The organism is Streptomyces sp. NPDC021224, assembly GCF_044332905.1.
GTDB lineage: Bacteria > Actinomycetota > Actinomycetes > Streptomycetales > Streptomycetaceae > Actinacidiphila.
Map to the genome: position 1 here is coordinate 581,025 of NZ_JBIRPW010000002.1, position 113,863 is coordinate 694,887.

At 72.2% G+C, this 113,863-nt stretch carries 102 protein-coding genes, 3 tRNA genes and 1 pseudogene (1 of these 106 running past the window's edge); 59 read left to right on the forward strand and 47 right to left on the reverse strand.

The genetic code is table 11. The annotated features are described in order from the left end of the window. Positions 1-10 precede the first annotated feature (10 nt). Genes ACH4PY_RS07770 through ACH4PY_RS07780 form a run of 3 tightly spaced genes read right to left on the reverse strand, consistent with a single transcriptional unit; the run spans position 11 to position 1,610 of the window. Positions 11-862, reverse strand: coding sequence for a helix-turn-helix domain-containing protein (locus ACH4PY_RS07770; RefSeq protein WP_398177089.1), 852 nt, complete (start codon positions 860-862; stop codon positions 11-13). Between the two features lie 15 nt (positions 863-877). Next, entirely contained in the window at positions 878-1,396 is a 519-nt protein-coding gene (locus ACH4PY_RS07775; RefSeq protein WP_398177091.1) for a DUF6879 family protein, read from the reverse strand. Next, positions 1,368-1,610: a hypothetical protein gene (locus tag ACH4PY_RS07780; protein ID WP_398177093.1), complete on the reverse strand. Its 243-nt coding sequence runs from the start codon at positions 1,608-1,610 to the stop codon at positions 1,368-1,370. Before ACH4PY_RS07780 ends, ACH4PY_RS07775 begins: the two co-directional genes overlap by 29 nt. Before the next feature lie 257 nt (positions 1,611-1,867). Between ACH4PY_RS07780 and ACH4PY_RS07785 the strand changes: the two genes are divergently transcribed. From ACH4PY_RS07785 to ACH4PY_RS07795, 3 genes are all read left to right on the forward strand, one after another. After that, the gene (locus tag ACH4PY_RS07785) at positions 1,868-2,086 is read left to right on the forward strand and encodes a hypothetical protein (RefSeq protein WP_398177095.1); all 219 of its coding nucleotides are present in this window, start codon (positions 1,868-1,870) and stop codon (positions 2,084-2,086) included. Further along, positions 2,083-2,262 (forward strand): hypothetical protein, encoded by a 180-nt coding sequence (locus ACH4PY_RS07790; protein WP_398177097.1) that lies wholly within the window; start codon positions 2,083-2,085, stop codon positions 2,260-2,262. Before ACH4PY_RS07785 ends, ACH4PY_RS07790 begins: the two co-directional genes overlap by 4 nt. A 104-nt stretch (positions 2,263-2,366) precedes the next feature. Then, complete coding sequence (locus ACH4PY_RS07795) at positions 2,367-2,507, forward strand: hypothetical protein (RefSeq protein WP_398177099.1); 141 nt, start codon at positions 2,367-2,369, stop codon at positions 2,505-2,507. 105 nt (positions 2,508-2,612) lie between these two features. Here ACH4PY_RS07795 and ACH4PY_RS07800 read toward each other — a convergent pair whose 3' ends face one another. Both ACH4PY_RS07800 and ACH4PY_RS07805 read right to left on the reverse strand, forming a co-directional pair. Then, positions 2,613-2,864 carry a helix-turn-helix domain-containing protein gene (locus tag ACH4PY_RS07800; RefSeq protein ID WP_398177101.1) on the reverse strand — a complete coding sequence of 84 codons (252 nt, stop codon included), beginning with the start codon at positions 2,862-2,864 and terminating at the stop codon, positions 2,613-2,615. Between the two features lie 525 nt (positions 2,865-3,389). Next, positions 3,390-3,462 (reverse strand) — tRNA-Arg (locus tag ACH4PY_RS07805). A 187-nt stretch (positions 3,463-3,649) separates the two neighbouring features. Here ACH4PY_RS07805 and ACH4PY_RS07810 point away from each other — a divergent pair. Genes ACH4PY_RS07810 through ACH4PY_RS07820 form a run of 3 tightly spaced genes read left to right on the forward strand, consistent with a single transcriptional unit; the run spans position 3,650 to position 5,986 of the window. After that, a complete protein-coding gene (locus ACH4PY_RS07810) occupies positions 3,650-4,147 on the forward strand; it encodes a hypothetical protein (protein WP_398177103.1) in 498 nt (165 codons plus the stop codon). 58 nt (positions 4,148-4,205) lie between these two features. Beyond that, a complete protein-coding gene (locus tag ACH4PY_RS07815; RefSeq protein WP_398177620.1) occupies positions 4,206-5,336 on the forward strand; it encodes an LLM class flavin-dependent oxidoreductase in 1,131 nt (376 codons plus the stop codon). Then, the gene (locus tag ACH4PY_RS07820) at positions 5,333-5,986 is read left to right on the forward strand and encodes an FMN reductase (protein WP_398177105.1); all 654 of its coding nucleotides are present in this window, start codon (positions 5,333-5,335) and stop codon (positions 5,984-5,986) included. The genes ACH4PY_RS07815 and ACH4PY_RS07820 overlap by 4 nt, the downstream gene beginning before the upstream one ends. Positions 5,987-6,100: 114 nt before the next feature. Here ACH4PY_RS07820 and ACH4PY_RS07825 read toward each other — a convergent pair whose 3' ends face one another. Continuing rightward, positions 6,101-7,420, reverse strand: a complete 1,320-nt coding sequence (locus ACH4PY_RS07825) for a hypothetical protein (protein ID WP_398177107.1) — start codon at positions 7,418-7,420, stop codon at positions 6,101-6,103. Positions 7,421-7,894: 474 nt separating this feature from the next. On the opposite strand from ACH4PY_RS07825, the gene ACH4PY_RS07830 reads away from it, so the two are divergent. Then, complete coding sequence (locus ACH4PY_RS07830; RefSeq protein WP_398177109.1) at positions 7,895-9,421, forward strand: MFS transporter; 1,527 nt, start codon at positions 7,895-7,897, stop codon at positions 9,419-9,421. A 78-nt stretch (positions 9,422-9,499) separates the two neighbouring features. Continuing rightward, positions 9,500-10,339 carry an ABC transporter ATP-binding protein gene (locus ACH4PY_RS07835; RefSeq protein WP_398177111.1) on the forward strand — a complete coding sequence of 280 codons (840 nt, stop codon included), beginning with the start codon at positions 9,500-9,502 and terminating at the stop codon, positions 10,337-10,339. 28 nt (positions 10,340-10,367) lie between these two features. Here the strand turns inward: ACH4PY_RS07835 and ACH4PY_RS07840 are convergent, their stop codons facing one another. After that, complete coding sequence (locus tag ACH4PY_RS07840) at positions 10,368-10,844, reverse strand: MarR family winged helix-turn-helix transcriptional regulator (RefSeq protein WP_398177113.1); 477 nt, start codon at positions 10,842-10,844, stop codon at positions 10,368-10,370. Positions 10,845-11,095: 251 nt separating this feature from the next. Between ACH4PY_RS07840 and ACH4PY_RS07845 the strand changes: the two genes are divergently transcribed. Beyond that, complete coding sequence (locus tag ACH4PY_RS07845) at positions 11,096-11,752, forward strand: TetR/AcrR family transcriptional regulator (RefSeq protein ID WP_398177115.1); 657 nt, start codon at positions 11,096-11,098, stop codon at positions 11,750-11,752. Between the two features lie 229 nt (positions 11,753-11,981). Continuing rightward, the gene (locus ACH4PY_RS07850; protein ID WP_398177117.1) at positions 11,982-13,490 is read left to right on the forward strand and encodes an MFS transporter; all 1,509 of its coding nucleotides are present in this window, start codon (positions 11,982-11,984) and stop codon (positions 13,488-13,490) included. Positions 13,491-13,668: 178 nt separating this feature from the next. Here the strand turns inward: ACH4PY_RS07850 and ACH4PY_RS07855 are convergent, their stop codons facing one another. The 3 genes from ACH4PY_RS07855 to ACH4PY_RS07865 all read right to left on the reverse strand — a co-directional run bounded on the left by ACH4PY_RS07855 (position 13,669) and on the right by ACH4PY_RS07865 (position 15,770). Beyond that, positions 13,669-14,328, reverse strand: a complete 660-nt coding sequence (locus ACH4PY_RS07855) for a hypothetical protein (protein WP_398177119.1) — start codon at positions 14,326-14,328, stop codon at positions 13,669-13,671. Between the two features lie 17 nt (positions 14,329-14,345). Next, positions 14,346-15,131 (reverse strand): dioxygenase, encoded by a 786-nt coding sequence (locus ACH4PY_RS07860; RefSeq protein WP_398177121.1) that lies wholly within the window; start codon positions 15,129-15,131, stop codon positions 14,346-14,348. Between the two features lie 120 nt (positions 15,132-15,251). After that, a complete protein-coding gene (locus ACH4PY_RS07865) occupies positions 15,252-15,770 on the reverse strand; it encodes a GNAT family N-acetyltransferase (protein ID WP_398177123.1) in 519 nt (172 codons plus the stop codon). A 236-nt stretch (positions 15,771-16,006) separates the two neighbouring features. Between ACH4PY_RS07865 and ACH4PY_RS07870 the strand changes: the two genes are divergently transcribed. Next, positions 16,007-17,002 (forward strand): RNA polymerase sigma factor RpoD/SigA, encoded by a 996-nt coding sequence (locus ACH4PY_RS07870; protein WP_398177125.1) that lies wholly within the window; start codon positions 16,007-16,009, stop codon positions 17,000-17,002. A gap of 174 nt (positions 17,003-17,176) precedes the next feature. Continuing rightward, entirely contained in the window at positions 17,177-17,923 is a 747-nt protein-coding gene (locus ACH4PY_RS07875) for a VIT family protein (RefSeq protein ID WP_398177127.1), read from the forward strand. Between the two features lie 63 nt (positions 17,924-17,986). Here ACH4PY_RS07875 and ACH4PY_RS07880 read toward each other — a convergent pair whose 3' ends face one another. Then, on the reverse strand, positions 17,987-19,153 hold the full coding sequence (locus ACH4PY_RS07880; protein WP_398177129.1) for a PLP-dependent cysteine synthase family protein: 1,167 nt from the start codon (positions 19,151-19,153) through the stop codon (positions 17,987-17,989). A gap of 113 nt (positions 19,154-19,266) precedes the next feature. On the opposite strand from ACH4PY_RS07880, the gene ACH4PY_RS07885 reads away from it, so the two are divergent. After that, positions 19,267-19,521, forward strand: coding sequence for a hypothetical protein (locus tag ACH4PY_RS07885; protein ID WP_398177132.1), 255 nt, complete (start codon positions 19,267-19,269; stop codon positions 19,519-19,521). A 19-nt stretch (positions 19,522-19,540) separates the two neighbouring features. On the opposite strand, the gene ACH4PY_RS07890 is transcribed toward ACH4PY_RS07885, so the two are convergent. The 6 genes from ACH4PY_RS07890 to ACH4PY_RS07915 all read right to left on the reverse strand — a co-directional run bounded on the left by ACH4PY_RS07890 (position 19,541) and on the right by ACH4PY_RS07915 (position 25,348). Beyond that, positions 19,541-20,032, reverse strand: coding sequence for an MscL family protein (locus ACH4PY_RS07890; protein ID WP_398177135.1), 492 nt, complete (start codon positions 20,030-20,032; stop codon positions 19,541-19,543). Positions 20,033-20,134: 102 nt separating this feature from the next. After that, a complete protein-coding gene (locus ACH4PY_RS07895) occupies positions 20,135-20,431 on the reverse strand; it encodes a hypothetical protein (RefSeq protein ID WP_398177137.1) in 297 nt (98 codons plus the stop codon). A 543-nt stretch (positions 20,432-20,974) separates the two neighbouring features. Further along, on the reverse strand, positions 20,975-21,832 hold the full coding sequence (locus ACH4PY_RS07900; protein WP_398177140.1) for an S-methyl-5'-thioadenosine phosphorylase: 858 nt from the start codon (positions 21,830-21,832) through the stop codon (positions 20,975-20,977). Between the two features lie 94 nt (positions 21,833-21,926). Further along, positions 21,927-22,244: an FmdB family zinc ribbon protein gene (locus ACH4PY_RS07905; protein WP_398177142.1), complete on the reverse strand. Its 318-nt coding sequence runs from the start codon at positions 22,242-22,244 to the stop codon at positions 21,927-21,929. Positions 22,245-22,310: 66 nt separating this feature from the next. Continuing rightward, on the reverse strand, positions 22,311-23,486 hold the full coding sequence (locus tag ACH4PY_RS07910; RefSeq protein WP_398177145.1) for an MFS transporter: 1,176 nt from the start codon (positions 23,484-23,486) through the stop codon (positions 22,311-22,313). Positions 23,487-23,806: 320 nt separating this feature from the next. Continuing rightward, complete coding sequence (locus ACH4PY_RS07915) at positions 23,807-25,348, reverse strand: potassium/proton antiporter (protein ID WP_398177623.1); 1,542 nt, start codon at positions 25,346-25,348, stop codon at positions 23,807-23,809. 143 nt (positions 25,349-25,491) lie between these two features. Here ACH4PY_RS07915 and ACH4PY_RS07920 point away from each other — a divergent pair, with 143 nt between their 5' ends. Continuing rightward, entirely contained in the window at positions 25,492-28,221 is a 2,730-nt protein-coding gene (locus ACH4PY_RS07920; RefSeq protein WP_398177147.1) for a penicillin acylase family protein, read from the forward strand. Positions 28,222-28,292: 71 nt separating this feature from the next. Here the strand turns inward: ACH4PY_RS07920 and ACH4PY_RS07925 are convergent, their stop codons facing one another. Beyond that, the gene (locus ACH4PY_RS07925) at positions 28,293-28,895 is read right to left on the reverse strand and encodes a 5-formyltetrahydrofolate cyclo-ligase (RefSeq protein WP_398177625.1); all 603 of its coding nucleotides are present in this window, start codon (positions 28,893-28,895) and stop codon (positions 28,293-28,295) included. 81 nt (positions 28,896-28,976) lie between these two features. Between ACH4PY_RS07925 and galU the strand changes: the two genes are divergently transcribed. From galU to ACH4PY_RS07960, 7 genes are all read left to right on the forward strand, one after another. After that, complete coding sequence (gene galU, locus ACH4PY_RS07930; protein WP_398177628.1) at positions 28,977-29,885, forward strand: UTP--glucose-1-phosphate uridylyltransferase GalU; 909 nt, start codon at positions 28,977-28,979, stop codon at positions 29,883-29,885. After that, entirely contained in the window at positions 29,882-31,213 is a 1,332-nt protein-coding gene (glp, locus tag ACH4PY_RS07935) for a gephyrin-like molybdotransferase Glp (protein ID WP_398177150.1), read from the forward strand. The genes galU and glp overlap by 4 nt, the downstream gene beginning before the upstream one ends. A gap of 88 nt (positions 31,214-31,301) precedes the next feature. Continuing rightward, complete coding sequence (gene moaC, locus ACH4PY_RS07940; protein WP_398177153.1) at positions 31,302-31,784, forward strand: cyclic pyranopterin monophosphate synthase MoaC; 483 nt, start codon at positions 31,302-31,304, stop codon at positions 31,782-31,784. After that, positions 31,781-32,314, forward strand: coding sequence for a molybdenum cofactor biosynthesis protein B (locus tag ACH4PY_RS07945; RefSeq protein ID WP_398177156.1), 534 nt, complete (start codon positions 31,781-31,783; stop codon positions 32,312-32,314). The genes moaC and ACH4PY_RS07945 overlap by 4 nt, the downstream gene beginning before the upstream one ends. Beyond that, positions 32,311-32,931 (forward strand): GNAT family N-acetyltransferase, encoded by a 621-nt coding sequence (locus ACH4PY_RS07950; protein WP_398177631.1) that lies wholly within the window; start codon positions 32,311-32,313, stop codon positions 32,929-32,931. Before ACH4PY_RS07945 ends, ACH4PY_RS07950 begins: the two co-directional genes overlap by 4 nt. Positions 32,932-33,050: 119 nt before the next feature. After that, a complete protein-coding gene (locus ACH4PY_RS07955; RefSeq protein ID WP_398177158.1) occupies positions 33,051-34,067 on the forward strand; it encodes a hypothetical protein in 1,017 nt (338 codons plus the stop codon). 69 nt (positions 34,068-34,136) lie between these two features. Next, positions 34,137-34,210: transfer RNA gene (locus ACH4PY_RS07960), tRNA-Ala, on the forward strand. On the opposite strand, the gene xerC is transcribed toward ACH4PY_RS07960, so the two are convergent. Beyond that, entirely contained in the window at positions 34,202-34,654 is a 453-nt protein-coding gene (gene xerC / locus ACH4PY_RS07965) for a tyrosine recombinase XerC (protein ID WP_398177160.1), read from the reverse strand. The two genes, ACH4PY_RS07960 and xerC, sit on opposite strands and share 9 nt — an antisense overlap. 114 nt (positions 34,655-34,768) lie before the next feature. Next, positions 34,769-35,207: pseudogene (locus ACH4PY_RS07970) on the reverse strand (hypothetical protein); the annotation flags it as partial. A gap of 139 nt (positions 35,208-35,346) precedes the next feature. Between ACH4PY_RS07970 and ACH4PY_RS07975 the strand changes: the two are divergent. Then, positions 35,347-35,727 carry an STAS domain-containing protein gene (locus ACH4PY_RS07975; protein WP_398177163.1) on the forward strand — a complete coding sequence of 127 codons (381 nt, stop codon included), beginning with the start codon at positions 35,347-35,349 and terminating at the stop codon, positions 35,725-35,727. A gap of 115 nt (positions 35,728-35,842) precedes the next feature. Here ACH4PY_RS07975 and ACH4PY_RS07980 read toward each other — a convergent pair whose 3' ends face one another. From ACH4PY_RS07980 to ACH4PY_RS07995, 4 genes are all read right to left on the reverse strand, one after another. Further along, positions 35,843-37,057, reverse strand: coding sequence for a PP2C family protein-serine/threonine phosphatase (locus ACH4PY_RS07980; RefSeq protein ID WP_398177633.1), 1,215 nt, complete (start codon positions 37,055-37,057; stop codon positions 35,843-35,845). Between the two features lie 953 nt (positions 37,058-38,010). Next, positions 38,011-38,445, reverse strand: a complete 435-nt coding sequence (locus tag ACH4PY_RS07985) for an ATP-binding protein (RefSeq protein ID WP_398177166.1) — start codon at positions 38,443-38,445, stop codon at positions 38,011-38,013. A 332-nt stretch (positions 38,446-38,777) separates the two neighbouring features. Beyond that, positions 38,778-39,119: an STAS domain-containing protein gene (locus ACH4PY_RS07990; protein ID WP_398177169.1), complete on the reverse strand. Its 342-nt coding sequence runs from the start codon at positions 39,117-39,119 to the stop codon at positions 38,778-38,780. A 180-nt stretch (positions 39,120-39,299) separates the two neighbouring features. Further along, entirely contained in the window at positions 39,300-40,499 is a 1,200-nt protein-coding gene (locus ACH4PY_RS07995; RefSeq protein WP_398177172.1) for a PP2C family protein-serine/threonine phosphatase, read from the reverse strand. 1,279 nt (positions 40,500-41,778) lie between these two features. Between ACH4PY_RS07995 and ACH4PY_RS08000 the strand changes: the two genes are divergently transcribed. From ACH4PY_RS08000 to ACH4PY_RS08015, 4 genes are all read left to right on the forward strand, one after another. Then, positions 41,779-42,339, forward strand: a complete 561-nt coding sequence (locus ACH4PY_RS08000; protein WP_398177174.1) for an AAA family ATPase — start codon at positions 41,779-41,781, stop codon at positions 42,337-42,339. A gap of 133 nt (positions 42,340-42,472) precedes the next feature. Then, positions 42,473-43,129 carry a GTP cyclohydrolase II gene (gene ribA, locus ACH4PY_RS08005; RefSeq protein ID WP_398177176.1) on the forward strand — a complete coding sequence of 219 codons (657 nt, stop codon included), beginning with the start codon at positions 42,473-42,475 and terminating at the stop codon, positions 43,127-43,129. A gap of 305 nt (positions 43,130-43,434) precedes the next feature. After that, on the forward strand, positions 43,435-44,040 hold the full coding sequence (locus ACH4PY_RS08010; RefSeq protein ID WP_398177179.1) for a TetR/AcrR family transcriptional regulator: 606 nt from the start codon (positions 43,435-43,437) through the stop codon (positions 44,038-44,040). A 202-nt stretch (positions 44,041-44,242) separates the two neighbouring features. Continuing rightward, complete coding sequence (locus tag ACH4PY_RS08015) at positions 44,243-46,447, forward strand: MMPL family transporter (protein WP_398177182.1); 2,205 nt, start codon at positions 44,243-44,245, stop codon at positions 46,445-46,447. Positions 46,448-46,589: 142 nt separating this feature from the next. Here ACH4PY_RS08015 and ACH4PY_RS08020 read toward each other — a convergent pair whose 3' ends face one another. The 5 genes from ACH4PY_RS08020 to ACH4PY_RS08040 form a co-directional block, all read right to left on the reverse strand. After that, the gene (locus ACH4PY_RS08020) at positions 46,590-47,135 is read right to left on the reverse strand and encodes a methylated-DNA--[protein]-cysteine S-methyltransferase (protein ID WP_398177185.1); all 546 of its coding nucleotides are present in this window, start codon (positions 47,133-47,135) and stop codon (positions 46,590-46,592) included. Then, positions 47,132-48,631 carry an AlkA N-terminal domain-containing protein gene (locus ACH4PY_RS08025; RefSeq protein ID WP_398177188.1) on the reverse strand — a complete coding sequence of 500 codons (1,500 nt, stop codon included), beginning with the start codon at positions 48,629-48,631 and terminating at the stop codon, positions 47,132-47,134. The genes ACH4PY_RS08020 and ACH4PY_RS08025 overlap by 4 nt, the downstream gene beginning before the upstream one ends. Positions 48,632-48,739: 108 nt before the next feature. Next, entirely contained in the window at positions 48,740-49,042 is a 303-nt protein-coding gene (locus tag ACH4PY_RS08030; protein WP_398177191.1) for a GNAT family N-acetyltransferase, read from the reverse strand. A 26-nt stretch (positions 49,043-49,068) separates the two neighbouring features. Then, positions 49,069-49,335, reverse strand: coding sequence for a DUF2630 family protein (locus ACH4PY_RS08035; protein ID WP_398177193.1), 267 nt, complete (start codon positions 49,333-49,335; stop codon positions 49,069-49,071). Between the two features lie 87 nt (positions 49,336-49,422). Beyond that, entirely contained in the window at positions 49,423-50,301 is an 879-nt protein-coding gene (locus ACH4PY_RS08040; RefSeq protein ID WP_398177195.1) for a MerR family transcriptional regulator, read from the reverse strand. A gap of 216 nt (positions 50,302-50,517) precedes the next feature. On the opposite strand from ACH4PY_RS08040, the gene ACH4PY_RS08045 reads away from it, so the two are divergent. From ACH4PY_RS08045 to ACH4PY_RS08060, 4 genes are all read left to right on the forward strand, one after another. Continuing rightward, positions 50,518-52,050: a flavin-containing monooxygenase gene (locus ACH4PY_RS08045; RefSeq protein ID WP_398177198.1), complete on the forward strand. Its 1,533-nt coding sequence runs from the start codon at positions 50,518-50,520 to the stop codon at positions 52,048-52,050. Continuing rightward, on the forward strand, positions 52,047-53,006 hold the full coding sequence (locus ACH4PY_RS08050) for an alpha/beta fold hydrolase (RefSeq protein WP_398177201.1): 960 nt from the start codon (positions 52,047-52,049) through the stop codon (positions 53,004-53,006). Before ACH4PY_RS08045 ends, ACH4PY_RS08050 begins: the two co-directional genes overlap by 4 nt. Beyond that, the gene (locus ACH4PY_RS08055) at positions 53,003-53,905 is read left to right on the forward strand and encodes an SDR family oxidoreductase (RefSeq protein ID WP_398177204.1); all 903 of its coding nucleotides are present in this window, start codon (positions 53,003-53,005) and stop codon (positions 53,903-53,905) included. Before ACH4PY_RS08050 ends, ACH4PY_RS08055 begins: the two co-directional genes overlap by 4 nt. 127 nt (positions 53,906-54,032) lie before the next feature. Next, positions 54,033-54,254 carry an antitoxin gene (locus ACH4PY_RS08060; protein ID WP_398177207.1) on the forward strand — a complete coding sequence of 74 codons (222 nt, stop codon included), beginning with the start codon at positions 54,033-54,035 and terminating at the stop codon, positions 54,252-54,254. Between the two features lie 113 nt (positions 54,255-54,367). Here the strand turns inward: ACH4PY_RS08060 and ACH4PY_RS08065 are convergent, their stop codons facing one another. Together ACH4PY_RS08065 and ACH4PY_RS08070 are read right to left on the reverse strand one after the other, a co-directional pair. Further along, positions 54,368-55,075, reverse strand: coding sequence for an endonuclease V (locus tag ACH4PY_RS08065; protein ID WP_398177210.1), 708 nt, complete (start codon positions 55,073-55,075; stop codon positions 54,368-54,370). Between the two features lie 67 nt (positions 55,076-55,142). Then, positions 55,143-58,742, reverse strand: coding sequence for a S41 family peptidase (locus ACH4PY_RS08070; RefSeq protein WP_398177212.1), 3,600 nt, complete (start codon positions 58,740-58,742; stop codon positions 55,143-55,145). 183 nt (positions 58,743-58,925) lie between these two features. Between ACH4PY_RS08070 and ACH4PY_RS08075 the strand changes: the two genes are divergently transcribed. The 7 genes from ACH4PY_RS08075 to ACH4PY_RS08105 all read left to right on the forward strand — a co-directional run bounded on the left by ACH4PY_RS08075 (position 58,926) and on the right by ACH4PY_RS08105 (position 67,805). Beyond that, positions 58,926-59,420: a GNAT family N-acetyltransferase gene (locus ACH4PY_RS08075; protein WP_398177215.1), complete on the forward strand. Its 495-nt coding sequence runs from the start codon at positions 58,926-58,928 to the stop codon at positions 59,418-59,420. Between the two features lie 301 nt (positions 59,421-59,721). Next, positions 59,722-61,413: an FAD-binding dehydrogenase gene (locus ACH4PY_RS08080; protein ID WP_398177218.1), complete on the forward strand. Its 1,692-nt coding sequence runs from the start codon at positions 59,722-59,724 to the stop codon at positions 61,411-61,413. Between the two features lie 515 nt (positions 61,414-61,928). After that, positions 61,929-63,737, forward strand: coding sequence for a glycoside hydrolase family 6 protein (locus ACH4PY_RS08085; protein WP_398177221.1), 1,809 nt, complete (start codon positions 61,929-61,931; stop codon positions 63,735-63,737). Positions 63,738-63,994: 257 nt separating this feature from the next. Beyond that, positions 63,995-65,170 carry a serine hydrolase domain-containing protein gene (locus tag ACH4PY_RS08090; RefSeq protein ID WP_398177224.1) on the forward strand — a complete coding sequence of 392 codons (1,176 nt, stop codon included), beginning with the start codon at positions 63,995-63,997 and terminating at the stop codon, positions 65,168-65,170. A gap of 4 nt (positions 65,171-65,174) precedes the next feature. Beyond that, on the forward strand, positions 65,175-65,981 hold the full coding sequence (locus tag ACH4PY_RS08095; RefSeq protein ID WP_398177227.1) for an SDR family NAD(P)-dependent oxidoreductase: 807 nt from the start codon (positions 65,175-65,177) through the stop codon (positions 65,979-65,981). Between the two features lie 103 nt (positions 65,982-66,084). Continuing rightward, positions 66,085-66,501, forward strand: coding sequence for a pyridoxamine 5'-phosphate oxidase family protein (locus tag ACH4PY_RS08100; protein WP_398177230.1), 417 nt, complete (start codon positions 66,085-66,087; stop codon positions 66,499-66,501). A 188-nt stretch (positions 66,502-66,689) separates the two neighbouring features. After that, complete coding sequence (locus ACH4PY_RS08105) at positions 66,690-67,805, forward strand: NAD(P)/FAD-dependent oxidoreductase (RefSeq protein ID WP_398177232.1); 1,116 nt, start codon at positions 66,690-66,692, stop codon at positions 67,803-67,805. Between the two features lie 24 nt (positions 67,806-67,829). Here the strand turns inward: ACH4PY_RS08105 and ACH4PY_RS08110 are convergent, their stop codons facing one another. From ACH4PY_RS08110 to ACH4PY_RS08120, 3 genes are all read right to left on the reverse strand, one after another. Beyond that, a complete protein-coding gene (locus ACH4PY_RS08110; RefSeq protein WP_398177635.1) occupies positions 67,830-68,276 on the reverse strand; it encodes a MarR family winged helix-turn-helix transcriptional regulator in 447 nt (148 codons plus the stop codon). Between the two features lie 267 nt (positions 68,277-68,543). Then, entirely contained in the window at positions 68,544-70,205 is a 1,662-nt protein-coding gene (locus tag ACH4PY_RS08115; RefSeq protein ID WP_398177234.1) for a penicillin-binding transpeptidase domain-containing protein, read from the reverse strand. A 210-nt stretch (positions 70,206-70,415) separates the two neighbouring features. After that, positions 70,416-72,137, reverse strand: coding sequence for a dolichyl-phosphate-mannose--protein mannosyltransferase (locus ACH4PY_RS08120; RefSeq protein ID WP_398177638.1), 1,722 nt, complete (start codon positions 72,135-72,137; stop codon positions 70,416-70,418). A 192-nt stretch (positions 72,138-72,329) separates the two neighbouring features. Here ACH4PY_RS08120 and rsmI point away from each other — a divergent pair, with 192 nt between their 5' ends. From rsmI to ACH4PY_RS08185, 13 genes are all read left to right on the forward strand, one after another. Beyond that, complete coding sequence (gene rsmI / locus ACH4PY_RS08125; RefSeq protein WP_398177237.1) at positions 72,330-73,193, forward strand: 16S rRNA (cytidine(1402)-2'-O)-methyltransferase; 864 nt, start codon at positions 72,330-72,332, stop codon at positions 73,191-73,193. A gap of 330 nt (positions 73,194-73,523) precedes the next feature. Beyond that, on the forward strand, positions 73,524-73,865 hold the full coding sequence (locus tag ACH4PY_RS08130; protein ID WP_398177240.1) for a hypothetical protein: 342 nt from the start codon (positions 73,524-73,526) through the stop codon (positions 73,863-73,865). A 47-nt stretch (positions 73,866-73,912) separates the two neighbouring features. Further along, the gene (locus tag ACH4PY_RS08135; RefSeq protein WP_398177242.1) at positions 73,913-74,791 is read left to right on the forward strand and encodes a TatD family hydrolase; all 879 of its coding nucleotides are present in this window, start codon (positions 73,913-73,915) and stop codon (positions 74,789-74,791) included. A gap of 149 nt (positions 74,792-74,940) precedes the next feature. Continuing rightward, positions 74,941-76,095, forward strand: a complete 1,155-nt coding sequence (locus ACH4PY_RS08140; protein WP_398177245.1) for a ubiquitin-like domain-containing protein — start codon at positions 74,941-74,943, stop codon at positions 76,093-76,095. 48 nt (positions 76,096-76,143) lie between these two features. After that, complete coding sequence (gene rsmA / locus ACH4PY_RS08145) at positions 76,144-76,998, forward strand: 16S rRNA (adenine(1518)-N(6)/adenine(1519)-N(6))-dimethyltransferase RsmA (RefSeq protein WP_398177248.1); 855 nt, start codon at positions 76,144-76,146, stop codon at positions 76,996-76,998. Positions 76,999-77,005: 7 nt separating this feature from the next. Further along, complete coding sequence (locus tag ACH4PY_RS08150) at positions 77,006-77,926, forward strand: 4-(cytidine 5'-diphospho)-2-C-methyl-D-erythritol kinase (RefSeq protein ID WP_398177251.1); 921 nt, start codon at positions 77,006-77,008, stop codon at positions 77,924-77,926. Between the two features lie 327 nt (positions 77,927-78,253). Beyond that, positions 78,254-80,068, forward strand: a complete 1,815-nt coding sequence (locus ACH4PY_RS08155; protein WP_398177254.1) for an ABC-F family ATP-binding cassette domain-containing protein — start codon at positions 78,254-78,256, stop codon at positions 80,066-80,068. A gap of 182 nt (positions 80,069-80,250) precedes the next feature. Continuing rightward, positions 80,251-82,056, forward strand: a complete 1,806-nt coding sequence (locus ACH4PY_RS08160; protein WP_398177257.1) for a PQQ-binding-like beta-propeller repeat protein — start codon at positions 80,251-80,253, stop codon at positions 82,054-82,056. Between the two features lie 247 nt (positions 82,057-82,303). After that, on the forward strand, positions 82,304-82,981 hold the full coding sequence (locus tag ACH4PY_RS08165) for a response regulator transcription factor (RefSeq protein ID WP_398177259.1): 678 nt from the start codon (positions 82,304-82,306) through the stop codon (positions 82,979-82,981). 194 nt (positions 82,982-83,175) lie between these two features. Beyond that, the gene (galT, locus tag ACH4PY_RS08170) at positions 83,176-84,273 is read left to right on the forward strand and encodes a galactose-1-phosphate uridylyltransferase (RefSeq protein ID WP_398177262.1); all 1,098 of its coding nucleotides are present in this window, start codon (positions 83,176-83,178) and stop codon (positions 84,271-84,273) included. Beyond that, the gene (gene galE / locus ACH4PY_RS08175) at positions 84,270-85,247 is read left to right on the forward strand and encodes a UDP-glucose 4-epimerase GalE (RefSeq protein WP_398177265.1); all 978 of its coding nucleotides are present in this window, start codon (positions 84,270-84,272) and stop codon (positions 85,245-85,247) included. Before galT ends, galE begins: the two co-directional genes overlap by 4 nt. Then, complete coding sequence (galK, locus tag ACH4PY_RS08180) at positions 85,244-86,395, forward strand: galactokinase (RefSeq protein ID WP_398177268.1); 1,152 nt, start codon at positions 85,244-85,246, stop codon at positions 86,393-86,395. Before galE ends, galK begins: the two co-directional genes overlap by 4 nt. A gap of 568 nt (positions 86,396-86,963) precedes the next feature. Next, complete coding sequence (locus ACH4PY_RS08185; RefSeq protein WP_398177640.1) at positions 86,964-87,761, forward strand: LuxR C-terminal-related transcriptional regulator; 798 nt, start codon at positions 86,964-86,966, stop codon at positions 87,759-87,761. On the opposite strand, the gene ACH4PY_RS08190 is transcribed toward ACH4PY_RS08185, so the two are convergent. Then, positions 87,720-88,217: a MarR family winged helix-turn-helix transcriptional regulator gene (locus tag ACH4PY_RS08190; protein WP_398177271.1), complete on the reverse strand. Its 498-nt coding sequence runs from the start codon at positions 88,215-88,217 to the stop codon at positions 87,720-87,722. The two genes, ACH4PY_RS08185 and ACH4PY_RS08190, sit on opposite strands and share 42 nt — an antisense overlap. A 135-nt stretch (positions 88,218-88,352) precedes the next feature. Between ACH4PY_RS08190 and ACH4PY_RS08195 the strand changes: the two genes are divergently transcribed. After that, positions 88,353-89,174: a trans-aconitate 2-methyltransferase gene (locus tag ACH4PY_RS08195; RefSeq protein ID WP_398177274.1), complete on the forward strand. Its 822-nt coding sequence runs from the start codon at positions 88,353-88,355 to the stop codon at positions 89,172-89,174. 55 nt (positions 89,175-89,229) lie between these two features. Here ACH4PY_RS08195 and ACH4PY_RS08200 read toward each other — a convergent pair whose 3' ends face one another. The 6 genes from ACH4PY_RS08200 to ACH4PY_RS08225 all read right to left on the reverse strand — a co-directional run bounded on the left by ACH4PY_RS08200 (position 89,230) and on the right by ACH4PY_RS08225 (position 94,206). Next, positions 89,230-89,724: a hypothetical protein gene (locus ACH4PY_RS08200; RefSeq protein WP_398177277.1), complete on the reverse strand. Its 495-nt coding sequence runs from the start codon at positions 89,722-89,724 to the stop codon at positions 89,230-89,232. A gap of 62 nt (positions 89,725-89,786) precedes the next feature. Then, positions 89,787-90,380, reverse strand: coding sequence for an aminoacyl-tRNA hydrolase (gene pth, locus ACH4PY_RS08205; RefSeq protein WP_398177280.1), 594 nt, complete (start codon positions 90,378-90,380; stop codon positions 89,787-89,789). Positions 90,381-90,487: 107 nt separating this feature from the next. Next, the gene (locus tag ACH4PY_RS08210) at positions 90,488-91,120 is read right to left on the reverse strand and encodes a 50S ribosomal protein L25/general stress protein Ctc (RefSeq protein WP_398177283.1); all 633 of its coding nucleotides are present in this window, start codon (positions 91,118-91,120) and stop codon (positions 90,488-90,490) included. 224 nt (positions 91,121-91,344) lie between these two features. Then, entirely contained in the window at positions 91,345-92,322 is a 978-nt protein-coding gene (locus ACH4PY_RS08215) for a ribose-phosphate diphosphokinase (RefSeq protein WP_398177286.1), read from the reverse strand. A 246-nt stretch (positions 92,323-92,568) separates the two neighbouring features. After that, positions 92,569-94,023 (reverse strand): bifunctional UDP-N-acetylglucosamine diphosphorylase/glucosamine-1-phosphate N-acetyltransferase GlmU, encoded by a 1,455-nt coding sequence (gene glmU / locus ACH4PY_RS08220; protein ID WP_398177289.1) that lies wholly within the window; start codon positions 94,021-94,023, stop codon positions 92,569-92,571. Between the two features lie 112 nt (positions 94,024-94,135). Beyond that, positions 94,136-94,206 (reverse strand) — tRNA-Gln (locus ACH4PY_RS08225). A 232-nt stretch (positions 94,207-94,438) separates the two neighbouring features. Here ACH4PY_RS08225 and ACH4PY_RS08230 point away from each other — a divergent pair. Then, positions 94,439-95,431 (forward strand): acyl-CoA desaturase, encoded by a 993-nt coding sequence (locus ACH4PY_RS08230; RefSeq protein ID WP_398177292.1) that lies wholly within the window; start codon positions 94,439-94,441, stop codon positions 95,429-95,431. A 7-nt stretch (positions 95,432-95,438) separates the two neighbouring features. Further along, complete coding sequence (locus tag ACH4PY_RS08235) at positions 95,439-96,164, forward strand: TetR family transcriptional regulator (RefSeq protein WP_398177295.1); 726 nt, start codon at positions 95,439-95,441, stop codon at positions 96,162-96,164. A 78-nt stretch (positions 96,165-96,242) separates the two neighbouring features. On the opposite strand, the gene ppc is transcribed toward ACH4PY_RS08235, so the two are convergent. Beyond that, on the reverse strand, positions 96,243-98,999 hold the full coding sequence (gene ppc, locus ACH4PY_RS08240; RefSeq protein WP_398177298.1) for a phosphoenolpyruvate carboxylase: 2,757 nt from the start codon (positions 98,997-98,999) through the stop codon (positions 96,243-96,245). Positions 99,000-99,254: 255 nt separating this feature from the next. On the opposite strand from ppc, the gene ACH4PY_RS08245 reads away from it, so the two are divergent. Further along, the gene (locus tag ACH4PY_RS08245) at positions 99,255-100,586 is read left to right on the forward strand and encodes a sensor histidine kinase (protein WP_398177301.1); all 1,332 of its coding nucleotides are present in this window, start codon (positions 99,255-99,257) and stop codon (positions 100,584-100,586) included. 478 nt (positions 100,587-101,064) lie between these two features. Here the strand turns inward: ACH4PY_RS08245 and ACH4PY_RS08250 are convergent, their stop codons facing one another. From ACH4PY_RS08250 to ACH4PY_RS08270, 5 genes are all read right to left on the reverse strand, one after another. After that, positions 101,065-102,024 (reverse strand): cellulose-binding protein, encoded by a 960-nt coding sequence (locus ACH4PY_RS08250; RefSeq protein ID WP_398177305.1) that lies wholly within the window; start codon positions 102,022-102,024, stop codon positions 101,065-101,067. Positions 102,025-102,267: 243 nt separating this feature from the next. Continuing rightward, positions 102,268-105,078 carry an SUKH-4 family immunity protein gene (locus ACH4PY_RS08255; protein WP_398177308.1) on the reverse strand — a complete coding sequence of 937 codons (2,811 nt, stop codon included), beginning with the start codon at positions 105,076-105,078 and terminating at the stop codon, positions 102,268-102,270. Positions 105,079-105,085: 7 nt separating this feature from the next. Continuing rightward, complete coding sequence (locus ACH4PY_RS08260) at positions 105,086-106,099, reverse strand: SMI1/KNR4 family protein (RefSeq protein WP_398177311.1); 1,014 nt, start codon at positions 106,097-106,099, stop codon at positions 105,086-105,088. 176 nt (positions 106,100-106,275) lie between these two features. Beyond that, positions 106,276-107,013: a hypothetical protein gene (locus tag ACH4PY_RS08265; protein ID WP_398177314.1), complete on the reverse strand. Its 738-nt coding sequence runs from the start codon at positions 107,011-107,013 to the stop codon at positions 106,276-106,278. Between the two features lie 345 nt (positions 107,014-107,358). Next, on the reverse strand, positions 107,359-108,084 hold the full coding sequence (locus ACH4PY_RS08270) for a sensor domain-containing protein (RefSeq protein ID WP_398177317.1): 726 nt from the start codon (positions 108,082-108,084) through the stop codon (positions 107,359-107,361). A 482-nt stretch (positions 108,085-108,566) separates the two neighbouring features. On the opposite strand from ACH4PY_RS08270, the gene ACH4PY_RS08275 reads away from it, so the two are divergent. The 5 genes from ACH4PY_RS08275 to mfd form a co-directional block, all read left to right on the forward strand. Next, the gene (locus ACH4PY_RS08275) at positions 108,567-109,073 is read left to right on the forward strand and encodes a YwqJ-related putative deaminase (protein ID WP_398177320.1); all 507 of its coding nucleotides are present in this window, start codon (positions 108,567-108,569) and stop codon (positions 109,071-109,073) included. A gap of 7 nt (positions 109,074-109,080) precedes the next feature. After that, a complete protein-coding gene (locus ACH4PY_RS08280) occupies positions 109,081-109,596 on the forward strand; it encodes an SUKH-3 domain-containing protein (RefSeq protein ID WP_398177323.1) in 516 nt (171 codons plus the stop codon). 379 nt (positions 109,597-109,975) lie between these two features. Then, positions 109,976-110,764 (forward strand): ABC transporter ATP-binding protein, encoded by a 789-nt coding sequence (locus ACH4PY_RS08285; protein ID WP_398177326.1) that lies wholly within the window; start codon positions 109,976-109,978, stop codon positions 110,762-110,764. After that, positions 110,761-113,331, forward strand: coding sequence for an ABC transporter permease (locus tag ACH4PY_RS08290; protein WP_398177329.1), 2,571 nt, complete (start codon positions 110,761-110,763; stop codon positions 113,329-113,331). Before ACH4PY_RS08285 ends, ACH4PY_RS08290 begins: the two co-directional genes overlap by 4 nt. A gap of 233 nt (positions 113,332-113,564) precedes the next feature. Further along, positions 113,565-113,863 carry the beginning of a transcription-repair coupling factor gene (gene mfd / locus ACH4PY_RS08295; protein ID WP_398177331.1) on the forward strand. The gene runs 3,241 nt beyond the window's last position, so 299 of the gene's 3,540 nt are visible here — the first part of the coding sequence; its start codon is at positions 113,565-113,567; its stop codon lies beyond the right edge, outside the window.

A 113,863-nucleotide genomic window follows, 5' to 3' on the forward strand; every position in this document is an offset into this window, starting at 1 on the left:
GCGTCCGGGGTCAGCTCAGCTCGCCGATCGCCTTAGTCACGAGCACTCGCGCCTCGGTTCCGTACACCGCGTGCTGGTGCAGGGCGGTGAACGCCTTCAAGTACACGCCGACCTCGTCCGGGGCGGTGACCTTCACCGAGGCCGACAGTGGCTCGTGATCCACGCGGGCGTCGTCGAAGACGGTGAACGACTCGACCGCCCACATGGTCCGCTGGACCGTGGTCGGGATGATCCCCAGCGACACCGCGGGCAGGTCCATCGCGGACAGCAGCGCGCCCAGTTGGCTTGCCATCACGCTGAAGTCCCCGAGCCGGTACCGCAGTACCGCCTCCTCGATGAGTATCGCGAAGCGGGCGCGCCCCTCGTGGATGATCCGGGACCGGTCGATTCGCGCGGCGACCGCGGCGTCGACATCGTCGGGCAGATCCCGGAACGTGGCGATCGAGCGGAGCAGCGCGGTGGCGTAGCCGGGCGTCTGGAGGAACCCGGGGACGACGTTCGAGCAGTACACCTTGAAGTGGGTGGTGCGCTCGAAGAGGGGGCGGTGTGAGTCCTGTAGCTGCTTGAGCCCGGTGCGCTGGAGGCGCCGCCACTGCACGTACAGCGAGTCGGCGGCCCGGTTGGCGGCGATCAGGTCGGGGGCGAGACTCGCGGCGCCGCAGGCGTGGCACCAGCGGCGGACGTCGTCGTCGGAGGGCGCGGTGCGGGCGTTCTCGATGCGGCCGCTCTTGGCCTCGCTCCACCCGCACCGTGCCGCGACCTCCCGCTTCGTGATGCCTGCGTCGAGCCGGATCTCGCGGAGGCGTTCGGCGAGGTTCTGGCGGGCGGCTTGGACACTCGAAGACGGGGAGGTCGGCGGCATGGTGCTTAGTGTCCGCTACTTGATCTTGTAGTCCTGGTGGGGGATGGCACGTTCCCATACCCGCTCGAACGCAGCGGCGTTCAGGCCGACAAGCGCGGGGTCGTCCGTGAATTCGTCGCCGAGGAAGTCGCCGTTCCCGGAGAAGGAGGCGAGGCGGATGATCTGGTTGTCGAAGATCCAGAAGTCGCGGCCGGGCATGAGCAGGTCGGCGGTCAGCTCGCGGGTCAGCCACCGCACGTCCTCACCGGCCTGGAGGTTTCCTTCGGTGACGTAGTGCTCCCAGAGGATGTACTCGGTGGCCGGTTCCGAGATCACCCGGGCCCGCCGGACCTTGACGCCGCGGGCCACGGCGTCGGCGACGTCCTGGTGAAACGGAAGCCACCAGGAGCCGCGGTCATCCCAGTCGACGCGGGCGCCGTTGCGCCAGTCCTCGAATCGGGGGTTGGAGTAGTAGACGTCGCGCATCTCCAGGTGCACGGCCGACGTTGTGGCGCCGGCCAGTAGGTCATCGAACGTCCAGGCCTTCGGCTGCATCGCATGCCTCCCTCAGAATGCTCGCCATCCTCATGGGGATGCGGAGGACAGTCTCGCCTTCCGGGAGGGGGCCGGTCGACTTGACCTCGTCAGTCAGTTCGTTGTCGGCCTCCCACCCCTGGAAGACGAACTCTTTCTTCTGCTCGTCGACCCACACCCGCGGGCAGTTCGAACCGTCGGTGTTCGGGTCAATCCCGATGAACCGTAGCTTCATGACCTCTCCGATACGCCGTTGCTAACACGTACTTGCAGCACGTTCGTTCGTGCGGGTGAGCGGGTCAAGGGCGCACCACCGGCGCACAGGTGGCGAGCCAACTGGCGTGCAAGTTCGTGCTAGTTGATGGCGCGTGCGAACTCGCAGTCCCTAGCGTCGAGGAGGAGCCCGCCCTGGCGCCGATCGGGGCGGGCAGAGAAGTGCCCCGCGGCGGTCCAGGCCCGGGGCGAGGCCACGCCGGAAGGGGCGCAGCAGTGGTGACCTTACAGTCCGACAGCACCGAGATGACGGCCGGTCGACAGGCCGCGGCCGATCTGCAAGACCTGCTGGCTGCCCTCGGCGCCGGGCCCGAGCTGCTGCACCGGATCACGCGCTGGGCGGACTACGGGGAGTCGGAGGAGTACGTCTACGTGCCGCCGCTCCCGGCCGCGGTGGTCCGCCGCCTGGTGCAGCTGCTACCGGAGGCCGTGTCATGACCGGCACGCCGGAGCCGTCGGGCGCGGCGCTGGCCAAGCCGCAGCCCCGCCGCTGCGGCTGGTGCGGTCGCATGACGTCCGACTGGGTCGTGCAGGCCGCCGACGATCACGCGGGCGAGATCACCTGGTGCCGCCTCGCCGACGAGTGCCAGCGGGCACGCGACGCGCGCACCTGAGACCGGGGTCCGGCGAAACGGTGGCCGCCGAACCCCCACCTGCGCGGCCCGGCTCCCCCGTGCCGGGCCGCGCAGGCACCCACGTCACCTACGAGGAGATGCGCATGGCCGACGAGCCCCAGCCCCAGCCGAAGCCCGACGACGAGGTCGAGGGCGAGCAGGCCGACGACGGCATGACCCCCGAGGAGCGACTGGCCAACCACCAGCGGCTCCAGCAGCAGTACCCCAACGTGCGGATCTGGTAGCCCCTTGACCGCCCGTGCCGCCGTGGGGCCGCGAACCCCTCATTGGGCGGCGGCACGGGCAAGCCCGCCCCTGGCGCTCCTCCTGTCGAGCGCCGGGGGCGGGCGCTACCGCGGTGGCGGGTCCTCGTCGAGCATCCGGCCGAGCGGGACGTCGAGGCCGGCGGCGAGCTGGAGCAGGACGTCGATGCCGGTGCTGACGCTCGCGCCTTCGGCGCGCATCACCGTTTTCCGGTCGAGGCCTGAGGCGTCGGCGAGGCCGTCGACCGTGAGGTCGCGGGCGCTGCGCCAGCGGGCGATGCGGTGGCCGATCTCCGCTCGGCGGGGGCGGACCCAGTCGGGCCGGGGGTCGGTGGGCACACGGCCACGGCACCCGATCATGATCGAGATGTCAGTACCAGATCTGGGGCTGACCGTGGATCATGGTTAACCGGTAGATGCCCGGGGTAACTAGTTGGCATTGTTGCCCCGCCAGCCCTGCGGTAGAGGCCTGCCGCAGGGCTAGAGTGCGTGTACGTGAATCGCACACATGTTCACACGAACGGGTGAATGACCTGCTCAGCATGCATCCGTTAGACAGGGGGAGGCGTCGTACCAGGTGGCGCCCGCGAGCGCGCTGGGGACCGGTTTCGGGCGGCCCCGAGTCGGTGCCCCAGCGCAGGCGGCCCCCGTCCCTAGAGTGGACGGGGGCCGTTCTTCATTCTCCCGCAGGTCGCGCCCTGCGAGTCGAGTGATCGTTTAGGAGTCAGATCGGGGACGGCTCGTGCGCAGCAGGCTCCGGGAGACGTCCAACAGATTCCATCAGGTTCCAGGAGACGCGAAGGGCCAGATCGGGGACACCATCCCTGACCTGGCCCTTCGGTCCGTACGTGCTGCTCACAGACGTGCCCCAGGCAGGATTCGAACCTGCGACACCGGCTTTAGGAGAGCCGTGCTCTATCCCCTGAGCTACTGGGGCGGGATGGAGCGTGATGGAGACCGCCCAGGGCGGCCCAGGACAGGTTAGCGGATGAGGCAGGACGGGGTGGTCACCGGCCGGTGCGCCGTCCTGCGGGACACGACCGTCCCGGCGGCCCTACCGTGGACGGGGGCGAGAGCGGCAGAGGCCGTCCGGGTGACGTGAAGGGGGCGCCGTGGAGGCGGAGTTGGCAGGGCTTGCGGCGTCGGGCGCGACGGCCGTGGTGGGGCTCATGGCGTCGGACGCCTGGGCGCAGGTCAGGGCGCGGCTGGCGCGGTTCTTCGCGCGGGACGGAGCGGAGGGCGCGGAGGAGACGGTGGCCGCCGACCTGGAGCGGTCCCGTGACGAGCTGGCCGAGGCGCGCGGCGCCCAGGACGCGGCCACGGAGGACGACCTGCGGGCCGAGTGGCGGCTGCGGCTTCGGCGGACGCTCCAGGCGGACCCGGCCGCCGCGGACGAGCTGCGCCGCCTGCTGGCCGAGCTGTCCCCCGAGCCGCAGGCCGCGGGCGGCGCCACGTACTACACGACGAACACCACGCACGGCGGCGTCTTCCACGAGACCGTGATCCAGGCGGGCTCGATCACCTACCACGGGGTGCAGCCGCCGGGTCACGGCGCGCCTCCGCCCGGCGCCGCGCCGGGTGGTCAGGACCCGCTCGCGGGGCGCTGGGCAGGGCGGGAATAGACGCGGAGGGTCTTCCGTTCCTGTGGTTGAAACATCAACCAATGGGACGGTGGGCGAGATGCAGTTCGGGATCTTCACGGTCGGCGACGTCACCACGGACCCGACGAACGGGCGGACGCCGAGCGAGTACGAGCGGATCAAGGCGATGGTGGCCATCGCGCAGAAGGCCGAGGAGGTCGGGCTCGACGTGTTCGCGACCGGCGAGCACCACAACCCGCCGTTCGTGCCGTCGTCGCCGACCACCATGCTCGGCTACATCGCCGCGCGGACCGACCACCTGATCCTCTCCACCTCGACGACGCTCATCACGACGAACGACCCGGTCAAGATCGCCGAGGACTTCGCGATGCTCCAGCACCTCGCCGACGGCCGCGTCGACCTGATGCTGGGCCGCGGCAACACCGGCCCGGTCTACCCGTGGTTCGGCAAGGACATCCGCGACGGCATACCGTTGGCGGTCGAGAACTACGCGCTGCTGCACAAGCTGTGGCACGAGGACACCGTCGACTGGGCCGGGAAGTTCCGCACCCCGCTGCAGTCCTTCACCTCCACCCCGCGCCCGCTGGACGGCGTCCCGCCGTTCGTGTGGCACGGCTCCATCCGCAGCCCGGAGATCGCCGAGCAGGCCGCCTACTACGGTGACGGCTTCTTCGCCAACAACATCTTCTGGCCCAAGGAGCACTTCAAGCGCCTGATCGGCCTGTACCGCGAGCGCTACGCGTACTACGGCCACGGGAGCCCGGAGCAGGCGGTCGTCGGGCTGGGCGGCCAGGTGTTCATGCGGAAGAACTCCCAGGACGCGGTGCGCGAGTTCCGTCCCTACTTCGACAACGCCCCGGTGTACGGCCACGGGCCGTCGCTGGAGGAGTTCACCGACCAGACGCCGCTGACCGTCGGGTCGCCGCAGGAGGTCATCGACAAGACGCTCACCTTCCGCGAATCGTTCGGCGATTATCAGCGGCAGCTGTTCCTCATGGACCACGCCGGTCTGCCGCTGAAGACCGTGCTGGAGCAGCTCGACATCCTCGGCGAGGAGGTCGTGCCGGTGCTGCGGCGCGAGTTCGCGGCGGGCCGCCCGGCCGGCGTGCCGGACGGACCGACCCACCAGGCGCTCGTCGCCCGCGGCCGCGGCGACATTATCGATAGCCGCGACAGCACCACCCACGACAGCGAGGAGGTCACCGCATGACCAGGAAACTCGTCGTGATCACCGCCGGTCTCGGCCGGCCGTCCTCCACCCGGCTGCTCGCCGACCGGCTCGCCGCCGCGACCCGGCAGCAGGTCGCCGAGACCGCGGGCACCGGTCCGGGACCCGAGCTGGACGTGCAGGTCGTCGAACTGCGCGACCTGGCGAACGAGATCGCCCAGAACATGGTCACCGGCTTCCCCGGCCCGCGGCTGCGCGCCGCCGTGGAGGCCGTGACGTCGGCCGACGGGCTGATCGCGGTCACCCCGGTCTTCACCGGCTCCTACAGCGGCCTGTTCAAGTCCTTCTTCGACGTGATCGACAAGGACGCACTGGCCGGCACCCCGGTGCTGATCGCGGCGACCGGCGGCACCGCACGCCACTCCCTGGTCCTGGAGCACGCCCTGCGGCCGCTGTTCTCCTACCTGCGCGCGGTCGTCATGCCCACGGCGGTGTACGCGGCGACCGACGACTGGGGCGCGGCGGGCCCGGCCCGTCCCGCGGGCGACGACCCCCTCGCCCTGCGCGTCGCCCGCGCCGCCGCCGAACTCTCCCGGTACCTGGCGGGCGCCCCGGCCCCGCGCCCGCCGTCCGCCGACGAGACGTTCACGCCGTTCGCCCAGCAGCTCGCGGCGCTGGCCCCGGACGACTGATCCGCGGCCGATCCGCGACGCGCCACCCGCCCGGGTGACCACCACCGGGCGGCTCACCCTCACGGGTGACCGACTCCGCGCGGTCACCCGTGAGGGTGAGCCACGCGTACGCGGCTACGCCGAACCCACCCCTGCCGCCCCGCCGCTCCCCGCGTCGCCCCCGGCTCCCTCGTCGAGGAACTCGACGACCGCCAGCACACCCACCGCGACCAGCGCGATCCAGAAGACGACCAGACCCGTCGGATAGGACCACAGCAGCACCGACAGCCCGGCCCCCGCGACGACCGCCCACCGCAGCGCGTGCCGGTAGCGGTGCACCCACGGCCCCACGGGCCCGGTCGTCGACGGTCCCACCGCCTGCCGTACCGCGCCGATGCCGGTCTCCCACGCGCTCCTGACCCGCGTCGCCCACCGCCCCGCGCCGCTCAGCCACGCCCCGACGGCCACCAGCACCCCCAGGACGATCACCATACGTACGGTCATCCGCAGGAACCGGGTGATCTGGTCGTACACCGCACCGGCCGCCGCCTGGTCGGTGTCGGCGGGCAGATGATCCAGATAGACGATCCGGAAGACCGGCAGCGCGATGCCCAGCACCGCCAGGCCCGCGGCCACCCCCAGCGCGGCCGCGACCAGGGCGCGCCGCCGGTGCGCGGCCAGCAGCACGCCCGCGGCCGCCAGCACGACGGTGACCACCGGGAGCCAGTTCCCCGCGACCTCCAGCAGCCGGAAGCCCGTCTGCGCCCGCTGCACGTCCTCGGACTCCACCAGCGTGTAGTCCGTCCGCACCTCCGGAATCACCGACGCGACGCCCAGCCCCCGGTCCAGCAACCGCTGCTTCACCTGCGCCACCACCGGTTCCAGGTCCAGCACCACCGCGTCCCCCTGCACCCGCACCGGCGTGTCGCTGCTCCCGGTCAGCGCACCGGTGAAGGCCGCGTGCGCCTGCCGGTTCAGCTGCTCCCAGATCTGGGCGAAGGCATCGCTCGCCACGAAGTTCGCGACCGTCTGCCGGACGAAGTCCCGGATCCCGCTCGTGATGGGCCCCCGCAGACCGCCGAGCGCCTGCTCCAGGCGCGGGCGGTCGCTCGGGGCCGCCTTCGACAGCAGCGACCGGAGGTCGATCTTCGCCATGGCCGCGTCCGTGACCCGGTCGGTCACCGCGGCCTGGACGTCGGGCTGCCGGGCGAGCGGCGCGACGGTCGCCACGTATCGATTGGTGTCGGCCATCTCGTCGGCGACCCACACCGCCACGGCGGCGAGCGGGGCGAGCACCGCCGCCAGCGTGATCAGCAGCGCCGACAAGGTGGTGCGCCACCACGGCCGCCCGGGCGCACGCCTGCGCAGCGCCGCCAGCTCGGCGCGCTCGTCGGCGCCGAGCGGGCCGCCGCCCGGGGCGGGGACCCCACCGGGTCCGTCCGCGCTCGTCGCCATGTGCGCACTCCCTCGCCGGCCCCAGGGAGGCCTGCCACTCCCGGCCCGCCGGTCCCTTCCCGCCAGCCAACGGCCCCGCCGCCCCGCCCGCGCGCGCAACTGCTGCGAACGGGTGGCGGAGCCGTTCATGCGCACTCACCCGTCCAGGTGACCGCACGCCCGCACCCGCCGTCGCCGGTGGACCGATCGGGTCACGCCGAACGGGTGAGTGCGCGTTACCCGCCCCGCCCCGGCGGTTAGTCATCGTCGTGCAGCTGCCGCAACCCCATTGGCGTGGCCGTCATCACCACCAGGGACGGTCGTCCGATGGCGGTCGCGGTGGATTCCCGGGCCCACCCGCCCGGGACCGCCGCCCACGCCGCCCGCACGAAGGTCCCGGGGGAGTCCCGCCTCCCCCGCATGGCGGGGTCGCTGAGCTGCACCTAGCGTGGAAATTCCGGGGGGACGCGCGCTGGCGCAAAGGAGACCCACGCCATGGCACGAAGCTCCTCCGAGACGTCGGCGGCCAACGGCCGGCACGGCGCCCCCGGATCACCGAGCGGGCAGGGCGTCCCCGACGAACAGTCCTCCCGCCGCTGGTGGGTGCTCGTCGTCATCGGCATCGCCCAGCTGATGGTCATCCTGGACGCCACCATCGTGACCATCGCGCTGCCGTCGGCGCAGAAGGACCTCGGCTTCAGCGACGGCGACCGCCAGTGGGTCGTCACCGCGTACGCCCTCGCCTTCGGCTCCCTGCTGCTGTTCGGCGGCCGTCTCGCCGACCTCATCGGGCGCAAGCGGATCTTCCTGATCGGCCTGGTCGGTTTCGCCGCCGCGTCGGCGATGGGCGGCGCGGCGGGGAGCTTCGAGATCCTCGTGGTGGCCCGCGCCCTCCAGGGCGCCTTCGCCGCCGTGCTCGCCCCCGCCGCCCTGTCGCTGCTCACGACGACGTTCACCGACGCCAGGGAGCGCGCCAAGGCCTTCGGCATCTACGGCGCCATCGCGGGCGCGGGAGCCGCCGTCGGGCTGCTCCTCGGCGGCCTGCTCACCGAGTACCTGGACTGGCGCTGGTGCCTGTACGTCAACCTGATCTTCGCCGTCATCGCCTTCATCGGCGGCGCACGTCTGCTGGCCCCCGGCACCCTGCCCGACCGCCCGTCCCTCGACATCCCGGGGACGCTCCTGGTCTCCAGCGGCCTGTTCGGCATCGTGTACGGCTTCTCCAACGCCGAACGGCACTCCTGGAGTGCCGGCAGCACCTGGGGCTTCCTGCTGGCCGGTGCGGTCCTTCTGGCGGCCTTCGTGTGGTGGCAGCGGCGCGCGGTGCATCCGCTGCTGCCGATGCGCGTCGTCGGCGACCGCGACCGAGGCGCGTCCTTCGTCGCGATGTTCCTGTCCGGCGCGGGGATGTTCGGCGTGTTCCTCTTCCTGACGTACTACATGCAGCGCACGCTGCTGTACTCGCCGGTGCGGACGGGCGTGGCCTTCCTGCCGATGGTCGCGGTCCTGGTGATCGCCTCGGTGACCACGACCAACGTGCTGGTGCCGAAACTGGGCGCCAAGCCCATCGTGCCGACCGGCATGCTGCTGGCCGGCGGCGCCATGGCGTGGATGACGGCGCTGGACGCCAACAGCACCTATGCCGCACACGTCATGCCGCCGCTGCTCCTGCTGGGACTGGGCCTCGGGCTGATCTTCGCCACCGCGATGAACCTCGCGACCGCCGGTGTCCAGGCGCACGACGCGGGCGTCGCCTCGGCCATGGTCAACACCAGCCAGCAGGTAGGCGGCTCGGTCGGTACCTCGCTGCTCAACACCCTGGCCACGAGCGCCGCCACCAGCTACCTCTCCGGCCGTCGCCCGAGCCCGGCCGCGGTCGCCCAGGCACAGCTGCACAGCTACACCGTCGCCTACTGGTGGTCGGCGGGCTTCTTCGCCTTCGGCTTCATCATCACCTTCCTGCTGTTCCGGCCGGGGCCGCCGCGTATCGCCGAGGAGAGCCCGTCCCCGGCAGCGGCCTGACCTGCGGCGGTGCCCGCGGGGTATCCACATCGCGGAAACCCGCCCCGTAAAGCTGGCGCATACAGCTACCGTTTCTCCATGACAGCCAATGCCACAGGCAAGGCGACAGGCCCCGCGCCGGACGCGGTCGCTGTGCTCGACGCGGTCAGCGTGCGCCGCTACACCACCGGTCAGGTCATCCTCGACGACATCAACTGGACCGTGCGCGCGGGCCAGCACTGGGCGCTGCTCGGCGCGAACGGCGCGGGCAAGACCACGATCCTCCGGCTGATCGGGGCGCTCATGCACCCGACCACCGGGACGGTCGACGTCCTCGGCCACCGCCTGGGCCGCGTGGACATGCGCGAACTGCGCGCCCTCATCGGCCTGGTCTCCTCGGCGCAGAAGGTGCCGCTCGACCTGCCCGCGCACGCGGTCGTGCTGACCGGCCACACCGGCACCGTGCAGCCGCTGTGGCGCAAGTACGACGACGAGGTGCGCGAGCGCGCGGGTGCGCTCCTGGCCGAACTGGAGATCAAAGAACTCGCCGAGCGCCCCTACGGTGTCTGCTCAGGCGGCCAGCGCGCCCGCGTCCTGGTGGCGCGGGCCCTGATGGCCGACCCGTCGCTGCTGCTGCTGGACGAGCCGTTCAACGCCCTCGACCTGCCGTCCCGTGAGGACCTGATCGACGCCCTGCACCGGCTCGCCGTCACCAGGCCGACGCTGACCACGATCACCGTCACCCATCACCTGGAAGAGCTGTCACCGGCCATCGATAATGTCCTGCTGCTGAAGGAGGGCCGCGTACTGACGTCGGGCCCCGCCGAACAGGTGCTCACCGGCGAGCAGATGACGCGCTGCTTCGGGCGGCCCATCGAGGTCAGCCGCCACGGAGGCCGCTGGCTCGCCCGTTCGGGCCGCGTCACACCGCTCACGTAACGGGCACGGGGCCCCGCGGACGGCGCCGTCAGCGGAGCCAGGGCACGTCCGCGCCGTCGCTGCCGTGCAGCCCCTCGGCGATGACCCGCGAGATCTCCCCGAGCTGCCGGCTCTGCTCGGGGGTGAGCCGGTCGAACACGGCGCCGCGCACGGCGGCCACATGACCGGGCGCGGTGCGCACCAGCTCCGCCCAGCCGGCGTCCGTCAGCACGCACACCTGGCCGCGCCGGTCGGTGGGGCAGTCCTCCCGGCGCACCCAGCCATGGCCCTCCAGCCGGGCGACGGCGTGCGACAGCCGGGACCGGGTGATCTTCGCCCGTTCCGCCAGCTCGGTCATCCGCATGCTGCGCCCGGGAGCCTCCGACAGGGTGCTGAGCAGGGCGTAGTACATGTGCGGGATACCGGCGTCGCGCTGCAGCTGACGGTCGAGATGGTCGTCCAGGAGCGTCGTGGCCTGCAGGAAAGCCCGCCAGGTCGCCTGCTGCTCCTCTGTCAGCCATGTCATGAGGCCATGGTAGTCGGTCATTGAAAATTCAATGAAATGCTTCGCGGCGCGGCTCCGCGCCGATCTCACGCGGCATCGTCTCGATCATCGATTAGCGCTGTGGTGCAGGTCACGCCGCGTGTGCGAAATATCCGGGGACCGGATCCCCGTTTGACCTGCTGGCCAGTAAACGGAAGTGGCCTCTCCGCCGCCGGGGCGCCCCGGCGGCCCGTACGACCAGCGCAGTCCCGCGAGACCGGAAGGAGCCGCCCGTGCCGCTCGACACGGACGCCGCCACCCGGCCCCGCCCCGTACGGCTGCGCGCAGACGCAACCCGCAACCGCGAACGCATCGTCGCCGCGGCTCGCGAAGCGATAGTCGAACTCGGCCCGGACGTCGCGCTCGACGAGGTGGCCCGCCGGGCGGGCGTGGGCAATGCCACGCTGTACCGGCACTTCACCGACCGCGCCGATCTGGTCCGCCAGGTCACGCTGTCAGTGGTGGCCCGTACAGTGAAACGCGCCGAGGACGCGCTGGCCGAAGAGCCGGATGCGTTCGCCGCGCTGCGCCGTTTCGTCCTCGAAGCAGCGCAGGAGCGGATCGGCGCACTGTGTCCTCTGCTCACCGATGTCTTCGACCGCCAGGACCCCGCGGTCGTCAGCCAGGTCGAACAGATGGAGCGGTCGATCGGCGCCATCCTGGACCGCGCCCAGAGCGCGGGCCTGCTGCGCACCGACATCGCCGTCGGTGACGTGATGGTCGCCGTGACGCAGCTCACCCGGCCGCTGCCGGGCGTCTGCTGCGCGGGCTTCGACCGCTTCGTCCACCGCCACCTGCAGCTGTTCCTCGACGGCCTGCGCGCCCCTGCGTGCTCGGTCCTGGCGGGGAATGCCGCGACCCTGGAGGAATTGCAAGCCGGCATGTCGTAAATCGTTCGCAACACCCGTCAACCGGGCCATAGTGTGGCCGGGTTCGCCGTGCGACCCGCTCGCGCAGCCCGAGCCGCCGTCCGCTCACCTCCCGCGCACGGTGCCGCGCCAGGCACCAGCAGACCCGCAGGATCCCTGACCCCGATCCTCCGCGCGCCTCCGGCCCGGCGTCGCCACTGACACACGTCCCCACGTTCTGTCACTCCGCACCAAGTAATGAGACCAAGCCATGCCTGAAACACCCCAGCCGGATCCGAGGCGCTGGACAGCGCTCATATTCATCGCCATAGCCCAGCTGATGGTCGTCCTGGACTCGACCGTCGTGAACATCGCGCTCCCGTCCGCCCAGCAGGACCTCGGGATCTCCGACGGCAACAAGCAGTGGGTCATCACCGCGTACACCCTGGCCTTCGGCGGCCTGCTGCTCTTCGGCGGCCGGGTGTCCGACCTGTGGGGACGCAAGAACACCTTCATCGTCGGCCTGCTCGGATTCGCCGTCGCCTCGGCAATAGGCGGAGCTGCGGTCAACACGGCGATGCTGCTGGGCGCGCGCACCCTCCAGGGCGTCTTCGGGGCGCTCCTCGCCCCGGCCGCGCTCTCGCTGCTCGCGGTCACGTTCACCGACGCCAAGGAACGCGCGAAGGCCTTCGGCATCTACGGCGCCATCGCGGGCGCCGGAGCCGCGGTCGGACTCATCCTCGGCGGCGTCCTCACCCAGTACCTCAACTGGCGCTGGGCGCTGTTCGTGAACATCCTCTTCGCTGTCGCCGCCGTCATCGGCGCCGTCCTGGTCATCCGCGAGCCCGCACAGGGCCGCAACCGCAACCGGGTCGACATCCCCGGCGTGATCCTCGCCAGCGCGGGCCTCGTCGCCCTCGTGTACGGCTTCAGCCGCGCCGAGAGCGACGGCTGGACGTCCGGGGTGACCCTGGGCCTGTTCGTTGGCTCCGTGGTCCTCCTGGGGGCCTTCGCACTCGTCGAGAGCCGCGTCTCGGCGCCGCTGCTGCCGCTGCGCGTGGTGACCGAGCGCAACCGCGGCGGCGTGTACTTGTCGCTGGGCCTCGCCGTCATCGGCATGTTCGGCCTGTTCCTCTTCCTGACCTACTACCTGCAGCAGGTCATGCACTACTCCGCCCTGAAGTCGGGCTTCGCGTTCCTGCCCATGGTCGGCGGCATGGTCGTCGGCTCCACGCAGATCGGCACGCGGCTCATGCTGCGCGTCCGCCCGCGTCTGCTGATGGCGCCGGGCTTCCTGGTTGCTGCCCTCGGCATGCTCGTCCTGGCGCAGATCAAGGTCGACTCCTCCTACGCGGAGGTGCTGCTGCCGGGCCTGGTCCTCATGGGCCTCGGCATGGGTACCGCGTTCATGCCCGCCATGAGCCTGGCCACGCACGGGGTGCGGCCGGAGGACGCCGGTGTGGCGTCCGCCATGGTCAACACCTCGCAGCAGGTGGGCGGCTCCATCGGCACCGCGCTGCTGAACACCCTGGCCACCAGCGCCACCGCGACGTGGGTGTCCTCGCACATCACGTCGAAGGCGGACCTGAAGAACCAGCTGTTCGTCAACCAGTCCGCGGTGCACGGCTACTCCGTCGCCATCTACTGGGCGACGGGCATCCTGGCGCTGTCCGCGCTGCTGGCCTTCGTGCTGATCGACGCCGGTGTCCAGGGCGGCCACGAGCAGATCGACGGCGAGAAGTCGCCGGAGGACGTCGCCATCCCGGTCATCGCGCACTGACCCGGCGCCGGGCGGCACCTATCGCCCGGCGGCCGTGACGCCGACAGGCCCCCGTCGTTCCGTTCGACCGGAACGGCGGGGGCCTGCTCTTCGTCATCGCATCGACAATCGATGGTCGCGACGAGGAACACGTGCCGGTTCGGCGTACGCGCTTGGCGACGGCACCGGTGACCGCGTCCTACAGGCCCTCCGGCCACACGTACTCCGACGGCACCTGAACCTTCTCGGCAGGGGAGCCGTAGACCACGGCGATCTCGTCGTGGGCGCCCAGCTTGAGCGAGGCGGGATCACCCGTCTGCTCGGTGCCGTTGACGTACACGTGCAGTTCCTTGCCGTCACCGGCCTTGAACGTGCCGAGGGTGTCCTTGCCGAAGGGCACGTTCCACTCGGTCATGAACTGGCCGAGGGTGAACTCCGCCTTCACCGGTGACTCGATGTGCACGACTCCCGACGTGTCGTGCGTGTGCAGCGGGCTGATCTGCTGCTTGACGAGGTCGATGCCGATGTCGGCCGGTACGGTCACCGCCTTGCCGTCGATGAACACGTCGAGGTGGCTGTGAATGTGCAGCACCTGGCCCTCAGCCCCCAGCATGGGCAGCCCCGCCGCTTTCACGCGGGCAGTGGCGTCGGCCGGCGCGGGCCAGCTGACGGACGACGCGGGGGCCTTTCCGTCGGCGCCGGACGTGCCGCTCGCACCACTGGTGCCCGCCACGGTCGTCGTGCTCCCGGAGGTGCCGGACGGTGCCTTCGCGTCGCCCTTGTCGTCGGAGCCGCAGGCGGCCAGGACGACCGTGCCGGCCAGAACGGCCACGCCGATCGCTATGCGTCGTTTCTGCATGGGAAAGGTCCTTCTGGTCAGCCGAACTGGACGGAGCGTTTCGCCAGCCCCATCCAGAATCCGTCGATGATGCTGCGCTGGCTGCCGAGTTCGGACTCGGCGGCGCCGAGCGTAACGAACAGCGGGGCGAAGTGCTCGGTCCGCGGGTGCGCCAGGCGCCCGGCGGGCGAGGTGCGCTCGAAGTCCAGCAGTGCGTCGACGTCCTGCGCCTCCAGCGCCCGGTGGCCCCAGTCGTCGAACTCCGCCGACCATGTGGGCGGCTGCGGCCCGGCATGGCGCAGTGCGGCGAGATTGTGCGTGAAGAAGCCGCTGCCGACGATGAGCACGCCCTCGTCGCGCAGTGGCGCGAGGCGCCGGCCGATCTCCAGCAGGCCCTGCGGGTCCAGCGTCGGCATGGACACCTGCAGGACGGGGATGTCGGCGCCCGGGAACATCTCCACCAGCGGCACATAGGCGCCGTGATCCAGGCCGCGGTCGGGCACGTCCTGCACGGGACTGCCGGCCCGGCGCAGCAGCTTGCGCACGTCCTCGGCCAGCTCGGGTGCGCCGGGCGCGGGATAGGTGACCTGGTAGTAGTGCTCGGGAAAGCCCCAGAAGTCGTAAACGAGCGGCACGGTCGTCGTCGCACCGATCGCCAGCGGGGCATCCTCCCAGTGCGCGGAGATGACGAGGACGGCCCTGGGGCGCGGCAGCTCGGCTGCCCAGGCGGCGAGCTGTCCGGGCCACAGCGGGTCGTCCGCGAGCGGCGGGGCGCCGTGCGAGAGGTAGAGCGCGGGCATGCGCTCGGGGGCTGCTGCGGTCATGGCACACCCTCCTTGAAAGTTCAAGCGTATGGAACGACGGTAATCCTGTCTGCTTGAAGTTTCAAACACCTCAGTGTCGCCGCGCTGATCTCCCTCGCCGACCGATGTCTGCCCCCGCGGTCAGTGCAGCCGCTTCTCCAGCCACGCCACGTCGTGGTAGGCGCCGAACTTCCGTCCGACTTCCTGGAAGACCCCCACCCGCTGGAAGCCGAAACGCTCGTGGATGCGTATCGATGCTTGATTCGGCAGCGCCACGCCTGCGTACGCGCGGTGCACGTCCTCGTCCGCAAGCGCCTCGAACAACGCCGCGTAGAGCAGCGAGCCGATGCCGCGCCCGCCGGCACCGGGTGCGAGGTAGATGCTCGTCTCCACCGACGTCGCGTAGGCCGCCTTCGGGCGGTACGGGCTGCTCGTCGCGTAACCGACGACCTGCCCGCCTTCCGCGGGCTGGGCAACCAAGAGGCGGTGGGGGCCGTCTTCCGGGTGGGAGAGCAACCAGGGGCGGCGGTCGTCGGGGGTGATGGGGTCGATGTCGAAAGTGACCGGCGTCTCGCGGACGTAGTGGTTGTAGATGTCCGTGAGTGCCGCGAGGTCGGCCTCCGTACCGGCTCTGACCTGGACGTCCGTGCGTTCCGGCATGGTGTGACCTCCCGGTGTGGCGGACAGGGTACTGCATGATCATAAAAAACAGGTGACGACATGGGAATTGTGTCCGGATTCCAGTCGTTATCCCGATCGGATGGGGCAAGCGCACAGCAAGGCCGAAGAACCTACGGCAGCCGCACACCCGGCTTCGCCGTCGGTTCCACGGCGTCGGCTGCGGCCGCACGCCCGGTCCGACCGAGACCGACCGCACCTTCGTAAAGGGAGCACGCATGGCAACCCGTGCCGTCGCCCGTCGTCACGCAGGCGGGACCAGCAGCGTTCGCGCCGCGGGCGGGGAAGTGGCCGACCGCGACCTCGTCGGCATGTACCTGGACGAGATCGCGCGCACGCCGCTCCTCGACGCCGCCCGTGAGGTCGAGCTGTCCCGGGACATCGAAGCAGGAGTCTACGCCGAACGCATCCTCGCCTCCGACCCGGATCTGCCGGCCAACGCCGGCGGCGAGGTCGCGCGCGAGGAGCTGGAGGCCCTGGTGGCCGCAGGAGAGCGGGCCAAGGACATCTTCATCCGCTCCAACCTCCGCCTCGTCGTCGCCGTGGCCCGCCGCTATCCGCGCAGCGGACTGCCCCTGCTCGACCTGATCCAGGAGGGGAACGCCGGCTTGGTGCGCGCCGTCGAGAAGTTCGACTACGCCAAGGGCTTCAAGTTCTCCACGTATGCGACCTGGTGGATCCGGCAGGCCATCACCCGTTCCATCGCCGATCAGTCGCGCACGATCCGGCTGCCCGTCCACCTCGTGGAGGAGCTCGGACGGATCCGCCGCGTCCAGCGCGAGTTCAACCGCGAGCACGGCCGCGACGCCGAGCCCGCCGAGATCGCCGCCGAGCTGTCCTCCACCCCGGAGCGCGTCGCCGACGTCCTGGACTGGGCCCGCGATCCGGTGTCGCTGAACATGTCGGTGGACGCCGAGGGCGAGACCGAGTTCGGCGACCTGGTCGAGGACGGCGCCGCACCTTCGCCGGAGGATTCCGTGCTGGTGATGCTGCGCCGCGAGGAACTCGACAGCCTCATCGACCGCCTCGACGACCGCACCGCGTCCATCATCCGCGCCCGCTACGGCATCGTGGACGGCCGCGAGCGCACCCTCACCGAGGTCGGCAAGGAACACGGCCTCACCCGCGAGCGCATCCGGCAGATCGAGAAGCACGCCCTGGCCGACCTCAAGCGCATGGCCCGCGCCACCGGCCTGGACTACGAGGCGGCCTGACAATCCCGCCGGTCCGCCCGACGTGACGGACCGGCCCACAGACCCGGACCCCGGTGCCACCCCCCCCGCGCCGGGGTTCGGCCATCCCCTGGTGGCTCGCGCCGAGCGCGCCGGCCCCCACAGGTGGGGTGCCGCTGTGCCTGCCCCAGGGGCGGGGGTGAGAACCTTCGTGCCATGAGCGATCACAGCGGTGACAGCCCACAGCCCGATCACCTGGGGCCGCACCCCGGCGAGCCCCACCACGAGGGGCTCAGCACCCGGCTGAACTGGCTGCGGGCCGCCGTCCTCGGCGCCAACGACGGCATCGTCTCCACCGCCGGGCTGGTCGTCGGTGTCGCCGGGGCGACCGACTCCCGGTCGGCCCTCCTGACGGCGGGCCTCGCCGGCCTGATGGCGGGCTCGCTGTCCATGGCGGCCGGCGAATACGTGTCCGTGAGCACCCAGCGCGACTCCGAACAGGCCGCACTCGCCCTGGAGCGGGAAGAGCTCGCCGCCACCCCGCAAGCCGAACTGGACGAACTCACCGGGCTGCTGGAGGACCGCGGCATCTCCCACGACCTCGCCCGGGAAGTCGCCGAACAGCTCACCGCCCGCGACGCCCTCGGCGCTCACGCCCGCGTCGAACTCGGCATCGACCCCGACGAACTCGCCAACCCCTGGCACGCCGCCTGGGCCAGCTTCATCTCCTTCACCGTCGGCTCGCTGCTGCCACTGCTGTCCATCGTCCTGCCGCCGCAGGACTGGCGGCTGGCAGTCACGGTGGTCGCCGTGCTCGTCGCCCTGGTCTGCTGCGGCTGGATCAGCGCATGGCTGGGCAGCGCCCCGGCACGTCCCGCGGTGATCCGGAACGCAGCAGGCGGCGCCGTGGCCATGGCGGTGACCTACGCGGTGGGTGCCCTGCTCGGCGCAGCAGGCGTATGACGGCCGGGCCCTGTCCGTACGGCGCGGAAGACCCCGTGACCGGACCCCGTGTGCGGCCGCGGGTCAGGCCCCGGTCGGCGGGTGCACCGGGTCCAGGGACCCGCCGGACAGGAAATGCTCGATGCGCTCCACATACGGTGCGATGTCGATTCCCTGCGAGGCAAGCCAGGCATCCGCGTAGTACTTCTCCAGATAGCGCTCGCCGGGATCGCAGAGCAGCCCGACTACGCTGCCGTGCTCGCCGCGCGCCCGCATCTGCCCGATGATTCGGAAAGCCGCCCACAGCCCCGTGCCGGTGGACGCACCCGCCCTGCGGCCGAGCAGCCGCTCAAGGACGCGTACGCTCGCGACCGACGCCGCGTCCGGGACCCGCATCATCCGGTCGACGGCCCCGGGGATGAAGCTGGGCTCCACCCTCTGCCGTCCGATCCCCTCGATGCGCGAGCCGGTGTCGGTCGTCGCCGCCGGATTGTGGTCGCGCCATCCGGGGAAGAACGCCGAGTTCTCCGGATCCGCCACGCAGATGCCGGTGGTCGCCTGGGCATAGCGGACATAGCGCGCGAGCGTGGCGGACGTCCCGCCCGTCCCCGCCGTGGCCACGATCCAGGCCGGCACCGGATGGCGTTCCGCCGCCAGCTGCCGGAAGATCGACTCGGCGATGTTGTTGTTGCCCCGCCAGTCCGTCGCCCGCTCCGCGTACGTGAACTGGTCCATGTAGTGGCCGCCGGTCTCCCGGGCCAGCCGGGCCGCTGCTCCGTACACCTCGCCCGGGTCGTCCACCAGGTGGCAGCGGCCCCCGTGGAACTCGATCAGATCGATTTTCGAGCGCACCGTCCCTCGGGCCATCACGGCCACAAAGGGGACACCGATCAGTCGGGCGAAGTAGGCCTCCGAGACCGCCGTCGAACCGCTGGACGCCTCGATCACCGGTCGCCCCGGGCGGATCCAGCCGTTGCACAGCGCGTACAGGAACAGCGAGCGGGCCAGCCGGTGCTTCAGCGACCCGGTCGGATGCGTCGACTCGTCCTTCAGATAGAGGTCGATCCCCCAGTCGGCCGGTAGCGGCACTGACAGCAAATGGGTATCTGCGGACCGGTTGGCGTCCGCCTGGACCTTCCCCACGGCCTCGCTCAACCAGCGGCGGTACGCGAGGTCGCTTCGGTCGACATCCTTCTCCTCCGCCGGAACGGCGGCGCGGTCTGCCTGCGGTCTCGGTTGTGGTGCGTGCATGCGCCCAGGTATATCCGTCCGACGGCATCAAACCGACACTTGGGGTATCTCCCTCCACTCGCTTGGGTGGCGGCACCGGTCGGCCGCCGTCGCCGGCGCCGTACCCTGGAGGAATGAGCGCAGCGGCAGACCCCGAGCACAGCACCGTGTCCGACGGGGCGGGCACGTCCGCGGCCGAGGTGTCAGCAGCCGGGAGCGGCGGCGTTTCTCCCCGCCCGGCGGACGCTCCTGCCGGGCTGGTCTTCGACGATCCGTTCGACCGGCCCTCCACCGACGACACCGACCGGGGCTGGGGTGAGTTGCCGACGGGCTCGGCCGACGACGACTTCGCCCGCTTCCTCAGCCAGAAGCCCCCGCACCACCTCTGAAGCGGTCCGACGTCCGGAATCAGCCGGCGCCGCCGGAACGGGGCGCCACCAGCGCGTCCCGGATGTCCCGCAGCAGGGTGATCTCGTCCGTCTCCGCTTGTGCCTCGTCCTTGGCCGCCGTCGGCTCGGGGGTCTGCGGAGGCTCCTGCTTCGCCGCCCGCCGTGCCAGGTACCGGGCCATCGGAAGGACCATCAGGAAGTACACGACCGCGGCCGTGATCAGGAACGTGAGCGTCGCGCTCAGCACCGAGCCCCACAGGATGTGGATCCCGCTGACCGTCTCGCCCTTGCTGTCCACCACGCAGGGGCCTTTGAGACAGGACGAGTACCCACCGAGGTCCTTCGTACCGAAGGCACCTACGAGCGGGTTGATGATCCCGTTGACGACGGAGTTCACGATGCTGCTGAACGCCGCGCCCACGACGACCGCGACCGCGAGGTCGATCACGTTCCCCCGGGTGATGAACTCCTTGAAGCCTGCCAGCAGGCTCGGCTGCTCTGCTTGGCTCATCGATGTGCCCCTTCCCTGACGCCGGTCTGACGGAATGAAAGATTCCGCCATCGAAGGCAATCCGGGGCCGCCCTGTCCAATCGCCTTTCACGAAAGGGTGATTCAGCACAGTGTCACCGCCAGCGGGGTCGACGCGGCTGCTCCAGACAGGGCGGCGGCGACGCCGCGCGGGACGGAGAGTACGACAAGCGCACCGCCCGGCCCGCCTGTGCTCGCGGTGGCGGGAGGGGCCTCGCCTTCAGGGGTGTCCGAGAGCGCCGTGTTTCCGGAGGAACCTTCGGCCTGGTCCGGAATCGCGATGACAGTGACGCCCGACGCCACCACCCGCGCTGCCGCCAGCACGTCCACCCGGTCGCCGGGCCGCAGCAAGCGCACCGCGTCGGCGTCCGCGATCCGCACCGGCGCCCTCACCCGCGGCTCCGCAGTGGCGCGCCCGGATGCGCCCGTGGTCGGCCCCGGCCGGTGATGCTGTACGACCGTGTGCCGTCCGCGAGATGGAGGTGGGTCGTAGACGGCCGACACGGCAAGGACGGCCACCGCCACCGCCATCCCCACGAGGAGGGGTCGCCGCCTCAACCGTGGAACGCCGGGCAGCAGGCGTCGCACGCCGCCGCGGCCCGCGCGGATCGGAGGGAATTCCGGTACGGCGCGGCGCGGCGGGATGTGCGGGGCGGGGACGCTCGAACCCCGGGCCCTGTCCGCCCCGGACGTCTTGCCGACGGGCAAGGGGGACTGAGGGAACGGGACAGGCGGGGCGGCGGGGAGGCCCGACAACGGAGCCGACAAGGAAGTACGCACTGGGATCACCACCGGATACGGAAGGGTCGGCGACCGGGCATTCGGTCGCCGCCCTCACGATCGCGTACTCGCGCGCCCCCGCGATCGAAGCCTGTGGATAACTTCCCGCCCTGTGGAAAACCCCGCGCTCCGCGGTGGCCGTACCTACGGCAGCGGGATCCCGGGGTCCTGACCGCCGAGCGCGTCCACGCACAGGCAGGTCCGCTCGGAGTTCGCGGGCAGCGCGGCGATGACGTCGAAGAGAACGTCGCGCATCCGTCCGACATTGGCCGCGAAGACTTCGAGGACCTCTTCGTGCGAGACGCCGTCGCCGGTGTCCGCTCCCGCGTCGAGGTCCGTCACTAGGTTCAGGGAGGTGTAGCACAGGCCCAGCTCCCGGGCGAGCACGGCCTCAGGGTGCCCGGTCATGCCGACGACCGACCATCCCTGGGCGGCGTGCCAGAGGGATTCCGCCCGGGTGGAGAAACGCGGTCCTTCCACCACGACGAGCGTTCCGCCGTCCACGGCTTCCCAGCCGCTCGACCGGGCGGTGTCCACCGCGGCCTGCCGCCCGACGGGGCAGTACGGATCCGCGAAGGTCACATGGACGACGTTCGGCACCAGGCCGTCCCCCCGCGGCTCCCCGTCGAAGTAGGACTGAGAGCGCGACTTCGTGCGGTCGACGAGCTGGTCGGGTACGAGGAGGGTCCCGGGGCCGTAGTCGGCGCGCAGCCCTCCCACCGCGCAGGGGCCGAGCACCTGGCGCACGCCCGTCGCGCGCAGAGCCCACAGATTCGCCCGATAATTGATCTTGTGCGGGGGGAGGTGGTGCGACCGGCCGTGCCGCGGCAGGAACGCCACGCGCCGCCCCGCCACGTCACCGACGAACAGCGAGTCGCTGGCCGCCCCGTAGGGAGTGTCGACGGTGACCTCGGTCACATCGTCGAGGAAGGAGTAGAAGCCGGATCCGCCGATCACGCCGATCTCGGCCTGTACGTGTGTCGCACCGCCGTTCTGCACCATGACCGTCACCCTAAGCGGGGCGCAGGTATGCGACGAACCCCCGCCGTGTCGACGACGGAGGTCCGGGAGCGGAAGGCGCTTGTCCGCCGAGCGGTCAGGCCGCGGACGAGGAGCTGCTCGAAGACGAGGAAGACCTGGACGACGCCGTGGACGACGACGAACCGGAGGACGAGCTACCGCTCGCCTTGCTGTCCGAGCCGCTGCTCTTGGCGGCAGGGGTGCTGCTGGACGAAGACCCGCGGCTGTCGGTCCGGTAGAAGCCGGATCCCTTGAAGACCACGCCCACCGCAGAGAACACCTTGCGCAGCCGACCGCCGCAGTTGGGGCATTCGGTCAGTGCGTCGTCGCTGAACTTCTGCACCGCCTCGAGGCCCTCGCCGCACTCGGTGCACTGGTACTGATACGTCGGCACTAGCTCCTCCTGGCACTCTCACTCATTGAGTGCTAACGACGCTCAATAGTGCAGCATTTCCGTGGCTCAGTCCACCGTGACCGCCGGACGGTGACCGATCACACCCGCGGCGGGGGCGGCCGAGGACTGCGGTACGAGGTGCCTGCGCAGCGCGGTGATCGTCGCGAATGCGGCAGCAGTGCCGGTCAGCGGCACACAGAAGGCCGCGTGGGCTCCGACGCCGTCCGCGAGCAGCCCCGCCGCGGTGACCGCAGCGGCCTGGCCGAGTGCGACCGCGCCCGTCAGCCAGGTGAACGCCTCGGTCCGCGCGGCCGCGGGCACCAGAGCCTCGACCAGGGTGTAGCCGGTGATGAGGGCTGGTGCGATGCACAGCCCCACCAGGAGCACCAGTCCGCTCATCAGGGACAGGCTCTGTGCGGCCCACAGCGGAACGCACGCGAGGGTCAGCGCGCCGTACGCCGTCAGCAGCCGCCGACGCGGGCTGCGGCGCCAGGACAGGGCGCCGTAGGCCACGCCCGCCAGCATGTTGCCCGCGGCGAAGGTGCCGTAGACGACACCGTTGAGCCCAGGGTGGCCGGCGTCCTGGGTGACCGCGGTGACCGACACCTGCATACCGCCGAATACGGCACCTATGCCGGCGAACGCGGCGACGAGCGCCCGCACGCCCGGCACCGACAGAGCCGACGCGCGGTGAGGGCCGTCCTCCGCCGTCCCCCGGTGCGGGGTCGGAGCCGTCCTGCGCTGCGCCGCGAACAGCCATCCCCCCGCAAGGGTGAGCACCGCCTCGGTGATGAGCCCTGCTGCAGGATGGATTCCCGTGCACAGCGCCGTGGCCAGGATCGGTCCGATGACAAAAGTGAATTCGTCGGTCACCGACTCGAACGCGGCCGCCGTCTGCAGGAGCGGCGAGGTGCCGCCCGCCCGGTCGCTGAGTGTCACAGCCCACCGCGACCGAACCATGGGACCGATCTGCGGCACCGTCGCGCCCGCAGGCACCGCTGCCACGAGCAGTACCCACACCGGGGCGTGCGACAGGGCGAGGATCACGAGGGCGCACACCGACAGTGCGTGCAGGGTCACGCCGGGTACGAGAACGGCTCGCTGGCCGTGCCGGTCGGCGAGACGGCCGGCCCTCGGCGCGCAGAGCGCCATGGCGGCGCCGGTCACCGCCGCGGCGGCGCCCGCTTTGCCGTAGGAGCCCGTCGTGTGCTGCACGAGCAGCACCAGGCTGATCGTGAGCATCGCGAAGGGCTGCCTCGCTGCGAAACCAGGGAGGACGAAGGCGCGCGCTCCGGGGGAGCCGAGCAACTGCCGATAACCCGGCTTGCGGGTGGCCTCCTGCGTCTGTGTCGGTGACGGGGACGTGGGCACCGTGGATGCCACTGGCTGGTCATTTCTGCCGCCTGGTAGCGCGTGCACGGTCAGAGACCGTGACCATCGCCGAGAGCCGTCCGCTCAGCGCGGGTGACCGCGCCGGCCCTGCATCAGACAGAGGTCGTACTGGACAAATACCGCACCATAATACGTAATCATCTGCTGACGGCTCCACGATCGCCAGCGCCTCAGCTCTGGCGGGCCTTTCCGCGTTCCTCCAGCCAGCCGGCGAGCTTGCCGCCGCGCCCCACGGCCCGCAGGCGCTCCTCGGCCGCGTCCCGTACGGGGTCGGTCGTGACGACGAGCAGTTCGTCGCCGCGCCGCAGGCTGGTCGACGGCAGGGGTACGAAGCTGGCGCCGTCACGGACGACGAGCGTCACGGCGGCACCTGTCGGCAGCCGAAGTTCGTTGACCTCGACTCCGTGCATCCGTGAGCCCTCGGGAATGGCGACGGAGAGCAGGTGTCCGCGCAGCCGCTCCAGCGGTGCCGACTCGATGCCCAGGTCCGCAGGGCCGCTGCTCTCGCCGAGGCGCAGGCGTCGCGCCAGCCACGGAAGCGTCGGCCCCTGGACGAGGGTGTAGAAGATCACCAGTACGAAGACGATATTGAAGATCTTCCGGCTTTCGGACACTCCGGCGACCATGGGAATCGTGGCCAGGACGATGGGCACGGCGCCGCGCAGCCCGGCCCACGACATCAGCGCCTGCTCGCGCCAGGGGACCCGGAACGGCAGCAGACTGATCACGACCTCCGCAGGGCGGGCGAGCAGGGTCAGGAACAAGCCGATGATCAGTGCGGGAACGATGTCGTCGCCCAGTTCGTGCGGGGTCACCAGCAATCCGAGGAGTACGAACAGGCCGATCTGCGCGATCCAGCCGAGCCCCTCGGCGAATCCGCGCGTCGCGGGCCGGTGGGGCAGCTTCGCATTGCCGAGGATGAGCGCCGCGGTGTAGACCGCGAGGAAGCCCGAGCCGTGCGCCATGGCGCCGGCGGCGTAAGCGGCGACCGCGATGGCCATGACGGCGATCGGGTAGAGGCCCGAGGCGGGCAGGGCGACGTGCTTGAGCCCGTAGGCGCCGATCCAGCCGACCGCGATCCCGATCGCGCCACCGATGAGCAGTTCCAGAAGTGTCTCGCCCAGCAGGTGGTACCAGGAATCGATGTGCCCGTTCGCGGAGAAGGCGATCACCATGATCACCACGGGGGCGTCGTTGAACCCCGACTCGGCTTCGAGCACGCCGGTTATGCGTTTGGGCAGCGGGACGTTGCGCAGGACGGAGAAGACCGCCGCGGCATCCGTGGACGACACCACGGCACCGATGATCAGCGACTGGCGCCAGTCGAGACCTACCGCGTAGTGAGCCGCGGCCGCCGTGATGACCACACTCACAACAACGCCGACAGTCGATAGCACTGCGGCGATCGGCATGACCGGCTTGATCTCGTGCCACTTCGTGCCGAGTCCGCCCTCGGCGAGGATCACCACAAGTGCCGCGTATCCGAGCACCTGGGTCAGTTCGACGTTGTCGAAGGTGAAGCCGAAAGGACCGTCCTGCCCTATGGCGACGCCGATGCCGAGGTAGATGAGCAGAGTGGGAAGGCCGCTGCGGGACGCCAGGCGGACGGCTACGACGGCGACGAGCAGTACGGCCGCGCCGACCAGCAGGATCTCGTTGAGGTGGTGGACAGTCAGGGCACCGGTCCTTTCAACTTTGTTGTCTAGGCTAATATTTTACCCTCTCTTGACGTTGTATGGTCCACATCACGGCAGGTCCGACTCCGCGTCCCTGCCGCACAAGGCATGCGCCTATGGTTGCCCTTGCACAAGGAGCACCTTGATCATCTGATCCGCACTGCCCTCGAAGGACAGCGATGCCCGCACGGAAGAAGTCCCGCCGCGTACGCTTCATCGTGATCGCGCTCGTGCTGCTGCTGATGGCAGGCGTCGGCTTCGCGTCGTACTGGAGTGTGAGCACGGTGCGGGCCTCGTTCCCGCAGACAACCGGTTCGCTCAAGCTCGCGGGGCTGTCCGCGCCCGTCGACGTTGAGCGCGACGCGTACGGCATCCCGCAGATCTACGCCGACACCCCCGAGGACCTCTTCCGGGCGCAGGGGTACGTGCAGGCGCAGGATCGCTTCTACGAGATGGACGTGCGGCGGCACCTCACCTCCGGGCGGCTGTCCGAGATGTTCGGCAAGGGGCAGGTCGAGACGGACGCGTTCCTGCGTACGCTCGACTGGCACGGCGTCGCGCAGAAGGAATACGACACCCAGCTCGACGCCGCCACCAAGTCGTACCTGAGTGCTTACAGCGACGGTGTCAACGCCTACCTGAAGGACCACAGTGGGGCGGCGCTGTCCGTGGAGTACGCGGCGCTGAAGTTCAGCAACGACTACAAGCCGGAGCGGTGGACCCCGGTGGACTCGGTGGCCTGGCTCAAGGCAATGGCGTGGGATCTCCGCGGCAACATGCAAGATGAGATCGACCGCGCGCTCATGACGAGCCGGCTCAGCCAGGCGCAGATCAAGCAGCTTTATCCTGCGTACCCGTACGACCGCAATCGACCGATCGTCGACGGTGGGTCCGTCGATTCCGCGACAAAGGTGTACACCCCGGCTGGGGGGTCGTCAGGCCCCCAGTCGCTGAACAACAGCGTCGACAGCCAGCTCGCGGGCATCTCGCAGATAATCGATCAGATGCCCGCGCTGCTCGGTCCGAACGGCAGTGGCATCGGGTCCAACTCGTGGGTCGTCTCCGGCGCCCTCACGACGACGGGCAAGCCGATGCTGGCGAACGACCCGCACCTGGCGCCGCAGCTGCCGTCGCTCTGGTACCAGATGGGGCTGCACTGCCGCACGGTGAGCAGTGCCTGTCCGTACGACGTGGCGGGGTACACGTTCTCCGGCATGCCCGGCGTGATAATCGGACACAACCAGGACATCGCGTGGGGGATGACCAACCTGGGTGCAGACGTCACGGACCTCTACCTGGAGAAGGTGACCGCGACCACCTACCTGCGGGACGGCAAGCAGGTGCCGTTCACCATGCGGCACGAGGAGATCAAGGTCGCCGGTGGCAAGAGCCGCGAGATCACGGTGCGGGAGACGACGAACGGGCCGCTCATCTCCGACCGCAGTGACGAGATCCGCGAGGTTGGGCAGACGGCGCCTGTCGACAATCCGCCGGGCGGCGTGAACTCCGGGTACGCGGTCGCCCTCAACTGGACGGCGCTCAAGCCCTCGAAAACGATGGACGCAGTCTTTGAACTCGACCGTGCGACCGACTTCGAGCAGTTCCGCGACGCGGCCAAGGACTTCGCTGTGCCGTCGCAGAACCTGATCTACGCGGACAGCAAGGGCGCTCATGGTCACATCGGCTATCAGGCGCCCGGCCAGGTGCCGATCCGCGCCGACGGCGACGACGGCACCTACCCCGTGCCCGGCTGGGATTCCCGCTACGACTGGAAGGGAACCATCCCGTTCCAGGCGATGCCGTACGAGTACGACCCCGAGCGCGGGTACATTGTGACGGCGAACCAAGCGGTTATCGATCAGAGCAAGTACCCGTACCTGCTCACCCAGGACTGGGGATACGGCACGCGCAGCCAGCGCATCAACGACCTCATCGCCTCCAAGGTCAAGGACGGCGGAAAGGTCTCCATGGACGATATGCAGTCCATGCAGAGCGACAACAGCAGCGAGATCGCCAAGAAGCTGGTGCCGATCCTCCTCAAGATCGACATAACGGATGACAAGAACAGTTATGTGCGCAATGCGCAGAAACTGCTCGAAGGATGGGACTACAACCAGGACGCCGACTCCGCCGCGGCCGCGTACTTCAACGCGGTGTGGCGCAATGTCCTCAAGCTCGCCTTCGGCAACAAGCTGCCGAAGGAACTGCGCCCCGAGGGACAGTGCCTGAGGGTTCCCCCTGTCGGTGAGACCGGGCCGGTCGACAACCTCGACGGCAAGGGCATTCCCACGGTCCAGGAATGCGGTGAACGCGACCCCTCCGAGGCTCAGCCGGACGGTAGTGACCGCTGGTCCGAAGTGGTCCTCAGCATCCTCGACGACCCGACGAATGCCTGGTGGACCACGTCCACCACCGCCTTCTACGGCATCGACACCGACAAGGCGCACCACAGCACCCGCGATCAGCTCCTCGCGCAGGCCATGAAGGACGCCCGCTACGAACTCACCGCGAAGCTGGGCAAGGACATAGACACCTGGAGCTGGGGCCGGCTGCACAAGCTGGAGCTGAAGAACCAGACTCTCGGCACCGACGGCCCCGGTGTGATCAAGTGGCTGCTCAACCGCGGCCCCTGGCAGCTCAGTGGCGGCGAGGCGGCGGTCGATGCAACCGGGTGGAACGCGGCCGGCGGCTACGACGTCATCTGGGTGCCGTCGATGCGGATGATCGTCAACCTCCAGGACCTCGACAAGTCTCGGTGGATCAACCTGACGGGCGCCTCCGGACACGCCTACAACCCGCACTACACCGACCAGACCGACAAATGGGCGGCCAACGAGCTCCTGCCGTGGTATTTCTCCGACGAAGCGGTGAAGAAGGCGGCCAAGGCCACCATGGCGCTCACCCCCTGACGCCCGGCAAATTGCCGCGACGATGACGCGTCCGGCCGCGCGCGATGTCCCCGCCCCGGGCGGTGGGGACGTCAGGTGCGAAAGCGGTGGACACCCGCGGGAGTGAGAGCGGCGTCCACGGCGCCGTCGTGCGGTTCGGCCGGGACCGTGTCGAGGACCTCGTGCGCGTAGAGCACCACCACGAGCGCGGGCCGGGTACCGGACCGTCCGACACGGCTCAGCGCGCGGTCGTAGGAGCCTCCGCCCCGGCCGAGGCGGACCCCGCGGGAGTCCACCGCCAGCCCCGGCAGCAGGACCGCCTGGACGGCCGTGACGGCGTCCGGGCCCAGTCGTGGGCCGGTCGGCTCGAAGAGACCCCGCGCAGTGCGCTCCAGGGCGTCCTGTCCGCCGTACTCGGCCCAGTCCAGGTCGTTGTCGGGCAGCAGGACGGGCAACAGCACGCGCACCCCTGCAGCGTGGAGGGCTCCGAGGAGGGGGCCGGTGCCTGGCTCGGAGCCCATGGAGACGTAAGCGGCCACGGCTTTGCTGTGAACGCACTCAGGCAGCCCGCGTAGCGTCGCCGCGAGGGCGTGGGCCGCGACCTCGCGCTCCTGCGCCGGTATCCCGCGCCGTGTGCGCAGGAGCCGTGCCCGAAGCTGTGCCTTGTCGGCCCTTACCGCCCTCACCACATCCATGTTCTCCACAACCGCTGTATATCAGCCGCTATGAACCGTTTCTTCATCTTCTGCACATTCACGAACGCTATGGTGCACGGCATGACTCACTCACGCGCCCGGATCGGCAAAGCCGTCATTCCCGCGGCGGGCCTCGGTACACGCTTCCTTCCGGCGACCAAGGCGACGCCCAAGGAGATGCTCCCGGTGGTGGACAAACCGGCCATCCAGTACGTGGTCGAGGAAGCCGTCGCGGCGGATCTGTCCGATGTGCTGATGATCACCGGTCGCAACAAGCGTCCTCTGGAGGACCACTTCGACCGGAACTACGAGCTGGAGGAAGCCCTCACCCGCAAGGGTGACGACGGCCGCCTCGCGCGGGTGCGCGAATCCAGCGATCTGGCCACCATGCACTACGTGCGGCAGGGGGACCCGAAGGGCCTCGGGCACGCCGTACTGTGCGCGGAACCGCACGTCGGGGACCAGCCGTTCGCCGTCCTGCTCGGCGACGACCTGATCGATCCGCGAGACCCGCTGCTCTCCCGAATGATCGACGTGCAGGAGCGGTTCGGCGGGAGCGTGATCGCACTCATGGAGGTGGCGCCCGAACAGATCCACCTCTACGGTGCCGCCGCCATAGAGCCGACGGACGAGGACGACGTCGTGCGTGTGACGGATCTCGTGGAGAAACCCGATGCCGGCCAGGCGCCGTCCAACTTCGCGATCATCGGCCGCTACGTCCTGGACCCCGCGGTCTTCGACGCCGTCAGGAAGACCGAACCCGGCCGCAACGGTGAGATCCAGCTGACCGATGCGCTGCGTGAGCTCTCCCATCGGGACGACGACGGCGGGCCTGTACACGGAGTCGTGTTCACCGGTCGCCGCTACGACACCGGTGACAGAGGCGATTATCTGCGGGCGATTGTCCGACTGGCATGCGAACGTGAAGACCTGGGACCCGAGTTCCGCAGCTGGCTGCGTACGTACGTCACCGAGGAGATGCAAGAGTGAATCAGGGCGCCGAGCGCGTATGGTCCGTCACCGAGCACCTGGACAGCATCCTGGGGCAGTTGGCCCCGCTGGAGCCCATCGAGCTGCAACTGCTCGACGCCCAGGGGTGCGTCCTGGTCGAGGACGTCACTGTGCCCGTGGCGCTGCCGCCCTTCGACAACAGTTCCATGGACGGCTACGCGGTCCGCGTCGCCGATACCCGGTCCGCGTCGTCCGAACACCCCGCGGTCCTCGAGGTCGTCGGTGACATCGCCGCCGGAGGGGGCGAGCCGCCCTCGGTCGGACCGGGGCAGGCCGCCCGCATCATGACCGGTGCACCGCTCCCGCCAGGTGCCGAGGCGGTCGTCCCGGTCGAGTGGACGGACGGCGGCACGGGGGGCGGACCGGCCACCACCATGACCGCGCACAGTGTCGACCCGGAGCGGGCCGGCGGCGAGGTACGGGTGCACCGGGGACCGTCCCGGGGGCAGTTCATCCGTACCCGTGGCAGTGACGTGGGGGCGGGGGAGCTGGCGCTCGCCGCGGGTACCGTCCTCGGACCGCCGCAGATCGCTCTGCTGGCCGCTGTCGGCCGCGCCAGTGTCACAGTCCGGCCGCGGCCGCGCGTTGTCGTGGTGTCCACCGGCAGCGAACTGGTCCAGCCCGGAGACACGCTCGGCCCGGGCCGTATCCACGACTCCAACAGTTTCGCTCTCACCGCAGCGGCCAGGGCAGCGGGCGCCATCGCCTATCGAGTCGGTGCGGTCGTCGACGAGGTCGAGACGCTGCGCGCCACCATCGAGGACCAGCTCGTCCGCGCCGACATCATAGTCACCACGGGTGGGGTCAGCGTCGGCGCGTACGACGTCGTGAAGGAGGCGCTGTCCTCGCTCGGCGGCGCGATGTACGGCGCCGACGACCAGCCTGGTGGGGACAACGGGCACGTGGAGTTCCGCAAGCTCGCCATGCAGCCGGGCAAGCCGCAGGGTTTCGGACGGATCGGGCCCGCGCGTACCCCGCTGCTCGCCCTGCCCGGCAACCCGGTCAGCGCATACGTGTCCTTCGAGCTGTTCGTGCGCCCCGCCATCCGCACGCTGATGGGCGTCGGGCCAGTGCATCGCGACGTCGTACGGGCTGCGTGCGTAACGGCTATCGATAGCTCACCGGAGGGGCGTCGGCAGTTCCTGAGGGGCCGTTACGACCACGCCTCGCGCAGCGTCACCCCGGTCGGGGGCGCGGGGTCGCACCTGGTCGCAGCGCTTGCGAACGCCGACGCGCTGATCGTCGTCCCCGAGGAGGTCACGTCGCTGGAGGCCGGCGCCGACGTCGATGTCATCGTGCTGGACTAGCGACCGGGGTCGGTGCGCCCAGGGCCCCCGGGCGGAGGAGGACGGCTGCCGGTACGGTGTCTGCCCTGAAGACCGCATCGGGAGAACGATGAGCAGCGCTCGGCACCATCTCACCCACCTCGACGAAGCAGGTTCGGCCCGTATGGTCGACGTCTCCGCCAAGGAGGTGACGTCTCGTACCGCACGCGCCACCGGCCGCGTCCTGGTGGGCGCCGAGGTCGTCCGGCTGCTGCGCGGCGCCGGAGTGCCCAAGGGCGACGCCATCGCCACGGCGCGCATCGCGGGCATCATGGGCGCCAAACGAACCCCCGATCTGATCCCGCTGTGCCACCCGCTGGCGGTGTCGGGCGTCACTGTGGACCTGGTGGTGGCCGACGACGCGGTGGAGATCACCGCCACGGTGAGGACCACCGACCGCACGGGTGTGGAGATGGAAGCACTGACTGCCGTCAGCGTGGCGGCACTCACCGTCGTCGACATGGTGAAGGCCGTGGACAAGTCCGCTGTCATCACCGACGTGCGGGTCGAGGAGAAGACCGGCGGCAAGTCCGGCGACTGGCACCGGCCATGAGCGGCGCCGCGGCTCGGCTGCGCGCCCTCACGGTCACCGCGTCCAACCGGGCGGCCTCGGGCGTGTACGAGGACCGCAGCGGTCCGCTGGCCGCGGCCGCACTGCGCGAGGCCGGGTTCGCCGTCGACGGCCCTCAAGTCGTACCCGACGGCGAACCGGTCGCGCTGGCGCTGCGGGCAGCCGTCGATGCCGGGTACGACGTGGTCGTTACCACGGGCGGTACCGGTATCTCGCCGACCGATCGCACGCCCGAGGCCACCCGGCAGATCATCGATTACGAGATCCCGGGTATCGCCGAGGCGATTCGCGCCGCGGGCCGGGAAAAAGTGGCCACCGCGGTACTCTCACGCGGTGTTGCCGGGGTCGCGGGGCGCACACTGGTGGTGAACCTCCCCGGATCGACCGGAGGCGTCAAGGACGGGCTCGCCGTGCTCGCTCCGCTCCTGGCGCATGCAATCGATCAGATCCGGGGCGGCGATCATCCGACTTCCGCACCATCGGAAACCTCAGTCCCTGGGAGACCGAGCTGAACGGGGTCTGGCCGACGGAACTGGCGGACGGTGACATCACCCTCCGCCCGATCAGGATGCGCGACCAACGCGCATGGCGTGAGGTCAACCGGCGCAACCGCGACTGGCTGCGGCCGTGGGAGGCCACGGTGCCGCCGGCGCCGCCTGGTCACATCGCCCAACGGCCCACCTATCGACAGATGGTGCGTCATCTGCGCAGCGAAGCCGGAGCCGGCCGCATGCTGCCGTTCGTCATCGATTATCAGGGCCGCCTCGCCGGTCAACTCACCGTCGCGGGCATCACCTGGGGCTCCATGTGCTCGGCGCACATCGGCTACTGGGTGGACGAGGCCGTCGCCGGCCGCGGCGTCATGCCGACCTCCGTCGCCCTGGCCGTGGACCACTGCTTCCGCCGGGTCGGCCTGCACCGTGTGGAGGTGTGCATTCGCCCCGAGAACGGGCCCAGCCGCCGCGTCGCGGAAAAACTCGGCTTCCGCGAGGAGGGGCTGCGTCCGCGCTACCTGCATATCGACGGCGGATGGCGCGACCACCTCGTCTACGCGCTGACCGCGGAGGAGGTGCCCGAAGGAATGCTCAACCGCTGGCACAGGGCGAGACCCGGAGCGTCCCAGAAATAGGACAAGCGTTCGAATGGGAAGCCCGCGGTGCCAAAAATTCTCGGCTTATCAGCCAGATCGTGCGACACACCGGGCCAAATTCCGTATGGCCTGTCTCGATTCCCCCTACCGTGTAATGCGTGAGCAGTAGCGGCCTCATCTACGCAGTCATCGTCGGGGCCTGGGCTGCCTACCTGGTGCCGATGTGGCTCCGTAGGCAGGACGAGCTCAACGAAGCGCGCCCGACGGAACGCTTCAGCACCGCCATCCGGCTGCTGTCCGGGCGGGCGGCGATGGAGCGGCGCGTCGCCAAGGCGCGCGGCGAGCGTGTCGAGCCCGGTGCCGACGACGTCGAGGACGACCTCGACACCGCGGACGTCGTCGACGTCCGCGGCCTTGCCGTGCCCGCGACCGAGGTGCGCCCCGCCGTGGCCGCCCGCCCGGCCGGTTCCGCCGCCGCACGGCCCGACGCCCGCGCCAAGGTTCTGGCGCGCCGTCGCCGGACGACCACCCTCCTCTTCCTCGCCTTCACCGCCGGGGCCGTCGCCGCGGCAGTGGGCGGTGTCACGCTGCTCTGGGCACCGTCCGTCCCGGCTGTCCTGCTCACCGTGTACATCGGCCAGATGCGCCGCCAGGAGCGTCGTCGCTACGAGGTGCGGCTCGATCAGCGCCAGGCCGCCGAGGCCGCGCGCAGGCTGCGTGCCCGGCCCGACCGCGTCCGCCCCGAGCGGCCGCGCACGGAACTGCCGCCCGCGCCCGCCAAGGAAGCCGCCTCGCCCAGGCCTGCGCCGGTACCGGCCCCCGCGCCCTCGCCGCGTACTGCCGACCGCCGCGCCCTTGTCGAGCAGACCGACCACGCCGAGTGGGTCGACCAGCAACGTGCCCAGCAGGCGGCCGACGACGGCTGGGAGCCCGTACCCGTGCCGCTGCCGACCTACGTCACTGCCCCGGTCGCCCCGCGCACTACCGGAGGCGTCGACCTCGGCGCACCCGACACCTGGAGCTCCGCCCGCTCCGGTACGACGCCGTCCTCGGCAACGGGCGAGCCTGCCGCGCCCCCGGCCGCCGGCCCCGGCCGCCCGCGCCCGCGTACGGCCCGCACGCCGCTCTTCGACCAGTACGCCGACCCGGACCGCCCCCGCGCGGCGAACGAGTAGGCCTTCCCGCCAGCCCGTATTGCGTTCACGAGCACCCTCGCGGAGATGCTAGAGTTTTCCTCGTTGCAAGGGCCTGTGGCGCAGTCCGGTAGCGCACCTCGTTCGCATCGAGGGGGTCAGGGGTTCGAATCCCCTCAGGTCCACCGCAGCTCAAAGCCCCTCCCGGGGATAATCCGGGAGGGGCTTTTTCGCGGTGTACAGCAGCAAAGTACAGCAGCTAGCTTCGAGCCTGCTGGCCCCAGGTGCTTGCCGAGCTTGCGCAGCGCCTTCCGGGTCGCTTCGGACGGTATGTGCGTGTAGACCTCCATCGTGACCGTGATCTTGCTGTGCCGGAGGATCTGCATCGCGGCCCGGGGGTGCACGTCGAGCGCAGCGAGAAGCGAGCCGCAGGTGTGGCGGGTGTCGTGCAGCCGGATCCGCCGCACTCCCGCCTTGTCCGACCGGTTGGCGAACGAGCGGTTGAAGTTGCGGGGCTCGACCGGAGTTCCGTACCGCGTGGTGAAGACGAAGTCGGACTCGGTCCACAGCTCGCCGGCCGCTTGTTTGGCTGCCTCCTGTTCCTTCTGCCGAAGCTGCAGGGCGGTCACGCAGATCTGCGGCAGCGGCAGGACCGCCGACGATGCCTCGGTCTTGGTCTCGTCGTGGACGAGTTGCCGTCGGATGCGGCCCGGCTCGGGTCACGCGCAGGTATCCCGGTCACGTCAGGAGCAGGCATGCGTCCCACTGTCCTTGGGGCGTGTGGAAGCTGTCGGGTTCTGTGTCCTGGAAGGCGAGGACGGCTCCGGTCGTGCCTTCCAGAAGGCCCGTGCCGTCCGGTGCTGCCGCGGTGAGGAATCTGTCGGCGAGCAGGCCGGTGGGGTGAGTTCCTGCAGGAGCCTGCGTTTGATGCCGGTGGTCAGCCATGAACCGACGCCTTGGCAGGTGAGGTCGGCCAGGATCCGGACTCCCTGGCGCTCGCAGATGCGGATGATGCGGATGATGCGGTGGGTGCGGGCGGCGGTCAGGTCTGACGCGGTCGCATTCGGCGAGGGTGCCGTCGAGCAGGACGAACGCGGGATCCGCCTCGCGCAGGGCCATCAGCGGACCCGGCGCCCGTTCGGCGAGCAGGCCGATGACCGTGCTGGTGCAGGCGGGGGCGGTGGACTGAGCGGGCGGCCTCAGGGTGGCCCATATCACGACTCGGCTCCATCGAACAGGAGAGCTACGCGGGCCGTGCAGTGACCGCGTAGAGTCACCGGAGACACATCTCATGATCAGGAATGAGAGGGAGAAGCTCCCCATGGTGCGCTCCGACAGTGCGGGGTCGGCCCAGGCCCGCGAACGACTGATAGTGGGTGTCCACGACGCCGACGACGGCGCACAAGTGGTTTCGGCTTCCGGAGAGCTGGACCTCAACAGCGCACCCGCACTTCAAGAGGCCCTCGCCCATGCCCTTCAGGCCGATCCACCACTGCGCGTGATCGCCGTCGACCTCAGCGCCTTGACCTTCTGCGACTCCAGCGGCCTGAATCTGCTGCTGCACGCCCACCTGCAGGCCCAGCAGTGCAGCATCCCCTTTCGCTTGGCCGGCCTGCAGCCCGCCGTGTCGCGCGTCTTCCGGATCACCGGCGCTCATGCGATCCTCTCCCTCCACGACCGGATCGACCAGGCACTGGCCTGAGCCGAACTCTGTCGCGTCGACCGCGGGGCCGAGCCCGACCGTGTCGAGGATCGCGGTCCAGGACGCTCTCGAAGCGTTCCTGAGCCTGTCGTCGGCGGGCCGGCGGCTGGTCGCATCACTCAAGGCGCGTCGCCGGTGAGGGTGAGGAGGCGTCGATGAGGTCGGCGCCGGTGTCGGCGTCCCGCCGAGAGTTGTGGGTGCCGTTCCAGTCCAGGCAGATGACGGTGGCGTCGTCCGCCAGGTGGCCGTCGGCGGCGTCCACGATCGCGCCGATCAGGGCGCGGGAGGCTTCCCGTGGGTGCAGTGCGCGGGTGTCGGCGATCAGGTCGGCAAGGGCCACGGTTTTGGCGTTGCGTTCCAGCATGCCGTCGGTGAGCATCACCAGCCGGTCTCCGGGCCGCAGGTCCAGGCACTGCACCCGGTAGGCGTGCTGGGGGTTGACGCCGAAGGGTGCGTCGACCTTGGGGGTGATCTGCTGCACCTGCCCGTCGCGCAGCAGCAGCGGCCAGGGGTGTCCGGCGTTGACGAACTCCGTGCTCCCGTCGCGCAGGCTGATCCGCAACAGCTGACCGGTCACGTACCCGTGGGCGCTACCCTCGCGCATGGCCTGGTCAGCCTGGCGTGCCTGCTCCAGCAGGTCGGCGCCCGCTCGCCGGGCCCGGCGCAGGGCGCTGACCACCAAAGTGGCAAGGAGCGCGGCCTGCACGTCGTGCCCCATGGCATCGGTGATCGACAGCTGCACGGTGTCGCGGTCCAGGACGTAGTCGAAGGTGTCACCTCCGACGTGGTCGGCCGGCTCCAGAGCACCGGCGACCGCGAACTGCGCCGCCTCGCACGTCAGCGATGCCGGCAGCAGCCGGTGCTGGATCTCCGCGGCGAGGCTCAGCGGCAGGGTGCGCCGGCCCCACTGGTACAGGTCGGTGAAGGGCCGGTTGGCGATGACGATGTACGCCAGCGCGTGGGCCGTCTCGCCGATCTCCCGCATCACCGCCTCCTCAGGGGCCTTGGGCAGGAACAGCTCCAGCAGCCCGATGGCGTCACCGCGGTTGGTCACCGGGGCCACCACCCGCACCTGCGCCTCCCACCCCGTGTCCTCCACGCCTGGGCGCTGAGTGCGGATCACGTCGTCGTACAGGGTGCCGGCCAAAGGAATGCGCCGGGCGGGCTCACCGGTCTTGACACTGCCCGCAGCCCCCAGCCGTACCACCGAGCTGCCCGTGAAGTCGGTGATCAGGAACGACACCGCTTCAGCCCCCAACCGGTCCTTGAGGATCCGCGCGACCACGTCCAGGGACTCCACCGGCGGGGCTGCCTCCGCGGCCTGCAGCATCCGCGCGAGCACCGTGGCCGCACTCCCGCTGTCACGGCCCGCGCCGGAACGGGAAGCAGGCCTGCCGTCGGCACCCCTCTCGCTACCGGTCATCACGACTCCTCACCGCTCACACCCCCACAGTGCGACCCCCGGGCTCATCCCGCCCGCGTTGATCCGGCACAGCCACGCCTCGCTCGACACGAGGATCGCCGCCACCGCTTCCGGCCGCCTCTCACCCTGCTTGTTGCCGCCCGCAACTGACATATGCCCAGGCGCGAGGAGCGCCCGGCCTGCTCGTGGCCGCAGGCCGGGCGTAGCCGTGGCCGGCGTGACGCCACGGGCCGCCCACGCGGCACTCGCCGACCCGACCGGCGGCTGCGACCGCCCCGAAGGCCGGCCTGCCGCTTCCGTTGACGCGGAGGGCCACTCGGGCGGCCGGTGGTCACTCCGGCGGCTCGCCCTCCTCGACCATCCGGAGCAACTGCTCGCGGAGCGCTGTCAGCCCTACCGAGTCGTCCGCGACTTCCGCCGTCACCACCGTGCAGCCCGTGTCAGGGTCCCCTCCATGGCCTCCACGGCCCGGCCGTCTGCGCGGCCGGTGGCGACCGTCGCCGGCCCGCCGCGAACGTCGCGGGTGAGGAGTTCCTCGTTGACGTCGAAGCCCGTCCCCGCCTCAAATGCCTCGTGAACCTCTTCGGCGCATCGGCCGGGGCGCCGAACCTGTCCGGCCCCATCCGCACCCGCAGCGTTTCGAGGTACATCGCACTCAGCGCACTGCGTACGGTGCCCGCGGCGCGTCCAGACCATGGCCGTCGACCGAACCTCGCCGGTGAGCGCCTGTTGGTGGGGTTGCGTTCCGGCACGCGGGTTTCGCTCGGCTGCGCGCGGCTATGGAGGGGACCGGCGTCGGCGGCGCGGCGACGGCCCGGCCGCGTGCGGGCACACCACTCGTCAAGGGCGGTTGCGTCGTGTCAGGCCAGGGACATGATGGCGCGGACGGCCTTGCCCTGAGGCGTGGGGCGGCTGTCGACGCTGGTGCACAGGGCCCGGACGATCTCCAGGCCGTGGCGCCCGATGCGGTGCGGTGCGGGCGGGTGGAACGTCGGCGGCTGCGTGCTGATGTCGCTGACCGTGAGGACCAGTTCTTCGCCGGTCATCTCCAGCGTCACGTCGCACGGCCCCGGTGTGTGCCGGACCACGTTGGTGACTAGCTCGCTGATCACCAGCAGTACGTCGCCGCGCCGACCGGGCTGGATCCGTGGGTTGGCCTGGGCCGCTTGGTCAACGAATCCGGCGGTGAAATCCCGGGCCCGCGCGATGGACGGCAGTGCCCCGGGGAAGGTGGTGGTGGCCCGTAGCGTGCCGTCACGAGACACTATCTCTCCCTCGTGGGGCGCTTGGGTCACGACCGCTCCCTTCTTCGCACTTCGCACACAGCGCACGAAGGGCACACCATAAACCGCCAGGCAGCCGTCGTCACAAGAAACTGGTGTCAGGCGTCTTCCCTGCCGCGGCCGATTCAGACCACCCCGGTTCAGTGCTGCGCAGGCCGCATCCCGGGAGCATCCTCCCGGGCACTCGCGGCGGCCGTGAGCAGGTGTTCTCCGGGGCCGGTATCTACGGCAGGGCAGGCGCCGACGGTGGAGCGGGGGCAGCAGGGGGGTCCGCGCGGGTGTTCACCGTCTGGGCTGATGGTGTCCGGCCGTGTCCTTCGGTGCTGGATCCAGGCCCTTTTCGGTCAGTTCAGGCCGGGGCGGGTGCTGCCGGGCGGGGGCGACCGGAACAGCGACAGGACGCCGCTGAGATGCAGGACGCGTTCGATTGGGCCGTGCGCGCCGATCACGCTCAGCGTCCCGCCGTGTTCCCGGGCGCGCTCGTAGCAGGCCAGCAGCGCCCGTACCCCGGTGGAATCCATGAACGTCACTCCCGACAGGTCCGCCACCACATGCGTACCCCAGGGAGCGTCGGCTTCCTGGACGGCCTGGTGCAGCCGGGAGGAGGAGTCGAGGTCGACCTCACCGGTCAAGGTCAGGATCAGCCTCCCGTCACCGAAGGCCACCTGGACCTCAAGTCTGGCCATGTCGTCCCGCTCCACGCCTGCCCCCTGCTGTGTGTGGCTCCGGCCCGTCTGCCGGGAGCACCGGTGTGCCATCCCGGCAGACGGGCATAAAGATCGCACATTCGTACGGGACGGCGGGTCGGCACCGCATCGTACGCCGCACCAGCCGTCGCGCGGACGCGCGGCCCTTGCGGTGGCCGCTCAGGATCCGGGGTGCCACTCGACGACCATCACCACAGCGTCATCACCCAGCTGGTTGTCGTGGTGTTCCAAGATGGCGTGCAGCAGGCGGCGGGTGGCCTCCGGCGAGGGTTCGCCCGCAGCGGTGGCCTTGACGACGAAGTCGATCAGGCGCTCCTCGCCGAACATCTCGCCGTCGGTCGAGCGGGCCTCGGTGATGCCGTCGGTGTAGAACACGACGCGGTCCCCCGGCTGCAGCGACGCACGGTGAACGGGGCGCTCACGCGGGAACCGGGCCCCCAGACCCAGGGGCAGCACCGGCTCCCGTTCCAGGGCACCGTCAACGGCGCTGCCCTCCCGGATGAGCAGCGGCGGCAGGTGACCGCAGTTGACCCACTGCAGAGTGCCGTCGGACAGGTCGAGGTCAGCGAAGACGCCGGTGAGCATCCGCCCGGGCGCCCACCGGTTCAGTTCCTCGTCGATGCCGGTGACGAGGTCGGCCAGGGCGCCGCCGGCGCGGCGGGAGGCCCGGCCCCCGGCCAGGGCCACCGCCGACGAAAGGCCCGAGGCGAGGTCGTGGCCCATGGCGTCCACCACGGTCACGCGGAGCCGGTCCTCGGTCAGGGTGTGGTCGAAGGCGTCGCCGGCGAGCTGGTAGGCGGGTTCCAGCAGCGCGGTGGAGGTCACCAGGTCGTTGCCGATCGTTGTCGGTGGCAGGAACGCCCACACCATCTCGGCCGCGACCTGCATAGGCTTGCTTCTGGTGACCCGGGCCAGCTCGTCGCTGAAGGCCGCCTGCGAGCCCACCAGCAGCCCGGTCACCGATGCCAGGGCACGGCAGTCCTCGATCGCCTCCGCCTCAGCCGTACGCAGCCCCACCCGCAGCACACCGACGCGGGCCGAACCGTTCAGGATCGGCAGCCACAACCCCGGCCCGCCCTCATCCGAGGTCTGCACGGTCATCGTGCGATAGGCCCGCCCCGCAAGAGAGCCCTCGATCGCTACCGGCCCGGCCGGTTCGCCGCCGACCCCCCGGCTTCCCGGCAGCGGCACCAGATCACGCTGCTGCAGATCAGCCAGATACACCCCTGCTGACACCGCACCCATGGCGGCTGCAGCCCGCGACACCAGATCCGGCAGCCGGCCCGGATCACAGGTATGGGCCTGCGCCAGCAGACCCCTCATTGCCTCCGCGAAGGCGGAATCCTTCCTGCCGGCCACGTCCCCGCCTCTCGCCCGCCCTCCGCCACGCGAACCGTTCGCGCGCAGCCGAGCATAGAGCCGCGCGCCGTGACCCGCCCGGACGCCGCTGCCACCGGTAACCGGGGCGACGCGGCTCTGTCGAGGCCCGGCTGCGGCGCATCGGCCTGCCCCTCGGAGCCCCGCGTGCACGTTCGCGGATCCGGCGCCGCAGGTTCTCAAGACAAGCCAGCCGCTCTTGGCTGAGCGCCGGCTGCTTCCGGTCCTCCTGCTTGCCGTCGGTGTCGGCAGGGTTGGCGAAGACTGGCTGTTCGTACGTCATCGCAGTCCGCGTGGCCGCACGGCAGGAGACCTCTCGGCGGCTGCGGGTGTGGCTGCGAGGTGTTCGGATGGGATGCGGTCGGCCGGGGCCGACCTTGGAGAACTGCATCGCAGTCCATGGAGGAGCCCGATCTCCCAGCGCTGCTGCGCCGCCCTGTTGCTGTACAGCAGCGGGTACAGCAACCTGGCCGTCCAGTAGTGCCACTCAGCACGTCTGCATCCCCCTCCGACGTGCACTGATGACCTCAGCGACCGCTCTGCCCGTAGTTCGCATCGAGGGGGTCAGGGGTTCGAATCCCCTCAGGTCCACAACATGACTGTTCCGGAGTTCACTCGGGATGAGTCGACAAATCCCGCTGATCGTGACGATCGGCGGGATTTTTGCTGTCCCCCTTTCTCCGGGACTGCTCGGCGGTGTTCGGGGTGGTGGCCACTGCTCGCCGCGCCGGACGGTGCCGCGGGAGGCGCCCGTTCTTCGGTGGCTCTCGGATGGCACAAGCAGCGGTGTGCTCCTGCGAGAAGGGGCCAAGCACCCGTCGCCGTCACAGCGATCGACTGACGATTACTGACGTCAGCGGCCCCTGCCACCGTCGCGGTGGCCCGCGGCTGCGCTCGCCGCCGAGCAATACCCGCGAGTGTCGGCAGTCGATTCCGCCTACGGGCCCCAGCAGCCCCTTCCCGACCTCATGGGCCTGCGGGACCTCGCCCTCACGGCACTCGACCGAGTCATGGCCGAGCCGTCCGAGCTGTCGAGCTCTGGGAGGGGGCTCGCGGTCACGGTCGGCGTCCGGAGATCCGGCGGCTGCGGACCGGGCTCCTGTCACAATCCCCCCGAAAACAGATGCGATTGGACCGCTGAGCCTGTCGGCACCGCTCGCCTGCCACCGGAAGAACGCTGTTTCCGGGGCCGCGCGGAGGCCGTTGGCGAGTCCCCGGCGGCTCAGGTCGACCGGGCGCGGCTCTCTGGTAACCCTGGTGGGTGACCTCTCTTCCGCTCCCCACCCTGATCGTCGTCAGTGGCCCGCCCGGGGCCGGGAAGACCACGTTGGCCCATGAGCTCGCGCGGGTCGTCGGATGCCCCGCAGTCTGCCGGGACGAGATCAAGGAGGGCATGGCGCACGCGGCGCCGGACCTCGTTGCGGGCCCGTCGGACGAGCTGGCCGTGCGGACGCTGTCGGCCTTCTTCGGGGTGCTGGAGCAGCTCCTGCGGGCGGGCGTGACGACGGTGGCGGAGGCGGCGTTCCAGGACCGGCTGTGGCGGCCCGGTCTCCAGCCGCTGGGGGCGCTGGCCCGGATTCGTGTCGTGCACTGTGTGGTGGACGCCGGGGTCGCGCTGGAGCGCAGGCGGCGGCGCCTGGCGGACAACCCGCTGCGCCGGGTGCACGACGACGCCGCGCACCATGATGCCGGGGTGCATACGCGGGCCCACGAAGGCTTCCGGCGAGTGGCCCTGGACGCCCCCTGGATCGAGGTGGACACCACGGCGGGGTACGCCCCCGGCCTCGCGGAGATCGCCGCGTTCGCCGGCGGTCGCGGCTGACGTACCGTCAACCGGCCGCCGCACCCTCACCGTGCAGGGTGATCCGGACGTGTGACGTGCGTTACGCGGCGGCCGGGAAATTTTCCGACGCCCGTAAGAGCTTGAGTTTTCAAGATCTTACGAGGGAGTCGACATGCCGGCAGACGCACGACCGGTGTCCGCGGCGGTGTCCGCGCCACAGCCGCCCGCGGCGGTCCGCACCAAGGTGCGCGTTCCGTTGCGGTTCACCGACGGGTGGGAGACGACGGCGGACGTCTTCACCTTCACCGGTCTGGCGGACGGCAGGGAGCACCTGGCGCTGGGGATCGGCGACTACGAGCATGCCCGCGTGCCACTGGTGCGCCCGCACTCGGAGTGCCTGACGGGTGACGTCTTCGGCTCCCGGCGCTGCGACTGCGGCCCTCAGCTGCGCGAGGCGGTGGAGCGGATCGGCGAGCACGGCGGTTACCTGCTCTACCTGCGGCAGGAGGGTCGCGGCATCGGTCTCTACGCCAAACTCGACGCATATGCGCTGCAGGACGACGGGCTCGACACGTACGAGGCGAATCTCGCACTGGGGCGGGGCGAGGACGAGCGCGACTACACCGCGGCGGCGCAGATGCTGGCCGCGCTCGGGGTGGGCCGCATCCGGCTGCTGAGCAACAATCCCGACAAGGCGCGGCAGCTGGCGGCGCTCGGCATACAGGTGGACGAGCAGGTGCCGACCGGCGTGCACATGTCCGACGCCAATGTCCGCTACTTGCGGGCAAAGGTCGAGCACACGGGTCACACGCTGGCGCTGCCGGCCTGACCGCACCGGCTGGCCCGGGAGGCCCGTACTGCGACCTGCGGGCGCCGGGTCGTACGGCGGCGCATATGTGCCCCGATCCTGCGGTGGCGCAACAGGTGCCGGAAATGGTGTGCGCCGCAGTGGTGCGGGGTTCCCGTTCGGCGAGTGATACGACCCACGATCGAAACGGTGGCGTTTCGATCGTGGGTCGTCTACGCTCTAGGTGTACGACATCGTTTCGATGAGGGATGGACGAAGGTGTCCACACCCCACCGGACGAAGCCGTACGCTATGGCCGCCCAACCACTGCATCCGGAGGAGAGGACATGACGGCTCAGGCATCTGCCGGGCGTCGTACGCGCCTGACCCCCGAACGCGAGCGGGAGCTGTTCGAGGCGGTCGTCGAGCTGTTGCGCGAGGTCGGGTACGAGGCGCTCACCATGGACGCCGTGGCCGCCCGCACGCGGTCGAGCAAGGCCACCCTCTACCGCCAGTGGAAGGGCAAGCCGGAACTGGTCGCCACCGCGCTGAGGATCATCAAGCCGGTGTCGCCCTCGGACATCGACACCGGATCCATGGCGGGTGACCTGCACGAGCTCGTGCGGTGCCACGACGTGGACGACTCCAAGCGCGACCAGGAACTCATGCGTGGCCTGGCACACGCGGCGTTCCGCAACGAGGACCTCTTCACGGCCCTGCGCGAGCAGCTCATCGAGCCGGAGCTGGACAGCTTCCGTGCTCTGGTCCAGCGCGCCGTCGACCGCGGCGAACTGTCGGCCGACAACCCGGCGCGCGACTTCATCCCGCACATGCTGTTCGGCAGTGCGCTCGCGCGCCCCATCCTCGAGGGAATCGACGCCGATCCCGAGTTCAGTCACAGATACATCGACGCCGTGGTCATCCCCGCCCTCGGATTGTCACAAGACTCCTGATCCCATAGCCGTACCGAGTGAACCGACCGTCGTACGAGTAGGTCACCGTTTCGCCGGTGACGCATGCCCCGGTGGCGCCTGCCGCCCGCCCGGGTCGCCCGCTCGTCCCTCCGGTCCTCCGCCCACCTGACACGCCGCTCTCGTCGTCGGGCTGGTTCCACACGCCCATATTCGCCCCTCCTGACGGGAGCCCTCCTTCTCCATGGCCACCTACCTGTACAAACTGGGCCGGTTCGCCTTCCGGCGACGGCGATACGTCGTACTCGTCTGGGTCGCGCTGCTCGCACTCGCCGGGATTGGGGCCGCGACGGCGCCGTCCGCGCCGTCCGACAACTTCACCGTGCCGGGTACCGAGGCCCAGAAGGCCTTCGACCTGCTGCACGAACGTTTCCCCGGCACCAATGCCGACGGCGCGAGCGCTCGCATGGTGTTCAAGGCACCGGACGGGCAGAAGGTCACCGCCGGGCCGGCCAAGGAGGCCGTGGAGAAGGCGGTCACCGAACTCCGGCACATGCCGCAGCAGGCCACGGTCGGCGACCCGTACGCCGCAGGCGCCGTGAGCAAGGACGGGACGACGGCCTACGCGACGGTCACCTTCCAGGCCAAGTCGATGGAGATCACCGACGCGACGCACACCGCGATCGACACCGTCACGGAGCACGGGCGCGACGCCGGGCTGACGGTGGAGACCGGCGGCACCGCGGTGCAGGCGTCGCCGTCGACCGGCAACAGCGAGGCGATAGGCATCGGCATCGCCGCGGTCGTCCTCCTGCTCACCTTCGGATCGCTGGTCGCGGCGGGGCTGCCGCTGCTCACCGCGATCATGGGCGTCGGCGTCGGTATCGCATCGATTACCGCTCTCGCGAGCACACTGGGCCTGTCCAGCACGTCGTCGACACTGGCATCGATGATCGGTCTGGCCGTCGGTATCGATTACGCATTGTTCATCGTCTCGCGTCACCGTCACGAACTGATGGAGGGCCGTGACGGCGAGGAGGCGGCCGGACGCGCGGTGGGCACGGCGGGATCCGCGGTCGTCTTCGCCGGGCTCACGGTGCTGATCGCCCTCGCCGGGCTCTCGGTCGTCAACATCCCGATGCTCACCAAGATGGGTCTGGCGGCGGCCGCCACGGTCGCCCTGGCCGTCCTGATCGCGCTCACGCTCATCCCCGCCCTGCTCGGGTTCGCCGGACCCAAGGTGCTCACCCGCAAGGTGCGCAAGGGCCGCGCCGTACCGTCCGACAAGCCCAACATGGGCACCCGGTGGGCGCGGCTGGTCGTGCGGCGGCGGGTACCCTTCCTGCTCGCCGGGATCGTGGCGCTCGGGCTGGCGGCTGTGCCGATGACCAGCATGCAGCTGGGTCTGCCGGACGACGGTTCGCAGCCGGTGAGCACCACCCAGCGGCGGGCCTACGACATGCTCTCGGACGGCTTCGGGCCGGGCTTCAACGGTCCCCTCATGGTCGTCGTCGACGGCGCGCACACCGACAACCCCAAGGCGGCGGCGCAGGACGTCAAGCGGACGATCTCCGGTTTCGCCGACGTCAAGACGGTGACCGAGCCGTCGTTCAACCCCAAGGGCGACGCGGCGACGCTCACCGTGGTGCCCGTCTCCAAGCCGAGCAGTGCCCAGACCGAGGACCTGGTGCATGTCATCCGCGGCCATGCGGGTGACTTCGAGAGGACGACCGGCGCCGAGGTCCTGGTGACCGGAACGACCGCGATGAACATCGACGTCTCGCAGCGGCTGAACGACGCGCTGCTGCCCTACCTGGCGCTGGTCGTGGGGCTCGCGTTCCTGCTGCTGATGGTCGTCTTCCGGTCGGTGCTCGTACCGCTGAAGGCCGCGCTGGGCTTCCTGCTGTCGGTGCTCGCGGCGCTCGGCGCCGTGGTGGCGGTCTTCCAGTGGGGCTGGCTGGCCGGTCTGCTGGGAGTGGAGCAGACCGGTCCGATCATGAGCATGATGCCGATCTTCATGGTGGGTGTGGTGTTCGGCCTCGCGATGGACTACGAGGTCTTCCTGGTCACCCGGATGCGCGAGGCCTATGTGCACGGGGAGACACCGGGGCAGGCGGTCGTCACCGGCTTCACCCACGGTGCGCGGGTGGTGTCCGCCGCCGCGGTCATCATGATCAGTGTCTTCGCCGGATTCATCGGATCGTCCGAATCGATGATCAAGATGATGGGCTTCGGCCTCGCGATCGCCGTGGCATTCGATGCGTTCATCGTCCGTATGACCATCGTGCCCGCGGTGCTCGCCCTGCTCGGGCGCGCCGCGTGGTGGCTGCCGCGCAGGCTGGACCGGGTGCTCCCGAATGTCGACGTGGAGGGCGAGCAGCTGCGCAAGGCGCTGGTGGAGCCGCGGGCCGACGACGACCAGGAAGAGCGCGAGCCCGCCGTCGTCTGACGGCGTCCGCCGCCCCGCGGGCGGCGGACCGCCCGGCTGGCGCACAGCGCGTCAGCCGGCCGGTTCGTGCCCGCCTACGGTGAGGGTGAGGTGCGCGGCGCCGCGTTGACGTCGCCGCGAGGCGGGCGGTGGTGAGCGGGCGTCAGCCGAGGACGGGCTGGTGCGTACCGTTCTCGAAGCTCAGCAGCCAGCGCTTGCGCTCGATCCCGCCGCCGTAGCCCGTCATGCTGCCGTTCGCACCGACCACCCGGTGGCAGGGCACGATGATGCTCACCGGGTTCCGGCCGTTGGCCAGTCCGACCGCGCGGGAGGCGGTGGGCTGCCCCAGGGCGGCGGCGAGTTCACCGTAGGAGACGGTCTCGCCGTACGGGATGTCGCGCAGCGCCTCCCACACCCGCTTCTGGAACGGGGTGCCCGTTGTCGACAGGTCGATGTCGAAGTCGCGGACGTCGCCGGCGAAGTAGCCCGTCAGCTGCTCGGCTGTGCGGACGAGGACCGGGCGGTCGGTGACCTCCACCCGCGGGCCGAACGTCTCCGGGGCCGGCAGGTGCCGCTGCTCGGTCATGTAGACACCCGCGAGGCCACCCTCGCGGGTGACGAGCGTCAACGGGCCGACGGGGCTGTCGACAATCGCGTGGACGGTTGTGCCAGTGGTTGCGGTGGCCGTCGTGACAGTGGTGGGGGTCATCGTGCGATGCCTTCCGGGTGAGGGTTGTCGGTGGGCAGGACGTTGATCGGATGATCGCCCGTCGCCCACAGGTACTGCGTCGCGTAGGCACGCCACGGCTGCCAGGCGGCGGCGTGCCGCGTCAGTGCCGCGGGGGTCGCCGGGAGGCCGAGGTCGCGCGCGGCGTAGCGGATGCCGAGGTCGGTCGGCAGGAAGGCGTCGGGGTCGCCGAGCGCCCGCATGGCGATCGTCTCGACGGTCCAGGGACCGAAGCCCGGCAGTGCCGCCAGCTGCGCGCGTGCGCGCTGCCAGTCGCTCCCGACGTCCAGGTCCAGCCCGTCGTCCTCCAGGGCCCGCAGGAGCGCCGCCAGGGTGTTCCTGCGGCTCTGCGGCATCGCGAGCCCGGCGGGGTCGTGCCCGGCGAGGGCGGCGGGGGAGGGGAAGAGGTGGGTGAGGCCGCCCGCGGGGTCGTCCACGGGCTCCCCATGGGCCGTGACCAGCCGCCCGGCGTGGGTCCGCGCGGCGGCGGTGGAGATCTGCTGTCCGAGGACCGCGCGTACGGCGAACTCGGGCCCGTCCGCGACCCGGGGGACCCGTCGTCCCGGCGCCTTGGCGACGAGCGGCGCGAGCACCGGGTCGGCCGCCAGGAGCGCGTCGACCGCCTGCGGATCGGCGTCCAGGTCGAGCAGACGGCGGCAGCGGCTGATGGCCTGTGCGAGGTCGCGCCAGTCGGTGAGCCACAGCCGGCAGCCGATGTGCTCGGGCAGCGGCCGCAGCTCCGCGACGCCGGTGCCGTGCGGCAGGCGCAGCGTGCGGCGGAAGGCGCCCGCGCGCCATTCCTCGACGCCGGGCACGGCGGTCGCCGCCAGGTGCCCGAAGAGGTTGTCGGGGGTGAGGGGGCGGCGGAAGGGCAGCCGCAGAGACAGCGAGCCGGGGCTGGCGGCGGGACGCCCCTTGGCGACGCGGGCGCGCAGTTCTCCCGGCGCGAGGGCGAAGACCTCACGAACGGTGTCGTTGAACGTGCGGATGCTGGCGAATCCGGCGGCGAAGGCGATCTCGCCCATAGGCATGGCCGTGGTCTCGACGAGCAGCCGCGCGGTCTGGGCGCGCTGGGCACGTGCCAGGGCGAGCGGCCCGGCCCCGAGCTCCGCGAGGAGCTGGCGCTCGACCTGGCGGGCGCTGTAGCCGAGCCGTGCCGCCAGCCCCGGCACGCCCTCGCGGTCCACCACACCGTCGGCGATCAGCCGCATGGCGCGGGCCACCAGGTCGGCGCGCTCGTTCCACTGCGGCGAGCCTGGGCTGGCGTCTGGGCGGCACCTCTTGCAGGCCCGGAAGCCGGCCTGCTGCGCCGCCGCCGCGCTCGGGTAGAAGGTCATGTTCACGACCTTCGGGGGCGTGACGGGACAGCTCGGACGGCAGTAGATGCGGGTGGTCAGCACCGCCGTGAAGAACCACCCGTCGAAACGGGCGTCCTTCGACTGGACGGCGCGGACGCAGGCGTCGAAGTCCGTATGCACCCTTCAAGCATCGCTCCTCGTCACGATGCCGGTCTGGCGGGAAAACGACATCGACGTGGCGTCGGGTGCGGACACGTGACGCGGGCGCCACGGGCAGGTGCGGGGCGGTCAGTCCGAGACGCTGCTCTCCGGGACGTACCGCAGGTCGTCGTACTCCGGGTGCCGGTCGAGCCACCCGGCGATGAAGGGGCAGATGGCCAGGACGCGCAGCCCCTGCGCGCGGGCGCCGTCCATCGCGGTGCGGGCGAGGGCCGAGCCGACCCCACGCCCCTCGTACGCGTCGCCCACCTCGGTGTGGATGAAGGCGATCACCTCGGGTGTGCGCATATAGGCGGCGGTACCGGCCAGGTCGTCGCCGATCCTGGCCTCGTAGCGGTCGGCCTGCGGGGAGTCGGTGACCGTGACGGGCACGGCCCCGCCCCTTGCTGCGGAATCCGTCACGACCGGTAGCCCTCCACCGTGGAGGACGGGCGGACGCGGGCGCCGCCGGGGTCCTCGCCCGCCTCGGACAGGGCGCGGCGCTGGCGCAGCAGGTCCCAGCACTGGTCCAGTTCGTGTTCCAGGGCGGTCAGGCGCGCGCGCTCGTCCGCGCCGTCGGAGTCGGATCCGGCGAGCAGTTCGCGCAGGGCCTTCTCGTCGGCCACCATCTCGCTGATCCGGCCGAGGATCGCCTGTTCCGCACCGGCGTCGTGGGGCTGTTGCACGGGTGACACCTCCCAAACGGGGTCGCTGTACTCCACTCTTGCAGGTTGCCGCGCCCCTCGCTCGGGGCGGAGCGGGCGCCGGGGGCGCTACGCGGGCCGCTCGGGCGGCGCCGGGCGGTCCGGGGGCTCCGGGTGCGGGCCGCCGCCCGCGGGGCCTGTGGCGGCCGCCTGGCGGCGCAGCCACGCCTCGATCTCGGTGCGCACCCGGCGCTCCATCGCCAGTGACATCTCGGCGTCGACGATGTCCTTGGCGAGCGGGCGCAGCCGCTGCATCGTGTCGGAGACGTGCTCGACGTGCTCGGGCGGCAGGTCGTCCAGCGGGCCCAGGACATGCGTCTTGACGACCTGGGTGAAGAGTTCGGCGATCGCGTCGACGTGACCGCGCACCTCGCGCCCGGCGGCGAGCACCGCGGCCAGGGGCACGCCCTCGCGTACCAGCGCGGCCGACACGTCGAGCAGACGGCGGCTGGTGTGCAGGGCGTTCTCGCCGTCGACGGAGATGTAACCGATCTCCAGGGCGGTGGTCAGGTTCTCCGGGCTGACGTCGTCGCCGAAGTGGTCCGCCAGTTCCTGCGGGGTCAGGACGACCGGGGTCTCGTCCGACCACGGCGCGGCCAGCGTCTCGTCGAGGCCGAGGAGTTCGGCGACGCCGCCCAGGGTGCGGCCCTTCTCCCACGCGGTGATCAGCTCGGCGATACCGCCGAGGGTGTGGCCGCGTTCGAGCAGCGCGGCAATGGTGCGCAGCCGGGCGAGATGGCTCTCGGAGTACCACGCGATACGCCCGTCGCGGCGCGGCGGCGGCAGCAGTCGCCGCTCCCGGTAGAAGCGCAGCGTGCGCACCGGTATGCCGGCCGCCTCCGCCAGTTCCTCCACGCGGTATTCGCGGGCGCCGGGGTGCTCGTCGGCGGTGTGTGCGCCGGAGGCACCCGAATCCGCCGTGCCTGTCTCGTCCACGCGGTCGTTCACCCGGCCAGCCTATGTGCTGGCGTAAGGGGCTTCATCCAGATGCGGCGGTCCTTACCGCGCGTTCTCCGAAGAGTTTCCGTCTGCCCCCTACCGCAGGTAACCCCCGTGTTCTACAGTCCTGACAATGCCAGTGATTGATGGCATGGTATGCCGCGGCTGGCGGGACCGGTGAGGGTCCCGGGCGCGGACGAGCGGCCGGCAGGAAGGGGCGGTGGCATGGACGACGACAACCGCGAGCACGTGCGGGTGGCGGTGATCGGATCCGGGTTCGGCGGGCTGGGGGCCGCCGTACGGCTACGGCGCGAGGGGATCACCGACTTCGTGATCCTGGAGCGCGCCGACGCGGTCGGCGGCACATGGCGGGACAACAGCTACCCGGGATGCGCGTGCGACGTGCCTTCGCATCTCTACTCGTTCTCCTTCGCACCCAACCCCGACTGGCCGCGCGCGTTCTCCGGACAGCAGCACATCAGGGACTACCTGGAGCGCGTCGCCGACACCTTCGGGTTGCGTCCGCACCTGCGGTTCGGCGCGGAGGTGCGGCGGGCCCGCTGGGACGGCGCCCGGCGCCGCTGGGAGCTGACCACGGCGGCCGGTGAGCTGACGGCGGACGTGGTGGTCTCGGCGACCGGCCCGCTGTCCGACCCGAAGATCCCCGACGTCCCCGGCATCGAGGACTTCCCCGGCAGGGTCTTCCACTCCGCCCGCTGGGACCACGGCTTCGACCTCAAGGGCAAACGCGTGGCCATGGTCGGCACGGGCGCGTCGGCGATCCAGATCGTGCCGTCCATACAGCCCGACGTCGGCAGGCTGACCGTCATCCAGCGCACCCCGCCGTGGGTACTGCCGCGCGTGGACCGGCCCGTCAGCGCGGCCGAGCGGTGGCTGCACGGGAAGGTGCCGAGCACGGCGAAAGCGCGGCGCGGAGTGCTGTGGATGATCCGGGAGTTCCAGGTGGGCGCGTTCGTCCGGCACCCGCGGCTGATGAAGGCGGCCGAGCGCCTGGCGCGCGGGCATCTGCGCCGCTCCGTCAAGGACCCGGCGCTGCGCGCGCGGCTCACTCCCGACTACACGATCGGCTGCAAGCGGATCCTGCTGTCCAACACCTACTACCCGGCGCTCGCGCAGCCGAACACCGAGGTGGTGACCGCGGCGCTCACCGAGGTGCGCGGTTCGTCCGTGGTCACCGCCGACGGGACCCAGCGTGAGGTCGACGCGATCGTCTTCGGGACCGGTTTCCACGTCACGGACATGCCCATCGGCGACCGCGTCGTCGGTGCCGACGGGCGCACGCTCAGCGAGCACTGGAAGGGGGGGATGGCCGCGCTGCGCGGCAGCACCGTCGACGGCTTCCCCAACCTGCTGTTCGTCATCGGCCCCAACACCGGCCTGGGCAACAGCTCGATGATCCTGATGATCGAATCATCGCTCAACTACGTCATCGATTATCTGCGGACGCTGGAGCGCACCGGCGCGGCAGCCCTCGATGCCCGACCCGCCGCCGTCGCCTCGTGGAACGAGGAGGTGCAGCGCCGCGCCGCGCGAACGGTCTGGAACACCGGCGGCTGCAAGAGCTGGTACCTCGACGCCAACGGCCGCAACACGACGGCGTGGCCGGGGACCACGGCGGAGTTCCGCCGCGCGACCAGGCAGCTCGTCCTCTCCGAGTACGACCTGATCGCGCCCGCCGGGGGCGGTCTCCCGCAGGTGGACGACGACCGCACGGTCGGGGCGGAGGTGGCGTCATGACACTCCCCTACGAGCCGGTGGCGCCGCGAAGGGCGTTCGAGGTGGCGTCCGCGGACGGGACCCGTATACATGTCGAGGAGTTCGGCCGCGCCGACGGCACGACCGTCGTCCTCTCGCACGGCTGGACGTGCTCGATCCTCTTCTGGGCGCCCGTCGTACGGCTCCTGGCGCCTGACTTCCGGATCGTCGCCTACGACCAGCGCGGTCACGGACGCAGCGCGCCGCCTGCCACCCGCAAGGGGTACGGCACCGGCGTACTGGCCGACGACCTCCAGGCCGTGCTGGAGGCAGCCGTACCGGACGGCGAACGGGCCGTGCTCGCCGGCCACTCCATGGGCGGTATGACGATCATGGCGGCGTCCGGCCGGGAGCAGGTCACCCGGCGTACCGCGGCGGTACTGCTGGCCAGCACCGGCAGCGCGCGGCTGCTCGGCTCCACCGAGGTGCTGCCGCAGCGGCTGTCGGCGCGCTGGCTGCGCCGCGCCCTGCACCGCCAGCTGCTGGTGTCCCCGCTGCCGCTCGGCCCGGTCACCCCGCTGACGCGCGCCGCTTTCGCCTACGGCGTCCTGGGCGCCTCGCCGACCCGCGAACAGGCGGCGTTCACCGCGCGGATCGTGCACGCCTGCAAGGCGCGCCGACGGGCGGCCTGGGGGCAGGTGCTGGCCGTACTCGACCTGGACGTGGAACTCGCGGCGCTGTCCGCGCCCACCGCGGTCCTGGCCGGTACGCACGACAAGCTCACGCCGCCGAAGCACGCGCGCGGCATGGCGCGTGCGCTGCCGCACTGCGTGGGGCTGACCGAACTGCCCGGCCTCGGGCACATGACCCCGATCGAGGACCCGGCGGCCGTCGCGGCGCTCGTACGGTCGCTGGCCACCGACCATGCGGGGCAGCCGGCGGCGGGCGGGGCGGATTCCCGGAGGAGCGACGCCGTCGCGGAGGAGAAGAGCGCATGAGCCGATCAGGTGTGCAGGGCAAGGTGGTGGTGGTGACCGGCGCCGCCCGCGGGGTGGGCGAGCTGCTGGCCCGCAAACTCGCGGCGCGCGGGGCCCGGCTGGCGCTCGTCGGCCTCGAACCCGACGAACTGGCGCGGGTGGCCGCCTCGCTGGACGGCGACGCCGCGTACTGGACGGCGGACGTCACCGATCGAGAGACGATGGCGCGCGTCGCCGGCGAGGTACTCGCGCGCTTCGGGCGGATCGACGTCGTGGTGGCCAACGCAGGGGTGGCGACCGGGGGTCCGTTCCTCGACGCCGACCCGGACGCGTTCGACCGCGTGATCCACGTCAACCTGCTGGGCAGCATCGCCACCGCCCGGGCCTTCCTGCCGGCGCTCGTCACCTCGCGCGGCTACCTGCTGCAGATCGCGTCGCTCGCCGCGATGACACCGGCGCCGATGATGGCGGCCTACTGCGCCAGCAAGTCGGGGGTCGAGGCCTTCGCACACAGCCTGCGTGCCGAAGTCGGTCACCAGGGTGTGGCGGTGGGCGTCGGTTACCTCTCCTGGACCGACACCGACATGGTGCGCGGCGCCGACGAGGACGACGTGCTGCGGGAGTTGCGGGCCCGGCTGCCGTGGCCGACGAACCGCACCTACCCCCTGGAGCCGGCCGTGGAACGTATCGCCACAGGTATCGGGCGGCGATCGCCGCACGTCTACGCCCAGTGGTGGCTGCGCGGAATGCAGTCCGTGCGCGGGTACTTGCCGGTGTTCATCGGAGGGCCGCTCGGACGGCGGGAGATGCGCCGCGCCGCCCCCGCCCTGGCGCGCGGCGCCACCGCGCGGCGCGGGCTGGTCGGGAGGGGCGGGGCCGCGGACGAGTCGGCGCGCGCCGCCGAGCATCACGTTCCGTGACCGTAAAACACCTCTGACCTGGGGCGATTGGCAGATGATTGCCCCGGGATGCGTGGCCCCTCCGCCCGTGTAAGTCTGATCGAGGCCGCTTCCCCACACACTCCAGGAGGAGTTCACCATGGGCGGTATGGACGACATGCGGAACAAGGCGAACGAGCTCGGCGAGAAGGCCAAGGGCGCTCGCCGCCAGGGTTCCGAGCAGGCCCAGGAGGGCATGCAGCGCGCCGGTCAGGAGGCGTCGGAGCGTACCGGTGGCCGGTCCGACGAGCAGTCCCGGCGCGGCCAGGAGCAGGCTCGCCGCCGCATGGGCGAGGACACGAACGACGAGCCCCAGGACGACTGGAGCTGACGTCGCGCCGTGAGACGGACGCGCTGATGCCGTGATCCGGGAAAGGGGTGCCCTGCGGGGCGCCCCTTTCTCCTTTCCCCTGTCCCCGCCGCCCCTGCCGCGTGCGGTACCGGTCAGGCGGACGGGGCGGCGGCCCGCAGCCGTTCGCGGCTGACGCGGTCGGCCCAGCGCGTCGTCTCCGGGAGCCGGAACTTCGGTGTCAGCCGCAGCGTGTGCGCGCAGGCGTTCTCCAGCCCTATGCCGTGTCCTACGGATACGAACACCGGCTTGACGCCGGGCCGGGTGCGCAGCGCGCGCCCTACCACCTCGCCCTCCTCCGACGTCAGCGGCGCGCCCGCCCCGCGCTCGTCGCCGACCTCTCCGTGCCCGAAGACGAACGGCGTCTTGGCCACCCCGAAGCAGGGCAGCCCCGTCAGCACTCCCAGATGCACCGCGAGCCCGGCGCGGCGCGGATGTGCGACGCCGTAGCCGTCGCACACCAGCAGCTGCGGCGTGTGCGCCAGCCTCTCCAGCGCCGCCAGCACCGACGGCAGTTCGCGGAAGGCCAGCAGGCCGGGAACGTACGGGAAGGTGACGCTTCCTTCCACCACGGCGACCTCGACCGGTTCCAGACTCGTCGCGTCCAGCACCACGGCCGCCGCCACCAGGGCGTCGCTGTCGGTGGCATAGGACACGTCCACACCCGCGACCAGGCGTATGTCCTCCGGCGCCGGTCCGGCGGAGGTGAGATCGGCCAGGGCGCGCAGGCGCTCCTGCTCGGCGAGGGCCTCCGCCTCCGTCCGCGGCCAGGAGGCGGAGCGTGCGCTGCTGTGGGTGTCCATGACGCCAGGCTGCCATGGTGGGGCCGCGTGGCGCTCCTGGCAGGTGTCAGGGTGCGAGGGCGCTCGTTCAGCTGCGCGGGGGCAGCGGGGGGCGGGAGCGGTCGGGGCGGTCGGAGAGGTCCGGCGGGTTGGCGGCGGGATGCTGGGAGAGCAGCGTCAGCGCGGTGCGGACGGCGACGTCGAGCTGGCCGTGCCGCCCTTCCGCCCAGTCCAGCGGGGTCCGCAGACTCTCGATGTCAGGGGCCACCCCTTGATTCTCGATGGACCATCCGTACGCGTCGAACCACGCGGCGTTCATCGGAACGGTGATGACGGTGCCGTCGCCGAGCCGGTGGCGGCCGGTCATCCCGACGACGCCGCCCCAGGTGCGCAGGCCCACCACCGGGCCGAGGCCGAGCAGTTTGAACGCGGCGGTGATCATGTCGCCGTCGGAGGACGTCGCCTCGTCCGCGACGGCCACGATCGGGCCGCGGGGGGCATTGCCGGTGTACGAGACGGGCTGGGCGTTGCGGGTGATGTCCCAGCCCAGCACGGTGCGGGTGAGTTTCTCGATGACCAGCTCGCTGATGTTCCCGCCGGCGTTGCCGCGGACGTCGACGATCAGCGCGTCGTAGGCGACCTCCTTGCGCAGGTCGCGGTTGAACTGCGCCCACCCGGAGCCACCCAGGTCGGGGATGTGCAGGTAGCCGCACCGGCCGCCGCTGAGGCGGCGTACGACCTTGCGGCGCCGGGCGACCCAGTGCTGGTAGCGCAATGGTCGATCATCGATTAGCGGGACGATGGCGACGCGACGCGGCGGGCCGCCGCCGGGCGGGCGGAACGTCAGCTCCACCGTGGTGCCGCCCGCACCGGCCAGCAGCGGGAAGGGGCCAGACAGCGGGTCCACCGGGCGGCCGTCGACATGGGTGAGGACGGCTCCCTCGCGGATGCCGGTGCCCGCGAGCGGGGAGCGCGCCTTGGAGTCCGACGATTCGCCCGGCAGGATGCGGACGACCGTCCATGTGCCGTCCTTGTTGTGCTGGAAGTCGGCGCCGAGCAGGCCGATGGGGCGCTGGTAGTGCGGCGGGCCCTCGTTGCGGCGGGCGGCGGCGACGTACGCGTGGGATGTGCCCAGCTCGCCGAGGACCTCGCGCAGCAGGTCGGCGAACTCGTCGGGCGTGGCCACCCGGTCCACCAGCGGCCGGTACTGGTCGAGGACGGCGGGCCAGTCCACGCCGCACATGTCCGGCGCCCAGAAGTAGTCGCGGATCAGGCGGCCCGCCTCGGCGTAGGACTGCCGCCATTCCGCGGCGGGTTCGACCTCGTGCAGGATGCGGCGCATGTCGACGTAGACGGTGGTGTCGTCGTCACCGCGCTCGTTGGAGGGCAGGACCGCCAGTTCGCCCTCGTCGTAGACGGCCAGGCGGCGGCCGTCGCCGCTGACGGCGTACCAGTCCATGTGCCGGACCAGCTCGGTCTTCTTGGACTTCCCGAGGCTGTAGAACTCCAGGGTGGGGCGCGCGGAGGGGTCGGTCGGGTTGACGAAGGTCTCGCCCAGGGCGCCGGAGATCGGCCAGCGCAGCCAGACCAGGCCGCCTTGCACCGGTTCGAGCGAGGAGTACTTGGACGCCGGTACGGGAAAGGGCGTCACCCGGTCAGGCAGTCCCTCGGCCTCGACGACGACGGGGCCGTCACTGTCGCCGCCGCTCTCGCCGGGGTCGAGGCCGCTGCCGACCGGACCGCCGTCGATGGGCAGCGCGAAGGGCGACGGTGTCGCCGAGTTGAGCGGGACGAGGTAGGGGCGGCAGCCCAGGGGAAAGGACAGGTCGCCGGTGTGGACGTCGTACACCGGGTCGAAGCCCCGCCAGGAGAGGAACGCGAGGTAGCGGCCGTCGCGGGTGAAGACCGGCTGCTCGTCCTCGAAACGGCCGTTGGTGACATCGATGATCGTGCTGTCGGACAGTCGGGCGATCTTCACCGAACGCAGTGAGCGGCCGACGCCGGGGTGCGACCAGGTGAGCCAGGCCGAGTCGGGGGAGAAGGCGATGTCACGGACCGGGCCGTTGGTGGAGCGGATGAGCTCGGTGACCGTTCCGGTCGGGTGCCGGGGCACGTCGTCGAGGTCGCCGCCGATGTCGTCGTAGCCGGACGGGCCCTCGCCGGCGCCGGTGGCCACCAGGAGCAGGCGTCCGTCGTTCGAGGCGACCGCGAGAGTGCCACCGTCCGGGGCCGACACCAGCTCCAGGACACGGCCGAGGCGGCCCACGGCCAGGCGGGTGGGGGTGTTGGGATCGTTCACCGGTGGTGGGGCGCCCTCGGAGCCGCTGGCACCGCCGACAGGTGCGAGAACACCGTCGACGTACGCCACTCGTGTGGAGCCCGTTCTGACCGTATGGCTATCGATGGGCGATGGGCGGTTATCGTCTTTCGCTGAACGCTCGTCGCCTACCGCCGCGCGCGCCGACGCGCCCGCCACCGGGACGGTGTCAGGCGCCGTGCCGACGGGCTCAGGCGCGGTGAGCGCGGCGGCCACGTCGGCGGCCGACTCGGGGCCGCGGCTGAGTGCGCGGGAGGCGCGGCCTGGGAGCGGGGCCAGTTCGATGCCGTCCTCTCCCTCGGCATCCGTCACGTAGCCGACCAGACCGGTGTCGCCGAGCATCTCCGGCAGCCGGACGCGTGCGCCTGCGGTGTCGGCGACGGTGCGGGCCGGGCCGTCGCGGTGGGTGAGCCAGTACAGGCTGCCGCGGACGCACACCGCACTGGCACGGCCCAGGCCGTCGACGGCCAAGCCGTGGATGTTCGAGGCGGCGGGCACCTGGTACGGGCGACGGCCGCTGCGGGCGCCGCCGAGGCGGACGTCCAGGCGGCGCGGTTCGGCGCCTTCCGCGAGGTCGTCCACCAGCCACAGCGCACCGGCGCACTGGTAGACGACGCGGTTGCCGTCGGTGGCGGCGTTGCGGGCATAGAAGTCGGCGTGGTCGGTGTGGCGGCGCAGGCCGGTGCCGTCGGGGAGGCAGGAGTACAGGTTGCCGATGCCCTCGTGGTCCGAGAGGAAGGCGATACGGCCGCCGACGAACATGGGGGAGGCGAGGTGCCCGTCGATGTCCGGCACCAGACGCTCGCCGTGCAGCCACAGTCGGCCCGTCGCCCCGCCGCGGTAGCGCTTCCAGGCGTGCGGCTCGTGCGGCGGTGTACCGGTGAGCAGCAGGGTGCGGCGCTCGGTGCCGCCGCCTTCGGCGGCGGGCTTGTCGTGGACGGCGATGTCCGAGACCGGGCCCCAGGGCAGCGGGCCGCCCGGGCCGCCCTCCACCGGCACACTGTGCGCCCAGGTGAAGTAGGAGAAGGCCTGGCCGTGCGACGACACCGCGAGGATGTGGCCGTCCGGGGTCCAGGAGCAGACGCGCGTGTCGGTGCTGCCCCAGTAGGTGAGCCGCCGCGAGGTGCCGCCGTCGGACGGCACCAGATGCACCTCGGGGTCCAGGCTGCGCCAGGTGGTGAAAGCGATCATCGATCCGTCTGGCGACAGGCGCGGCGGGCCGACCCGGGTGCGGTCGGCGGTCACCCGCCAGGCGCGGCCCGGGGAGCCGCCCGGCGGGCCCAGCGGGGCGACCCAGATGTCGTCCTCCGCGACGAAGCAGAGCATGTCGCCGTGCAGATGCGGAAACCGTAGGTACGCGCCGTCGCTCACCTCATCTATGGTTCGGGGCCGCTTCGCGGGCAGCAACTTTTCACCCCGGTGCGCCCCCGGAGTGCGTCATCGCGCCGGGCGACCGCCGGGGTACGGTCCGATGGACGTGTACCGGATGATCCGATGGTGCGGTGGTCGGACGGGCGACCCGCCCGATGGCCGGCAGGACGTGGGGAGGCAGGCGTGGAAGCGGAGACCATCGCTACGGAGCGGCTGACACTGCTGCCGCTGGCGGCGTATCACGCGGAGGAGATGGCCGAGGTGCTGGCGGATCCGCGGCTGCACGAATTCATCGGGGGAGTACCGCTGACCGCTGATCGATTGCAGGTGCGGTACGAGCGGCTGGCGGGGGGTTCCGGGGACGCGGATGTCGTCTGGTGCAACTGGGTGGTGCGGCTCGATTCGGCCGACCGTCTGACCGGGACGGTGCAGGCGACCGTCACCGGCACACGGGCCGAGGTCGCCTGGGTGGTGGGTACGCCCTGGCAGGGGGAGGGCATCGCAAGGGAGGCAGCGCGCGGTCTGGTGGGCTGGCTGCGTGCGAAGGGGGTGACGACGGTGGTCGCGCACGTTCATCCGGAGCACGCGGCGTCCGCGGCGGTGGCCGCCGCGATCGGGCTGGCGGCCACCGACGAGCGGCAGGACGGTGAGGTCAGATGGCGGGCGGGCATCGGATGAACCGCGACCATTCGCCATCGCCTCTCGATCATGGGCCATCGCGCGTCGATGACATCGCCGCAGCCTTCTGCTCGGGGCGGCCGGGACGCGCGGGCGGGGTCGCGGTGCTGCCGGGTCCGTGATGTCCGCCGGGAATCGAAGGGCGGTGGGTGGCCGTCGCCTATCGAGAATCGGATCGGCGGAACATCGGATGAGCTGTCCGGGTGCGCCGGGGTGCTGACCGGCCGGGGGCCGCTCGCGTAACGTGCATTACCGCCGAGTAGGTCGGTGGCAGTGGACGCGTGGAGCAGGAGGCGGGCGGATGGCGCTGGACGCGGACGTCGTAGTGGTGGGCGCGGGTCTGGCGGGGCTGGTGGCCACCGCCGAGCTGGCCGACGCGGGGCGGAAGGTGATCCTGGTCGACCAGGAGCCGGAAGCGTCGATCGGGGGCCAGGCGTTCTGGTCGTTCGGCGGCCTGTTCTTCGTGGACTCGCCCGAGCAGCGCCGTATGCGCATCCGTGACAGCAGAGATCTGGCGCTCCAGGACTGGCTCGGCACGGCCGGGTTCGACCGGCCCGAGGACCACTGGCCGCGCCGGTGGGCCGAGGCGTACGTCGATTTCGCCGCCGGTGAGAAGCGGGCGTGGCTGCACGGGCAGGGGCTGCGCATCTTTCCCGTCGTCGGGTGGGCCGAGCGCGGTGGTTTCCTGGCCACCGGGCCGGGGAATTCGGTGCCGCGTTTCCACATCACGTGGGGTACGGGCCCGGGTGTGGTGGAGCCGTTCGAGCGGCGGGTGCGCGAGGCTGTGGCGCGCGGCCGGGTGGAGTTGCGCTTCCGGCACCGGGTGACGGGGCTGACGACCACGGACGGCGCCATCGACGGGGTGACCGGTGAGGTGCTGGTGCCGAGCGACGCGGAGCGCGGTACGGCGAGTTCGCGCGAGGTCGCGGGGGATTTCGCGCTCAGGGCGCAGGCCGTCGTCGTCACGAGCGGAGGGATCGGCGGCAACCACGACCTGGTGCGCGCGGCCTGGCCGGAGCGGCTCGGCGCGCCGCCGAAGAAGCTGCTGTCGGGGGTGCCGGCGCACGTGGACGGTCTGATGCTGGGCATCACGGGCGCCGCGGGCGGGTCGCTCGTCAACGGCGACCGCATGTGGCACTACACCGAGGGCATCGAGAACTGGAACCCGATCTGGGCCCGGCACGGCATCCGTATCCTGCCGGGGCCCTCGTCGCTGTGGCTGGACGCGACGGGGAAGCGGCTCCCCGTGCCGTACTTTCCCGGGTTCGACACGCTCGGGACGCTTGAGCACATCATGCGGACCGGTCATGAATACACATGGTTCGTCCTCACGCAGAAGATTATCGAGAAGGAATTCGCGCTGTCGGGCTCGGAGCAGAACCCGGATCTCACCGGGCGCAGTGTGCGCGACGTGCTGAAGCGGGTGCTGCCCGGTGCGCCCGGACCGGTGGAGGCCTTCAAGCGCAACGGCGCGGACTTCGTGGTCGAGCGCGAACTCGGCGCCTTGGTGCGCGGCATGAACGCCCTCACCGGCGAGGACCTGGTGGACGAGGACGCGCTGCGCCGCGAGATCGAGGCCCGGGACCGGGAAATCGCCAACACCTACACCAAGGACCTCCAGGTCACGGCCATTCGCGGGGCGCGCAACTACATCGGCGACAAGCTGATCCGTACCGCTTCCCCGCACCGGCTGCTGGATCCGAAGGCGGGGCCGCTGATCGCGGTGCGGCTGAACATCCTGACCAGGAAGTCGCTCGGCGGGCTGGAGACGGACCTCGAAGGGCGCGTTCTCGCCCGGCCGGACGCGTCCGGGACCGGAGGGGGCGCGGGCGGGCGCGGCGAGCCGCTGGGCGGGCTGTACGCGGCCGGTGAGGCCGCCGGGTTCGGGGGCGGCGGGGTGCACGGCTACCGGTCGCTGGAGGGGACGTTCCTGGGCGGGTGCATCTTCTCCGGGCGCGCGGCGGGCAGGGCGGCGGCCGCGGCCACGGCGTAGCGGCGGCTCCCGTCCGCCGAGCGCGCTTCCCGCGTGTGACCCGGCACATATCCCGGCGTGTACGACCGCGCGTACGGCGCCGTCACGGCGGCGTACCCGTCCCCGTACCCCTCGCCGCGGAGTCCGACACCTGGTGTCCGCCGCAGGTGGTCCTGCGCGCAGATGTGCCGCGCCGACCGGGCGGTCGGCACGGTGCCGCGCCCGCCCGTCATCTGACGGTCCTTCGGGCCGCGAACGCGGCGGGACGCGCGGCGGGTGGCGGGGCGCGTACGGCGTCGGGTACGGCGCGGCGCTGACCCGCGTGACCTGCGCGGACACGGGCTCCGGCGGGCAACTGGGGTCGGGCGGCGGCGCCTTGTCGTGCTTCAAGCATTGACAGGAGCAGGAGGGCTCCGCACTATGGGAGCGCTCCCACGTTAAGAGTGTGTAACCGAAACAAGAACCACCGCACCACCTCCCATGGCCTCTCGAAGCCGTTTCGAAAGGCCCATCCCCCCTATGGAGGTTGTTCGCACATGGCAGTCCCGATTGTCCGACGCAGAACCGCGGCCATTGCCGCGGGTCTGATGGTCATTGCCTCCGGCGGTATCGCCGCCGCCCTGAACGCGCCGTCCGCGGCGGCCGCCACGGCCGGTTGCTCGGTCGACTACAGCCTCAACGACTGGGGCAGCGGCTTCACCGCGTCGGTGACCGTCACCAACACCGGCCCCGCGGTGACCAGCTGGAATCTCGGCTGGACCTTCGCCGGCAACCAGAAGGTCACCTCCGGCTGGAACGCCACCATCACCCAGTCGGGTGCGGCCGTCAGCGCCGCGAGCCTGTCGTACAACGGGGCGATCGCGACCGGCGGGACGACGAACTTCGGCTTCCAGGGCACCTACAGCGGTACCAATGCCAAGCCGACCTCGTTCACCCTGAACGGCGTCACCTGTGGTGGCACCGGTGGCACCAACGGCGGTTCGACGGGCGGCACCACGCCTCCCACCACCCCGCCGACGACCCCGCCGACCACGCCTCCCACCACGCCTCCCACCACGCCTCCCACCACCCCGCCGACCACGCCTCCGCCCGGTCAGAAGGTGGACAACCCCTACGTCGGGGCCAAGGGCTACGTCAACTCGGAGTGGTCCGCCCTTGCGGCCGGGGACGGCGGCCAGGCCATCGCGAAGCAGTCGACCGCGGTCTGGCTCGACCGGATCGCCGCGATCAACGGCGTCAACGGCGGCATGGGCCTGAAGGCGCACCTGGACGCGGCCGTCCAGCAGGCTGCCGGCCAGCCGCTCACGATCGAGCTCGTGATCTACGACCTGCCGGGCCGCGACTGCTCCGCGCTCGCCTCCAACGGTGAGCTCGGCCCGACGGACATCGGCAAGTACCAGACCGACTACATCGACCCGATCACCGCGATCGAGGGCAACTCCGCGTACGCGAACCTGCGCATCGTCAACATCATCGAGCCCGACTCGCTGCCGAACCTCGTCACCAACGCGGGCGGCACCGCCGGTTCGACGGACGCCTGCGCGACCATGAAGGCGAACGGCAACTACGAGAAGGGCGTCAGCTACGCCCTGTCGAAGCTGGGCGCCCTCGGCAACACCTACAACTACATCGACGCCGGCCACCACGCCTGGCTGGGCTGGGACAGCAACCTCGGCCCGTCCGCCCAGGAGTTCTACAAGGTCGCGACGAGCAACGGCGCCAGCCTGTCCGACGTCCAGGGCTTCATCACCAACACGGCGAACTACAGCGCCACCGTGGAGCCCAACTTCAAGGTGACGGACAACGTCAACGGCACCACCGTGCGTCAGTCGAAGTGGGTCGACTGGAACAACTACGTGGACGAGCAGTCGTACGCGCTCGGCCTGCGCAACCAGCTGATCTCCGACGGCTTCCCGTCCAGCATCGGCATGCTGATCGACACCGGCCGCAACGGCTGGGGCGGCACCGCCCGTCCCACCGGTCCGGGCGCGACGACCAGCGTGGACACCTACGTCGACGGTGGCCGCATCGACCGCCGCATCCACGCCGGCAACTGGTGCAACCAGTCCGGCGCGGGCATCGGAGCGCGGCCGACGGCCGCTCCCGCGAGCAACATCGACGCCTACGTGTGGGTCAAGCCGCCGGGTGAGTCCGACGGTGCGAGCTCTGCCATCAGCAACGACGAGGGCAAGGGCTTCGACCAGATGTGCGACCCGACCTACGGCGGCAACGCGCGCAACGGCAACAACCCGACGGGTGCTCTGCCGAACTCCCCGCTGGCGGGCCACTGGTTCTCGGCCCAGTTCCACCAGCTGATCGCCAACGCATACCCGCCGCTCTCGTAAGCGACAGCAGCCGATAGCGGATCCCCCCACCGGGCCCGTAACGGGGCCGCCTCCGGGTCACCAGACCCGGACCGCGGTCCCGGTACGGGCCCGCCGCCGTTGCCGGACACGACCTGACCGCCGTGCCTCCAGGCCCCTCCCCGCGTCCCCCCGCGGCCGGTTGTCGTACCCCTCGTGCACCATGGAGGGGACGCGACAGCAGCAGCGGACAAGCCGCCCCACCGGCGGCGGAGGGCCCGGCGGAGAGGAGGCGGCCGATGGACGGCATCGAGGTGCACGGGGTGGTCGAGCCCGGCTACGAGCCGGTACGCGCCGCCTTCGCGGGCAATTTCGCCCGGCGCGGCGACCGCGGGGCGGCGGTCTCGGTCTACCGGCACGGGCGCCGCGTCGTCGACCTGTGGGGCGGCACGGCCTCCCCGGAGGGCGGCGCGCCGTGGCGCGAGGAGACGGCGCAGACGGTGCGGTCGGCGACCAAGGGCGTGGCCGCGGCCTGCCTGCTGCTGCTCCACCAGCGCGGCCAGCTCGACCTGGACGCGCCCGTGGGCGCCTACTGGCCGGAGTTCAAGGCGCGCGGCAAGGAGCGGGTGACGGTGCGGGACGTGCTGGCGCACCGGGCCGCGGTGCCCGCGCTGGACGAGCCGCTGACCCCGCAGCAGGCGCTCGACGGGACGTCGGGGCCGCGCGCGGTGGCCGCCCAGCAGCCGCTCTTCGCGCCCGGCAGGGAACACGGCTACCACGCGCAGACCTTCAGCTGGCTCACCGGCGAGCTGGTGCTGCGCGCCTCGGGGCGGACGATCGGCCGCTTCACCGCCGAGGAGATAGCGCGGCCGCTGGGTCTGGACCTGTGGATAGGACTGCCGGACGACCGGACGGGCCAGGTCGGCACGATCGCCGACATCGCGGCACCAGAACCGGCGGTGTCCGGGGTGCTGCGCAGCCGGCCCAAGCGCTCCGTGCACGACGCGTACGCCGACGCCGGCTCGCTCACCCGGCGGGCCTTCGCCGCGATCACACCGCTGCCGGACGAGAACGACCCGGCCTACCGCGCCGGGGAACTCGCCGCCTCCGGCGGCATCGCCACCGCCCGGTCGCTCGCCCGCTTCTACGCGGCGCTGGTGGGCGAGGTGGACGGTGGGCCCCGGCTGTTCGCGCCGGCGACGGTGACGGCGGCGAGGACCCCGGAATCGGAGGGGCCCGACCGGGTGCTGGTCGTCAACACCCTCTTCGGGCTCGGCTACATGCTGCACGGCCCGGCCGCCCCCCTGCTCGGCCCCGGCTCCTTCGGCCACCCGGGCCGCGGCGGCAGCCTGGCCTTCGCCGACCCGGACACCGGCACGGGCTTCGGCTACGTCACCAACGGCATGCAGCGCAACGTCACCGCCGACCCCCGCGCACAGGCTCTGGTCAGGGCGCTCAGGGAGTGCATACGCTGACCGCATGGGCGGACGCTTCGAGTCGTACGGTGTGATCGTCACGGGCGGTGCGCGCGGCATCGGGGAGGCCACGGCGCGGCGCTTCGCCGCCGAGGGCGCGGGGGTGCTGATCGCCGACATCGACGCGGAGGCCGCCGAGGCGACCGCGGCCGCCGTTCGCGCGGCGGGCGGCAGGGCCGAGGCCTGCGGCTGCGACGTGGCCGACCGCGAGGCCGTGGACGCGGCGGTGGCCCGCGCGGTCGACGTCTTCGGGACGCTGGACGTGCTCGTCAACAACGCCTACCGGTGCGCCGAGCACCCGGGTGCCTTCGAGGACGAGGACGACGAGGACTGGCGGCTCGACCTCGACATCACGCTCGTCGGCGCGATGCGCTGCACCCGCGCGGCGCTGCCGCACCTGGCCGCGGCGCCCGGCCGGCGCGGCGCGGTGGTCAACATCGGCTCGGTCAACGGCCTCGCCTACTTCGGCAACCACTCCTACAGCGCCGCCAAGGCGGGGCTGATGTCACTGACCCGCACGCTGGCGGTGCAGCCAGCGCCCCGCGGCGTCCGCGTCAACCTCGTCGCGCCGGGCACCGTGCGCACCCCGGCCTGGGCGGGCCGCGAGTCGGCGGTCGACGCCGCGGCGGCCCTCTACCCGCTGGGCAGGGTCGGCGAACCCGCGGACATCGCGGGCGCGGTCACCTTCCTCGCCTCGTCGGACGCGGCCTGGATCACCGGCGTGACGCTGCCGGTCGACGGCGGCATCCTCATCAGCAACCCCGGCTTCACGGCGGCGGTCGGGGCCGCCGAGGCGGGCGACGCGCCGTAGCCGCCGGGGGAGTCCCGCGGGGCCGTGGCGCAGGTGCAGGGACAGCGGTGCAGGGCGAAGGTCCGGGTGGTGCGGGCGGTGCCGGGCCGCCGAGGATGCCGGCGTGACGACTCCGCCGTTCGACGTCGACCTCTTTCTCCGCGCGCCGCTCACCGCCCGGGTGGCGACCGGCGGGCCGACCGTGCGGCCGGGGTGGTTCCCGTGGGAGGAGGCCGCCTCCCGGGCGCTTCTCTCGGCCGACGACGCGGCCCCACCGGCGGGTCGCGGCCGGACCGCGGCGGACCTGCGGATCGCCCTCGTGGTGGACGCGTGCGACATCGCGACCGGTCTCGTGCGCCGGGCCGTCGCCCACGGGCGGGTCGAACGGGTGTCCTTCGGCATGCCGCGCAGGCTCGTACGGCGATCCGGCCGACCACGGCACGGTGTGGCCGCGTACGGCGCCGGCGTCGCTGACCGCGTGCGACCTCAGGTGCGTGCCCGCCGGTGCCGGGACTGGCGCATGACCGTTCGGGGGCGCTGACCTCGCGGTGACCCCGCGCCCGGCGCGCGCGTTGGACGGGCGGCCGGTCCTCACGCGCGGACATCTGGCGGCGATTGTTTCGCGGATCCGGGAAGAGGCAGCGGCCTTGTACGGTTGTCATTCGTAATACGAACTAATATCGTTCGTGGTACGAATGAAGATCGCCTATCGATTATGGGGTACGGAACATGAGCAGCACCGTGGTGGTCGTCGGCGGCGGGTACGGCGGGTCCAGCGTCGCCAAGGCGCTGGACGCGGAGGACGGGGTGGACGTCGTCCTGGTCGAGCCGAGGGACGCATTCGTGCACGCGGCCGGTTCGCTCCGGGCGCTGGTGAAGCCGGAGTGGGCCGGGAACATCTTCTTCCCGTACGACGGGCTGCTGGCGCGCGGACGGGTGGTGAGGGATCGCGTGGCGGCTATCGATAGCGATGCTCGCGGTGTCACCCTCGCCGGTGGCGGGCGGATCGCCGCGGACTACGTCGTGCTGGCCACCGGGTCGGACTACCCGTTCCCGGCGAAGAGCGACAGCGACGTCTCCGCCGAGGCGCTGGACCGGTTGCGGGCGGCGCACAAGGAGCTGTCGGCGGCCGGGCGTGTGCTGATCACCGGCGCGGGGCCGGTCGGGCTGGAGCTGGCGGGGGAGATCGCCGCGGTGTGGCCCGGCAAGCGCGTCACCCTGCTCGACCCGGCCGATGAGATCATGCCGGCCTTCGCGCCCGAACTGCGCGCCGAACTGCACCGCCAGCTCGCCGCCCTGGGCGTGGAACTGCGGCTCGGCGCCGCGCTCGCCGCGCAGCCGCCGACGCCCGCCGGGCGGGCGGGCGCGTTCGCGGTGGCGACCACCGCGGGGGACACGGTCGAGGCGGACATCTGGTTCCGCTGCCACGGGGTGCGGGTGAACGGCGGTTACCTCGCCGGCAGTCTGGACGCAGACGCGCTGAGCGAGCGCGGGCAGGTGCGGGTGACCGCCACCCTCCAGGTGCGCGGCCATGAGCGGCTGTACGCGCTCGGCGACCTCACCGACCTGGCCGAGGCCAAGATGGCGGGCTACGCGATGAAGCACGCCGCGGTCGTGGCGGCGAACGTCGCCGCGCAGGTGCGCGGTGAGCGGCCCGCCGCGACGTACACGCCCTCCCCGGTGCCGTCGGTGCTGCTGCCGCTCGGGCCGGACGGCGGGGTCGGGCAGGTGCCCGCCGAGGAGCCCGGCACCCCGCCCACGCTGCTGCCCGCCTCGGCGGTCGCCGCGTACAAGGGCGCCGACCTGTTCACCGGGCGCTTCGCCGAGCTGTTCGGCACCGCCTGAGGCGCACCGCCGGGGCCGCTGCCGTCAGCGGTGCGAGGCCGCCTCGTGGTCGAGGAAGACCACCGGCACCTGGTTGTCCGTCACGACGCGGCCCAGCAGCGCGGCCATGGTGTCGCGGTCGGCGGGCGGCAGGCCCTGGGGGAGGAGTTCGACGCGGCGGCACGTCTCGGCGTAGAAGGCGTCGACCAGCGTCGTTCCCTCGCCGGTGAGGGCGACGCGTACCGCCCGCCCGTCCTCCGGGTCGGGTTCGCGGCGCACCAGGCCGCGCTGGGCGGTGCGGTCGACCAGGCCGGTCAGGCTCGACTTGGCCAGGCCCAGCGTCTCCCCGAGGTCGGCCATCCCGCGCGGCTGAGGCATCAGCACGCACAGCAACTGGCCCTGCTGGCTGGTGATGCCGTACTCCCGGGCCGTCTCGGCGTAGACGGCGTTGACGAGGAAGGCGGCGCGCACCAGCGCGGTCGCGATGCTCATGTGTCCGCCGTCGTCCCTGCCCATGGCGTTCAGGGTACTTCGGCCGCGGCCGCCGCGGCGGGGCGTTGTCAGACCCTCCGCCTAGTGTGGGCGCAGACGACGGGGGGTCGGGACGGGCGGCGTGCGTACGCGTGCGCCTGCCCGTCCGTTGCCGCCGCCGGCGGGCCCCGCCCCGGGAGGGGGATGGCGGGTCCCGCCGGCCGCGGGTGGTGGTCCGGCGGGAGTGCGGTCCGGCGGGAGTGCGGTCCGGCGGGCGGCCGGGAGCGGTCAGGAGGCGGCTTTGAGCACGCTCGCGACGATCGGCCCCGCCGAGGCGTTGCCGTGGCCGCCGCCCAGGACGACGCCGGCGGCGGCGACATGGCCGGCGTAGGCGGTGAACCAGCCGTCGGCCTGGCCCTCGTTCTCCTCCGCCGAGCCGGTCTTGGCGCCGTACGGACTGGCGACGCCGTGCAGCAGGCCCGCCGCCGTGCCGTGGTCGGCGGTCTCCTTCATCATCTGCTTCAGCCCCTGCTGCACGTAGCCGGGCAGCCGGGTGGTGGGGATGGTGGTGCGGTTCTCGATCAGGCTCTTGTCCTGGAGGATCGTCGGCTGCAGGAACTTCCCGTTGACCACGGTGGCGGAGACCGACGCCATGTTCAGGGTGTTCACCAGCACCTGCCCCTGGCCGATCATCTCCGAGGTGAACTCGTCGCCCGTGCCACCCGGGATGCTGCCGTCCTCGGTGCCGGTGCCGACGTACCACGGCTCCGCCTTGCCGCCGATGCCGAAGTACTTCCTCCCGACGTCGGACAGACCGTCGGGCTGTTCGAGGTTCGGGGAGAGCCGGATGAAGCCGGTGTTGCAGGACTGGGCGAAGTCCCAGGCCAGGTCGGCGTTGAGGTTGTCCCGGGTGACGTTGTGGTATTGCTTGCCGCCCACCACGTTGTAGCCGTCCACGCACCGAGCGGGCGAGCTCGGCCCGATGCCGTTCGGGTAGGCCTTCGAGTGCGGGGCCAGCATCAGCGCCGTGGCCGTCACGATCTTGAAGGTCGAGCCGGGCGCCTTGAGGGCCAGTGCGTAGTTCTCGCCGCCGGGCGGGTTGGTGGCCATCGCCAGGATGTCGCCGGTCCGGGTGTCGAGGGCGGTGACGCCCGCGTTGGTCGCGGACGCGACGGCCTTGTCCGCCGCCGCCTGGAGGGTGGCGTCCAGGGTGGTCTTCAGCCGGGCGTTCTTGCCGGGCTTGACCACCAGCAGGGTCTTGACGGTGTCCTGGTGGGCGTCGGCGATGTACGTCTCGATGCCCGGTGTGCCGCCCGAGCCGCTGTAGCGCTTGCGCAGGTCGGTGAAGACGTCGGTCAGGCCCGGGTACTTGTCGGCGGTCATGACCTTGCCGTGGCGGTCCACCAGGTCCAGCTGCGGCGAGGTCGCCTGGCCGGTGATTATCGATTGGTTCGCCTGGACGCCGGGCACCAGCACGTCGGGTGTCCACTTCACGACCGGCTGGCCGCTCAGGTTGCGGTCGACCGTCAGCTGGGAGCTGTAGTCCCACTCCTTCGGCGGCAGGTTCGCGTACGTGACGGTCGCCTTCACCGTGAAGGGCACGGTCGTCCCGTTCAGCGGCTGCGGGGTCGCGGTGACCTTGCTGACCTTCGCGTCCTGGATCAGCGACGTCATCGCCGCCGTCGACGTCTGCAGCGAGTCCGTGAGGATCGCGGCCTTCTTCACGTCGCCCGCCGACCAGGCAGCGAGGAACGCCGCGGCCGTCTTGGTGATGTCGGCCGGTGCGACCGGTGCGGCCGTGTCCGCGACCGTACGGTCCTTGCTGCTGCCGCCGCCCTTGTCGCCGTTCAGCCCGTCGTAGATGTTGTAGGCGCCGTATCCGGCGACGCTCAGCATGACGACCAGGACCGTTCCCAGGATCCCGGCCTTCGCTCCAGGAGCCAGTGGCATCCCGAATCCCCCTCCCCACCCCTGAACGCGTTCAAATGATCGCGTTCTCAGCGCACTTTACGTGACGGGTGTGACGGGACAGGTCTCGAATGCAACACGGCTTCGTCCCCGAACGGTCGCCTCCGCCTGTGAGTCTCGCCGCCCCCGCCCCGCGGCCCTCCGCGCCGGTGGACTTCCGCCCGCGCCCCCCCGCCCGCGACCTTCCGCCGGTCAGACCCAGGAGTCGAACCACATCCGGGACTGCCAGCCGGTATAGGGGATGGTCATACCTGTGTAGATCGGGAAGAAATAGATGAAGTTCCAGATGATGAGCAGCACCAGGGTGCCGGCGCCCACCGCGCCCCACATCCGGCGGCTCTCCGAGGAGCCGGGCGGGCCGAGGAAGGCGCCCACCATCATCGCGACCGCCAGGCACAGGTAGGGGACGAACGACACCGCGTAGAAGTAGAAGATCGTCCGGTCCTGGTAGTGCAGCCACGGCAGCAGGCCCGCTCCCGCCGCGCACAGGATCGCGCCCGCGCGCCAGTCGCGGCGCATCACCCAGCGGTAGAGCAGGTAGAGCAGCGCGAAGCACGCCGACCACCACAGCAGCGGGGTGCCCAGCGCCAGGATCTCCTTCGAGCAGCCGCCCGTCGCGTGGCAGCCCTGCTCGCCGTACTTCGGCGACTCGAAGTAGTACGACACCGGCCGCCCCAGCACCAGCCAGCTCCACGGGTTGGACTGGTACGGGTGCGGCGTGTGCAGCGTGACGTTGAACTGGTAGACCTCGTACTCGTAGTGCCACAGGCTGCGCAGAGGTGCCGGGATCCACGACCAGGTGCCGCCCCGGTGGTCGGCCCAGTGCCGGTTGTAGGCGCTGTCGGACATGAACCAGCCGGTCCAGGTCGCCAGGTACGTCAGCACCGCGACCGGGAACATCGTCAGCACCGACCAGCCGAAGTCCTTGCGCAGCACCGCCAGCCACGGGTTGCGGGCGCCCGCCAGGCGGCGCGAGCCGATGTCCCAGGCGAGCGTGAGCAGCGCGAAGAAGGCCAGGAAGTACAGGCCGTTCCACTTGCTCGCCGCCGCCAGGCCCAGGCACACCGCCGCGGCGATCCGCCACGGCCGCCAGCCCATGCCCTTGCGCCCGCCGACCTGCCGGTCCGGGCCCGCCCAGCCCTCCTCGTCGACCGGCAGCGCGCGCGCCAGCCGGGCCCGCGACCAGTCCCGGTCGACCAGCAGGCAGCCGAACGCCGCGAGCGCGAAGAACATGATCACCAGGTCGAGCAGCGCGATCCGGCTCATCACGAAGTGCAGCCCGTCCACCGCCATCAGCAGCCCGGCCAGGCAGCCCAGCGCGGTGGAGCGGAACAGGCGGCGGCCGATCCGGCACAGCATCAGCACCGACAGGGTGCCGAGCAGCGCCATCATGAAGCGCCAGCCGAAGGGGTTCATGCCGAACATCCACTCGCCGAGCGCGATCACCCACTTGCCGGCCGGTGGGTGGACGACGTAGCCGGGCGAGTCCGACAGCGGGATCGTCTGCGGGTGCGCCAGGATGTCGGTGTTGGCGATCTTGGCGTCCGGCCAGGTGCCCTCGTAGCCGAGCTTGAGCAGCGACCAGGAGTCCTTGGCGTAGTACGTCTCGTCGAAGACGACCTCGCGCGGGGTGCCCAGGTGCCAGAACCGCAGGCCGCCCGCGAGCACCGCCACCAGGATCGGCCCGAGCCAGCCGTTGGCCTTCGCCACCAGCCGGGCCCGCGCCGGGGCCAGGCCCAGCATCTGCCAGAACCGGGTCCCCGGCTCCGGGAAGGGCGGCACCAGCCGCTCCCGGGTGTCCGTACGCGGCCGCTCCGCATACCCGAACCTGCGCAGCCGCTGAGCCCACGGGCTCGGCTGCGCCTCGGCCGGAACATCCTCGGTGGCCCGGTCCTGCGTCGCGGTCTCACTCATCACCGGCCCATCGTAGGGAACGCCTCTGAAAATGTGATGAGGGTCGGCGCCCGGCGCCCCTGTTTGTCCGCAAACCCGGGGCCGTTCCGGGCCCCGCCGCCCCGCCGTACGACCGCGGTACGGCCCCGGTACGACTGCCGTACGGCCGCGGTACGGGCCGGGGGCCGCCGCGGGCGGTGCGAGACTGGGACGGTGACCACGCAAGCCGCAGGCGTCCTCGTACTGGCCGGAACCCCCATCGGCGACCCCGCCGACGCGCCGCCCCGGCTCGGCACGGAGCTGGCCGGCGCCGACGTGATCGCCGCCGAGGACACCCGGCGGCTGCGCCGGCTCACCGCGGCGCTCGGCATCGAGCCGGCCGGGCGGATCGTCTCCTACTTCGAGGGCAACGAGGCGGGGCGCACCCCCGAACTGGTCGAGGCGCTGGCCGGCGGGGCGCGGGTGGTGCTCGTCACGGACGCCGGCATGCCGTCCGTCTCCGACCCCGGCTACCGGCTCGTCGCCGCGTGCGTCGAGCACGGCATCACCGTCACCGCCGTCCCCGGGCCCTCCGCCGTCCTCACCGCGCTCGCCGTCTCCGGGCTGCCCGTCGACCGCTTCTGCTTCGAGGGCTTCCTGCCCCGCAAGGCCGGTGAACGCCTCGCCCGGCTCCGCGAGGTCGCCGCGGACCGCCGCACGCTCGTCTACTTCGAGGCGACGCACCGCATCGACGACACCCTCGCCGCGATGGCCGAGGTCTTCGGCGCCGAGCGGCGCGCGGCGGTCTGCCGCGAGCTCACCAAGACGTACGAGGAGGTGCGGCGCGGGCCGCTCGCCGAGCTCGCCCGCTGGGCCGCGCAGGACGGGGTACGCGGGGAGATCACGGTCGTGGTCGAGGGCGCGCCGGCCGCGGCGCCCGCGGACCTCGGACCGGAGGAGCTGGCGCGGCTCGTCGCCGCGCGGGAGGCGGCGGGGGAGGGCCGCAAGCCCGCGATTGCGGCGGTGGCCGCGGAGGTGGGGGTTCCGAAGCGGGACGTCTTCGACGCGGTGGTGGCCGCGAAGCACGCTGCTTCCTGAGCTTGCCGCTTCTTGAGCTCGCCGCTCGGGGGTGCTCTTGCGCTGGGCGGGCGCCCTGGGCTGCGCGCTGCCCCGCGCGGCAGGCGCGCCCCGAAACACGGTGCCCCACATCGCGCGCGCCGCCCCCCGCCGGGGTGGCCCGCGGAAAACGCGGGCCCGCGCCGCGCGCGCCGCCTCACCCGGAGTGGGCCCCGGGAAACGCGCCCCCCGCGCCGCAGTGCGCGGCGCCCGCCCGGGGGCCGGGTTGCTGTGGGTTCGGGGGCGAGGTTCGCTGGAAGGGGAGGCGGGCGGGTGGGCCGGCCCGGAGGGCGGTGAGTGGAGGAGTGGGTGATGAGCGGCACAGTCGGGAGCGGCGCGCAGCCGCGGGTGCGGGAGGCGTACTCGTTCGCGTGCCTGAACTGCGGGTACGGCTGGGAGCAGGCGTACGAGATCGAGCACCATGTGGACACCTTCGGCCGCGAGTACGTGACGTACCTCGCCGACGGCACCTCTGTGCCGTCGCCGCTCACCAGCCCGGCGTGCGGGAACTGCGGCGGGGAGCACGTGCGGATCATGCGCTCGGGGCGGGTCGCCGGTGTGGAGGCCGTCGAGCCGTGGCACCTGGCCCGGGAGCACCGCCCGCACCACTGGTCCGCCCTGCGCTTCCTGCACCGCCACCGTGAGACGGCCTGACCGCCCGCGCTGCCCGGCTGTCGTAGCCCGTCCCTAGGATCACGGGTATGGCAGACAGGAGCAGCAGGGCCGGCACGGACCGGGACCGGGATCGCACACCTCCGCCGGCGCCCGCGCCGCTGCGGGTGGCGGTGGCCGATTCGCACACGCATCTCGACATGCAGTCCGGCACGGTCGCCGAGGCGGTGGCGCAGGCCGCGGCGGTGGGTGTGGACACGCTGGTGCAGGTGGGGTGCGATCTGCCGGGGTCGCGCTGGGCGGCGGAGACGGCGGCGGCCTGGGAGCGCATCTGGGCGTCGGTGGCGCTGCATCCGAACGAGGCGCCGCGGGTCGTGGCGCGGCCGGAGGAGGGCGGGCGGGCCGGGCTGGAAGCGGAGATCGACGCGATCGACGCGCTGGCCGCGCTGCCGCAGGTCCTCGGCGTGGGCGAGACGGGCCTGGACTACTTCCGCACCGGGCCGGAGGGCGTGGCCGACCAGCAGCACTCCTTCCGCCGGCACATCGAGATCGCCAAGCGCCGCGGCAAGGCGCTGGTCATCCACGACCGGGACGCGCACGCGGACGTGCTGCGCATCCTGGCGGAGGAGGGCGCGCCCGAGCGGGTGGTCTTCCACTGCTACTCCGGGGACGCGGAGATGGCGAAGGTGTGCGCCGAGCACGGCTACTACATGTCCTTCGCCGGGACGGTCAGCTACAAGTCCGCGCAGAACCTGCGGGACGCGGTGGCCGTGGCGCCGCGCGAGCTGCTGCTGGTCGAGACGGACGCGCCGTTCCTGCCGCCGGTGCCGCACCGCGGGCAGCCCAACGCGCCCTACCTCATCCCGCTGACGCTGCGCGCGATGGCCGCGGCCCGCGGTGACGACGAGGACGTGCTGGCGGCCGCGGTCGCCGCCAACACCGCCCGGGCCTTCGGCTACCCGCGCTGACGGCGCCCACCGGGCGGACCCGGGCGCGGACTCGGGCAGGGACCCCGGGCGCGTACCGGATGCGTCCCGGACGGGCGCAACACGCGGTGCCTGCGGCATATGGGTGAATGAACCGTTTATGTGGCTTTTAGGCCTTAAGGTCCGGCGTCGTGAGCATTCACCTAGCCGGAAACGCGCGCAGGCTCGTCCCGCAGGCACTCGTCGTGGCGATGCTCGCCGGTGGCACGGGAGCCGGCGTGGCCGGCGCCGCGACCGTCCGGCTGAGCGTCGACGGGACGGCGCGGACGGTGCGGACGTCCGCGTCCGACGTCGCCGGGGTGCTGCGTGAGCAGGGCATCGCGGTCGGCGCGCACGACCTGGTCGCGCCCGCCCCCGGCCACCCGCTGCGCGACGGCGACGCGGTGGCCGTACGGTACGGGCGCCCGCTGACCCTCACGCTCGACGGGCGGCGGCGCCAGGTGTGGACCACCGCCACGACCGTCTCGGCCGCCCTGCGGCAGCTGGGCGTACGGGCCGACGGCGCGCTGCTGGACGCCTCGCGCGGCACGTCGATCGGCCGCCGCGGGCTCGCGCTGGACGTGCGCACGCTGCGCCGGGTGACCGTCGTGGCCGACGGCCGGGCGCACATGGTGCGTACGCACGCCGTGACCGCGCGCGGGGCCGTCGCCGACGCCGGGGTGCTGCTGGCCGCCGGGGACGCGCTGGTGCCCGCGCCGGACGTCTTCCCGGACGACGGCGGCACCTTCACCGTGCGGCGGATCCGCGACTCCGCCACGGTGCGCCGCGAGCCGGTGCCGTACCGCACCGTGCGGCGCGCCGATCCGGGGCTGCCGCGCGGGACGAGCCGGGTGGCGCGGCGCGGGCGGGCCGGGGTGCGCGAGCTGTCGTACACCGTGCGCACCGTGGACGGCGTGCCGGGGGCGCCGCGCCTGCTGGGCAGCCGGGTGGTCCGGCAGCCGGTCACCGAGCTGGTCCGGGTCGGCACCGGGCCGGTACGGCGGCCCGCGCGCGCTCCCAAGGCGTCAGCGCCCGCGGCACCCGCCCCGGCAGCAGGCGCCGCGGGCGCCGGGCTGAACTGGGCCGCGCTCGCCGCGTGCGAGTCCGGCGGGCGGCCGCACGCCGTGGACCCCTCCGGGCGCTACGGCGGCCTCTACCAGTTCGACGTGCGGACCTGGCGCAGCATGGGCGGCCGGGGCCTTCCGCAGGACGCGCCCGCCGCCGAGCAGACGCTGCGTGCCCGGCTGCTGTACGCCGCCCGTGGCACCGCGCCCTGGCCCGTCTGCGGGGCGCGGCTGCGCCGCTGAGCCCGCGCCGGGCGAGGGGCGCCCGCCGGGGGCATTAGCCTTGGGCGGGTGACGAGTGAGGACGACGGTCTGCTGGGGCCCGCGGACGTACGGGAACTGGCCGCGGCGCTGGGCGTCAGGCCCACCAAGCAGCGCGGGCAGAACTTCGTCATCGACGCGAACACCGTGCGGCGGATCGTCCGCACCGCAGAGGTGAAGCCGGACGACACCGTCGTCGAGGTCGGTCCCGGGCTCGGCTCGCTCACCCTGGCGCTGCTGGAGGCCGCGGACCGGGTGACGGCGATCGAGATCGACGACGTCCTCGCCGCCGCGCTGCCCGCGACCGTGGCCGCGCGGATGCCGACGCGGGCGGACCGTTTCGCCCTGGTGCACGCCGACGCCATGACCGTCACCGAACTGCCCGGTCCGCCGCCCACCGCGCTCGTCGCCAACCTGCCGTACAACGTCGCCGTGCCCGTGCTGCTGCACATGCTCGCGACCTTCCCGACGATCGAGCGCACGCTCGTCATGGTGCAGTCCGAGGTCGCCGACCGGCTCGCCGCCCGGCCCGGCAGCAAGGTGTACGGGGTGCCGTCGGTCAAGGCCTGCTGGTACGCCGACGTCAAGCGGGCCGGTGCCATCGGCCGCAACGTCTTCTGGCCCGCGCCCAACGTCGACTCCGGGCTCGTCTCGCTCGTCCGGCGCGACCCGCCGCGGACCACCGCGAGCCGCAGGGACGTCTTCGCCGCGGTCGACGCGGCCTTCGCACAGCGCCGCAAGACGCTGCGCGCCGCACTCGCCGGATGGGCCGGCTCCGCGGCCGCCGCGGAGGCCGCGCTGCTGGCCGCCGGGGTGTCGCCGCAGGCCCGCGGCGAGGCGCTCACCGTCGAGGAATTCGCCGCCATCGCCGAGCACAAGCCGTAACGCCACCATGAGGAGCGACCCGCCCGTGTCCGCCGTCACCGTCCGCGTGCCCGCCAAGGTCAACGTCCAGCTCACCGTCGGCGGCCGGCGCCCCGACGGCTTCCACGACCTGGCCAACGTCTTCCTCGCGGTCGGACTGTACGACCACGTCACCGCCGCACCCGCGGAAGGGCTGCGGCTCACCGCGGAAGGCCGGGACGTCGACCGCGTACCGCTCGACGGGACGAACCTCGCCGCGCGCGCGGCGGTCGCGCTCGCCAAGCGGTACGGCATCGAGCCGGACGTCCACCTGCACATCGACAAGGCCGTCCCCGTCGCCGGCGGCATGGCGGGCGGCTCCGCGGACGCCGCGGGCGCGCTCGTCGCTTGCGACGCGCTGTGGGGGACCGGGGCGACCCGCGAGGAACTCCTCGACCTGTGCGCCGAGCTGGGCAGCGACGTGCCCTTCAGCCTCGTCGGCGGGGCCGCGCTCGGCCTCGGCCGCGGCGAGCGGCTCACACCGCTGGCGGTCGGCGGCGGCTTCCACTGGGTCTTCGCCGTCGCCGAGGGCGGGCTCTCCACGCCCGAGGTGTACCGCGAGTGCGACCGCCTGCGGCGGGCCGGGGGAGGCGGGGACCTCGCGGCGGACCTTCCCGAGCCCGCCGCCGACCCCGGGCTGGTCGCCGCGCTCGCCGCGGGGGACGCGGAGCGGCTTGCCGCGGTACTCACGAACGACCTCCAGGCGGCGGCGGTCGGCCTGCGGCCGGAGCTGGCCGCGACGCTCGCCGCCGGGCTCGACGGGGGCGCCCTCGCCGCGCTCGTCTCGGGCTCCGGCCCGACCTGCGCCTTCCTCGCGCCCTCCGCCGCCGCGGCCGACGCCCTCGCCGCCGCCCTCCCGGGCCGCGCCTACGCCGCGCCCGCGCCCGCCCCGGGGGCGACGATCCTCTGACCGGGGCCCGCGCCCCGGGGCTGCCGCTTGCGGTGGAGCCGCGACCTTGCGGTGGGTGGGTGGCTTGTCGCGCAGTTCCCCGCGCCCCTGAAAACACTCGCCCTCTTCCGCTCCGCCGGGGGCAGGCACTTGGCGCGCCGGGTGACGGACGTGGGGGCGCGGGGAACTGCGCGCTCAGCCCGCCACTACCGCAAGGTCGCGGCTCCACCGCAGGAGGCAGCCCGGGGCGTACCGGCCGCGGCGCCCGCGGCGGGCGGCGGGGCGGGGGGACCGCGGGGTCACCTAGGGTGGAGGGGAGTGGTTCGTACTGCGCTGGGAGAGCGAGAAGTGGCCGTCAACCTGGTCAACGTGGAAGCCGTCGGCAAGACATACGGCACGCGTACCCTGCTGGACAGCGTCTCGCTGGGGGTGTCGGAGGGCGACCGGATCGGGGTCGTCGGGCGCAACGGCGACGGCAAGACGACGCTCGTGCGGATGCTCGCCCGGCTGGAGGAGCCGGACTCGGGGCGGGTGACGCACCAGGGGGGCCTGCGGCTCGGCGTGCTGACGCAGCACGACAGCCTGGATCCGGCGGCGACCGTGCGGCACGAGGTCGTGGGGGACCGGGCGGACCACGAGTGGGCGGGCGACGCCCGGATCCGCGACGTGCTCACGGGACTGTTCGGCGGGCTGGACCTGCCGGGCTTCCCGGCGGGGCTGGACACCGTGATCGGCCCGCTGTCGGGCGGTGAGCGGCGCCGTATCGCGCTCGCGAAGCTGCTCATCGACGAGCAGGACCTGATCGTGCTGGACGAGCCGACCAACCACCTGGACGTCGAGGGCATCGCGTGGCTCGCGGCCCATCTGCGGGTCCGCCGTTCCGCGCTGGTGGTCGTGACGCACGACCGCTGGTTCCTGGACCAGGTGTGCGGCCGGATGTGGGACGTGCAGCGCGGCACCGTCTACGAGTACGAGGGCGGCTACAGCGACTACGTCTTCGCGCGCGCCGAGCGCGAGCGCATCGCGGCGACGGAGGAGACCAAGCGGCAGAACCTGGTCCGCAAGGAGCTGGCGTGGCTGCGCCGGGGCGCGCCGGCGCGCACGTCGAAGCCGCGGTTCCGGGTGGAGGCGGCGAACGCCCTGATCGAGGACGTGCCGCCGCCCCGCGACACGGCGGAGCTGATGCGCTTCGCCAACTCCCGGCTGGGCAAGACGGTCTTCGACCTGGAGGACGTGACCGTCACGGCGGGTCCCAAGCAGCTGCTGCGCCATGTGACGTGGCAGCTGGGTCCGGGCGACCGGGTCGGCCTGGTGGGGGTCAACGGCGCGGGCAAGACGTCGCTGCTGCGGGCGCTCGCGGACGCGAAGGCCAGCGACGGCGAGCAGCAGCCGGCCGCGGGCCGGGTCGTGGTCGGCAAGACCGTGCGCCTGGCGTACCTGTCGCAGGAGGTCGCCGAGCTGGACCCGCAGGTGCGCGTGCTCCAGGCGGTGGAGGCGGTACGCGGCCGGGTCGACCTGGGCAAGGGCCGGGAGATGACGGCCGGTCAGCTGTGCGAGCGGTTCGGCTTCACCAAGGAGAAGCAGTGGACGCCGGTCGGCGACCTGTCCGGCGGCGAGCGGCGCCGGCTGCAACTGCTGCGGCTGCTCATGGACGAGCCGAACGTCCTCTTCCTCGACGAGCCGACCAACGACCTCGACATCGAGACGCTGACGCAGCTGGAGGACCTGCTCGACGGCTGGCCCGGCTCGATGGTCGTCATCAGCCACGACCGGTACTTCCTGGAGCGCACCACCGACAAGGTGCTCGCGCTGCTGGGCGACCAGACGCTGCGGATGCTGCCCCGCGGGGTGGACGAGTACCTGGAGCGGCGGCGCGCGATGGAGGAGGCGGCGGCCCCGGCCGCGCCCGACCGGACCGGGCAGCAGCAGTCCAAGGACCGGCCGACCGGTGACACCCGGGCGGCGAAGAAGGAACTCCAGCGCATCGAGCGGCAGTTGGACAAGGCCGCGGAGAAGGAGAAGGTGCTGCACGCGCGGATCGCCGAGCACGCCACCGACTTCGCGAAGGTCGCGGAGATCGACGCGGAGCTGCGGGCGCTGCGCGAGGAGCGCGAGGACCTGGAGATGCGCTGGCTGGAACTGGCCGACGAGGCCGGGCAGTAGAGGCCGCGGGGGGCCGTCCCCGAGGCCGTCCCCGGGGTGGTGCGCGAGGGGGTGCGGGCGGTCTCGCGGAGAACGTGTAGCGGCCCGGTAACGGAACTGCCGGGGCCCGCGGGGGTGTCGGTGCCGGGTGATAGAAAGAATTTCCGCCCGACACTGTTGTGAGTTGCGAAGAGGTTCCGCCGATGTCCCAGCCGCCCCCGCCGCCCGGCACCCCGCCCGAGTTCGGGAAGTCCGACGCGCCGGTGCCGCCACCGCCGGGATCTCCGCAGACCCCGCCCCCGCCGCCGGGCGGTTACGGCTACCCCGCCCCCGGCTCCGCGCCGCCCCCGCCGCCGCCCCCCGCTCCGGGCGGCGGCTACGGCTACCCGGCCCCCGCCTCGCCGCAGACCCCGCCGCCCGCGGGGCCGAACCCGTACGCGCAGCCGGTGCCGCCGGGGCAGAACCCGTACGCCCAGGCCCCGACGCAGGCGGCCTTCCAGGTCCCGCCGCAGACGCCCCCGCCGGGTGTGCCGCCGCAGGCCCCGCCGCCGTACCCGGGCGCCCAGCAGCCGTATCCGGGCCAGCCGCAGTACGGCCAGACGCCCCCGCCGGGCCCGTACGGCTACCAGACGCCGGCGCCGTATCCGGGGGCGCCCGGCGGTCCGGGCGGCGCGCGGAACAACAACAAGATGATCGCGATCATCGCGGCGGTCGTGGCGGTGGCGCTGATCGCCGTGGTCGCCGTCTACTTCGCGACCAAGAGCGACGGCGGTGACGACCCCAAGCCCAAGCCGACCGCGAGCGGGCAGAAGGGCCCGACCGAGTCGCCGCACTCCAGCGAGATCCAGTTCGCGTGGGACAAGCCGGCCGACACCGTCGCCAAGAAGGACAACCTCAAGCGCATACCCGGCATCTGGTTCACCGACAAGCTCGTGGTGAAGCAGGAGATCAACAAGGTCACCGCGTACGACATCGCGACCGGCGACCAGGCGTGGACGCTCGCCGCGCCCGCGGGCGACGACTGCTCGTCGGCCAAGGACACGTACCAGAACTTCGCGGCGATCCAGTACGGCCCGACGTGCAACCAGATCATGGTCTTCGACCTGACCACGGGTGTCGCGAAGTGGTCGGCGACGCTGCCCGGCGGTGACGGTGGCAGCGGCGACTTCGACTACTCGCAGATGGCCATCAGCGGCGACACGGTCGGCGTCGACTGGATGGAGGGCTCGATCGCCTACCGCATCAGCACCCAGAAGGTGCTGTGGCAGGGCGGCAACGGCAACTGCGAGGACGACGGCTACGCGGGCGGCGCTCAGTTCGTGGTCGTCGTCAACTGCGACTTCAAGACCTACAAGGTGCAGGTCGTCGATCCGGAGAACTCCGGCAAGGCGAAGTGGTCGTGGCAGGCGCCGAGCGGCTTCGAGGTCAAGGCGGTCGTCTCCACCGACCCGGTCGTGGTGGTGCTCGACACGCAGAACGGCGACGCGCTCGCCACCGACGTCGTCACCCTCTCCGCGGGCAAGATGCTCTCGCGGATCTCGCTCGGCACCGACAAGTACGACATCTCACTCGGTGACAACGGCGTCGAGGACGTGCACAACATCCTGGTCAGCAAGGACACCGTCTATCTGACGCTGCGCAGCCAGGGCGACAGCAAGGGCCAGGTGCTCAGCGGCATCGTGGCCTTCAACACCGCCGACGGCAAGCAGAAGTGGATCGCCAAGCCGGCCGACAAGCAGGCCGTGGTGGGCCTGGACTTCCTGCCGGACGGCAAGATCCTCGCCGTCGAGCCGCCGGACTACGACGTGGCCGGCCAGCTGGACACCGTCGACCCGGCGACCGGCGCGATGCAGAAGTACGCGGTCTTCGCCGACGGCACGGAGGACAAGGTCGGCGACATGTCCGACCTGGAGGGCTACATGTACTGGCACAACGGCCACTTCTTCTACTCGTGCCACACCGTCTACGAGAGCAACGACGACCAGAAGTACATCGTCGACCTCCACTGACGGCGGCGCGCCGCGGGTCCGCCCACGGCGCGTCCGTACCCCCGCGCGCCCCCGGCGCGCACGGGTGCCCCGGAATTCCCGGGCGCCCGTGCCGCGTCGGGGGCGCGCTGTCATGGGGCAAGCGTGTACCTTCGCGTGCCTGGGCTCGTACCGCCCGGACGCGCGGTTGGGAGGGGCCGTCGCGCGGTATGCGTAGGGCAATGGGGGGCGGCGGGGACCGGGCCGCCCCGTGGAGGGGGTGTCCTGGATGGGGGTACGGCTCGTCGTCGTCGACGACCACCGGCTGCTCGCGGAGGCGCTGGCGTCGGCGTTGAAGCTGCGCGGGCACCGGGTGCTGGCCGCGTCGGCGCCGTCCGGCGGGGCGGCGGAGCTGGTGCTGGGCCGGTCGCCGGAGGTGTGCCTGTTCGGCACGGCGGCCCCGGCCGCGCCCGGCGCGTTCGAACCGGTGGCCCGGATCCGCCGGGAGCGCCCGGCGGTCGCGGTCGTGGTGCTGGGCCCGGTGCCCGATCCGCGCGGCATCGCGGCGGCCTTCGCGGCCGGCGCGTCCGGCTATGTGCGCCATGACGAGCGCATCGAGGGCGTGGAGCGGGCCATGGCCAAGGCTCGTGCGGGCGAGGTCGCCATCGCCCAGCCGCTGCTGCAGGGCGCCTTCGCCGAACTGCTCGATCCCGCCCAGCAGCCGGACGACGAGGGCGTGCGGCTGCTGGAGATGCTGACCCCGCGGGAGATCGAGGTGCTGGTGCGGGTCGCCGAGGGCGAGGACACCCGGCTGATCGCGGCGGGGATGCGGATAGCCCCGAGCACCGCGCGCACCCATGTGCAGCGGGTGCTGATGAAGCTCGGCGTCGGGTCCAGGCTGGAGGCGGCGGCGCTGGCCGCGCGCACCGGCCTGCTGGACCGGGCGGCGGCTCCCGGCCCGCGCTGAGGGCGCCACGGCGCTCCGGCGGGGAACCGCTCACGCATCTGTTCGTCTTTGTTTGGTTGTGCCCGAAACGGAGTCGCAGCCCCCTACTGACCAACGCGTCAACTTCACCCACGCCCGCGCATTGACTGCACTGTTGTGTCATGATTCATTGTGTGCGGTTCTGTTGGGTGATTGTGGTGTGAGGGGTCAGCAGGGTGAAGAAGACGACGACCCGGCTCGCGGACGGCCGTGAACTCATCTATTACGACGGGGACGTACGCCCCGGCGGCGCGGCCGCGCCCGTTCGCGACGCCGTCGACCGCCGCCCCCTGGAACCCGTCTCCACCCACTCCGAGCTGCGCGAGGACCGGCTGCTCGGCGACACCGTGGCCATCGCCTCGCACCGCCAGGGCCGCACCTACCACCCGCCCGCCGACGAGTGCCCGCTGTGCCCGTCGCGCGAGGGGCGGCTGAGCGAGATCCCCGACAGCGACTACGAGGTCGTCGTCTTCGAGAACCGCTTTCCCTCGCTCGCCGGCGACGCCGGGCGCTGCGAGGTCGTGTGCTTCACCTCCGACCACGACGCCTCCTTCGCCGACCTCACCGAGGACCGCGCCCGGCTGGTCCTCGACACCTGGACCGACCGCACCCTGGACCTCTCCCGGCTGCCCGGCGTCGTGCAGGTCTTCGCCTTCGAGAACCGGGGCAAGGAGATCGGCGTCACCCTCGGCCACCCGCACGGCCAGATCTACGGCTACCCGTTCGTCACCCCGCGCACCTCGCTCATGCTGGGCACCCTCGCCGCACACCGCGAGCGCACCGGCCGCAACCTCTTCGACGACGTCCTCGCCGACGAGACGGTCGACGGGACGGCCGACGGGACCTCCGACGCGGCCGCGGGCGGCAACCGGGTGGTGCTGGCCGCCGAGCACTGGGTGGCGTTCGTCCCGCACGCCGCCCACTGGCCCTACGAGGTGCACCTCTTCCCGCGCCGCCGGGTGCCGGACCTGCTCGCGCTCGACGAGGACGCGCGCGCCGAGTTCCCGGGCGTCTACCTGGAACTGCTGCGCCGCTTCGACCGGATCTTCGGCCCGGACCAGCCGCCCACCCCGTACATCTCCGGCTGGCACCAGGCGCCCTTCGGCATCCCCGAGCGACGCGAATTCGCCCTGCATCTGGAGCTTTTCACGATTCGCCGCACATCGGGCAAGCTGAAGTACCTTGCGGGGTCCGAGTCCGGTATGGGCGCCTTCATCAACGACGTCCCGCCGGAAGCCGCCGCACAGCGACTGCGAGAGGTAGCGAGCACGTGACCGAGAATCCCAGGAAGCTGCTGGTCACCGGAGGCGCCGGATACATCGGCGGGGTGGTGGCCGCCCGGCTGCTGAACGCCGGGCACCGGGTGACGGTGCTGGACGACCTGTCCACCGGCTTCCGCGCCGGGGTGCCGGACGGCGCCGACTTCGTCGAGGGACGGATCCAGGACGCCGCCAAGGTGCTCGACCCGAGCTTCGACGCGGTGCTGCACTTCGCCGCCTTCTCGCAGGTCGGCGAGTCCGTCGCGGACCCGGGCAAGTACTGGCGCAACAACGTCGGCGGCACCATGGACCTGCTGGACGCCATGCGCGACACCGGGGTGCGCACCCTCGTCTTCTCCTCCACCGCCGCCACCTACGGCGAACCGGCCTCCGTCCCCGTCACCGAGGACGCCGTCACCGCGCCCACCAGCCCGTACGGCGCCAGCAAGCTCGCCGTCGACCACATGATCGGCGCCGAGTGCGCTGCCCACGGCCTGGCCGCGGTGTCGCTGCGCTACTTCAACGTCGCGGGCGCGTACGGCGGCCAGGGCGAACGGCACGACCCCGAGTCGCACCTCATCCCGCTGGTCCTCCAGGTCGCCCAGGGCCGCCGCGAGGCCGTCGCCGTCTTCGGCGACGACTACCCGACGCCCGACGGCACCTGCGTGCGCGACTACATCCACGTCGCCGACCTCGCCGACGCCCACCTGCTCGCCCTCACCCACGCGGCGCCCGGCGAGCACCTGGTGTGCAACCTCGGCAACGGCAGCGGCTTCTCCGTCCGCGAGGTCATCGACACCGCCCGGCAGGTGACCGGGCACCCCATTCCCGAGACCGCGCAGCCGCGCCGGGCCGGCGATCCCGCCGTGCTCGTCGCCTCCGCGCAGCGCGCCCGCGACCTGCTCGGCTGGCAGCCCGTGCGCACCGATCTCGCCGACATCGTCCGCGACGCGTGGACCTTCGCCCAATCCCTTCGGGAGGACGCATGACCGACGGCCCCGGCACGACCGACGACCTCGGCATAGCCTTCAAGGACGCCTTCGGGCGCGACCCGGAGGGCTGCTGGTCCGCGCCCGGACGGGTCAACCTCATCGGCGAGCACACCGACTACAACGACGGCTTCGTGCTGCCCTTCGCCCTCGACCGGACCACCCGCGCCGCCGTCGCCCGCCGCGACGACGGACGGCTGCGGGTGCACTCCGCCGAGATGAGCGGCGGTGTCGTCGAACTCGCCCTGGACGACCTCGCCCCCGGCACCGACGCGGGCTGGGCCACCTACCCCGCCGCCGTGCTGTGGACACTGCGCGAGGCCGGCCACCCGGTCGGCGGCGCCGACATCCACTACACCAGCACGGTGCCGGTCGGCGGCGGCCTGTCCTCCTCCGCGGCCCTCCAGGTCGTCACCGCGCTCGCCCTCGCCGACCTGCACGGCGTCGAACTCCCGCGGCAGGAACTGGCGCTGCTGTGCCAGCGCTCGGAGAACACCTACGTCGGCGCGCCCGTCGGCGTCATGGACCAGACCGCCTCCGCGTGCTGCACCGACGGCCACGCCCTGCACCTCGACGTGCGCGGCCTGGTGCAGCGCCAGGTCCCGCTCGACCTCGCCGAGGCCGGCCTCGCGCTGCTCGTCGCCGACACCCGCGTCAAGCACGCGCACGCGGACGGCGCGTACGCGCGGCTGCGGTCCGGCTGCGAGGCGGCCGCGGCCGAACTCGGCCTCCCGGCGCTGCGGGACGTCCCCTTCGACGGCCTCGACACCGCGCTCGCCGCGCTCTCCGACGAGCGGCTGCGCCGCCTGACCCGGCACGTGGTGACCGAGAACCGGCGCGTCGAGGAGGTCGTCGCGCTGCTCGACGCCGGGCGTGTCGCCGACGTCGGACCCGTCCTGACGGCCGGCCACGCCTCGCTGCGGGACGACTTCCAGGTCTCCTGCCCCGAGCTGGACCTCGTGGTCGAGGCCGCGCTCGCCGGCGGCGCCCTCGGCGCCCGGATGACCGGCGGCGGCTTCGGCGGCTCCGCGGTCGTCCTGACCCCGGCGTCCGCGGCCCCCGCCGTGACCTCGGCGATCCTCGCGGCCCTCCCCGGCGCCCGCGTCTTCGCCGCCGCCCCCTCCCCAGGAGCCCACCGCCTGACCTGACGATGCCCCGCGGGGCCCTCGCTTCCGCGGTGCGCGTGCGGCGCGGGGGGCCCGTTCTGGGGCTGCGCGTGCCGCACGGGGCACCCGTTGTCAGGGGCGCGGGAACTGCGCTCCCCCAGAGCTTCGCCTGGGAGGTGCCCCCAGCCCCCACCGGGGCGCGGGTAGTCGACCGGCCCGAAGGGGCAATTCGCTCCTCCCCCAGAGCTCCGCCTGGGAGGTGCCCCCAGGACCACCGGCCGGTGGGGGTGGGCCGCGCAGTTTCCCGTGCCTCCGGTGCGCCCGGCGCGGTCAGCGCACCCCGCACACCCCGCGCCCCCGGCAGGCCGCCGCAGGGAAACCGTTTACCGAGCAGCCCAAGCCCCGCCCGGCAGGGCAAGTTGCGCCAAGACGGCGCCATTCCGCCGGGGAACCCCTACGCTTTTCCCACAACGCCGGTGGGGGCCGGCGTTCATCAGGGGGCGAGACGCAGGGATCCGGCCCCGTCCGCGGGCGGCGGCCCGCGGTACGGGACCGGGTCCCACGCGAGGCCCCGCCACTGGGGGAGTGCCGTACACCGGGAGTGGTGTCCGTGGGACGAATCCGCGTTCTCGTCGTCGATGACCACCGCATCTTCGCCGAGTCGCTCGCCGCCGCGCTCGCGGCGGAGTCAGACGTCGACGTGTCGGCGGCCGGCAGCGGCCCCGCCGCACAGCGCTGCCTCGACCGGGCAGCGGTCGACGGCCGCCGTTACGACGTACTGCTGGTCGACGCCGATCTGGGCACCGCGCCGCGCGGCCGCCCGGCGCTGGCGTCCGTACCGCCGCCGTCCGCGCTGCGCGCGGCCGAGCCGCGCGATCCGGTGCTGGACGGGCTCGCGCTGGTCGAGCGGGTGCAGGCCGAGCATCCGGGGACGCGCACGGTCGTGCTGGCCGAGCGCGACGACCCGCACCGCGCCGCCTGCGCGCTGCAGGCGGGGGCGTCCGGGTGGGTCGCCAAGGACTGCTCGCTGTCGCGGCTGCTGGCCGTGGTGCGCGGGGTGCTGCGGGACGAGACGCATCTGCCGCCCGCGCTGCTGACCGGGGTGCTGCGGGAGCTGACCGCGGCCCGGCGGCACCGCACCGAGAGCGAGCAGCTGGTGGAGTCGCTGACGCCGCGCGAGCAGGAGGTGCTGCGCTGCATGGTGGCGGGGCTGGGCCGCAAGGCGGTCGCCGAGCGGCTGTTCCTGTCCCCGCACACGGTGCGCACCCATATGCAGAACGTGCTGGGCAAGCTGGGCGTGCACTCCACGCTGGCGGCCGTGGCGCTGGCCCGGCGGGCCGGGGTGGGGCCGGTGGAGCTGGCCGCCTCAGGTGGGGATGTTGTCGAACGGCGCGGTCAGCTGTCGTAGCAGGCCCGCGAGTTCCGCCCGCTGGGCCTGGGTCAGCTCGCCCAGGATGGAGCGTTCCTGGGCGAGCAGGCCGGCCAGGGCCCGGTCGGCGCGGTCCTGTCCGGCGGGGGTGAGCCGGACGAGTACCCCGCGCCGGTCGGAGGGGTCGGGGAGCCGCTCCACGAGCCGCTTCTCGGCGAGCCGGTCGATCCGGTTGGTCATCGTGCCGGATGTGACGAGGGTCTGTGTGAGCAGTTGCCCCGGTGAGAGCTGATACGGCGTCCCGGCCCGCCGCAGCGCGGTGAGGACGTCGAACTCCCAGGGCTCCAGCCCGATCTCCGCGAACGCCAGCCGCCGGGCGCGGTCCAGGTGCCGCGCGAGCCTGCTGACCCGGCTGAGCACTTCGAGCGGTTCGACGTCGAGGTCGGGGCGCTCTCGGCGCCATGCAGCGACCAGCCGGTCGACCTCGTCCTCCATGGAGATCAGTGTAGTAGGTCTGTCGATATGAAGTCTCTTGACATCAAGATATCCCCGGGTGGAGCCTGGAACCGGAGAGATGAACCTCGCGCTCCGTTTCGGCAGCGGTTCCGTACCACCCAGGGAGTACGAACGATGCACGCAAGCCCGACGTGGGATCCCCACCAGTATCTCCACCATTCCGCCCACCGCACCCGCCCGTTCCTCGACCTCCTCCACCGGATTCCGGAACTGCCCGGCGGCGGCTCCCCGCGGATCGCCGACATCGGCTGCGGGCCCGGCAACGTCACCGCGCTGCTCGCCGACCGCTGGCCCGCCGCCCGCGTCACCGGCTTCGACAACTCCGCCGAGATGCTGTCCGCCGCGCAGCAGTACGCCGGGCCCACCGCCGGCGGCGGCACCCTAGACTTCCGCCGGGCCGACGCCGCCGACTGGACGCCCGACGAGCAGTACGACCTGATCGTCTCCAACGCGGCGCTCCAGTGGGTGCCCGGCCACGCCGACCGCTTCGGCGACTGGCTCGACCACCTCGCGCCCGGCGGCACCCTGGCCTTCCAGGTGCCGGGCAACTTCACCGCGCCCAGCCACGCGCTGCTCGCCGAGCTGTGCGAGTCCCCGCGCTGGCGCGACCGCCTCGACGACCACGGCCGCCGCTACGTCCACATCCTCAGCCCCGCCGGCTACCTGGAGCACCTGACGGAGCTGGGCTGCGCGCAGGTGGACGTCTGGGAGTCGACGTACGTGCAGCTCCTCCAGGGCGAGGACCCGGTGCTCGACTGGACCAAGGGCACCGCCCTGCGCCCGGTGCTGACCGCGCTGGACGGCGATCCGGCCGCCGTCCGCGAGTTCGTCGGGCAGTACCGCGACCTGCTGCGCAAGGCCTACCCGCCGGGCCCGCACGGCACGGTCTTCCCCTTCCGCCGCATCTTCGCCGTCGCCCGCACGCCCGCACGCTGACCGGCGGGGCCGGGTCCCGTCGCCCGAGGGGGTGCGGGGCCCGGCCGGCGCGGGGTCACAGCGTCAGGAACGCCCCGGCCAGCAGCGCCGCGCCGAGCCCGCCGAGTGTCCAGGCGGTGCGGTACGCGCGCAGGCCGGCCGCCGTCACCATCGCGGCGAGCAGCAGCGCGCCGCCCAGCGGCACCCACGCCCACAGCACCCCGCCCCAGCCGGCCCGCACCACGGTGTCGGTGCCGGGCTCGACGGCGACCGGGATCCGCGCCCCCGTGGTGTGCCGGATCGGCAGGCTGATGGTGACCTCCGGCCGCGCCACGGCGGTGCCCTTCGGCGCGAAGGGGCCCGTGCAGGTGGAGTCGCCGCAGTCGGTCAGGGTCATCGTGCCGTGCTCGCGGCCCTTGGTGAGCATCACGTGCTGCGCGGTCCGCCAGGAGTCCCAGGCGCCGGACACCAGCAGCAGCGCCGCGACGAGCGCGACGGCCACCACTCGGGCCAGCCGCGCCGGGCCCCTGGCACCCTCCGCCGCACGGCGGGAGCGGCTCCGTTCGACCATGCGGGCGATCCTTGGCCATGGTGTGCCGCCGGGTCAACTCCCGGTCGGCGGTCCGTGGTCCGTCAGTTGTTGTACGTGCTCTGCGCCCGCTCCAGGCCCTCGCCGACGAGCGCCTCGACCGCGTCGGCGGCGCGGTCCACGAACCACTCCAGCTCCTTGCGCTCGGTCGAGGAGAAGTCCTTCAGCACGAAGGCCGCCACGTCCATGCGCCCCGGCGGGCGGCCGATCCCGGCCCGCACCCGCAGGTAGTCCGGGCCCATCGCCTTGGTGAGCGACTTCAGCCCGTTGTGCCCGTTGTCGCCGCCGCCGAGCTTGAGCCGCAGCGTCGGGTACGGGATGTCCAGCTCGTCGTGGACGGCGACGATCTGCTCGGTCGGCACCTTGTAGAAGTCCCGCAGCGCGGTGACCGGGCCGCCGGACAGGTTCATGAACGACATCGGCTTGACCAGCACCACCCGGCGGCTCAGCGGTCCGGGCGGGCCGATGCGGCCCTCGAGGACCTGGGCCTGCGCCTTGCCGGAGCGCTTGAAGGAGCCGCCCATGCGGGAGGCCAGCAGGTCGGCGACCATGAAGCCGATGTTGTGCCGGTTCCCGGCGTACTCGGGGCCCGGGTTGCCGAGCCCGGCCACCAGCCAGGGCGCTGTGCTGTCGCTCATCGAGTCTCCATGGGGTGCGGGGGTCCCGCCCGGCACGGACCGGGGGGACAGACACGGCCGCCGCCGTACCCCGGGACAGGGTACGGCGGCGGGCCGCGGTGTCAGGCTCAGGCCTCTTCTGCGGCGGCTTCCTCGGCGGTCTCGCCCTCGGCGGCCTCGGCGGTCTCGGCCTCCTCCTCGCCCTCCTCGGGGGCTTCCTCGACCTGGGCGGCGACGACCTGGATCACCACGGCGTCCTCGTCGACGGCCAGCGTGACGCCCTTGGGCAGCGCGATGTCCTTGGCCAGGACGGAGGCGCCGGCCTCCAGGCCCTCGACGCTGACGGTGACGCCCTCGGGGATGTGGGTCGCCTCGGCCTCGACGGGCAGCGCGGCCAGCACGTGCTCCAGCAGGTTGCCGCCGGGGGCCAGCTCGCCCTCCGCGGTCACCGGGATCTCGACGTTGACCTTCTCGCCGCGCTTGACCGACAGCAGGTCGACGTGCTCCAGGAAGCCCTTGATCGGGTCGCGCTGCACGGCCTTGGGGATGACCAGCTCGGACTTGCCGTCGATGTCCAGCGAGATCAGGACGTTCGCGGTGCGCAGCGCGAGCAGCAGCTCGTGGCCGGGGACGGAGACGTGCTTGGGCTCGGCGCCGTGGCCGTAGATGACGGCGGGGACCTGGTTGGCGCGGCGGATACGGCGCGCGGCGCCCTTGCCGAACTCGGTGCGCAGAGCGGCAGGGATCTTGACCTCGGACATGAGGTTCACTCCTCGTGGTGGCAGACGGTACGGTCGCCCGGCCCCGACGGGCCGATCCACGGTTACGAGGAGCGCGTCGATAACGGAGCCGGATTCCGGACCGCGTCAGACGCGTCCGGGGCCTCCCTCGCCGAGCAACGCGGATAGCGTAACCGGCGGGAAGGCCCCGGACGAAATCGATCACCGAGCGCGGGCGTACCGATTCTGCGGCCGCCCGCGCCGGATCAGTGCGCTTCCTCGAACAGGCTCGTGACCGAGCCGTCCTCGAAGACCTCGCGGACCGCGTTGGCGATGGTCGGCGCCATCGACAGCACGGTGATCTTGTCGAGGTCCAGCTCCGCCGGGGTCGGCAGGGTGTCGGTCAGGATGAACTCGCTGACCTTGGAGTTCTTCAGCCGGTCGGCGGCCGGACCGGACAGCACACCGTGCGTGGCGGTCACGATGACGTCCTCCGCGCCGTTGGCGAAGAGCGCGTCCGCGGCGGCGCAGATGGTGCCCGCGGTGTCGATCATGTCGTCGACCAGCACGCACACCCGGCCCTCGACGTCGCCGACGACCTCGTGGACGGTCACCTGGTTGGCGACGTCCGGGTCGCGGCGCTTGTGCACGATGGCCAGCGGCGCGCCGAGCCGGTCGCACCAGCGGTCGGCGACGCGCACCCGGCCGGCGTCCGGGGAGACGACGGTGAGCTTGTCCCGGTCGACCTTGGCGCCGACGTAGTCCGCCAGTACCGGCAGCGCGAACAGGTGGTCCACCGGCCCGTCGAAGAAGCCCTGGATCTGGTCGGTGTGCAGGTCGACGGTGAGGATCCGGTCGGCGCCCGCGGTCTTGAACAGGTCGGCGATCAGCCGCGCGGAGATCGGCTCACGGCCGCGGTGCTTCTTGTCCTGCCGCGCGTAGCCGTAGAAGGGGACGATCACGGTGATGCTGCGTGCCGACGCCCGCTTCAGGGCGTCCAGCATGATCAGCTGCTCCATGATCCACTGGTTGATCGGCCGGGTGTGGCTCTGGATCAGAAAGCAGTCGGCGCCGCGCGCCGACTCCTGGAACCGCACGTAGATCTCGCCGTTGGCGAAGTCGAAAGCCTTGGTCGGCACCAGCTCGACGCCGAGTTCCCGTGCCACCGCCTCCGCCAGATCGGGGTGGGCGCGGCCGGAGAAGAGCATCAGCTTCTTCTCACCGGTCGTCTTGATCCCGGTCACTGCACCGTCTCCTTGGTGTTCGACTGGTGTTCGACACAGCGACACCCGGATGCGGGCGTGCTGGCGGAATTGTGTGCACCCCACACGGTACGCCCCCTCCGGCGCATGTGTGCACCTCGGAGCGGCCGATGAGACAGCCCTCACTCACCCGCCGCTCGCATGTGCGACGGCGGGTGTTCGCCCTGCCGAAACGGCAGGTGGGTGTGGGTGGTGTGGGGGAGGCGGGAGAGGGGAAAGGGCCGCGGCTCAGTCGTCCGAGTGGGTCTCGTGGGCCCGCTGCGCGGCCTCGGCGGCGGCGCTGCCCGGACGCTTGCGGGCGACCCAGCCCTCGATGTTGCGCTGCTGCCCGCGGGCCACCGCGAGCGAGCCGGCCGGCACGTCCTTGGTGATCACCGAGCCGGCCGCGGTGTAGGCGCCGTCGCCGACCACCACGGGCGCCACGAACATGTTGTCCGACCCGGTCTTGCAGTAGCTGCCGATCGTGGTGTGGTGCTTGGCCTCGCCGTCGTAGTTCACGAAGACGCTGGCGGCGCCGATGTTGGTGTGGTCGCCGATCGTCGCGTCGCCCACGTAGCTCAGGTGCGGCACCTTGGTGCCCTCGCCGATCGAGGCGTTCTTCATCTCGACGTACGTCCCCGCCTTGGCGCCCCTGCCGAGCCGGGCGCCGGGGCGCAGGTACGCGTACGGGCCGACGTTCGCCTGCGGGCCGATCTCGGCCTCCTGGGCGACGGTGTTGGACACCCGGGCGCCCTCGCCGACGACGGTGTCGGTCAGCGTGCAGTTCGGGCCGACCTCCGCGCCCGCCGCCACCCGGGTGGCGCCCAGCAGCTGGGTGTTGGGGTGGATCACCGCGTCGGGCTCCAGGACCACGCCCGCGTCCAGCCAGGTCGAGGCGGGGTCGACGACCGTCGCGCCGTCCAGCATCGCCTGGTGCAGCAGCCGGTCGTTGAGCACCCGGCGGGCCTCGGCGAGCTGCACCCGGTTGTTGACCCCGGCGATCTCCCGGTGGTCGGCGGCGGTCCAGGCGCCGACCCGGTGGCCGGCCCCGCGCAGGATCGCCAGGGTGTCGGTCAGGTACTCCTCGGCCTGCGAGTTGTCCGTGGTGATCTTGGTGAGGGCCTCGGCGAGCAGCGCGGCGTCGTACGCGTAGACACCGGAGTTGATCTCGGTGATCGCCTGCTGGTCCGGGGAGGCGTCCTTCTGCTCCACGATCGCGGCGACCTGGCCGTCCGTCACGTCCCGCACGATGCGGCCGTATCCGGTGGGGTCGGGCACGTGGGCGGTGAGCACGGTCACCGCGTTGCCGTCCGCCTGGTGCGCGGACACCAGTGTGGCCAGTGTGCTCGCGGTCAGCAGCGGGGTGTCGCCGTAGGTCACCACGAGGGTGCCCTCGGGGGTGGCGCCGCGCCGGGCCAGCTCCTCCAGGCCGGTACGGACCGCGTGCCCGGTGCCGTTCTGCTCCGCCTGCACGGCCGTCAGCGCGTCCGGGTCGGCGGCCGCGAGGTGCTCGGTGACCTGCTCGCGCCCGTGGCCCACGACCACCAGCAGCTGCTCGGGGTCCAGCTCGCGCGCGGCGGCGACCACATGGCCGAGCAGGGAGCGGCCGCAGATCGGGTGCAGCACCTTCGGGGTGGCCGACTTCATGCGCGTCCCCTCACCCGCGGCGAGGACGACGACGGCAGCCGGACGTGTGGGGCTCACAGGGAGAACTCCTGGGCTTTCGGGAGCGGGACTCCCGCAGAATACCCAGGCCGTCCGGGACGGGCCATCCGCTGCTCCGCGCATCCGCCCGGCACGGTTCACCGCGCACCTGCTCCGCCGCCAGGACTCGAACCCGGACTTAAGGCACCAAAAGCCCCAGTGCTGCCATTACACCACGGCGGATCAACTCGGCCTCCCCGTCGATCAGGCCGGGGCGGCGAGCCGGTCGCTCCCATCATGCCGCACCGGGCATGGTGCACGCGACGGAGATCAGGGTAAGCATCGATCGGTGCCCGCCCGACTGCCCGCCCGACACGGTCCTGTCGTCCACGGGGCGCCGCTGCAATACTTACGGCAGCGTAGGTTACGCGTAACCGCTGATTGCAGCCCCCACTTCCATCCGACAGGGACAGACATGACCACACAGACAGACGTGAGGCCCGAGTCCCGGGAGCCGGATCCCGGGACGACAGGACAGGAGCCGCCGAGCGCCACCCGCGGTGGCGAGAACAAGCGCTCGATCGAGCAGATCGCGCTGCTGCTGTTCATCTGCATCCCCTTCGTGGCGCTGGTCGCCGCGGTGCCGCTGGCCTGGGGACGCGGGATGAGCTGGCTCGACCTGGGCCTCATGGTGGGCATGTACTTCCTGGGCTGTCACGGCATCACCGTCGGCTTCCACCGGCACTTCACGCACAGCTCGTTCAAGGCCAACCGCCCGCTGAAGATCGCGCTGGCCATCGCCGGCTCGATGGCCGTCGAGGGCCCGATCGTGCGCTGGGTCGCCGACCACCGCAGGCACCACAGGTTCAGCGACGCCGAGGGCGACCCGCACAGCCCCTGGCGCTACGGCGAGACGCTGCCGGCCCTGCTCAAGGGCCTGTGGTGGGCGCACATGGGCTGGCTCTTCGACGAGGAGCAGACCCCGCAGCAGAAGTACGCCCCCGACCTGATCAAGGACCCGGCGATCCGCCGCATCTCCCGCGACTTCTGGCTGTGGACGGCGCTGTCGCTCCTCATCCCGCCGGTCGTCGGCGGCCTGGTCACCATGTCGTGGTACGGCGCCTTCACCGCGTTCTTCTGGGGTTCGCTCGTTCGGGTGGCGCTGCTGCACCACGTGACCTGGTCGATCAACTCCATCTGCCACGCCGTCGGCAAGCGCCCGTTCAAGTCCCGTGACCGCTCCGGCAACGTGTGGTGGCTGGCCGTCCTGTCCTGCGGCGAGTCCTGGCACAACCTGCACCACGCCGACCCCACCTGCGCCCGGCACGGCGTGCTGCGCGGCCAGATCGACTCCAGCGCCCGCATCATCCGCTGGTGCGAGATGGCCGGCTGGGCGACCGACGTGCGCTGGCCCACCGCCGACCGGATCGCCGCCCGGCGTAAAGAAGACGTAAGCGAAGCGGCATGATGGAGGCGTGAGCGACGGCAGACAGCGCAGGGCGACGACGGCCGGCCGGACGACGGCGGCCCGCGGATCCGCCGAGGCCGCCGCCCCGGCCCCCTCGGGACCGACCGCACGCCGCACCCGCCGGGTCCGGATGACCGGCAAGGAACGCCGCGAGCAGCTCCTGGACGTGGGCCGCACGCTGTTCGCCGAGCGGGGCTACGAGGCCACCTCGGTCGAGGAGATCGCCCACAAGGCCGGGGTGTCCAAGCCCGTGGTCTACGAGCACTTCGGCGGCAAGGAAGGCCTGTACGCCGTGGTGGTCGACCGCGAGATGCGCCGGCTGCTGGACATGGTCACCGGCGCGCTCACCGGCGGCCACCCGCGCGAGCTGCTGGAGCAGGCCGCCTTCGCGCTGCTGGACTACATCGAGCGCTTCACCGACGGTTTCCGCATCCTGGTGCGCGACTCGCCCGTCGCGCAGTCCACCGGCACCTTCGCCTCGCTCATCAGCGACATCGCCACCCAGGTCGAGGACATCCTCGGCCACGAGTTCAAGCAGCGCGGCTTCGACCCCAAGCTCGCCCCGATGTACGCCCAGGCGCTCGTCGGGATGGTCGCGCTGACCGGCCAGTGGTGGGTCGAGGTGCAGCGCCCGAAGAAGTCCGAGGTCGTCGCCCACCTGGTCAGCCTGTCCTGGAACGGGCTGTCGGGTCTGGAGCCCCGGCCCCGGCTGGTCGGCCACCGCAAGAGCTGACGGATCCGCCGCGACGCGAGGGGAGCCGCCCCCGGCACGTGCCGGGAGCGGCTCCCCTTCCGTTCGTCCGGGCGGGTGTCAGCCGGTGTTGCGCAGACCCGCCGCGACACCGTTGACGGTGAGCAGCAGGGCGCGCGACAGCAGCGGGTCCGGCTCCTCACCGCGCGCGGCCGCCTCGCGCTGCCGGGCCAGCAGCGTGACCTGGAGGTACGAGATCGGGTCCAGGTACTGGTCGCGGATCCGGAAGGTCTGCGCCAGCACCGGGCTCGCCGCGAGCAGCTCGGACTCGCCGGTCAGCCGCAGCACCTCGCGCACCGTCAGCTCGTGCTCGGCCTCGATGGCCTCGAAGACGTGCTTGAGGTCGTCGGGGACGAGCGAGTCGACATAGTGGCGGGCGATCCGCAGATCGGTCTTGGCCAGCGTCATCTCGACGTTGGACAGGAAGTTGCGGAAGAAGTGCCACTGCCCGAACGCCTCGTCCAGCACCCCGTCCAGCCCCGCCTCACGGGCCGCCTTCAGGCCCGAGCCGACGCCGTACCAGCCGGGGACGATCTGCCGGGACTGCGTCCAGCCGAAGACCCACGGGATCGCCCGCAGGCCGTCGAGCCCGGCGCCGGAGTCCGGGCGGCGGGACGGGCGCGAGCCCAGGTGCAGCTCGCCGAGCTGGTCGACCGGGGTGGAGGCGAAGAAGTACTTCGGCAGGTCCGGGTCGTCGACGAGCTTGCGGTAGGCGCCGTTCGCCGCCTCCGAGACGATGTCCATCGCCGCGTCCCAGCGCGCCAGCGCCTCGTCGGACTGCCGCGGCGCGGTGTGCAGCGCGGACGCCTGCAGCGTCGCGGCGACGGTCAGCTCCAGGTTCTCCCGGGCCAGCGACGGGATCAGGTACTTGTCGGAGATGACCTCGCCCTGCTCGGTCACCTTGATCTCGCCCTCCAGGGTGCCCCACGGCTGCGCGAGGATCGCGGTGTGCGAGGGGCCGCCGCCGCGGCCGACGGTGCCGCCGCGGCCGTGGAAGAGCCGCAGCCGCACGCCGTGCCGGTGCGCCACGTCGCGCAGCCGGCGCTGCGCCCGGTGGATCTCCCACTGCGAGGTCGTGATGCCGCCGAACTTCGAGGAGTCGGAGTAGCCGAGCATGACCTCCTGCACGTCCCCGCGCAGCGACACCAGCCGCCGGTAGGACGGGTCGGACAGCATCTCGTCCAGCAGCTTGTCGGCGATCTTCAGCTCGACGGTCGTCTCCAGCAGCGGCACGATGCCGATCTTGGCGACCCCCGCGTGCAGGTCGATCAGCCCGGCCTCGCGCGCCAGCACCGCGGCCGCGAAGACGTCGTCGGAGCCGAAGCACATCGAGATGATGTACGACTCCATCACCTCGGGGCCGAAGCGCTCGAACGCCTCGCGCATCGTGTGGAAGACGCCGAGGGTCTTGGCGCCCGCGGCGTCCAGCGGCGCCGGGGTCGGGGCCAGCGGGCGGCGCGAGCGCAGCTCCTTGGCGAGCAGCTTGCGCCGGTAGTCGCGCGGCATGTCGGCGTAGCGCCAGGACTCCTCGCCGAGCCGGTCGAAGAGCTGGCCCAGCGCGTGGTGGTGGGCGTCCGCGTGCTCGCGCACGTCCATCGTGGCGAGCTGCAGGCCGAAGGCGGACAGGGTGCGGACGGTGCGGTCCACCCGGCCCTCGGCGATCAGGCCGCCGCGGTGCGCGCGCAGCGAGTCCTGGATCAGCTGGAGGTCGGTGAGCAGCGCGGCCGTGCCGAGGTAGTCCCGGCCGGGTACGTGCGGGGTGCCGGTGGCCAGCCGCTCACGGGTGTTGATGAGCTTCTGCCGGATGCAGGTCGCCTTGAGGCGGTAGGGCTCCTCGGCGTTCAGCCGCTTGTAGCGCGGGCTGATCTCGGGCAGCGCGACCAGGTCGGTGGCCAGCGAGTCGAGCAGCTCGTCGCTCGCGCCGGAGTTGCGGATCGAGTTGGACAGGGCGCCGCGCAGGGCGTCGACCAGCTCCAGGGCGTCGGTGATGCCGTGCTCGTGCTGGAGGATCAGCACGTCCCAGGTGACCTCGGGGGTGACGTTGGGGTTGCCGTCCCGGTCGCCGCCGATCCAGGTGCCGAAGGTCAGCGGGCGGGTCTCCGGCGGCAGCGGCACCCCGACCCGCTCCAGCTCCGCGGCCAGGTCCTCCAGCACGTCGCCGACCGCGACGGCGTGCAGCTCGTCGAGGTAGTAGATCGCGTTGCGCGCCTCGTCGGCCGGCTCCGGGCGGACCACCCGCAGCTCGTCGGTCTGCCACAGCAGGTCGATGCTCTCGGCCAGCCGCAGGTCGGCGCGCCGCCGGTCACCCGTGCTGCCCTCGCCGTTGCCGTGCCCGTCCTCCAGCAGCTCGGCGATACGGCGCAGCTTGTTCAGCACCGAGCGGCGGGCCGCCTCGGTGGGGTGCGCGGTGAAGACGGGACGGACGTTGAGGTTGCGGACCGTCTCGCGTACGTGCTCGGGGTCGCCGTCCTTGAGCAGGTCGGCGGTCTGGGCGAGCAGGCCGCCCTCGGCCGCGCGCCGCGACCGCAGCTCGCGCCCGCGGTGCACCTGCTCGGTGACGTTGGCGAGGTGGAAGTAGGTGGAGAAGGCGCGCACCAGCTTCGCGGCCGTCTCCAGGTCGGTGTCGCCGAGCAGTGCCGCGGCGGCCTCCCCGTCGCTTCGGGTCAGTGCGCGGACCTTCTCGACGAGATCGAGGAGTTCCTGCCCCTCCTGGCGCACCAGCGTGCCGCCCAGCAGGTCTCCCAGGCGGCGGATGTCGGCACGGAGGGCGGAACTGCTGGCGGTACTGCTGTCCGGGGCGGTGTCGGCGCTGCTCACAGGTGCGGCTCCTTGTGCAGGGGTGTGTGGACGGCGTACTCGCGGACCGCGCTGTCCGGCCGTTCCAGGATAGGTCGCGGCCCGCCCGGCGAGACGCCCAGCCCACGTGCCGGACACCGGGCGTCCGCCACGGCCCCCCGTCCGGGCCGCTCCGCCGCGCACCCGGGGCCGTTCACGGGCCCCGGGTGCGCGGTCGCGGTGCGCGGCTGGTACGTGCCCGGTACGTCCGGGCGCCCACCGCCTACGCTGGACGCCATGAGTACGACGGGGGCGCACGTACCGGACGACGGCGCCGGAGGAGGCGCGGCAGGCGACACGGCGGCACCGGTGCTGCTCCCCGCCGGCTGGTGGTGGTGGCAGCGGCGGCGCAGCTTCCTGCTCGACGCGACCCTGGCCGCGGTCTCCGCGATCGAGTGCGCCTTCGAGGGCGGCACCTTCGCCGACCGGATTGGCGTCCCCGCCTTCCTCGGCGCGCTCGTGGGCGTCCTGGTCGGCGGCGTGCTGCTGCTCCGGCGCCGCTGGCCGGTCGCGGTCGTGCTCGTCGGCATAGCCATGACGCCCGCGCAGACCGGATTCCTGCTCTCCCTCGTCGGCCTCTACACCCTCGCCGCCTCCGAGGTGCCGCGCCGCATCACCGCCGCGCTGGCCGGGATGAACGGTTTCGGCACGATGCTGGTCGCCGTCATCCAGTTCCAGGACAACCTCGACACCTCCGACGACGGCAGCGCGCTGCGGATGCCCGTCACCCTCTTCGTCTCCATCCTCATGGCGCTCGGCCTCACCGGGCCGCCCGTGCTCCTCGGCCTCTACGTCCGCGCCCGGCGCCGGCTCGTGGAGAGCCTGCGCGAGCGGGCCGACGGCCTGGAACGCGAACTCGAACTGCTCGCCGAGAAGGCGGCGGAACGCGCCGAGCGCGCTCGGGCGGAGGAGCGCACCCGCATCGCGCGCGACATGCACGACGTCGTCGCGCACCGGGTGAGCCTGATGGTCGTGCACGCCGCCGCGCTCAAGGCCGTCGCCCTCAAGGACCCGCACAAGGCCTCCGCCAGCGCGGAGCTGCTCGGCGACATGGGACGGCAGGCGCTCACCGAGCTGCGCCAGATGCTGGGGGTGCTGCGCACCTCGGAAGCCGCCGCGCCCGCCGCCCCCGCCGCGCCCGTCCCGGACCGGCCCGCCTCCCGGGAGGAGGAAGAGGGCCCGACGCTGGCCCGCCTCGCCGCACTGGTGGAGGAGTCCCAGGCGGCGGGCATGGGGGTCGAGCTGACCGTCGAGGGCGCGAAGCGCCCCTGCGGGGCGCGCATCGAGGCCACCGTCTACCGGGTGGTCCAGGAAGCCCTCACCAACGTCCGCAAGCACGCGGTGGGCGCCAGCGCGGTCGTCCGCCTCGCCTACCGCGACGCCGAGGTCGCCGTCCTCATCACCAACGGCCCCTCCGACGGCACCCCCCAGACCGCCCTCCCCGGCAGCGGCCACGGCCTGACCGGCATGCGCGAACGCGTCACCTCCCACGGCGGCGGCTTCGCCGCCGGCCCCACCCCCGACGGCGGCTTCCGCGTCTCGGCGATGGTCCCCCTCCGGAGCGCCTGACCTTCCCACGAGGCGATCCGGCCCGGTTGGCGGGAGCTGAGGGGCTGCGCGCTCAGCCACATCGTGGCGGATGTTCCCGCGAGGACGGTGGGGGGCAGCCGGTGGGGCGAGGGGGCGCGAGGAACTGCGCGCCAAGCCCCCACTCGCGGACGGCCCCGCGACAACCGGCGGATGCACCCCGGGGGGCTTGGGGGCGCGAGGAACTGCGCGCTCAGCCATATCGCGGCGGATGTTCCCGCGAGGACGGTCCGGGGCAGTCGGCGGGGCTGAGGGGCGCGGGGAACTGCGCGCTCAGCCACATCGTGGCGGATGTTCCCGCGACAACCGGCGGATGCACCCCGGGGGGCTTGGGGGCGCGGGGAACTGCGCGCCAAGCCCCCACCCGCGGACGGCCCCGCGACAACCGGCGGACGCACCCCGCGGGGTAGCAGCGTCCGGCGCGGCAGCGGTAGCAGCAGGGAGCCCGAGGGCGCAGCCCTCAGGAGGGGGCGGGGCCCGGGGGTCGCGGGTCACGGCCGGTCAGCGCGGCCAGCGCGCTGCGCACCCTCGCGAAGTGTGCCCTCAGCTCATCGCGTCGCACCTCGTGCTCCCGCAGCGCCCGCTCGCTCTCCCTGCGCACCCTCTCCTCATGGGCCCGCGCTCGCGCGAGCACGGCCGCGGCCCGCCGCTCCGCCTCCGCCTCCCGGGCGCGCAGCGCCTCCTCCGCGGCGGCGCGCTCGCGGTGCGCCGCGTCGAGACGCCGCTCGGCGTCGGCGAGCAGCTCGCCGAGCCGGCTGTCGGCCCCGGCCTCGCGTTCGGCGAGCTCACGCTCCAGCGTGTCCAGCCGGGTGCGCCGCTCCTGCTCGCCCTCCGCGGCGCCGCGTTCCGCGTCCTGCCGTACGGTCTCCAGCGTGCGGCCGGCCTCGCCGCGTACCGCTTCGGCCTCGGCGCGCGCCTGGCCGAGGATGTCGGCGGCCCGCGCGCACGCCGCGTCGAGCATCCGCTCGGTCTCGTCCTCCGCGGCGGCGAGCCGTGCGGACGCGGCGGCGCGGGACTCGTCCTGGAGGGTGCGCCGCGCGGTCTCCGCGGCGTCCCGCGCGTACTGCGCCTCGGCCTCGGCCCGTTCGCGTACGGCCGCGGCCTCCTCCTCGACGAGCCGCACCAGTTCCTGCGCGCCGGGGCCGAGCGCGTCGAAGGCGGAGGACGGCAGCGCGTCGAACTGCGCGCGCAGCGCGGCGTGCTCGGCCTCCATCTCGGTGGCGAGTTCGCTGAGCCTGGTGGCCCGCTCCCATGCGGCGTCGCGGTCCTCGGAGAGTTCTTCGAGGAAGCGGTCGACCTGCTCGGGCCGGTAGCCGAGGCCGCGCCCGCGCACCCGCCGGACGGGCCCGGCGCCCACGTCCACGCCCGCGCCCGCGCCTGCCGGAGGAGTCCCCGCCGATGCGGTCGTGTCGCTGCTCATGCGTCTGCTCCTTCGCCGCCGCCGCTCGTCCCGCGCTCCGCTGCCGCGCCCATCTCCTCTTTATGGCTTATGTCCGAATTCTAGAAGGTGGGGTGCGCGGAGCGCGCGTCTCCTTCGCGCATCCGGGCACCGGACCTCACCAGTACCCCTACCCGGAAAACGGCGGGGGCCGGGCGGGAAGGCCCGAAAGCCTTCCCGCCCGGCCCCCGGCGGCAAGCCGCCGCCGTGCCGTGACGTCCGCCGCTACAGCAGCCCGTCCCACATCTGCTCGATGAGCACCGACCACCAGTTGTCGGGCGAGGCGATGGCCGCCGGGTCCTGCGCGGCCAGCTGCGCCTGGAAGTCCACCGTCCAGTGCCCGGCCTGCTCGGGCGTGAGCCCGATCCGCAGCCGCCACATCCGTCCGAGCAGGGCCATGCAGCGGGCGAACTCCGGCAGGCTCGAATTCACGAACTGCGGTGCCGCGGGCGGCGATCCGGCCGGACCCCCCTCCAGCGGCAGCGCCACGATCTGCGCGGTGCCGTACTGCACGCACAGCTGGCGCCCGAAGTCGTTGCCCATCACCAGGTACGAGCCCGCGTCCGCGGTCGGCTGCACGCCGCGCGCGGCGGCCAGCTCGGCGAGCGTCGGCACCGGCTGGCCCGGCTGCGCCTGCGCCCAGAAGAACGGCCCGAAGTCCATCGGCAGCCCGGCCCACATCAGGGTCTGCGCCACGATGTCGGGGACGCCCTGCCGGGAGACGGTGCGCTGGTCGAAGCGGAAGACGCCCTGCGGGCCGAACGCGCCCGCCAGCTCCTGTCCGATCACGTCGAGCCCGACCGGCGGCACCCGCAGCACCGTGTGCGCGTCGGGCATCGGCACCCGCTGCGGCTGCGGGCGCGCGGGCGCGCCCGCCACCTGGTGCAGCTCGCCCTGGTGCGTCAGCAGGTGCTGGACGCCCTGGCGGCGGCTCGCGTGGTCCCGGCCGTAGGGGGCGGTGTGGCTGATCCGCACCTGCGGCCAGGTCTCGCGGATCATCCGCGTGCAGTAGCCGCCGGGCAGGTCGCAGGACTCCAGCTCGGTGTGCAGTTCGAGCACCTGCTCGGGGCGCACGCCCGCCGACCGCAGCTCGTGCAGGATCTGCCACTCCGGATGCGGGGTGCCTGGCGCCGAGCGCCGGATCATCTGCTGCTCGCTGCCGTCGGCGCCGCGGTAGCGCAGCACCGCCATGTAGCCGGGACCCACCGTCGGCACCCCTGCGTTCGGCTGCGGATAGCCGTACGCGGGCGCGGGCGCGGGCGGCGGCGTGCCGGTGCCCGCGGCGAAGGGGGCCGGGGGCGGCGGCGGGGTGCCGCCCGCCGCGGGGCCTGCGGCGGCGGGTCCGGCGAGCATGGTCGCGGCGTAGTGCGGGTCGTTGCTCGCGGGCGGCGGCGGGGGAGCCGCGGCCGCGCCGCCCCCCGCGTACGGCGGAGGCGGCGGGGGAGGGGGCGTGCCCGTCCCCGCGGCGAAGGGCGCGGGCGTGCCGGTGCCGGGCCCGGCGAGCATCGTCGCCGCGTAGTGCGGGTCGTTGCTCGCGGGCGGGGGCGTGCCGGTGCCGCCCACGTACGGGGCGGGCGGGGGCGGCGGGGTGCCCTGGCCCACCTGGGGCGGCGGCGGAGGTGTCGCCGTACCTCCCGCGTAGGGCGCCGGGGGCGGTGGCGGGGTGCCGCCTGCCGGAGGGCCTGCGGCGGCGGGTCCGGCGAGCATGGTCGCGGCGTAGTGCGGGTCGTTGCTCGCGGGCGGCGGCGTTGCCTGTCCGGCGTACGGGGCGGGTGGCGGCGTGCCCTGTCCGGCGTACGGCGGCGGGGGCGGCGTGCCCTGTCCCGCGTACGGAGCAGGCGGGGGCGTGCCCTGACCGGCGTACGGCGGCGGAGGCGGGGTGCCCTGCGGGGACGGTGCGGACGGCGCTGATGGCGCGGACGGCGTGGGAGGAGCCGACGGGACATGGCCGACCGGCGTGGCCTTGGCCGTCGCCAGGCCCGCGATGTCGGCGGCGCTCTGCCCGCCGCCCTGCGGCACCGGCGGGGGCAGTGGCACGGCGGGGCCGTCCGGCGCGGGGTACGCGGAACCGCCCATGGTGTGCGGCACCCCGCTCTGGGCGGGCGGCGGCACCGGCTGCCCGGACTGGGCCGGAGGCGGCGCGGGGGGTCCGGGCTGCTCCGGCGCGAGCAGCGTCGGCGGCAGCCCGCTGCCGGAGGGCAGCAGTTTCGTCCTGGCCTCGGAGGACTCGGGTGCGGGCGGCGCCTCGGGAAGATCCGCGCCGCTGATCGGCGGCGCGAAGACGGTCGCGGGCATGGGCACGGACGAGCCCTCGCCGCTGTCGCTCACCGTCTTGCCCGCCCAGCTCCCGCCGTCCTCCGGCTCGTCCGGCAGCGCGTCCTGCGGCTGCTCCTGCGCGGGCGCGGCGGCCACAGCGGGCGCGGCGGGCGCACCGGACCGCCGCACGTAGTCGACACCGCCCGACGGCTCCTCCGCCGCGGGAGCCGCCTCGGAGGCCGGCCGCCGTACGTAGTCGACGCCCCCGGACGACAGGTCGGCGGCCTGCGCGGGAATCCCGCCGCCGGACTCCCCGGCGGAACCGGAACCGGAGCCGGAACCAGAGCCGGCGCCGGACCCGGAAGCGCTCCCGGCGCCCGCCCCACTGCCGGAGCCGGACCTGCGGTCGGGGATGCCCATCCGGTCGGCGGCCTCCTGGAGCCACTCCGGCGGGCTCAGCAGGAAGGACGTCGCCTCCAGGTCGATGCGCTGCGGCGGCTCGGGCGCCGTGTCCTGCGGCATGGCGCCGTACTCCTCCTCGTAGCGGCGGATCAGCTCGCCGACGGGCAGCGGCGGCCAGAGGGTGGCCTCGCCGCTGTCCCGTGCGATGACGACCCGCAGTTGTGAGCCGTCGTCCGCCGGGCCGTCGTCGCGCGGCTCCGCCCACACCACGAAGCCGAGGTCGAACTCCCTGACCCGGATCTCGCGGTGCTCGTACGGCGGCACGTCGCCGTTGATCCACCGCTCGGCGCGCTCCTGCGCCTGCGCGAAAGTCACCATGGCCGGCTCACTCCTCCACCTGGACGGCGGTGGCGAAGCCGCCGTCCACCATCAGATTCGCCACCGTCGCCAGCTCCGGCGGATTGCCCGCGAGGCGCAGCAGGAACGCGTCGAGCGACTCGCCGCAGGGCAGCAGCAGGTCGGCGACCCGGTCGGCGGGGGTGTCCCAGTCGTCGCCGTCCCGCGCGTCGTCGTAGGCGCAGAACCACACCGTGCCGGCGTCCTGGCCCTTCACCTTCACCGCGAGCAGGCCGCCCTGGACGTAGCCGACGGCCAGGTAGTCCTTCGTCAGGTGGTCGCGCAGGCACTTGTTGACGTACACCAGGTCGTTGACCGCAGCGGCGTCGCGCACGGTGAAGAACGGCTGGTCGATCAGCAGTCCGAGATCGGGGTCGAGGGCGACCCCGCGCGGCGCGCAGCCGCCGGCCGCCTTCAGGAAGGCCCGGTAGGAGCCCGGCAACCGGTAGCCCAGCTCCTCCTCGACGTCACGCACCTGTGCCTCGGTGACCGCGACGGCGTCGATGGGCAGTTCGAAGTGCACCGGCCTGGTCTCCTGCAGCGGGCGGGTGCCGCGTTTGGAGTGGTCGGCGACGGAGTCCGCGAGCCCGCCGTGGTGCCGCAGCAGCGCCTTGACCTCGGCGGGGACCAGCTCCAGGCGGCGGGTGCCCGCCACGTGGTGCCACGTCCAGCCGTGCGGGGTGGCCACCGGCGGCAGGCTGGCCCACAGTTCGTGGCCCGCGGCGTGCAGCGCGGCGTTCGCCGACACGTAGTCCGTCAGCCGCAGCTCGTCGATGCCGAAGCCCTCGGGCGGCTCGGCTATCTCGGCCGCGGCGCGGGCGAACGGCGAGAAGTCCGGGTGCCCTTCGGCGTCCACCCACACGCCCTGCGGGTAGCGCGCCGCGCGCACCGGGTCGGGGAAGTGCACGACCTGCCCGGCGTAGGCCACGTTGGGCGGCGCGGTCCGGGACTCCGCGCCGGAACCGGGGGGCGACGCCCCCAGCCCTTGCCGACCTGTCGTCATGACTGCTGCCCCCTGGTGCGTACGGCTGATGACCACAGCCTAGGGCCTGCGGCATGCCCGTTGACCGGCCAGTCGCCCGGTTGTGGACAACTCGTGAACCGCGCCGCCCGCCACCCCGCCCGCCACCGGGTCCACCACGTCTCCCCAGCCGTCCCGGCAGCCCTCCCCGGCGGCTGTCAGCTGTCCTTCGCCGCGTCCCGCAGCTTGGCGGCCTGCTTCGCCGGGATCGACGTGCGCAGCTGCGCGGGCTTGTGGTCGGCGCGCACCGTCTCGTACGCCGCCGTGGTGTCCCCCACCCGCACGACGGTCACCAGCACCTCGCCCGCCGTGCCCTTGGCGGTGTCGCCGATGACGTAGGCGACGCGCTCGTCGCCCAGCCCCGCGTCGGCTGTCGCGGAGCGCACCGTGAAGTGGGAGGTGACGCCGCCGCGCACCACGGAGTAGGAATGGCAGACGGCGAGGGCCGCCGTCAGGTCCTTCAGCACCTTGGCCGCGTCGCCCTTCTTGTAGGACGCGATGACGGTCAGCGAGATGGTCTTGGCGCCCTTGTCCTTGCCGGTGGCGTCCTTGGTGTCGGTGACCATCGCGCCGGTGTAGACCTGCCGCTGGTACTTGGGCCGGCTGACCCACTGGTCCACCACCGGCTGGCACGCGGCGGTGTCGGCCTTCTGCGCGTCGCCGAGCAGCTGCCCCTTGGTGCCCGCGGGCAGCACCTGCACGTCCGGGACGTCCTGCGAGGTGAGCAGCGCCGCGGTGAGCTTCGGTGTGCTCACCGCGCCCTTCGCCACCGTCGGGCCGTCCTTGTCGTCGCCGCCGCTGCCGCAGCCCGCCGCGAGCGCGAGGACGGGCAGCAGCGCGGCGGCGGCCACGGCGCGCCTACCGGCCGGTAGGCGATGGTCTGCGCGGATCGGCATCGGTGCGTTCCCCTGGTTCGTCGCGGCGGTCGTCGGCGGCAGGTGCCCGTGCGGCGCGGTGCGTCCCGCCCCGCGCCCCGGCACCCCGCGCGGGTGTGCCCCGGCCGCGGCGTCGTGCGGCGCGTCCCCCGTCCCGGAGGACCTCCCGCGGGCGCCGGGCCCGTTGCCGCGCGACTCTACGGCAACGGGCCCGGCACCTCCCCTGTGGGGCTGCTCACATGTGCGAGGCGCGGCGGGCCCGCGGCCCGCCCCTCGCCTCGGCACTTCGCGGGAGCCGTACGGGGCCGCGGGAGAGCCCCACCGCGGCCGTCCCGTACCCGTACCCGTACGGCAGCCGTACCGCGGTCACTTGCGCGCGGCGAGCGCCTGCTTCAGCTTCTCGTCCTGCTTGCGTTCCACGTCGACGGGCAGCGGTCCGGCGCCGCCCGCGGACTTCACCGACACGTACATCGTCACCGTGTCCCCGGTCTGCACGACGGACAGCAGCGCGGCGCCGGCCTTCTTGTCGGCGGTGTCGTTCATGATCCAGGACACCGCCTTGTCGCCGACCGGCACCGCGGGCCCCTTGGACACGGTGAAGGGCGTCTTGGCCCCGGAGCTGTCGGTCGCGGTGAAGCCGGTGCAGCCCGCCAGCGCCGTCTTCAGCTCCGCCATGACCTTCTCGGCGTCGCCGGGGGCGTGGCTGGCCACCAGCATCTGGTTGATGATCTCCGGGGTCGCGCCGGTCTTCGCCGTGGTCTTGGCGAAGGCCGCGCCGACGAACGCCATCCGGTGGATCTTGGGATTGCTGCTGGTGACGTCGGCGAGCGGCTGGCAGGCGGGCTTGTCCGCGGTGAGCGTCGAGGTGTCGGACGTGTCGGCCGTCTGCGAGGGCTGCACGGTCCAGCCGGGCAGGTCGGAGTCGGTGATGAGGGCCTTGCTGAGCTGGTCGGTGGTGAGCGGGGCCTTGCCGCTGAGGACGTTCGGCGACTTGGAGTCGGGCTCGGGGGAGCCGTCGCCGGAGGAGCAGGCGGCGGCGAGCAGCAGCGCGGGCAGCGCGGCCGCGACGAGGCGGAGCCGGGTGGTGTGCATCGGGGTCACATTCCTGGTTCGGCGGTGTGGGGGGACCCGCTGGGGCGGGCCGACTGCTGATCCTCCCCGGCCTTCCTGTGCCACGTCCATGCCGCGTCGGTTCGTCGTCGCGCCCGGAGCCCGCCCGGAGCCCGCCCGTCGCCTGCCCGGAGCCAGTCCGGAGCCCGTGGCGCGACCGCGTCCGACCGGCACCTGTGCCGTGCGCGGACGGTGACCGTCCGTGCCCCGCGGGCCGCCGCGTCACGCGGGCCGCGGGCCAGCCGTTCGGGCGGTCCGCCACCGTACGGATGTGACGTTCGTATGTTCGCCGTGTACGCACTGTGCCTGCTGTGTCGGAATTCGGACACCGGACGGTGACATGGCCCACACACAATGAGCCCGCCGACGTGTTCGCTTCCCCATCGCGCGACGCGTTTGGCAGTCTGATCGGCATACGGGGGAACGCCCGCTCGCGCGGGCGGACGGAGGGACGCACGCAGAACATGACAACTCATTTCCTGGACGCAGGGGCCGCGGACCCCAGGCTGAACTGGGGCGCGCCACGGCCCCCGGACGGTCCGCCGCGGCTGCGGCACCGAAGAGACGGCATCCTGCCCGCGGTCGCGGCCGCGCTGTCCATCCGCGACGAGGTGTTCACGTGCACCGGCGCCAAGGGCGACCAGCTGCCCGTCCTGCATCCGATCGTGCAGGAGTTCCTGGACGCGCTGCCCGCGACGCAGCGTGAGCGCTTCACCGGACGCTGCGCCGAACCGGTGCTGATCTCCCGCCACCTGGCGTCCGTCGAGGGGCAGCGCGGCAAGCGCGCCGCCCGCCGGCCGCTGACGCAGGGTGAGGCGCGCAAGGCGCTGCGCGGCGCGAAACTGACGGCCCGCCGGATACGCGAGGACGGCGATCCGGCGCACGGCACGTACGCGCCGCCCTGCCGGTCCTGCGCACCGCTGCTCGCGCACTTCGGGGTGCAGGCCGTCGACCCGGCAGAGGGGGCATGACGCCCTGATGGCAGCGAGCGCACGTTTCCCCGCCGCCGTCGACGCCGCGCTGCGGGCCGGCGGGTGGCAGCCCGGACGGTGGGACATCAAGCAGGCCGAGGAGTGGGCGGACCTGCTGCGCGGCCATGTGTCGCCCGGCGGGCACCGGCACTGCGTCTTCCCCGCCGCCGTCGAGGCCTGGGCGGAGTTCGGCGGATTGGTCCTCCCGGCGGCCGCGGGCCCCGGGCAGCTCACCGCGCCCTCCGCCGTGACCGTGGACCCGCTGCGCGGCCTGCACATGGCCCGTACCTTCGGCGACCTCGGCCGCGCGCTGGAGACCGAGGTCAGCCCGCTCGGCGAGGAGCCCGCCACCGGCGCCCTGCTGGCCATCGACGCCGAGGGCCGCGTCTACGGCATCGACCACGCGGGGGACTGGTACGCCGGCCCCGACATCGACCTCGCCCTCGCCGCCCTGATCGGCGGCGGCCGCACCGTGCGCCTGACGCTCGCGACGTCCGGCGCGGACCGCGCCGACCGCGTGTAGGGCCCGTACGCCCAGCCGTACGACACCGCGGAGCCGCGGGCGCCCCTGAGGCCGTCCGGGCCCACCCCGGAGCCGCTGCGCTGCACTTCGGGGCGCCTGTCCCCGACCGCGGTATGAGCCGGGGCCCCGGGTCCCCTAGGGGGCGGTACCTACTTTTGGCATGGACCGGTTCGTTCCGCCGGATGACGTCCGCGTCCCGCGCGCTCCCTACGGTCATAGGGCGGGGTGGGGATACCCCCACCACGGAGACGGAGACCTTCCCCAATGTGCGGCGGAGCGCCCTCCGGCAGGCTGATGGACATCACGACAGCGCGACACACGACCACGCAACACGACGAACGCAACACGACGAACGCAACACGACGACGCAGGAGTAACAGTGACGACGGCAGTGACGATTCCCAGGTCCGGGGGCAACGGAGAACGTTCGGCTGTTGCCGCTGCGGGTCGCTCGGTGACGAAGGCGTACGGCGCGGGCGAGACCCGGGTCGTGGCGCTGGACGCGGTGGACGTGGACATCGCCCGCGGCAAGTTCACCGCGATCATGGGCCCCTCGGGCTCCGGCAAGTCCACCCTCATGCACTGCCTCGCGGGCCTCGACACGGTCACCTCGGGGCGGATCTGGGTCGGCGACAACGAGATCACCGGCATGAAGGACAAGAAGCTCACCCAGCTGCGGCGGGACAAGATCGGCTTCATCTTCCAGTCCTTCAACCTGCTGCCGACCCTCAACGCGGCGGAGAACATCACGCTGCCGATGGACATCGCGGGCCGCAAGGTAGACCGCGACTGGTTCGAGCGGGTCGTGGAGACGGTGGGCCTGGCCGGCCGGCTCAAGCACCGCCCGACCCAGCTGTCCGGCGGCCAGCAGCAGCGTGTGGCCGTCGCCCGCGCCCTGGCCGCGCGCCCCGAGATCATCTTCGGCGACGAGCCGACCGGAAACCTCGACTCGCGGGCCGGCGCGGAGGTCCTCGGCTTCCTGCGCCGCTCGGTCGACGAGCTGGGCCAGACCATCGTGATGGTCACCCACGACCCGGTCGCCGCCTCCTACGCCGACCGCGTCCTCTACCTCGCCGACGGCCGCATCGTCGACGAGATGGCCAACCCCACCGCCGACTCCGTGCTGGAGCGCATGAAGTCCTTCGACGGTCGCGGGAGGACGTCGTGACCGTCCTGAAGACATCGGCGCGGAACTTCTTCGCGCACAAGGGCAGAATGGCCCTCTCGGCGATCGCCGTCCTGCTGTCGGTCGCCTTCGTCTGCGGCACCCTGGTGTTCACCGACACCATGACCGCGACCTTCGACAAGCTCTTCGGTTCCACCGCCTCCGACGTCACGGTCAGCGCCAAGAAGATCGACGACGAGCAGGCCACCGGCATCCCGGACACCGTGCCCGCCGCGCTCCAGCAGCAGCTCGCCAAGGTGCCCGGCGTCGCCAAGTCCGACCCGGACGTCACCAGCGACCAGGTCACCGTCGCGAACGCGAAGAACGAGAAGATCGGCTCCTCGTCCGGCGCCCCGACCATCGTCAGCAACTGGGACCCGACCGAGACCAAGGCCGTCGAGCTGTCCTCGGGCCACCTGCCGAGCAGCGCCACCGACGCGGTGATCGACGCCGACACGGCGAACAAGAAGCACGTCGCGATCGGCGACACCCTGCGCGTCATCGCCGCGCCCGGCGACTTCGACGTCACCGTCAGCGGCATCGTCACCTTCAGGACCACCAACCCCGGCGCCACCGTCCTCTACATCGACACCGCCACCGCGCAGACCAAGCTGCTCGGCCGCTCCGACGCGTACACCGGCTTCGGCCTCACCGCCGCCAAGGGCACCACGGACGACCAGCTCAAGGAGAACGTCAGGGCGGCCATCGGCGCCGGCTACACCGTCGACACCGCGGCCGAGACCAAGAAGAAGGACCAGGACGACCTCGGCGGTTTCCTGAACTTCATGAAGTACGCGATGCTCGGCTTCGCCGGGATCGCCGTCCTCGTCGGCATCTTCCTGATCGTCAACACCTTCTCCATGCTGGTCGCCCAGCGCACCCGGGAGATCGGCCTGATGCGGGCCCTCGGTTCCAGCCGCGGGCAGGTCAACCGCTCGGTGCTCATCGAGGCGGTCTTCCTGGGCCTGACCGGCTCGGTGCTCGGCATCGGCGGCGGCATCGGCCTGGCCGTCGGGCTCATGCACCTGATGGGCAAGGCCGGCATGAAGCTCGACACCTCCGAGCTGACCATCAAGGCCACCACCCCGCTGGTCGGCCTCGCGATCGGCGTCATCGTCACCGTGGTCTCCGCCTACATCCCGGCCCGCCGGGCGGGGAAGATCTCCCCGATGGCCGCGCTGCGCGACTCCGGCACCCCGGGCGACGCCCGCGCCGGACGCATCCGCGCCGCCGTCGGCATCCTGGTCAGCGCCGCCGGCGCCCTCGCCCTGGTCGCCGCGGCGAAGGCGGACAAGGCCTCCTCGGGCGGCGGGATGCTGGGCCTGGGCGTGCTCCTCACGCTGGTCGGCTTCGTGATCGTCGGCCCGCTGCTCGCCGGTGTGATCGTCCGGGCGGTGAGCGCGGTGGTGCTGCGCTTCTTCGGCCCGATGGGACGCCTGGCCGAGCGCAACGCGCTGCGCAACCCGCGGCGTACCGGCGCCACCGCCTCCGCGCTGATGATCGGCCTGGCCCTGGTGGCCGGCATGTCGGTGGTCGGCTCGTCGATGGTGGCCTCCGCCGACGACCAGCTCGACTCCTCCGTCGGCGCGGACTTCATCATCGAGGTCGGCAGCAACGGCAGCCAGCCCATCACCCCGGCCGCCGAGAAGGCGCTCACCGCCACCCAGAACATCGAGCACTTCACGCACTACACGATCGTCAACGCCAAGTTCACCCTGCCCGGCGGCGAGACCCTCAGCTCCGACCTGAGCGCCGCGGACCCGAGCTACCCCAAGGACCTGCGGCTCAAGACCACGCAGGGCAACCTGCTGGACGCCTACGGCAAGAACGCCATGTCGGTGCCCGAGGGCTTCGCCAAGGACCACCACCTGAAGCTCGGCGACGAGATCAAGGTCGTCATGACCGGCGGCCGACCGGCGCAGCTCAAGATCGCCGCGATCACCAGCGACGACACGACGATCGAGCACGGCTCGATGTTCATCAACATCGCGACCGCCCGCGAGTACCTGCCGGCCGACAAGATGCCGGGTGACTTCCTGCTCTTCGCCACCGCGGTGGACGGCAAGCAGAAGGAGGCGTACGCCGACCTGAAGGCGTCCGTGAAGTCCCACCCGGAGATCGACGTCCGCGACCAGGCCGACTACAAGGACCTCATCCACAACCAGGTCAACCAGCTGCTCTACATGATCTACGCGCTGCTGGCGCTCGCGATCATCGTGGCGGTGCTGGGCGTGGTCAACACGCTGGCCCTGTCGGTGGTGGAGCGGACCCGGGAGATCGGCCTCATGCGGGCTATCGGCACCTCGCGGCGCCAGATGCGCCGCATGATCCGCCTGGAGTCGGTCGTCATCGCCCTGTTCGGCGCGCTCATCGGCCTCGGCCTGGGCCTCGCCTGGGGCACCACCGGCCAGCGCGTGCTGGCCGCGGAGGGGCTCGGCATCCTCCAGATCCCGTGGACGACGATCGTGGTCGTCTTCGTCGGCTCCGCGGTCGTCGGCCTCCTCGCCGCGCTGCTGCCCGCGCTGCGGGCGGGCCGGATGAACGTCCTCAACGCGATCGCGACGGACTAGGCGGTACGCCGTCCCCGGGCCCGCGGCCCCCGTCCCCGGCAAGGGGGTACGGGGGCCGCGGCCTTTCCGCTGCCGCGAGGGCGTGCCCTCCGCGCAGGGCACCCCCTCCGCGGAGGGCACGCCCCGGCCGGAGGCCGTACGCTGGAGAGACCCCCGGCACGTGAGACGTGTCGGGCGCTCGCGTTGCCCGTGGCGGCGGCGCCCCTACACGTACCCCCCGGGACGGAACCCTCATGAGTCTGAACGGTCTGGTCGACGCCGCCGTCGCCGACACCGCCCTCGCCGAGGCGGTCCAGGCCGCGGTCTCCGGAGCGCGGCCGCACGTGGATCTGGTCGGCCCGCCCGCCGCGCGCCCGCTGGCCGTCGCGGCGCTCGCCGCCAAGGCCGGACGGCCGGTGCTGGCGGTCACCGCGACCGGCCGGGAGGCCGAGGACCTGGCCGCGGCGCTGCGCTCGATGCTGCCCCCGGACGGCGTCGTGGAGTACCCGGCGTGGGAGACCCTGCCGCACGAGCGGCTCTCGCCGCGCAGCGA

Excerpts from the sequence above, each read along its gene's own strand:
- ACH4PY_RS07840 (WP_398177113.1), bottom strand. The coding sequence starts at position 10,844 with ATGACATGGCTGACAGAGGAGCAGCAGGCGACCTGGCGGGCTTTCCTG.
- ACH4PY_RS08150 (WP_398177251.1), top strand. The coding sequence starts at position 77,006 with ATGAGGAGCGACCCGCCCGTGTCCGCCGTCACCGTCCGCGTGCCCGCC.
- ACH4PY_RS07790 (WP_398177097.1), top strand. The coding sequence starts at position 2,083 with ATGACCGGCACGCCGGAGCCGTCGGGCGCGGCGCTGGCCAAGCCGCAG.
- ACH4PY_RS08080 (WP_398177218.1), top strand. The coding sequence starts at position 59,722 with ATGGCGCTGGACGCGGACGTCGTAGTGGTGGGCGCGGGTCTGGCGGGG.
- ACH4PY_RS08010 (WP_398177179.1), top strand. The coding sequence starts at position 43,435 with ATGACGGCTCAGGCATCTGCCGGGCGTCGTACGCGCCTGACCCCCGAA.
- ACH4PY_RS07875 (WP_398177127.1), top strand. The coding sequence starts at position 17,177 with ATGAGCGATCACAGCGGTGACAGCCCACAGCCCGATCACCTGGGGCCG.
- ACH4PY_RS08210 (WP_398177283.1), bottom strand. The coding sequence starts at position 91,120 with ATGTCCGAGGTCAAGATCCCTGCCGCTCTGCGCACCGAGTTCGGCAAG.
- ACH4PY_RS07990 (WP_398177169.1), bottom strand. The coding sequence starts at position 39,119 with ATGGCCAGACTTGAGGTCCAGGTGGCCTTCGGTGACGGGAGGCTGATC.
- ACH4PY_RS07945 (WP_398177156.1), top strand. The coding sequence starts at position 31,781 with ATGAGCGGCGCCGCGGCTCGGCTGCGCGCCCTCACGGTCACCGCGTCC.
- ACH4PY_RS07770 (WP_398177089.1), bottom strand. The coding sequence starts at position 862 with ATGCCGCCGACCTCCCCGTCTTCGAGTGTCCAAGCCGCCCGCCAGAAC.
- ACH4PY_RS07870 (WP_398177125.1), top strand. The coding sequence starts at position 16,007 with ATGGCAACCCGTGCCGTCGCCCGTCGTCACGCAGGCGGGACCAGCAGC.
- ACH4PY_RS08115 (WP_398177234.1), bottom strand. The coding sequence starts at position 70,205 with ATGCCACTGGCTCCTGGAGCGAAGGCCGGGATCCTGGGAACGGTCCTG.
- ACH4PY_RS08020 (WP_398177185.1), bottom strand. The coding sequence starts at position 47,135 with ATGACCCCCACCACTGTCACGACGGCCACCGCAACCACTGGCACAACC.
- ACH4PY_RS08165 (WP_398177259.1), top strand. The coding sequence starts at position 82,304 with ATGGGGGTACGGCTCGTCGTCGTCGACGACCACCGGCTGCTCGCGGAG.
- ACH4PY_RS07860 (WP_398177121.1), bottom strand. The coding sequence starts at position 15,131 with ATGACCGCAGCAGCCCCCGAGCGCATGCCCGCGCTCTACCTCTCGCAC.
- ACH4PY_RS08275 (WP_398177320.1), top strand. The coding sequence starts at position 108,567 with ATGACAACTCATTTCCTGGACGCAGGGGCCGCGGACCCCAGGCTGAAC.
- moaC (WP_398177153.1), top strand. The coding sequence starts at position 31,302 with ATGAGCAGCGCTCGGCACCATCTCACCCACCTCGACGAAGCAGGTTCG.
- ACH4PY_RS08095 (WP_398177227.1), top strand. The coding sequence starts at position 65,175 with ATGGGCGGACGCTTCGAGTCGTACGGTGTGATCGTCACGGGCGGTGCG.
- pth (WP_398177280.1), bottom strand. The coding sequence starts at position 90,380 with ATGAGCGACAGCACAGCGCCCTGGCTGGTGGCCGGGCTCGGCAACCCG.
- ACH4PY_RS07920 (WP_398177147.1), top strand. The coding sequence starts at position 25,492 with ATGCCCGCACGGAAGAAGTCCCGCCGCGTACGCTTCATCGTGATCGCG.
- ACH4PY_RS08060 (WP_398177207.1), top strand. The coding sequence starts at position 54,033 with ATGGACGACATGCGGAACAAGGCGAACGAGCTCGGCGAGAAGGCCAAG.
- ACH4PY_RS07780 (WP_398177093.1), bottom strand. The coding sequence starts at position 1,610 with ATGAAGCTACGGTTCATCGGGATTGACCCGAACACCGACGGTTCGAAC.
- ACH4PY_RS08270 (WP_398177317.1), bottom strand. The coding sequence starts at position 108,084 with ATGCACACCACCCGGCTCCGCCTCGTCGCGGCCGCGCTGCCCGCGCTG.
- ACH4PY_RS08045 (WP_398177198.1), top strand. The coding sequence starts at position 50,518 with ATGGACGACGACAACCGCGAGCACGTGCGGGTGGCGGTGATCGGATCC.
- ACH4PY_RS08015 (WP_398177182.1), top strand. The coding sequence starts at position 44,243 with ATGGCCACCTACCTGTACAAACTGGGCCGGTTCGCCTTCCGGCGACGG.
- ACH4PY_RS08050 (WP_398177201.1), top strand. The coding sequence starts at position 52,047 with ATGACACTCCCCTACGAGCCGGTGGCGCCGCGAAGGGCGTTCGAGGTG.
- ACH4PY_RS07795 (WP_398177099.1), top strand. The coding sequence starts at position 2,367 with ATGGCCGACGAGCCCCAGCCCCAGCCGAAGCCCGACGACGAGGTCGAG.
- ACH4PY_RS07830 (WP_398177109.1), top strand. The coding sequence starts at position 7,895 with ATGGCACGAAGCTCCTCCGAGACGTCGGCGGCCAACGGCCGGCACGGC.
- ACH4PY_RS08255 (WP_398177308.1), bottom strand. The coding sequence starts at position 105,078 with ATGGTGACTTTCGCGCAGGCGCAGGAGCGCGCCGAGCGGTGGATCAAC.
- ACH4PY_RS08160 (WP_398177257.1), top strand. The coding sequence starts at position 80,251 with ATGTCCCAGCCGCCCCCGCCGCCCGGCACCCCGCCCGAGTTCGGGAAG.
- ACH4PY_RS08085 (WP_398177221.1), top strand. The coding sequence starts at position 61,929 with ATGGCAGTCCCGATTGTCCGACGCAGAACCGCGGCCATTGCCGCGGGT.
- ACH4PY_RS07825 (WP_398177107.1), bottom strand. The coding sequence starts at position 7,420 with ATGGCGACGAGCGCGGACGGACCCGGTGGGGTCCCCGCCCCGGGCGGC.
- galU (WP_398177628.1), top strand. The coding sequence starts at position 28,977 with ATGACTCACTCACGCGCCCGGATCGGCAAAGCCGTCATTCCCGCGGCG.
- ACH4PY_RS08065 (WP_398177210.1), bottom strand. The coding sequence starts at position 55,075 with ATGGACACCCACAGCAGCGCACGCTCCGCCTCCTGGCCGCGGACGGAG.
- ACH4PY_RS07900 (WP_398177140.1), bottom strand. The coding sequence starts at position 21,832 with ATGGTGCAGAACGGCGGTGCGACACACGTACAGGCCGAGATCGGCGTG.
- ACH4PY_RS08190 (WP_398177271.1), bottom strand. The coding sequence starts at position 88,217 with ATGGAGGACGAGGTCGACCGGCTGGTCGCTGCATGGCGCCGAGAGCGC.
- ACH4PY_RS07910 (WP_398177145.1), bottom strand. The coding sequence starts at position 23,486 with ATGCTCACGATCAGCCTGGTGCTGCTCGTGCAGCACACGACGGGCTCC.
- ACH4PY_RS08280 (WP_398177323.1), top strand. The coding sequence starts at position 109,081 with ATGGCAGCGAGCGCACGTTTCCCCGCCGCCGTCGACGCCGCGCTGCGG.
- ACH4PY_RS08265 (WP_398177314.1), bottom strand. The coding sequence starts at position 107,013 with ATGCCGATCCGCGCAGACCATCGCCTACCGGCCGGTAGGCGCGCCGTG.
- ACH4PY_RS08135 (WP_398177242.1), top strand. The coding sequence starts at position 73,913 with ATGGCAGACAGGAGCAGCAGGGCCGGCACGGACCGGGACCGGGATCGC.
- ACH4PY_RS07885 (WP_398177132.1), top strand. The coding sequence starts at position 19,267 with ATGAGCGCAGCGGCAGACCCCGAGCACAGCACCGTGTCCGACGGGGCG.
- ribA (WP_398177176.1), top strand. The coding sequence starts at position 42,473 with ATGCCGGCAGACGCACGACCGGTGTCCGCGGCGGTGTCCGCGCCACAG.
- ACH4PY_RS07890 (WP_398177135.1), bottom strand. The coding sequence starts at position 20,032 with ATGAGCCAAGCAGAGCAGCCGAGCCTGCTGGCAGGCTTCAAGGAGTTC.
- ACH4PY_RS07775 (WP_398177091.1), bottom strand. The coding sequence starts at position 1,396 with ATGCAGCCGAAGGCCTGGACGTTCGATGACCTACTGGCCGGCGCCACA.
- ACH4PY_RS07865 (WP_398177123.1), bottom strand. The coding sequence starts at position 15,770 with ATGCCGGAACGCACGGACGTCCAGGTCAGAGCCGGTACGGAGGCCGAC.
- ACH4PY_RS07835 (WP_398177111.1), top strand. The coding sequence starts at position 9,500 with ATGACAGCCAATGCCACAGGCAAGGCGACAGGCCCCGCGCCGGACGCG.
- ACH4PY_RS08260 (WP_398177311.1), bottom strand. The coding sequence starts at position 106,099 with ATGACGACAGGTCGGCAAGGGCTGGGGGCGTCGCCCCCCGGTTCCGGC.
- ACH4PY_RS07815 (WP_398177620.1), top strand. The coding sequence starts at position 4,206 with ATGCAGTTCGGGATCTTCACGGTCGGCGACGTCACCACGGACCCGACG.
- ACH4PY_RS08245 (WP_398177301.1), top strand. The coding sequence starts at position 99,255 with ATGAGTACGACGGGGGCGCACGTACCGGACGACGGCGCCGGAGGAGGC.
- ACH4PY_RS07880 (WP_398177129.1), bottom strand. The coding sequence starts at position 19,153 with ATGCACGCACCACAACCGAGACCGCAGGCAGACCGCGCCGCCGTTCCG.
- ACH4PY_RS07855 (WP_398177119.1), bottom strand. The coding sequence starts at position 14,328 with ATGCAGAAACGACGCATAGCGATCGGCGTGGCCGTTCTGGCCGGCACG.
- ACH4PY_RS07820 (WP_398177105.1), top strand. The coding sequence starts at position 5,333 with ATGACCAGGAAACTCGTCGTGATCACCGCCGGTCTCGGCCGGCCGTCC.
- ACH4PY_RS08055 (WP_398177204.1), top strand. The coding sequence starts at position 53,003 with ATGAGCCGATCAGGTGTGCAGGGCAAGGTGGTGGTGGTGACCGGCGCC.
- ACH4PY_RS07980 (WP_398177633.1), bottom strand. The coding sequence starts at position 37,057 with ATGCTGCAGGCCGCGGAGGCAGCCCCGCCGGTGGAGTCCCTGGACGTG.
- ACH4PY_RS08105 (WP_398177232.1), top strand. The coding sequence starts at position 66,690 with ATGAGCAGCACCGTGGTGGTCGTCGGCGGCGGGTACGGCGGGTCCAGC.
- ACH4PY_RS07925 (WP_398177625.1), bottom strand. The coding sequence starts at position 28,895 with ATGGATGTGGTGAGGGCGGTAAGGGCCGACAAGGCACAGCTTCGGGCA.
- ACH4PY_RS08130 (WP_398177240.1), top strand. The coding sequence starts at position 73,524 with ATGAGCGGCACAGTCGGGAGCGGCGCGCAGCCGCGGGTGCGGGAGGCG.
- ACH4PY_RS07850 (WP_398177117.1), top strand. The coding sequence starts at position 11,982 with ATGCCTGAAACACCCCAGCCGGATCCGAGGCGCTGGACAGCGCTCATA.
- ACH4PY_RS08110 (WP_398177635.1), bottom strand. The coding sequence starts at position 68,276 with ATGAGCATCGCGACCGCGCTGGTGCGCGCCGCCTTCCTCGTCAACGCC.
- ACH4PY_RS08230 (WP_398177292.1), top strand. The coding sequence starts at position 94,439 with ATGACCACACAGACAGACGTGAGGCCCGAGTCCCGGGAGCCGGATCCC.
- ACH4PY_RS08120 (WP_398177638.1), bottom strand. The coding sequence starts at position 72,137 with ATGAGTGAGACCGCGACGCAGGACCGGGCCACCGAGGATGTTCCGGCC.
- galK (WP_398177268.1), top strand. The coding sequence starts at position 85,244 with ATGACCGACGGCCCCGGCACGACCGACGACCTCGGCATAGCCTTCAAG.
- ACH4PY_RS08200 (WP_398177277.1), bottom strand. The coding sequence starts at position 89,724 with ATGGTCGAACGGAGCCGCTCCCGCCGTGCGGCGGAGGGTGCCAGGGGC.
- ACH4PY_RS07975 (WP_398177163.1), top strand. The coding sequence starts at position 35,347 with ATGGTGCGCTCCGACAGTGCGGGGTCGGCCCAGGCCCGCGAACGACTG.
- ACH4PY_RS08250 (WP_398177305.1), bottom strand. The coding sequence starts at position 102,024 with ATGAGCAGCGACACGACCGCATCGGCGGGGACTCCTCCGGCAGGCGCG.
- ACH4PY_RS08090 (WP_398177224.1), top strand. The coding sequence starts at position 63,995 with ATGGACGGCATCGAGGTGCACGGGGTGGTCGAGCCCGGCTACGAGCCG.
- ACH4PY_RS08195 (WP_398177274.1), top strand. The coding sequence starts at position 88,353 with ATGCACGCAAGCCCGACGTGGGATCCCCACCAGTATCTCCACCATTCC.